The sequence below is a fragment of the Clostridium sp. genome, assembly GCF_032576335.1.
Lineage (GTDB): Bacteria > Bacillota > Clostridia > Oscillospirales > Acutalibacteraceae > Faecalispora.
Genome location: NZ_JAWFXC010000004.1, coordinates 172,294 through 287,636, shown reverse-complemented (window position 1 = coordinate 287,636; position 115,343 = coordinate 172,294). Strand labels below are relative to the sequence as shown.

The following is a 115,343-nucleotide window of genomic DNA, read 5'->3' as shown; positions in this document are numbered from 1 at the left end:
ACGTAATTGCGCAGCACCAGCAAAAATACAATGTAGACTACCGATTAGAATCGAAGCCTAACCCAGTGCAAGGCTTAACAAATAATACCGTAGACAATACGCAGATTGCCCGTATACCGCAGGGAAACTAAAATACAAACCACGATGAGCAGTTCCATGCTAACACTTAAATTTGTAATAAATGAAAAGCCTCCTGCCGTAGAATCAAAACTACGATAGGAGGCTTTTGCCGTTATTCTATAACATGATTTGTAAAGAGACGGTAATTCCCATTAATAAGCAAACGGTTGCGGCCTTTATGATGGGTTGAAGCCTTTGCGGTATATGGTAGGAAAAGGAAGCGATTTGCTTTTCGCAATACGCAATTGGGCGAAAGATACTATTCTTCCAATAATACCCTACCCCTACGATAAAGCTAGTGATAAGATTTTGCGTTACCATAAATTTGATTAGTTTATCAACATTAGCGATTACCGAAACATCCCGAATCCAATCTGGAACAATCCATAATAAATACGCCAAAAAAAACAAACGCCAAGTCGTATTAATCAGAAAAGCTACCAACACTTTTTGAGCCAGCTTTTGTGGCATTTTATTTGTGATATACCGGTAACTTACCATAACCAAAGCCATTGCAGCCGCCTCAAAAACAATGGAGATTGACGGATTGATTACTTTATCAATTCTCCCTGGGAGCAATAGATTGAATAGTTTTATGGAGGAACACAAAAAGCCAACCAGTACAACCGTGTGCACCTGCCTTGTTTTACGGTATACATTCGCCATAAAAAAGCAGGCAACGGGAAACCATACAAGCCAGCTTATGCTATAAGACATTAAATGCAGCAAATACCCCACAGTAGATTCAAATATTCCCCATAATGCACCCCAAACCAATATGTAAAACAAATAGCTATTTGTACACTCTTTTTCTCTCAAAGCTTTTCCCTCCATCCTCTTTTTTACAACTATATGTCCACTTTATCTAAATAATACTAGTGCTTCTATTTGTTGTAAAAGAAAAAAGCTCTGCCCCATGAAAGGAAGCAGAGCTTTTTTCGATACGCTTAATTTGACTTATTCTGATTGGACTGTTGGTTTGCCTGACGAGCGTCCTGCAAATCGGACTCCATGCTGTTCATGCTGGAGGAGCTTTTGCTAGACGCATTCTGGCTGGACTGTTGGTTTGCCTGACGAGCCTCCTGTAAATCGGAATTCATGCTGTTCATGCCGGAGGAACTCTGGCTGGACGCATTCTGGCGAGACTGCTCGTTAAGCTTCTTGGTCTTTTCCAACTTTTCATTCATATCCATGAATCAATCTCCTTTAACACATATTTGTATTAGTGTTAACCAAGTATTTCTAATTATTTATCATTTAGAAAATATAAAGAAGAATCACAATCCATGCCAGGAATTTCAAAAGCGGCCTATCAAGCATTTGGAAAAGCCAGTGCCGAAATGGCAATGGCTTCTCCTTCGTTTCTGCCGCTATATTTAATATCAAATCTGGTTTTCCAATTAAAAAGCTGAGTAAAAAGCCTACTCAAAGCGTTAAAAAAGTGTAGTTATATTACAATTTTAAAGAAAGCTTATATAAACCGGTAGTAGAATTCAAAACAAACCCATTTCGTTTAAGCAATTTTATGGAATCAACATTTTCTGGAGCAGGGTCCGCAATTATTTGTATCGGCCTTTCAAGTGTGCAAATAAGTTGACACAACTGCTGAACAATTATACTACCGAGCCCTTTTTTGAGAAAAGGTTCTTCCCCGATTAGGTAATCAATACAAAAAGTACCCTGCGGCTCATTGTCCCATTCAAATCCCTGTGGCGTTTTCGAACAATCATAATACTGTCAAAAACCAATCGGCATTGCATCATACAGAACGATATAATGGTTTAACCATCCAAATTCGCCGTTGTCATTCCGTATTTCAAACAGCTATTCTTCTGGTTCCCCATATCATTTTTTAATATAGTCTTTGTTAAGCCATGCCTCTATTGTTGTTAATAGGTCGCTATTCTTTGCGGAACGTAGAGAAATCATATTCTTATCCATGATTTTATTCATGCAACTTTCCACCTTATTCTTTATTGGGAGTATATTCATATTATCATATTTCTTCCCACTTTACTTCCTTTCCCTTTCAAAATTAGGTGGAACCGTCGTAATGCAAAATCTATGTTAAGGCTAAAAACAGAACCAACCGCATCCGGTATGGGATGCGGCTGGCTCCGTAAGTGTCTTTGTCCGTTTGGGTATGCTTTTTTAGTGCCTGTTGTCATCCTGCCTTGGTTGTTTAATGCAAGATTCCATTCTCGGGTTTACTGCTTGCTGGGCGTTTTTCACCGAAATATTTTGTTCTTTTGCACTGCTGTTTTTCACGGTATTCTTTTTCTCGTTGTTCATAATAACCTCCAAGTCGTTCTTGCTATTGTGGAGTTGACTTGCTTACGCTGTTATTATTTCCGAATAACGGATAGGAATACCTCTTTTTTCTTTTCTCTCTCTATAAAATACTGCGGTTCATAAAAAAATGAACCGCAGTATAATAATGGGTTTAACTGTTATTTTTCAGATCGCAAGGTTATTTATCCTCCTACCGTTTCGGCGCTTTTTCTTTCTGTCTGGTACGCTTTTTCAGTAAGTGCCTCCTCTGCTTCCGAAAAAGCATATCCAACCTCTGGGGAATCGATACCATCAAACGCGGGGTAGGCTGGCTCACCGTGTTCACTAAAATCGAGCCCAAGCGCTTCTTCCTCGGGAGTAACACGAATCCGTTTGAAGATCAGCTGCGTTACACCCAAGGCAATGGCGGTGCCGACCAACGAAAGAACGAGTGTAATGCCAATCGCAATAAGCTGACGTACCAACAATTCACTCTGACCAAAGAATATGCCATTCCATTTTACTGCATCTGCACTGGGGTCTGGGTGAAAACCTTTCACTGCAAAAATACCGGTAGCAATGGCACCCCAAACACCTCCGATGCCGTGGCAGCCAAAGGCATCCAATGAATCGTCATACCCAAACTTGGGTTTTACAACGGTAATAAAGAAATAGCATATAGGGCTAACCAATGCACCAATTATCAACGACGCCCAAATGGGTACAAAACCCGCACCGGGCGTAATGGCTACCAAACCCACAACAATGCCGGTTGAAACACCGGAGAGTGTGGTTTTTCCCTTGTGGAATTTTTCAAGCAGCATCCAAGAGAGGATTGCGGCCGCACAAGCGGTATTGGTGGTCATAAATGCGTGAACCGCCAAAGTGTTTGCTGCACCTGCACTGCCGGCATTAAAGCCAAACCAGCCAAACCACAAGAGCGCTGCACCAAGAAATACAAGAGGCATGTTATGCGCGCGGCTTTCTTTTATCTCATTCTTTTTCCGTTTACCCAGCCAAATGGCAGCCATAAGAGCGCTAACACCGGAGCTAATGTGAACCACCGTGCCGCCAGCAAAATCAATTGCCCCAAGCTCCATGAGGTAGCCGCCGCCCCAAACCATGTGTGCCAGTGGGTAGTAAACCAGAACGGACCATAGGGTGATAAAGAGAATCAGTGCGGAAAAACGCATTCTGCCAATGAGTGCGCCGGTTATCAGCGCCGGAGTAATAATGGCAAACATCATCTGGAATACGGCAAAACAAACCGTAGTTGGTGCATACGCTGTTGCCGCAGTATCCTCTGTAAAATTCATGCCAAACCAGCTTAAATCACCAATGATTCCACCGGCTCCCCCGCTGAAAGACAGGGAAAATCCAAATAAAACCCACAGAATGGAAGCAAGCCCTAAAATAAAAGCAGACGACATAATGGTATTGACTGTATTTTTGCGACCCGCCATACCTCCGTAAAAAAGGGCCAGGCCGGGTGTCATAATTAAAACAAGAGCGGAAGAGGTTAGCATCCAAGAGATGTCCCCTGAGTTTACTGTATTCATTCGTTTTCCTCCTCATAATTGTTCGATTGTGTATCTGGCACCTCTTTTAGGCTTTCGCAGAATTTGCGCTTACTTTAAAAGGGAACCAAAACGTATATCGCAGCAATTCCTTTTGGATGATCGCCGGCCAACCACCTAAGAAAGGCCTCATTCGCGGTGCTGGTTGCACCATGAATGAGGCCTCTTTGCCGAATTACTGAATTAAATTATTGAAATAATAACACACCATTTTATGAAAATCAATCCGGAATATCTTACGAGACTTTTTTAACCAAATTGATGAAAACTGTTTAGAAAAGAGGTACTGCTGCTTTTTTCTTCCCCAAACATGTTCATTTGCTGCAAAATAAGGCGTAGTTTGGCGCCAAGACCGAAATGAACCATTCCAGCTATTCTTTTACTTCGAAACTTTCCGAATGAAAATTAGAATAATAGCGCCCGGCGGTTACCGTAAACTTTAAAACACAGTAGTCTGGGTCAGTTACGCCACCCGGGTAGTACTGTGTGTCGCCTCTCTGCCAAATCATTTCTTTACTTGCTGCATCCTCCAGCACCTCTGCCGTACCAATCAACATGACTCCGCGATAAAATCTTTTATCACAAAAGTAGAGGCTCGCTTTCGGATTCATACGATACTGTGCCACTCTCATAGAAGACGTATTCGTTGTAAAATAAAAGGTTCGAATCCCCTCTCTTTTTCTTGGCGAAAGCATCGCTTTGGTATTGGGGAAACCACTTTCATCCACTGAGCTTATAAAAGAGATCTTTTGCTTGTCAATCAGGTTACCGATTGTTTTTTCCACGTCTCTTAACATATTCTAACCTCTCGCTATAATCTTCGAGTTTTGCTGTTAAAATGAATCCGCTGCACAAATTCCAATCGTTTTACGCACTCTTTTGAGATGCTGCCCCTATTAGGTACGATTCATTTTACGGTACTCCCCCGGAGCACAGCCTGCAATCCGTTTAAAAACGACGCTGAAATACTGCGGATTGTTATATCCAACCTTTTCCGATATTTCATAAGTCTTAAATTCTGTTTCTGTTAGCAGGCACATTGCCTTTTTTACGCGCAGCTCCATTAAATAATCACTAAGATTTATCCCCTGATATTTTTTAAAAAGCGTGCTGATATAACTGGGCGTAAGGTGAACTTCTTCTGCAATTCGGTTAAGCGATAAATCTTCCTGATGGAAATTTGACTCTATAAACGAAAGCACTTGACGCAAAACGGCAGCATGAGATACACTACTGTTCTTGAGCTCCTCAAAGCGCACGAGGGTTTGCCCCTCCTGTAAATGAGACTCGAGCATATTCTTCATTTCCAATGCCTGTGTGGCTTCTGTATACGATTTTAACAGGTTAGAGCAACCATTGCAAATCGATCCGGCACCCGCCGCCAGCGAAACGCCTTGCTTTTCTCTTACCTGTTGAAATAACTCTTCCAAACGAGTGAAAATTACCTCCTGCTCCATTTCTGAGAGCTGTTTTGAGAAGTTCACGACCAAATTTAAATAGATATCTCCCACAAAATAATAAACCCCAATATTCGGCTGGTTCAAGCTGCTTTGCAGCAGCTCGCCAATTTTATTGCAGAGCTGTTTTTTCTGCCACAGCAAAATCTCGGCCTCACGTTCACTGCGCTTCCCTACATGAATACACACAACGCAGAACACGGGGCTGATAAACTGAATATGGAGCCGCTTTGCACGCTCAATAAAATCGGATTCATCTTGATAATTGACTACTAAATCGTAGAAGAACTTATTTTTGAGCAATGTACGACTTCGGTTAATCATCTCCACATTGTCTTTTTGGTCGTCCGATTCCTTAGCCGCCTTGAGCACTGCCTTAAGTACCTCAGAGTTATGCTCGTATTTCATTACATATTGGCAAACCTTATAGTTCAGCGCCAGCTGTGCATACTTAAAATCACCATATGCGGTCAATAACACCACCTTAATGTGTGGGTAAAGGCGGTACACTGCTTCCATGAGCTCTACGCCATCCATAAATGGCATTTTTATATCGGTAAGAATAATATCAGGCAGGCAGCTCGGTATCATCTCCAGGCATTCCCTGCCGTTGCTCGCTGTACCTACTACTTCAATTCCATTTTCTTCCCAATGGATGCTCTGTTTCATTCCTGCTCGAATAATCTGGTCATCATCAACAATGAGAAGCCTATGCATCATACGATTCCCCTTTCCCATCCTTTGCGAGCGGTATCACAAGGCTTACCTGCGTATAAACACCCGGAACACTTTCTAACACCACGCCCGATTCCTCCCCAAAATACAGCTTTAAGCGGGTATTTACATTCCGCAAACCAAAGTATTTGGTATGGTTTATCTCCGGCGGCAGTCGCAGTGTATTGCGTAAATCTTCAAGAGACTCAGGCTCAATTCCCACACCGTCGTCAAATACGGTTAAAATGATTTTATCTTTTTGGATTTTACCGCTGACCAAAATCATACCGATTCCATCCTTGGTTTTAATCCCGTGGTAAATTGCGTTTTCAACCAATGGCTGGAGACTTAGCTTTAAAATCTGTGTGGGTAAAAGGGATTCGTTTACATTAATCTCATATTCAAAATCGTCGCCATAGCGCATTTTTTGTATTTCAAGGTAACTCGCCACATGGTCGAGCTCTTCTTCCAGTGTTACAATCTCTTTTCCACCGCTGATGCCTAGGCGGTAAAATCGTGCCAGCTCTACACACATATCGCTCGCCATATTGTTATTGCGCATGTTCACAAGCTGGCGGATAGAGCCAATGGTATTATACAAAAAATGCGGTTTAATTTGCTCTTGCAAAGCCAATAGCTGCATTTTTGTTTTCTGCTCCTGCTCACGGCGTACCTGCGCAAGAAGCTCCGTAACCGTTACTTTTAAATAAGATAAGCCGTGTGCCAGCACACCAATTTCATTGCCGGCATCCACTTGAAAGCTGACGCCCATGTCTCCATTATCAAACTTAATGACCTGATTCGAAAGGTACTCAATTGGTTTTGAGATACTCTGCGCAAGTACATTCGAAAGCCAAATTACCAGTAATATAAGTGCTAGCACCAGCACCAGCAATATGTATTTAAATTCTCCGGCTGTGCTCAAAAGGTCCCTTTCCGGCATTACAGCGGCTACTAACCAACCGTTTGCCTCAATACTCTGGTAGGTTACAATCATTCGCTGGTTGGTTACGCTTTGCAAAGCCATACTGCCGCTCGAGCCAAAATGCTCCTTGAGCTTTTCCACTGCGGAAAGCGTAAGACAATACTGGTTTTGCATTGAGGCAGATTGTAGCGTACCGTCTTTGCTGATGAGCATCATATATCCGTTTTCAGACACATGAACGTTATCAAGTATGGCTGAAAAATAGCTGCTGTTCAAATTAAACAGCAAAATACCGCTGGTGGCAGACTGCGGTGAGCCAATCAGGCGAAATACAGAGATGACCTTATGCGGAGTCATCGTTTGGAACACATCATCCCGGTGCTCGTTTAGCCAATATACTCCATGAGGTGATGAATTGTATTTTTTCATCCATTGCGGCAGGGAAAGCCCAATGTGCTTAGGAACGTCGTTTACAAAGTACTTTACCTCCACCCCTTTGTTGTTGCAAAAATATAGGGAATCTACCATTTGGTCGTAATTGCGGTAGATTTCTTCCATACTGCCGTAGCAAGCCATCAGGCTTTTAAAGTCTTCCTCCGCGGAGCTTTCGCTAAGAAGAAGGGTATTTACCGCAGGACTATTTGAAAGATTAATCATCTGTGTAAAAACAGTCATCATCTTATCATTGAGCAGAACCGAGATTTGACTCACCATACTCTGCGTTAAAAAGGAAGCGTTCTTTTTAATATTGTTCGTTTCAAAAAAGTACGCAAATAGACCGATAATCAGCACTGCGGCCAAAACTACCGGCAAAAAAAGGAGCATAATCTGTTTTTTAATTGGCTTCTGAAATACCTTTTTCAAGACCCAGCGCCCCTTTTAAAATATAAAGCTCTTTTTAGGTTTCATCGCCTTAGCCTGCGTTACGATTCAAAAAAGAATAGGAGTTAAGTTCTTTCAAAATCCCTTTTGGCCGCTTCTAATAGGCTGGCCCATTGTTCTAGCATATCATTTGCAGAGAGACTCCCGGTCATTACCTTTTGAATTTTGGGTTCCATTTGCGCCTGTATCTCACTGTACTGCGGTAAGTAAACCGGAGCCATAATTTGAGCTGAGCCGTCTTTCCCTGCCACTATTTTTTCTGCCAGTAATAAGTAGTCTGGGCGCTCATCCGGTTTACCAGCAGCTAAATTTGCATCTAAACAGACAGGCACCTCCCCTTGTGTTTTACAGCGGGGAATCTGCACTTCTGCACTGCAATACAACGTCATCGCCTGAAAGGCGGCATCTTTTACTTTTGATTTGGAATTCATACTCACTGAGCGCATAGCGACAAAACGCATTTGCTTCCCACTGTCTTTCGCTTTGGGAAATACCGCTGCCCGGTAACGTGTTTGGTCGCCATAAAACGCCGTTGCAATGGAGGTTCCCGAACCAAAGTTGTGAAATATAATACCAGCCTTACCCGCCTGAAAGGACGCCGTTAGCTGCGTCCACCCTTTCACCAAGTCATCCTGTGCGGAATAGCGGTTATAAAGGCCAAGGTACTTCTGCACAAACTCAACATGCAGGGGATTGTTAATGGTGCAGTTGCCATTTTTATCAAAGTAATTCGGAATACCCGAATACGCATACATGAGCGCCTCTAACGTATTGCTGCTGCCCGGGCCGCCGCGCAGTGCAATGCCATACCGGTCATTCTCACGGTTTGTGAGCGTTTGAGCCGCCGTGAAAAGTTCTTCCCACGTTTGTGGAACAGAAAGCCCAACTGACTGAAGCTGGTCTGGCCGTACCCACATGCCCCACGGCTGCATGGAAAACGGGAGAGTATACAGCCGGTGCTGCTTGGGGTCATACGCACGTGCTTGCGCAATGGCGGCACTGCCCAATGTATCCCGTTCGCTCCAAGTATTATAAAAAGCATCCAGTGGTTCATAAAAACCATACTTTATGTATTTTGAATCATAAAAATCTGTAAAATCTGGCGCTGTATCTGACGCAATTGCAACATCCAGCTTTTGCATAAAGGTGGATGAATCCCCCGGAAGACCCAAATATTCAAGTTTAATTTCTGGGTTCTTCTCTTTAAGCAATTGCTGAAATCGAAGAAAATCCTGATCGCGTTCCGGGGTGGTACAATAGGTCCAAAATTTTACGGTTGTTGGTGGAGGATTGTTCACCGTGCTTTCACTTGGCGGAGTAATAGCAGAACCGGAACAGCCGCTCAACAAAATAGCAAACACCCCCAAAAAGGAGTAAAGCGTTTTGGTTAGACTGTTTTTTCTGCTCTTTTGGCAGAAGAAAATAGAAAACGGGAAAGAATATGTGACGTTTTTCAACTTTTCACTCACATAGACTCCCCCTTTATGTAGAATAGTAGCTTAAGATAATTATAGAAGCTTTAAAAAAATTGTCAATTAAATATAAAATTTAAGCCCAATTGATTTAAATTTAATAATAAATGCTAGCTTCTATTTTTACTTTTTACACAAAAAAGCCGCCAAAGTGCTTGCAAACACTCGATTGCACGAACACTTTAACGGCGAGAACACCTATTCACATTTCTTTTTGATTACCACATCTTTTTCTTGGTATTTATAGGGGATGAAATATTCCGTATGGCCAAGCCGCTCCGCGTTCGTCAGCTCACCGGAACAAATCTTGATAACACTCTTACACAAATCCTTGCAAAGCTCTTCCAGTGAAACTTCCCCGCTGAGTGCTGGCCCTGCATTAAAGTCCATATCCCCTCGCATGCGAAGAAAGGTAGCGTTATTCCCCGTAATTTTAAACACTGGCGCTACCGCACTGCCTACCACGTTCCCGCGCCCTGTAACCAAAAACACCAACTGGCAGCCGCAAGAAATCAAATCCATAAGCCCCTCATTGTCGTTGGGATTGGTATATCCAAAGCCCATCCAGTAGGGGTCTGGTGTACTATCGAGAAGCCAAAGCCCTTGCTCTGGCGGTTGCTGCGATACTTTTACAACGCCGCTTATCGGGCGGCTTCCGCTTTTAATCACAGCGCCCATGCTTTTTTCTTCGATGGAAGAAAGTCCACCGGCAAAATTGCCCGGAGAAACGGAATATTGGCGAACCGATTTGCAGTACTCCAAGGCTTTCTCGTAGGTATGCTCCAGTTGTTCTTTTGCACCCGGATTTGCCGCCCGCTTTACAAGCAGGTCTTTGAGCCCCACTGCCTCTACAATTTCTTCAAACACGGCAGTACCACCTAAATCGACCAGCTTATCGTAAAAACGCCCAACCACTACATTGCCGGCAAGCCCGGAGGTGTAATCGGAGCCACCGCATTCCGCACCCACTACCAAGTCAGAAAATCCCATAGGAACCACGGGAGTACGTTTGAGTGCTTCTAATAGAAGTGCTGCGTGGCGAAGACCATAAGCAATGGACGGCTCTGTACCGCCCTGCTCCTGCACAAAAAACCAATGGGCAGCCCTGCCGGATTCCTTCGCTTTTTCAGCAAGGTGCTTTGGCTGTACATATTCACAGCCAAGCCCAACCGCAAGCACAGCCCCTACGTTTGGGTGACGGATGAGAGCCAAAAGCAGACGCACCGCATACTCGTTGTCGCAGCAGCCGTCAAAGCCAACCACTTCTACATCTTTGTTGCAGGTGCGGCGGGCAATCTCTTTTGCAACATGAGCGGAACACTCCACCGTATAAACAATTAGTAGTTTATTGCGTATTCCTTTTCTGCCGTCTTGCCGTAGGTAACCCTTCCAGCATATGTTCTCATACTCTTTCATTGTATACTCTCCAAACGTAATCTTTGCTTTGCCGATTGACGGGTGTATCTACTATAAATACCTGCGTAAAAACAATGCTACATATTGCCAGAGTTACTCATAGTGGGTATCGGTAGGAGCACCGGTCACAACATCCAAGCTGGAGGATCTGGCGTCGTACAGACTTTTCATATTATGAAGATGTACCCACTTCCCAATTTGAATGTCTTGTGTGGCACAGCCGATTACCACGCCATACTTTACAATGTTTTCGCCACAAGCAATGTTGTAGAGTGCAAGCTTATGCCCGGTAGGGATATCTTCGGCAACGGTTACATTGGGCTGCACCGGGTCGCCATGTGCTACGGCGGTTCCCGGCTCTAGAGCTTCGAGCGCGGTAGCCACGTTGTCTGCCTTATCTATTTGAAAAACAGCCTGACCGCTCATGCTGGCTTCCCCCTCTTACAAAATGCCGAATTTAGCAAATGCTGCGGTAGCGCTCATTCCATCTTCAATAGCCTTACGCACTACTTTTTCTCCTGCAGCCTTTTCCAAAGCCTTTTCAAATACCTCTGTTTCGTATTTCTGTGGTATCACTAAAACACCATCGATATCCCCAAACACAATGTCACCGGGATTCACCCATACATCGCCAATTTCAATGGGGCAGCGAAAATCGACTACTTGTGTGCGAACAGAGGAATCTTGTGCATAGCAGCCGCAGCTAAATACCGGCCAATTCTGCTCAAGCACCTGCGGTGTATCGCGGTGCCAACCATTTACAACAGCACCTGCTGCTTTTCTGGTTCTGGCGGTAGCGGTAAGCAGCTCTCCCCAATACGCACAGCGTTTTGATCCGCCGGTTGCAATGTAGATTTCATCCTCTTCTAACTGGTCGAGCGCCTCCGTTAACAGGCCAAACGGCTTTTTCTGCGGACCAAATACATCGATCATCAATACCGGCATTGCCCGGCCAACCAGCTTCATATTCTCCCGAAGAGGGCGTACCTCCTGCGGAAGAAATTGATGATAGCAGCCGAGAGCATCCAAAATATCTCCTACAACAGGAGTGTACAAGTGCTCCTTTACAAGTGCAAACAGCTCCTTGTCATTGTTCCATTGTGCCATTGCGAAACCCTCCTAAGTTTTCATTCTCATCATTTCTTTTGATAATAATTAAAACCCAATCAAAGCGCCGCCATCCACAGGGAGTGCCACTCCGTTTACAAACTTTGCGGCAGGAGAGCAAAGGTATACCGCTGCCCAGCCAATGTCTTCCGGGTCGCCAAAGCGGTTCATTGGGGTTCTGCCCAATATCTTCTGCTGGCGTGGCGGGTCGTTATCCACCGCTTTATGGAACATGGGGGTATCAATCCATCCGGGTGCAATTGCGTTGACCCGAATCCCGTCGGCAGAAACCTCTGCGGCAAGGGAACGTACCATTCCAAGGTAAGCCGATTTCGCCGCCGCATAGCCCATTACATATGGCATGCCGATAAAGGAGGTCATGGAGGCGGTAAAAAGAATGCTGCCCTTCTGATTTTCTCTCATTTGAGGAACAAAGGCACGGGTAATAGCATAAGCGCCAACCACATGAACGTTAATTACATCCGTAAAATCGGTGACAGACATTTCTTCAATTGGCTTTTTGCAATGGTTGCCAGCATTGTTGCACAGAATGGTAACATTGCCGTGCTCACGATTGATTTGTTCGGCGATCTCCTGCGCACGGTCACTTTCCGTTACATCAAAGCAATAATAACTTGCGCTGCTGCCCAGCTCCTCACAAGCCGTTTTCAGCTTTTCTTCATCTCTGGCAAGAAGAATAACCTCGGCACCAGCCGCAACCATGCACCGTGCCATTGCAAGCCCTAATCCGCTTGCGCCTCCGGTAATAACGGCGCGCTCCCCCTTTAAAGAAAACATGTTATTATAGTCCATCATATCGCTTTATCTCCCTTTCGATTTCCCATTCAAAATAAGCACAGGTGTCATCTCCTCTTTTGTGGAGGAGATGACAATCTTTGTATATTACAGAGTTAATACTTTATAAGAGACGCAGTTGCGCTCAATCAATTCCCAATCCAATTCCGCACCGATGCCCGGTGTTTTGGGGACGGTAATAATACCGTGCTCATCAATGGGGAGCGTTCCTTTCATGGGGAACTGGAAGCTCTCTTCCGGAACAAAATACTCAAAGAACCGGCAGTTGCGGATGGCACAAGAAACATGCAGGTTCACCATATCCATATAAGTCATGGTTGTGGTGTGCACCTCGCAGCGCAAACCGAAGCTATCTGCCAAATGGGCGATTTTCAGTGTACCGGTAATGCCGCATTTCCAAGAAACATCGGCACGCACAATATCTGCCGCACGCTGATTAATTACCTGTGCAACCCCCCAGTGAGCGCCGCGCGTGGTTTCGGTTGCGGCAATCGGAATATCGAGCTTTTCACACAAAGTTTTATATTTGTATAGCTCAAAATCGCGGAAAGGCTCTTCAAACCACAGGTAATTGAGCTTCTCAAGCTGGCGGCCAACTACAATGGCTTCATCGAGACTGTACTCACCTACGGGGTCAGACATTAAACCCATCTCTGGCCCAAGAACTTCTCTCAGCTTCTCGTGAATTTCCATATCAAATTCATAGGGGCCCGGCGGGTGCACCTTGTAAAAGGGAATGCCTTTATTCTTGTAATAAAGAGCCTCATTTACATAGGTATCCACTGAATCGTAAAACAGGCTGCTCGCGTAAACCGGCAGGCTCTCGCGGTAAGCGCCTATGTATTGGTAGAGTGGGAGCCCTGCCGCTTTTGCGCAAATGTCCCAAAGAGCTACGTCAACAGAACCGGGAAGAAATACGGGGAAAAACGCTTCGTGTCGGTCTAAATTCCAAAAATCATAGAAGATTTTCTCTCGATCGTAGGGAGAACGCCCCATAACCATTGGTGCTACGGTTTCGCATAAATACGATTCCGTCACCTGCCCAGAGCGTGCCGCCATTGCCGTGGCAATTCCCTCAATCCCCGTATCAGTCGTCAGTTTAATAACTACGACATCCCAAGGCATTTTGCCGCCGCCTCTTCTCTTTTCGTCAAACAGGCATTGGTCCCGTTTTACCCACCATGATTCGAATTTTACGATTTTCATTTTGCTCCGCCTTTCTCATCGGGCTGCAAGGAAAACGTTTTCCCTATCTCGCCACTATTCTAGCATTCTGAGGAATGTAAGTCAATTGTATTGTAAACTGATTCTAATAAAAGCAGTTTGTCTCTATTAAAATCAGAATTTACCGAATGTTATCTGGAAAGAAAGAATTCGTTGCAACAACCAAATTCCTTTCTTTCTGTCTTTATTTATGTTATATTTTGTATATATGTTCAGCGCTATTTGTTGAAAACCAGCGGTAAGCCTGCCTGTTAAGGGCGGTTACCCACTTTATTTATTTTAACAGCTAGTTTGAAAGCTATGCGGAAGGAATCGGTATGAAAGATAAAAAAGCAACCTTAAAGGACATTGCTGCCGAAGCAGATGTATCTCTTTCCACGGTGCACAAGGCACTCTACAACAAAACTGGCATTAGTGAAAAGGTGCGGCAAGAAATTCTTGCTATTGCAGATGCCATGGGCTATAAGCCCAATTATGTTGCCTCTTCCCTAAAAAGAAAGCCATTAAAAATTGCCTTTGTATTACCGCTACCAACCATGGGTACAAACCGCTATTTTTACTGCGATATATGGAAGGGTATGCGTGCTTTTCAGGCAGAGGTTGCCGAATTCAATATTGAAATTCTCGATTTTGGCTTCTCAGGGCCGATTACCAATCTGCCTAAAATGCTGGAGGAAGTTTACCTAAACCATAGCGATGAAATCTCTGGCCTGATTACGCTGGCAGTTGAAACGCCCGCTTTTACTTATTATATGGAGCAGTTTAGCCGCAAGAACATACCTACCGTGTTCATTGTGTCGGACTTACCACAGGTAAAACGACTTTGCTGTGTACGTGCGCAAGACCTAATGGCTGGCAGTATGGCAGCTGAACTGATTTCAGGTTTTACTGGGAATCAGGGCAAAGCTCTGGTAATCTCAGGCGATATTGCCGTTTCAACTCACTACATGAACGTAAGTGGGTTTCAGCAGTACTTTACCAAAATTGACAATCCCATGGAGATTACTCCCATTTACAACCGCAGAGAACCCGAGTATTTGTATCAAGATTTACTCGAACTACTGAAAACGGATACAGAAATTCGTGGGATTTACTCCTGTACCGCAACCAATACCCCACCCGTTTGCAAAGCCGTTTTGGATTCCGGCCGCAAGGGAGAAATTACGGTGATTGGAAGCGATTTGTTTTCGGAAAACCGAGACATGCTTTTGCAAAATGTAATGAATGCCATTATCTATAAAAAGCCTTTTCAGTATGGGTACCTTGGCTGCAAATCTTTGTTTGATTTCTTGGTAAAAAACGAGTCCCCTGTGAGCGACAGCATTTTTATTGAGCCAATTATCATTATGAAAAGTAACCTGACTTTTTACGAGGGTGACATTTCTTCCAATAAAATGAATGATGATATGTAACGAAGCTTTTCGTAATCGCTACAGCAATTATATAAAACGGTGACTGCAGATGTATTCCTGCAATCACCGTTTTCTTATTGCCTAAAAATTCTTAGAACGGTGATTCTCTATAAAATCTTTGTCTTGGTGCCTACCCAACAATCGCATCACCCTTTGAGGGCGCCCTCCATAATACCGCTAATAAAATATTTCTGCATACTCAAAAAGATAATCAGCAGTGGAATGAGGGACAGAATGATGGTTGCTGTTAAAGTGCCGTACTGCCAAGAGGCGGCTTCGTCCCGCAGGAAGGTAATGCCAACCGGCAGCGTCTGCGCTTTGGAGGTTGCCGTAAGCGTTCTGCCATACGTAAACTCGCCCCATACATTAATAAATGTAAAGATGATGACCGTTGCGACACCAGGCTTTACAACCGGAAGCATGATTTTAGAAAACACCTGCCAGTTGTTGCAGCCGTCAATTGTAGCGGCCTCCCCTAGCGTATTGGGAACATTGTTAAATTGGCCTCGCATAATAAACACGGACATGGGGAGGTTGGTTGCAATATAAGGGAGAATGAGCCCCCAAGAGGTATCGATTAAATCCATTTTTGATTCCATTATATAAATGGGAATCAAATAAATCACATAGGGCAATGTTAAGATAAATAATACAAATCCCAAATAAAAATTCTTGAATTTGAAATTCATTTTGGAGAAGGCGTAACCCATGGATGCACTGAATACAACCGTTGCCAGCACGCTCCAAAGTGAAACGACTACCGAGTTGCGAAAATACTTGAGGAAATCACCCATTTGGGTTACTACCTTAATGTAATGATCAAACGTTACTTTCGTTGGGAGTATGGTAAGGGTAGCTGCATAGATCTCATCATTGGTTTTGAGTGACGTAAGAAACGTCCACAGAAACGGTATGATAAAAACAAAGGCCGTTAACAGCAAAATTAAAAAAAGAATGAAATTGACGGCTAGATTTTTTTCTTTCATACCTTCACCTTCTTTATCTTTGCGTCATCCCCTCGGTTTAGGAACATGTTAATGAGCGAGAGCAGCAAAATAACCACACCCATGAAATAAGCGATGGAGGAGGCATACCCCATTTCAAAATATTTAAACGCGTTGATCCATGTGTACTGGTACAGCACCAAGGTAGATGTACCGGGGCCGCCCTGCGTCATAATAAAGGGCTGCTCAAATACCTTTACCGCCTGAATAATGGCCCAAATACCACAGATCACGTAGCTTTCTTTTAAATTAGGAAGTGTAATATGTACGATGCGCTGGTACGCATTTGCTCCATCCACCCGAGCAGCCTCCATAATATCGTTCGAGATTGCCTGAAGCCCTGCCATAAACAGAATCACCAGCATACCAATGTTCTTCCAAAGGCTGACTACGATAATACTTACCATTGCCCAGTTGCCTTCGCCCAACCAGTTTTGCGCCCAGGAGTTTTGGTGTAATACATCTGCCAAAAACCAGTTCAATAGGCCATACTGCTCGTTTAAAATCCACTGGAAGATAATACCCGTAAGAGATAGCGGCACTACCACCGGCAGAAAGATACAGGTGCGAAAGAACCCCGAGCCTTTTACTCCCTTATCGAGCATCATTGCCAAGATTAAAGAGATAATCATAACGCCCGGCAGGAACGCAATCGTGAAAATAAATGTGTTCCAAAGAGCTGCCATAAAGTATGTATCTGAAAACATTTTTATAAAATTATTAAAACCGATAAAAATTGGGTTAGGGTCAAAGCTGAAATTGTATTGCGTAAAGCTAAGATACAGAGAACGGAATAATGGGTACCCCATGTACAATGCCACAAAAAGAAAACCCGGAAGCATAAATGCATAGCCTGGAACTTGTTTTTTGAGGCTGAGGGAAAGCTTTTTTTTCATTTTCATACCTCCGCCAATTACATGTGAAAGTAAGCAAAATCAGCCATACCCAATCTGGTTATTTGTACAGGGAACAATTGCCCCCTGTACAAACACCAGAAAGGAATTGCGTATGTTACTTATTGAGTCCGGTTGTTAAATCCAACGTGCCAATTAATTTCTTAAGGTTATTCTGTGTGTCCTCTACGCTTTGGTCGCCCTTAATGCACTTTTGCAGTTCAACCTGCACACTGGTATCAAGCTTCGAGAAATCTTTATACAAGGGAGTCGTAACGGCAGACTTGGTTGCCTCTACAACCGTTGGCCAATCTGCATTTTCAAGACCTTGGTAGTGCGCGAGCAAGGGAGACATTTTTCCGTAGGTATTCAGCGCCTTTACGTGGAATTCGGTCTTGAGCAGCTCTTCCTGAATAAAGAGCTTTGCCAGTTCAATTTTCGGAGAGGCCTTGGGAATAACCGCACCATGAATGTAAACCAAAGAACCATGTGTTTCGGTTCCGGGAATCGGGATAACGGTAGTGTTGTCTTTGCCTACATTCTGCTGGCACTCAATCCAGCGGGAGGCGGCAGTCATCAGCATAGCTACCTTACCAGCTTTGAAATTGGTACGGCCGGCATCCATATCGGCAAAGGTATCAATTGGGGTAAAGCCGTCTTTTACCAGCTTGTTCCAATTGGTAAGCAGGCTCTTAGACTCTGGGCTGGTAAAATCGATGGTTTTGCCATCGGACTCATAGAAGTTGCCTTTAATCCCCTGCAAAGCAGAAAGATACGAATAGGTCATAAAGTTCGTGCCCCAGTCAATTGAAAGGCCGGTTTGCACGGTTTTTCCATCCTTTGTGATCGTGGCTTTTTTCGCGTAGTCGTACAGCTCATCCCATGTTTTGGGTGCCTCCACCTTACCTTTTGCATCGGTAAGGCCCGCCTTCTTCATTAAGTCCTTGTTGGCAACAATAAACATCACTTCACCGGTAACGGGAATCATGTACTGCTTGCCTTCTACGTTGCCCAGCTCAAGGAACGCCGGGAAGAACTTATCCTTGGCGTTGTCGCCGGTAAAGAAGTCGTCGCCGAACTCTACAATGTAATCCTTTGCGGCGTACTGCACGGCGTGCTCACGGCTGCCGCCGATTGCAATATCGCAGTTTGTTTTGCCCTGTGACCATTGCAGCATGTTGGTAGTAACGTCTGCATTGTCTACCTTGTTGTAAACTACGGTTACACCGGGGTGCTTCTTTTCAAAGTCAGCCTTAATCCCCTCAAAATCATATTTACCCATCATCCATGCCTGTGTTGTAACACGCAGCTCGCCCTTGAGTGCATCGCTATCCGCTCCAGAGGCGGCGCCTCCCGGTGCAGCAGAACCACTGCTGGAACCAGCAGAGCCTCCGCATGCCGTTACAGAAACAAGCATTGCGGATGCTAATGTGAGTGCTAAGCCTTTTTTAAACCCTTTTTTCATGAACAAATCTCCTTCCTCAAAAAAACATATCATTAACTCACCGGTCTTCCCCAAAAACCAAACCACTATCAAGTCATTGGTTCTTCAACTTTCCCCAAGCTTTTTAGTGATTTCTTTTTAAAACCTGTAAGCTAGTGCTGAGTTACGGTGGCTTTTGCTCGAATAAAACTGTTTGCGCCATTCGCAGTATTATGTAAACGGCATTAAAAGAAAGGCGCAAAGGCATGAATTAACCTTTGCTTTTTTGTCGCATAATAGAATTTTTTGTACCCATAGTTTCTTGTATTTCCATTATATAAGAACGGCGTTGAAATAAAATAAACTATTTTCGATTGTTTTGTTTGTTATTTTTGAATATTAAGCACAATTTCTTTTGTGGAATTTTTATTAGATCTAGCATTTGGTTTGGAAATCTTTCCAGCACTCTTAAAATAGCTACTTTTGATTTAGGAATACAACCACCCTATAATAAAAAAGAAGCCCGAATGAATTTGCTTTCATTCGGGCTTCTTTTTTATTGATTCGAGTAAAATTGATTAAAGTTGAAAGGAGGAGATTCCCTCATGCCAAACAAGAGAGTGATTTTTGCCGCTTCTTTTTGCGGAATATAGTGCTTCATCTGCTGCAGCAAAAAATTCACGCTGGGCACCAAACCGCTCCGCATTATAACGAGCAATACCAACGCTAACCGTTGCATTTGTATTGTTGCCGATTTTTCGGGCGGCCTCTTCAAAACACAAGCGAATGGATTCCGCAAGTGCAACATCCCCCTCCGGAACTCGGTCTGTAATAATGGTAAACTCCTCACCGCCGTACCGGTAAGCAATTTCATTTTCGCCAAGGTTATTATTAATACATTTTACAAGCTCTAATATAATCTCATCACCGGCATCGTGGCCGTTTTGGTCATTGACTTTTTTAAAATCATCAATATCCATAATAATCAAAGAGAACGGCTGGGGGCTTAGATGGTACTCCTGAATGCGCGCACTTAATGTATCGTAAAATGTTGCATGGTTATATAGCCCCGTGAGAGAATCCAGCTTTGTACGCTCGTGCGCACAAATAATGCTGTACACCAGGCTGTTCTGCCTGCGTAAACTCATTCTCGCGGTTAAATAGCATGCGAATATAATAAATATCGAAGTAATAATATAGGTAACGTCCGGCTTGTAATTACTCTGGTAAAACGGCTCTGCATAATATAAAATCGCAATATAAATAGAGAATAAGCACGTATTCAAACAGAAAATACCAAGCAATAATTTATCATCTATATAAATAAGTGATAATAGAATCGGAAAGCAAAAAATAACATAGACAACCGGCACATCACTATGTGCAATCGCCACATTTAAACAAAGTAGAGATAAATTAAATAGAAATAAATAAGCCTGTAAACTATACTTTCCTTTGGCCAATAGCCCGTGAGAAATGATATGAGTTACCAGTAGAACAATTGCATTCACTGTACTTGGAATCACTACGTACATTACTAAATATTCTTCCGCGTTTTCTATACCGCCAATCCATTGCTTTAGCAAAAAAACGGCCAGCTCTACGGCGGACACCATTGCTACAAGTACCCAAGTTAACCACAGCAGATGGTTCCCCCACACCTGGTATTCCAATTCTTCTTCAAACCGCAGTTTTACTATATTGGGAGGAGATTTACGAAACTTCACCAATACGCACCCTTTTATCCTTTTAAACTATTTCATCAGAGAACGGTTTTCTCTACACCCACAATTCATTTATCTAATAAGAAAATTGATTGCTATTTTAGGATAGCATCGATATTTGAATAAATCAATCATTTTCACTGCAGGAAAGGTTACATACAGTATTTACCATATTCAATAAATTAATAATTATTAACTTACTAATTACAAGAAAAGAGGATCTGCCACTATTGCGACGAATCCTCTTCTTTCGGGGTAAGGGTAGCAGCATCACCTGTTGGAGCAATGCAGTCTTTTGGCTCTTTATCATCTCGCAGCGCTTTGTAAATAGGGTGTCTTAAGCCACCCTTCCCCGTAATATCCATATATTTTACCGTACACACAAGGTCAGGCTGAATCCAAATTGCATTTTCATTTCCTCTTGGCGGCACAAAGGGAGGGTTTACACGCTTTGCTTTTTCTACTTTCCTAAATTCGGCCTGTGAAATTCCCATTGTAACATGCCCTTTATACAGCATGTCCCTACCTTGGTATTGTCCAAGAATTAAGCTAACTACATTGTTTTCTTTCTCAATGTAACCCAATATAACAAAATCATCATCCTTTAAATTCTTAAACTTTATCCAGTCTTTTGAGCGTTTGCCCATGGTGTAGAGGCTGTCTTTTCTTTTTGCAACAACACCCTCCAGCTCTTGGCTAGCCGCAGCTTGGTATAAATCAATCCCTTTTTCTTCAACATAACGAGATATGGAGAGCAAATGATTCTCTTTTACCACTTTGGCCAGAATTTTTTTTCGTTCCATTAAAGGGAGGTTCGTCACCTGTTTTTCTTGGTAATACAGCAAATCAAAGGCGGTAAAGCTGGCGGGGTATTTTTCAGTTAACAGTTTGATTTTGAATGGATTTGAAAGAATTGCACGACGCTGAACCTCAGAAAAATCTGGCTTTCCATTTACAAGTACCGTTATTTCTCCATCCAAAATACATCTGCCTTTTACGTTTTTATGAAGGCTGCTGAACTCTGGAAAGCGAGGATTTAATATGAAATCGCGTTTGTTTTGTAAATAAATTCCGCTATCATCCAAATACGCTAGGCAGCGCTCGCCATCCAGCTTTAATTCGTAGATATATTCGGCACTGTCGAATGGCTCCTGCATTTCTGCAATTAGCATAGGCTTTGCACTTTTTCCTTCAAAGATATCCATTACGCACCCTTGGGCTTGCGGCTCGATTTTTTCTTAGGTGCTGCTTTCTCCTCCCCAGCCTTATTTTTTTCTAGGCTGGCCTGCAAAGCATCCATTAGGCTAATCACATTATTTGTTGCAGCTTCTTCCGGCGCAACAATTTCTTTGCCGTTGATTTTGCTTTCTATCAACTCTTTTAATTTGGATTGATATTCATTGTGATATGCTGCCGGGTCAAACGGAGTATCCATACTTTCAATAAGTGCCTTTGCCATTTTTATTTCTTGTTCCGTTACCTCCGGCTTTGTATAGGTTTTGGGGAGCTCCTTGATCTCGTCGGCATAATACATAGTCGCAATAATCATGCCATCCTCGCGGGGAATGATGCACATAAGCGTGTCGCTTGCGCCCCACACCACCTTGCCAACCGCTATTTTCTGCTCTTGCATGAGTGCATCACGCAGAAGCTCAAATGCTTTCTCCCCTCCGGCCTCCGGTATTACTTGGTAAGTCTTTTCATAATACACAGGGGAAATTTGATTTAAGTTCGCAAAATGAAGAATTTGAATGGATTTTTCCTTCTCCGTTTTTATCTTCTCAATTTCTTCATCCGTAACAATTACATATTTTTCTTTATCGTACTCAAAGCCTTTTACAATATCGTCTGCGGTAATTTCTTGCCCACAGTGAGAACAAGTCTTCTTGTACTTGATACGTGAATGATCGGACTTATGAAGTTGATTAAAGTGTATATCATTGTCTTGCGTTGCGGTGTATAAAGCAACTGGAATTGCTACTAGCCCAAAGGATATAATTGTACGCCTTGAAATAGCCATAAAAATCCCTCCTTTTTGCTTATTATGTACTTAGCGTTCCTGAAAAATCCAAATTACAAGAAGGCGATTCATTAACACTGCAATTAATTTCCATTGATATATTCGAACATATATTCTATTATAATCACATACAATACGGATACGTGGATTATAAGTCTTGATATAAGGATGATTGCCTGAGTTCTCATTTCACTCAAATCTTTGTCCTAGAGGTGAACTATGAAGAAGTATGTAGATATGATAGTACGATATACGGAGGATGGACAAATCATCCCGCTTGCTGTTCGCTGGTCACCGGAACAGCTTTTTGAGATTGACCGCATACTAGATGTTCGGCAGGCAGCATCACTGAAAGCTGGCGGCACAGGAATACGGTATTTGTGCCGCATTCGAGGGCAAGAACGCTATGTATGGCTCGAAGAAGACCGATGGTTTGTGGAGGGCAAAAACTAACGCTCTTATTATATTTGCTTGCTGTTACGCGAAAGCTCGCAAAAGCTTCCTTTGGAGCATAATCTTATTTCAAAATAGCAAGAATAATTAAAACAGAGTTGCTTGATTTTGGTATACAAAAGCTTTTAAATACGGAAAAATCTCTTTTTAAAAATAAGAAAATGTAAATCCCCCGCAGCTTAAGTAAATTCAGCAGCGGGGGATTTTTGTTTTTAGCACAATTACACTGTTCTTCTCTAAAGCAAAAGCGTTGTAATTATTTTATATTTAACAAATCGTAGCGTGTGTTAACATCTTAGAATAAACTTTGGATGAAAGTAGTTGTAACAAACTCTTTGTGTCTTTGTAGAAAACTCTCTGAAAAAGGATCAATTTTGAGTGACTTTGCAATCAAATCTTTCTGCAAAAAAGGAAACCAAGTAATGGAAAGAGAATACATCAAAATGCTGTCACTGTCTTGGTTAACTATGATACCTCGATTACGTGCAAGCTCTATCAGCTCTTTCCCCTGTTCTATTACGGCTAAAAAGTTATGTGCGGATAAAAGAAAGCCATTATGGTCAAGGGCTTCCCTGCAAATCAACGGAACATATGTTGGTCGTAGAGAAATAAAGTCTATGTGGGTGCAAAGCAATTCCTTTATACGACCCACAATATCGTCACTCTCTAATAAATCCCTGCGCTTAACAAATTCTCTTTCGTCATCAATTAAACGCAGCAACACCGCTTGATATAACGTAGCTTTATTCTTAAAAAAATAAGTAGGCGTAGCTCTAGAAAATTTGGAATGCTCACCAATTTCTACAAGGCTGGTATTGTTAAATCCTTTTGTTGCAAATAACTGTTCTGCGGAGTCTAATATTTTGTTTTTTGAGCTCTCGGCATCGTGTATGACTTCTTTCATCATCTCTTATCCTCACGCAAGGATAGATAGAACGGGACAGAAAATGATAAACCGATGCAAAAGTTACCCACGAAAGGTATCCACCATAATGGAATGTCTTTTTTCTTATGGTCAACAAAAATGAACACGAGCCAAGCCAACCATGTAATAAGAAAATCGGCAGCAAAAAATTGGGAGATTGGCGTAGAGAGCCATTCACGAACAAAAAGTGATAAATTTAACCCATTTACAAGCAACCACGGCACAAAAATAGAAAATGGAATGATAATGCCAAGAATAGAAATCCCTAAGTATATTTTTTTCATAATACGCATCCTTTCCAATAAACCCAACTTGTTGTTCAACAAGTTGGGTTTATTGTACTTCCCTTCATGCTTAAAGTCAATCAATATCATTACATCTAATCAATGCTAATGCAGGTTTAGTAAGCTACATTATGAGGATGAGTATTACATTTAAAACTAGACCGGACTAATATTCTTGATTGATTATACCTCTAATTTATGATAAGCAAGATATATGATATAATGAAAAAACTAATATCAACCTTGATAAAACTTAGGATGGTTTATATGCCGAAACGAAAGAAACACAAAATGCCTCCATTGTCCTTTTTGGATAAATTAATTTATTCTTTTCTTTTTCTAATTATCCTCGTGATATCATTTAATTTTTATCCTGAACTGGTACTCAAATCCATTTCATTTACAAACAATCATGTTTTTGCTGTAACAGCAGGAACCTCTTCCCTTTTGTTATTGATACCAACGCTCGTTTTTTTCAGCATAAGTTTCTATTTTTGGATTATTAATTATGAACAAAAGAGACCAATCTTCGGAAAAAAAGGGATCATTTATGGAGAACAAACTCGCAATATCTATCCTTTATTTGGCCAACAACAGAAACCGGAAAATAAAAATGGTTTAAGTAAGAAAGAAAAATCACATAAGCGCTTTGTTTTTGCTTCTTTACCCATAATTTTAGCATTATCTTTTGCAATTGGTGCTTTGGGGATATATTCACGCTACGAACTCACGGATGCTTCTATTATAAAATACAATTCCCTAAATCATGTATCCAATCAATATCCACTTGATACGGTCACTCAAATCGAAATAGATGCTTACCACCATAATCGATATCGCTCAAGTGGTTATTATACATTCTCTTACACATTTTTCTTTGATAACGGAAAGGACATTCAGTTTACATATTCCGAATTTCGCGATCTTGAATCCCTCAAGATAGTGGATAGCACTTTACGTACTGTCCCTAGAAAAATTAGGGGGATAAAAAATCTTGATGCCTTAAGGCGTGAATATCGTTTTAACAATCAAGACTGGTCCATCATTCAAAAATTGTTTTCCACTTAATCTTTACACTTAAGGTGAAACCAAACAAGGAACAAAAAAGTTAGAGTAAGAAGCCGTGCAGCGTAAATCCAGCATGGCAAGATTTTAACTTTGGTTTTGCCCATGGGCTATAATTAATTTTACAAACATCCTCATATTCCACACAAATTATCATGATTATAGAATACGTGGAAGTATTACAAGTATTAAAATGCCAGCAAGATATAAACTGTTTACACTAAGCGCAATCTTGGTGTTTGTATTTCTTAAATGCTTTTTCATAAATAAAATAAGAGTATAGCAAAAACTAAGTGCAATAAAAATGAAGTATCCAATGAGCAAAGCGGTTGCATTAGGATTATCTGGTTTCCAAAAGAATACAACCGTCATCGGTACAAAAATGGTAATCAAAGCAATCATGCTTAGAATTTTATCCTTCATAAAGCGTGTCACCTCTCTAAATTAAATTATCGACAGTAAACCTATTTTCATCTTGACAATATAATTTCTCATAGATGGAATTGAAAGTGTTTCGGAGTCCTCTCCTGAGCAGGCTAATTAGCCATACCATCTTTACTATTCAGCTTACAGGTAGGTAATTTCAATCTTATTCCTGGCTTACTGGTCAATGGAGCTATCCCAAAAGAGTTTGCGAATATTGAAATTACCGGCCTTTTTGCCTCGACCTAAGTAATATACTGGCTACTTTATGCTTTTTATGTGCAGAAGCTGGTTTTGGCGAATTTGTTAGCATTACAATCACGATCGTGAGCAAAAGCATGACCGTCAAGGATAGCACGGATAAAGCAACATTCCCCGATTCGGAAGTATTCATGAAGGCTTTTGTGTCGAACCCGATAAGCGTCAGTCCTGACAGAATCGGGTATACACTGCGCATCGTGACATCTTTAATAAACATGGTACTATATCCAAAGAGAAACGCTACGATAACACCGCCCATGAATAGCCCGGGTTTTCTGCTGGTAAATGCGATAATCGGCAGAACAGCAATATAGATGAGAAGTGATATTCCGAGCATTTTCAATAAAACCATAAATAAAATTCCGGCATTCAGTCCAGAAAGACCCGACAGTAATCCGACGATTAGTGTTACCGCATAGCTGTAAAAGCCAAACAACGCACTTAAGATTCCCATAGCCAGCAGTTTTCCGGACAGTAACCGCCGAAAGCTTACCGGAACAGGAAAGATGCTTTTTAAAGTATTATCTGTGTATTCCCGATTGATTAGATAGCCGCCTATCAATGTAAAAATAACAGGCATAAAAATGGTTGCGCTATTCCATATCGAACTGTTAAAAAGATCGGAAAAGCCAAAATCCGGTGTTGTGACCTCCGGAGTGGCGACTGCCTGCGTGAATACAGACAAAATTGCCGGGAGTGTCATACCAATGAAGCCAATGAGCAAAATATGAAATCTCTTTAATTTCAAAAATTCAGCTTTTATAATACGAAGCATAAAAGATCCCCCCTCTCTCCTCAAATTTCTCTGCGCCGATAAATGCGGATCATCAAATAAATACAAACAGCCGCTTCCAATAAAAGCACACCAAAGCATACAGATGCCGGTACAAAGTATTGACTGAACCGATTGTAGAATTCTGTTTGGATTTCACCGGTAGGCGTGTAAAATTGGTACAGCCACCGGAAAATCATAGGAACTGGCATAAGGGTTCCGGCATTGATTCCGAAAGGCTGCATCATAATCGTGTCGCTAAAGTGCATTACATAATTGAGCAGGGTATAAAAGAACACGATAATCACCGAGAGAATATAACTTTTATTAAACCATACAATCAGCACAATACAGGGAAGTGCAGCCGCCCACATGAGTACCCCAGATGAGGCTGTGAGCGAAAATTGAAAAGCAACATCAACCAGCGGGATGTTTTGAAAAACAGCAATTACTGTGCTTACTGCAAAACCCATCAACTGAAATGCAACAGAAAAAATCAGCAAAACCAATAGCTTTACAAGAACCAAATGATTTTTTGAAACTGGTATGCAAAGCAAATTTTTTAAAGTATCATTGTCCTGCTCGACAAAGAACAGATTCGCTGCCAAGATAATCAGCAAGGGCATCAAAAGCAAAAAGGCGTTATCCTCTCTTACTCCTGACTGTACACTTGCAAAATTGGAATCTGATAACAATACGGCATTAAAAAGAGGAAAAATGAAAGCCGCCAGTATTCCAAAGAAAAACAGTTTCTTTCTTTTGAATTTTATAAATTCAGTTAGAAGCAAATTACGCAATGCCCTCACCTCCGGTTATACGCTTGAAGTAATCCTCCAAGGTATCCTCACAGGTGTGAGCTTCGGATACCTCCAATCCGTTTTCAATAAAAGCACGATTAAGGGCAGCCACAGAAAAATTGTTTTCATATAAGCGCAGACTACGATTATCTTCCACGGTGAAGTTTTTGGCTCCGAAGTTTCTCTCCATAATTCTAGCAGCCTGTGCTGTATCGGAAACGATAAAATGGATGTACTTTCCATTCTTTTCTTCCAACTCAGCAAGGCTTTCTTCTTCCAACAGCACGCCATGGTCGATAATACCGATATCATCGACTAAAAGTGCTATTTCCGAAAGGATATGGCTGGAAATCAAAATCGTTTTTCCCCTTTTGTCGCACAAATCTCGGATAAACGAGCGCACTTCGGCAATCCCGATAGGGTCAAGCCCGTTAATCGGTTCATCTAAAATCAGCAACTCCGGATCGTGCATAATCGCTAGGGCAATCGCTAAACGCTGCTTCATGCCGAGAGAGTATTGGGCAAACAGTTTCTTATCGCCGTAAGGAAGCCCAACAACTTCTAATGCATCTTTGACAGCGTTACGTTTGGGAACACCTCTGAGCAGTGCAAATATTTTCAGGTTCTCAGTACCGGTCAAGTTCGGATAAAATCCCGGTGCTTCGATTAAGCTTCCGATACGGGGCAGAATCCTCTTTCCGTTTCCCTGAATGCTTTTGCCGAAGATTCGAACTTCTCCAGAAGTAGGGCGTGTCAAATTTAAGAGCATTTTCATGCACGTGGTTTTTCCTGCACCATTTCTGCCGAGCAAACCATAAATGCGTCCCTTTTTAACATGGATATTTAAATTTGCAACACTTTTCTGCTCACCATATTGTTTGGTGAGATTTTTTGTTTCAATAATAAAATCGCTCAAATGAAGAACCTCCCTTACTTTCTGGAACCAGTCTACCATGTCAATCTTGCATTAACCTTGCCGCAACCTTGCATTTACCTTGCATTTAATAAAAACGAATCCCTGCCGATAGACAGGGATTCGTTCAAGTCTCTAGAGGAAAAGAAACAGTAAAAATTGTGTATTGATTTGGCTCACTTTGTATCGTGATTTGACCGTCCATTTTTTCCACCATCTGTCTTACAATGGCAAGGCCTAATCCGCTTCCCTTATCGGAACGCCCTTTATCACATTTGTACAGCCTTTCAAAGATATGCGGTAAATCGGATTTTTCAATTCCAATCCCATTGTCCGTTATGTAGATTTCAATTTCCTTTTCCTGTTTTACCATTTCAATCTTGATTTGGGTCGCCTGACTATGACTCATGACATTTTGGACTAAATTATTTAGGATGCGAGAATACCCATCCGAATCCACTCTTGTAAGCAACGGTTTTTCTGGAAGCTCAATTTCATAGCTCAGATTTTTTTCCTCAAAAATAGGAATCCAGTCTTTGAGGATATTACGTGTTAGTTCCGCAAGCTCTGTCCGTTCTATGGATAAAGAAAACTCACTGGAGTTGAGCTTAAACCAGTCAAATAAAACATCAATATAGTCTTTTAGATTGTGGGCTTTTCGTCTCGCAATTTCAAGGTAATCCTCACGGTTTTTTCCGGTGACAACTCCTCTATGAACAGCATCCAAGTAACCCAGCAGGGTTGTAAGGGGTGTTCTCACATCATGGGAAAGGCTGGTCATAAGCTGACGATTTGTTTCGTCTGTCGTACGCAGCTGCGAAAGCTGTTCTTCATAGGCATATACAATCTCATTCATTTTGAATGAAAGCTCTGCAGTCAACTGATTCTCTGTAGTGAGGATTTTTCGGTTGCCGTTTCCAGACCTAATATCATCCAGAGCCTCGGTCATATACGTAAGCTGCCGTTTTACACCGATTAGTTTTGAAAAACACACAATACCGAACAAGAGAGCAAGAAAAAATAACAGGCCCAATATCACATCCAGAAGCATAGCCTAAACCTCCTTGTTAAAGCGATAGCCAATTCCTTTTACGGTTTGGATATACAGCGGCGCTCCAAGGTCAGGTTCAATCTTTTTTCGGAGCCGACTAATGATGGCCATAATGTTGCTGTCATCATAAACATAAGGCTCTCCCCAAACTTCTTCGTAAATCTGCTGTTTGGTTAAAATTCTTCCCTGATTTTTCGCGCAAAAGAGCAGCAGATCAAATTCTTTCGGCGGCAGCTCGAAGGTACCGTTTTGCGTGGTCACACTTCTGCTATCAAAGTCTATATACAGCCCTTTGTAGGTAAGGGGCTGTGAGAAATTTCCAGCCGAATTAAAGCGTGTATATCTGCGTATTAAAGAAATAATCCGGGCAATCAGTTCCTCCATATCGAAGGGCTTTGTTAAATAGTCATCTGCACCGGAACGCAGTCCCTGTACCTTTGAGATGCTGTCATTTTTAGAAGTGAGCATTAAAATTGGGATGCTGCTTTTCGCTCTTATTTTCTCCATGGTCTGAAAACCATCCATTGCCGGCATCATCACATCCAAAAGAATGAGCTGGTAGTTGTTTTTTTCTAGCAGCGTAAGTCCGTCTGTGCCGCAATAGCAGCAGTCAGCGTATATTTGCTCTTTCAATACGCTTTGTTTTATTAAAGCACATAGTTCTTTATCGTCATCAATTACTAAGATATTGTAAGCCACATTTTTTCTCCTTCTATTAATTTGTTGCTATTTTCTATCAATCCGAACTATCACTATAAATCATTTGTTGCTTTGGAAATTTTAGTAGACAAAAAGGCAATTTAGTTAATAATTATATAAATATATTATCATAAAATCTTAATACAAGGGCATAAATCTTTCATCATTCGCTTTGAAAACTTGCAATTTAATGTTTGCAACTCCCTCTTTCACATCCTAACCAACCATGATAGACAGACTGTACTTTGCTTTTCATAAGGAACTTGACATAGCGGTATTTGCGAGGTACACTGTTAAGCAGATTAACAGTGTGGAGGTCAGTTATGGAAAAAGCAACAGACATGGATCAATTGTGTGAATTGTTCCTGCAGACGATCAATCAATATACTTTATTAGAAAAGCGAACACATACTTATGATATTGAGCCGAAAATATATTTGGCCGAAATTCACACTATTGTTGCAATTGGAGCTCATGAGAACATCAATGTAACTAGCCTGGCAAAATTGCAGGGAACTTCTAAAAGTGCTGTCTCCCAAGCAGTGAGCAAACTTGTGAAAAAGGGCTTCATTGATAAAAGAGTTGCTCCAGATACAGATAATGAAGTTATTTTGCTGCTTACCGAAAAGGGGAAGCAAGTGTTTGATTTGCATGAAAAGCAACATGCTTGGTTAAGAACGCAGTTAGTGAGCATCTTTCAAAAATACCCACAGGGAACAATTGAAATTCTATCCTCACTGGCTATTGACATTCAAAGCGTATGGGAGAATATTCCTGAGGCTTAAAGCACTTTTATGTTATGTCAAATTTTTATTGCAATAAATGTTAAGTTGCTTAACACAGAAAAGGAGATAAACTATGAGCTATATGATTGTTAATCCTATTGCGCAATTCAATTTTCAGGCCAACAGAGTTTTAATGTATGGCAGCTTAGCTTGCGATAGCAAAGAAATAGAGGCAAATGTTCCCTCCATTCGTACATTTGAAGACTGGAGGGTTATTTGGTCAAACATGGGACGAAGTGCTGAAGAGCATAAAAGATATCTTCATGCTGCTTATTACTATCGTATGGTAGAATTTTTTCTGCAATCTGATGACCCCCAAAAAGAAATTTTTTATCGCAAATGTATCGAAAATTTCTATCGTGGTTTTGATTTGGAACTGCATTTGCACTATGAAAAGTTTCGTGTGCCTTTTGAGGGGAAGTTCCTTTACGGCTTGAAGCTTGCTCCCATCGCCCCGAAGGGAACCATTGTTGTTTGTGGAGGCTACGATTCCTTTATTGAAGAATTTGTGTTGCAGGTACGTGATTTTGTAGAGCGAGATTATGAGATCATCCTCTTTGACGGGCCAGGTCAGGGAGAATGCATTAAAAACAAATTCTATTTCCGCTATAATTTCGAACAAGCTACCTCAGCTGTTTTAGATTATTTTCATATTCAGAGATGCGCTATGGTAGGAATTTCATGGGGTGGTTATTTTGCCTTACGGAGCTCTGCTTTTGATAAACGGATATCGGCGGTAGTAGCGTATGATGTAATGGATAACGGACTCGAGGTTATGACGAATATTTTTCCACCGTTTCTATGCCGAAGCATTCGATTTGGCTATCACCACCATTGGGAACAACTAGTTAACATACTTGCTGGAAAGATAATGAAGAAGAATATTTTGGCAAGCTGGGCACTTTCACAGGGAATGTATATCACTGGAACAGCTACACCGTATGAATTTTATCAAAATCTATCTCTCCACAACCTTACAGAGGTTACTAATTTACTTACACAAGACGTGTTGCTTCTTGCTGGAGAAAAAGATCACTATATTCCGATCAATCAGTTTCATCGATTAAAAAACTCTATCCATAACGCAAAAAGTCTAACTTGCCGGCTGTTCACAACAGCAGAGGGCGGTGAACAGCATTGTCAGATTGGTAACCATATGTTGGCCGTTAATACCATTATTGACTGGTTAAATCTTCATTTTGCTGAAAATTGACTGCCATGCCGGTAGCCGTTTGTATGGATACCGCTTTCTGGTAAGCTGGTCAATATCTTGTTTCGCCTGTGCCTTCCCACGGAAGCAGCGAAATATATCGTAAAAATTCGGATGAGCAGGTGAGGTCTGCGGAATAATGCCATACTGCTGTAGATGCAGCCAATAGCCGCGTATGGTTTCTTTCGAGATATTAAGCTGCGTTGAATGTCACAAAGGGAAACAGCCGCCCGGTTCCATAGCTGGATTGCGGCGGCAATTTCCCTTTGTGTGAAGTTTGAATAGGTTGTTGTGTATGTACATAGCGCACCTCTATGCCAAAATAATTAGTTATAGCTAACTAATTTAAATATACTAAAAGAGGTTAACGTGTGTACAAAAAGTAATCTTTTACTTTTTAGTCAATTGGCTCATTAAATAATCCAGCTGAACACTTGAAGAATATATATCAATGTTGTAAAACAAATCACCATCAATGGCAATGACTTTACCGTTTTTCACCGCTGGCAACGCATTCCACACAGCGTTGTCTGGCAAATCGCCCATTTCGTCTGAGAATATAATGTAATCCCCAGCGTAATCTCTGACTACTTCCATCGATATTTGGCGGTACTGATCTTTTCCAATAATCTCATTTTGAATGACCGGAAGAGCTTTTAGTCCTAAATGGTTATAAATGATATCACCGCCCCGGCCCCACTTATCTCCAAAAACCCATATACCGCTGCTGTTACCTTCAAAGAGACTAAAGGTTTGTGTGCCAATCCCTGTGGTCTCCAATTCATTTTTTGCCTTCTCCAGCTTCACAGTATAATCTGATAACGCTTTTTTTGCCTCATCTTGTTTGTTTAAAACCTCCCCCAAAAAAGAAACCCGTTCTTCCATAGAAAGCTCTGTAAATGGAACAAGAACCGTGGGGGCAATTTTGGATACCTCATCATATTGATCTTGGTCAACCACTAGAATTAAATCGGGATCATAGGACATGATTTCTTCTGCTTTAAAACTTTCCCATACAGGCAACTCTGCGACTTCTTTTTCAAATGCAGCACCCTTTGCGTTATAGGTGGCAATTGGTGTAATACCCAAAGCGATTACGTCGCCAATTCCATAGGTAGCAATCACTCGCTGAGGCTTTACAGGCACCTCCACATCCCCCATGACCGTACGAATTGTCCTTGTGCCTTTTTCCGTTTCCAATACTTGACTTGTAACCGATGAAGCTGGAGTAGAACCTCTATCATCATTATTCGTGGGTGCCGTTCCGCAGGCACTCAACAACAGCATCAGCGACAGTGCCGCCGCTACAACCGTTTTGCTTCGTATTTGCTTCAACATAAGGTTTGCTCCTTTATCTTTGAGTTGGTCAAGGCTAACTTGACTCTCCCAATTATACGGAAAAGGAAGTACATTGCCAATGGTGTTATCTTCACAGGAAAGCGGTGAATTCTGTCTGTATGTATTGGGAGACGCACCAAAGCGCTTTGCAAACAGACGGTAAAAGCTGCGTTCATCCGCAAAACCACAGACTTCCGCAATCATACGCATGGGCATATCGCTGTCTTGAAGCCATCGCTTTGCGGCAGTAAGACGCACCTGAATCAGGTATTCCTGAGGGCTTATGCCTGTTCTTTCTTTAAAGCTTTTATAAAACCAGCTATAGCTGATTCCCAGTATTCCGCAAAGCTCCTGTATAGAAATCTCTTTGCTATAATGCTCATCCAGATATTGTTTGGCCATGGCAATGCTGTCTGGCTCAAAAATAGCAACCGAGCTGCGCTCCAATTCTTCGTAGACGGCATATACCAGCTGATAAAAAGCGGACTTCCCGTAAAAAAGATTCAGTGGCGTAGGGCCCTTCCATTTCTCAAACGTGTTTCGAAGCAATTCAGAAATAAAAATGGCATTCCTCGGTGAGAACCCGTACTGCTGCCGGAATGGATTAATTTGTTTCATCAGTTTGCTAAACTCCCGCCGATGAAAGGGAGGTTCTCCCGCCTTATACAGCACCATATAATAATCCAACCAGTCGCTATGTGGCTGAATGGTCAGCAGGGAGCCTTTTCCGGCGTGGAACAAGCCAAAGCGCTCCACATTATATGGAATGTCGTTCAGCTGAACTTCTGCACTACCGCTGGTATATAAAAAAACACTGGCGGGCAAGCGGTAATTACGTAGAGCTTCCTCCGGTGAAATCAGATTATGGCGAATATCCAAAAGAGAAACAGCCGCCCAGTTCCATAGCTGGATTGCGGCGGCGATTTCCCTTTGTGTAAAGTTTGATTGATTTTTGTTTGTATGCATAGGGTACCTCTATGGAAAATGGATTAGTTAGATTAAACTAACATAAATTATACCACGTGCACCTTACTTTTGCAACGCAACATACACACTTACCAATGGGTTTGTGCAGACGCGTTTATATTCTGCGATACAGAGTGACCCTGAATTCTCTCGAATAAATTCACATTATTCTCTAGCCGGTTGGATTTTTCTTGCACGGAGCACCCGATTTATACCCGCAAGGACACGTTTCTTGTCACCGCTCCATTTCGGCGCGATCAAATCTCGCTTTGCGCCATCACCAGTAAGACGATGGATAACTACATTTTCCGGTAGCAGTTCCAACGCATCGGCTACCAATTCGTAATACTCGTCCGGCTCTAGCGTTCGGAACTCGCCCTGACGGTAACTCTCCGCCAGCGCTGTTCCCTCAAGCACATGGAGCAACTGGAGCTTGACTCCATCCGTAAACTGCCCAACGTATTTGACGGTAGCCAGCATATTTGCCCGACTTTCATTCGGTAGACCGAGGATAACATGGGTGATTCGATGGATACCCATCGCCTTCAGGTCTGCCATCGCCTTTTCGTAGACCGAGAGTGGATAACCTCGGTTAATTCGTTTTGCCGTCTCCTCGTTTGAGGTCTGCAAACCCAGTTCCACCCAGAGGGGCTTTTTCGCCGCCAGCCGCGCAAGCATTGCCAACGCGTCTCTCCCAAGACAATCTGGCCTTGTTGCAATAGACAGTCCAACAATGTCCGAATGCTCCGTCGCTTCCGTGTAGATGTGCTCAAGGAGCGCAAGGTCACCATAGGTGCCGGTGTAACTTTGAAAGTATGCAATATACTTAAGTCCCTCGCCCTTAGCACCGAGTATCCGCTTCGCTTCGTCAATCTGCTGCGAAACGGAAAATACAGCTGGCGCGGCGAAATCTCCAGAGCCGCCCGTCGAACAGAACACGCAGCCACCCACTCCCACCGTACCGTCCCGGTTGGGGCAGTTAGTCGAGGCAGATAGTGCTAATTTATAGACTTTTTCGCCGAATAGCCGACGACAATAGACGTTTGCAGTGAGGTATGTGTGTGGCATAAATGGCCTCCGAAGATTGTAATGGTATTGGTATAAACAACTGGCAAATTCCTATTCTATTGGATTTATGGGGATGCTCCTCACAGACTCCACTCCATTCTATTACAACTTCAGCTCCGTAGCGCATGCTCGTTTTGAACTCGCTGATAGTATGAAATGATAAGCTTACTATTTGATGGTAATGGCCTCTCCCCTGTAATATAAGATACATATTTAGAAGATACATAAGGATCATCATTCATATATCGCCATGAGCTTAAGTCATAATCAACGAAAACAATATCTCCCTGCTTTTCTGAGAATGGTTCATTGTAGCATATAATTTTATCCGGTTCAATACGACGCAGCAACTCGTTGTATTCCACTGAGGAACATAGGCTTTCTTTAATAGGCTACCTATGTACAAATTGATTACGCAGATGGCTTAATGTCGCTGCAGCAAATGCACAGCGATGTAGTCTGTAGAGACCAACACATATAAAACCCCTCCAAACTTTACGGGTTTGGAGGGATGGCAAAAGATATTAGAGCATGGGAAAAGTCCTGCCAAAGCACCGTTTTTTATTTGGCGAGTACTGTTTTTTAAGAATAGGGTTTAGTTGCTTAAAGCGAAATAAACCATTTGCGTATTTTATCATAAAGATAAAATGGGCTTTTAGTAGAAAGAGAACAAGTGAATGCGACTACGATCAACGTTAGCCCATAAATAATAGCAAGCGGAACTTCATAAAATGTTGGATTGGCGATAAACGGAAAAGGGTTAACAAAGGCTTCTCTTTGACAGTTGATATTCCAATACAACCAATACACAATTGAAAAGCCGTATCCTACATACACATTATTAATCAGTGCACTAATTGCCATAGCCATTGCACCGATGAACAGACTTCCTCCCCCAGCATTTAGGATATAAGTAAACAGCGAAATCGGCTCAATCATTATTTCGCCTCTAAACTGCTGCATGATACGAAATGCGCCATTTGCCAGTAAAATATATAGAAGCAAGAGTACCAGTGAAATCAGATATCTTTGAAGAAATATCCGAATAGGTTTTCTGCCGGACAAATATGCGATTTCTTCCGTGCTGCTTCCCTTATCCAAAATAGCAATATCGGAAAACAAGACGATACCTATAAAGGGTAGGTAGATGGTTGATACATTTACAAAATCAAAGTAAGTTGGAACATACATAGCAATTGGTATGATGAAGACAAACACAAGGCATATCAACCATTTGACAGGGGAAAACAGAAGCTTAGCTTGAAGTTTCATATGGTAATCCCCTTTCTCAAATCCGTTTTCATTCGTTTATAAATCTTACAGGACAATGCAAGGAAAGCTGCACCTAATGCAAGACAAACAATACGGTTGAACATGATGTCTTGCATCATATTTTGTGCTCCATCAAGTCGAATAATGGGGCTTATTGCTTTTATCCACTCTCCATTCGATCCAAACACTTTGGGGGTTACGTTTAATATTACAAAAATAATATAAAGAGGGAAAACCGCAGTTACTTTTTTTATCAGCAACATAAGCACCATCAGCAATGCGCTAAAAAAGAAAACCGTAGGGAAAATGCAGGTCATGAAATACGGTGAAAATAATGTATATTCATATGCATATCCCATTGCTACAAACCGTGCGGCACTTATCAAATTGAGTATTAGTCCAAGCCCATATAAATAAAGCATGAGCGGAATAAACGCACCTAAATATCTTAGTATCAGGTATTTGCTTGAATTCAATGGTTGACTATAAACGATTTCAACCATACTGTGACGATAATCCCTTGTAAACAAAAATAAGAATAGAGGGAAAATAATCAGCGATGCAATGATTTGTATATAGGTTACATACTTTTCATATAGCTTAGGACTGTAACTGGCATTGCCCAAGCCGGACAGTATCATTTGGTTGACTTCTTGTACGCTCCCAAATCTTTGCCCAAATTGAGCCTTGCAAGCCAAAAGCCACGGTGATACCGTTTCATTGCCCTGTATTTCTAACAGAACATCATCAAAGTTATGTGTGCCGCTTTCCAGCATTTCAAACACATTATCAAATTCAGCAGCTCTATTCTGCGGGATAGAACCATCCTCAATTCTTTGTTTTAAGAATTGGACAGACTGTGTTCTCAGTTCATTTTCTGTGTTTTTGACAAAGATATAATCCCTTTCGCCACTTTTGTCCAATGCCCGTATATCCTGTTCACTTTTTACCGGCATGTGAAATACTTCTGTGAGCTGTGAAACTGCAAAGATGGTAAAAACTGCGATTATAATTAGAAATGTCACGCTGCACAGCTGTGTTTTGCATTCAAAACCAAGCAATCGAAGACTTTTCATTTTTGCGCCCTCCGTGTAGTAAGGTAGACATATGCTTCCTCAAGGGAGGGACGGTAAAGGGCAGCGTTTGTCAAATCCCTGGATTCGCTTATAGCAATGGCTCTCGTTTTGGAGCCATCTCGCTTGAAGGATATCACTTTATTTTGCTGCTCAAATTCTTGGAACTGAGTAAGTGAATCAAAAACACACTCGTATATTTTGCCGTCTGCCAGATGCAGAAGTTCATCTAATTCACCGGTGAATAATAGATTGCCACCATCCAAGACTGCCAGTTGATTACAGGTGTATTCAATATCCTCTACGATATGGGTCGAAAATAACACGGCATGATTCTCAGCATAAGTGCTAAGCAGCTTTCGGATATTAATTCGTTCTTCAGGGTCAACGCCTGCCGTTGGTTCATCCACAATTAAAATCGGAGGAGAGTGCATGATGGCTTGTGCCAAGCCTACCCTGCGCTTCATGCCTCCCGATAATTGCTTGTACTTCTTTTTGCTGTGACCGGTCAAATTGACTTTTTCCAACGAATCCTGAATCATCGTTTTTTGTGCAGATTTTTCAGTTCCTCGCAGCAGGCACATATACTGCATAATTTCATATACGGTAAAATCTTTATAGAATCCGAATTCCTGTGGGAGATAGCCGATATTGCGCTTGATTTCCTCTTGATTTGCTTTTGTTGCCTCCATTCCGAGTATGGACACCTTTCCATCCGTAGGCGTAAGCAAGGTGGTGAGGATTCTCATAAGGGTTGTTTTACCAGAACCGTTTTTGCCTAACAAACCAAAGATACCGGTATCAATACTCAAGGAAACATGATTGAGTGCGGCCGCTTTGGGGTTATATTTTTTTGTAAGATCTAAAGTCTGGATGACCATAAATAAAAACCTCCTTATCGTTATAAGGAGATTTTAGAATGCAAATTCCAATTTTTTCTCTACTGTATCTTTCCTTTCTTGAAAAATGCTATAACCTTTCCACCATTATCGGTATTGCTGATTTCCAAGCTACCGTTATGGCGCTCACAGAGTATTTTGCAAATATATAACCCTAATCCGAAATGGTTTGATTTGTCAGAGTTTTCCGTATAGTAGGGTTCTGCAGCATTCGCTAAACTGTCAGCTGAAAACCCTGCACCATCATCAGCCACCGTTATACTGAGCATATCATCCATTTCAGACAAAGTGACTTCTATACTGCTTTTAGAATGATAAGCTGCATTGGATACAAGGTTTTCTATAACCTGCACGAACATTTCACTATCCAATAAAGCTTCCTTTGATTGAACATAAGAATAAAAATGACATTGCTTTCCTGCTTTCTGACAAATCATGCCTACAATCTGTTCTGCGCCATCTGCAAATTTATCTATCTCAATTCTTTGGCAATCAGGTACAATATCCTCCATTCGTTGCAATGTACTCATACTTTCCGCATATCTTTCCAGTCGGTTAATATGCTTAGACATCGTGAGCGCCGTTTCTTTCACAGCTAAGCTATCGTTGGAGAACTGCAGTATTTCGGCATATCCTTTCAAAACCGTAAGCGGAGTGCGCAAATCATGGGCAAAAGCGGCATTGAGGCGTTTGCGTTGTTCCATCTGACGCCACATAAGCAGGTTGTTCTGTTGCAAGGAGAACTTCATTTTTTCAAAGGAGGCACAGAGCCTGCCCATTTCATCAAGACTCTCATAATTAATGTTAAAGTCTAAGTCATTGTTTGCAACACGCTCTGAAGCCATATCCAAAGCATTAAGCGGCTTTTTTAATTTGATGCGATAAAAAACAAACACGGCAGCAAACATACACAGGGAAAAAGAAAGCGGTACCGTTAAGGTTTCAATCACATTGATCACTTGCAGACTTCTCTTGTCTTGCACTGTATAAAGGGTGTTTTCCTTTCCGATTAAGCCTCCCTCGCCTAAGCGTTCTCCGGCTTCATTCGTCAAATAATATCGTTCTTCTGTTTGAGGATAGCTAGCATAGATTTGTTCTTCTGCCATTTGGCAGCCTTGCGTGATCCCTATGCTGAATGCTAAGGCAACCACCGCAAATAGAGTAATATATAAAACAAGGCTTTTGCGTAGGGATAGGTTTTTAAATCGATCCTTTATTTTTTCCACTTATACCCACACCCCCATACTGTTTCAATATACGGTCTGCAATTAGCAGCAGCTAATTTTGACCGGATGCGCCGTATATGTTCAAAAATCACACTGCTGCCACCCTCGCCGTCATATCCCCACACCCTTTCATAGATGCGCTCTTTATCAAAGACCTGTCCGGCATTTTGAGATAAAAGCTCTATAATATCAAATTCCTTTTTCACAAATGGGATTACCTCGTTATTCCAGTATACACATCTTTCCAAATAATCAATGGTAAAACCCTCATCGAATTTCACTTTTGCTTCAACGACTCGGCGTTTTTCCCTGCGTAGGTGAGCCGCTACTCTTGCCTCTAACTCGATAATAGAAAACGGTTTTAGGATGTAGTCATCGCCGCCCGCTGCAAATCCTTTGACTTTGTCAGCATCTTCAATTCGCGCCGTCAGAAATAAAATAGGGCAGGATACATAATCCCGGACACGTTCGCAGACAGATAATCCATCTAAATTCGGCATATTAATATCAAGCAAAATAATGTCAGGCTGTCGTTCGGATTGCTTAATCGCTTCTACACCATCGGTTGCTGTCAGCACATCATAATTTTTACTTTCAAAAAAACCTTTTAACATGGCCACAATATCGATTTCATCATCTACAATCAAAATTTTTGTTCGCATCATACACCTCCTTGTGGATAATTTATATTAGTTTGTAAATCTCAATCATTTTTCAATTTTGTTTTTAGAGGTTTTAAGGCGGGCATCCAATGGTTTATCCGCATCTTTTGAAATTGCCCATGCACGCCCGAAACGGACAGCTCCAATAATCCTATTTTCTTCGCAGAGCTTTTGTATTCTTCGCTTGGAAATTTCCCATTTGTCAGAAGCCTGCTGTACAGATATATAATAAAGCATTTGTATTCCTCCACCATGTTATGGTGATTATAGAATATACGTAACAGCGAATAAAATCAACAATCCCTTTTATTAAATATGTTCGTGGCAACAATCACCATTGGTTCGTTAGCCAATACTGCCGAGGCCAATCTTATCATCCTTGATGGCCTCGAACATAGCCCTGACATATTCCGGATCGCCGGATACTCTTAAAATATTGGTTACATGATTTGGCATTACTTCATTCCTCCCATCGTCATGCCAAAGCCAAAGGATTGGCTTCCTTTCAGCTCATCCTCCGGCTTGATAAAGAAGCGGTCGCTGCTATCCCAAAAGCTAAGACACAGCTCGCCGTTCCATTCTTCTACGGATGGATTAATGCTGTGTACCTTTTGGCTAAGATTTTGGGCACAAAAAAGCGGCTGTGTTTCTCAGTTACGAAGAACACAGCCGCTTCAAAATTGCCCCTTAGGGTATTGGCTTTATTAAATTGTTTGCCGGACTAATTCTGGCCAAAAACAAGAAAAACCCCGCTTTCTTGTTAAAAAGCAGGGTGCATCTATGAAAAACGAGGGTCTTGAATTTTCATTCAAAACCTTCGCAAGGCCACATAAACACTGCCTTTTTTAGTCCTGTATCTATTTTGACCTAATGTTATGGTACGGGTGATACGTGCACTGAATAACCCACAAAACAGTTAAATTGTGCGGTCTGTTACTACTACTTCTGTGATAATATCACGTAGACGAACACCATCAATTAGATATTCTAAGGATTCATCGGCCGTATTGTACCATAGCTCTGTGGCTTGCTGATCTTCAACATATTTTTCGCAAATCAAAATTTGCATCGGGGCTTCCGGAGCACGCCTCAATTTGGGAAAAACACCAAAGACCCGTTCTCCTACACAAAACTCTACTTCACCGCCCCCTTCAATACACCATTTAAAATCGCTGATAGTTTTAAAACGGTTTTCTTCCGGTGTGTTTGCCCCAAGCATATACCGCATACTCATTACTCCTTTTTGAGATTTAAAAATCGGTGGTTCAGCATCCCAATAGTTAATAGGTGGTCCTGGCTTTGGAACCCCCTCAGACCAATCAATTTCATGATCATGTGGATTTGAGTGGCCACTTCCGGGAGCATGTTCCGTCTCATGGCGGACTAAAATGGCATTTCCATTTGAATCATATTTTGCTATTACCCAAAATCCACCTTTCTTTGTCGGAAGAAAAATCCGCTGTATTGTATTTGGTTGTCCTTTAACATACTGGATAAATGCTATATTCAATATTGAATTTATGAGGATGCTCATCATAGCCGTATGTTTTAAATTGTACGGTCTGTTACTTCGACATCTGTGATAATTTCACGTAGACGAACACCATCAATCAGATATTCTAAAGCTTCATCGGGCGAATCACACCACATTTCAGTTTCCTCTTGATTTTCAATAAGAATTTGTGAGATTAAAATTTGTTCTGGTAACTCTGGTGATTTTTTTAGTTTAGGGGAAATTCCATAGGTCTTTCCGCTCCAAACAAACACAACTTCGCCACCTGCACTAATGCACCATTTAAAATCGCTAATTGATTTAAAGCGATCATCTTCCTCACTGTTCATTCTTTTAAATGTATTCATACGATCTACCTTTGTAAAACTTTTAAATTCTGGGATAGTGTCGTCATAATTAATCGGGGGGCTAAGTTTTGGAAATTGGCTAGACCAATCAATACTGTGGTCATGGGGATTCGTGTGATATTTTGAATTTGGTTTGTCTGTATAATGGCGTTCTCTTATAGCTCGGCCATCTTCTCCAATTTTTGTAAGTCTACGATACCCACCTCTAGCGATAGTTTCTTTTATTTCCCCCGGCTTACCTAAAAAGCGCTCTTCATCTAGCTTTTTAGGCTTCCACTTTCCACCAAAAGCACTTCCCATCCCCTTTAATAATATTTCATCTCTAATTACCATTCCACTTTTAATGACAATCTCACTATTTGGAGGCAACGATCTTTCCCCTGTAATATAAGACACATATTTAGACGGTACATAAAGATCATCATTCATATATCGCCATGAACTTAAGTCGTAATCAACGAAAACAATATCCCCTTGCATTTCCGGAAACGGTTCACTGTAACATATATTTTTTTCGGGTTCTACACGACGCAGCAACTCTTTGTATCCTTTTAGAAAAAAGCCCTTCTGATCACTGTGATTATTATGTTCAGATACCATATAGGTAGATACCGCTACTACACTACCTTTAGAAACTCCCTCAAAGCAAAAATCAAATGTATTCTCATCCCCCCAGCTTATTGATAGGATGACGCGAATCCCTTTTGACGCAAAAAAGGCTCCGCACCAGCGATTTCGGAATGTGTTGTAAAGCTGCAGTACGGGCGCCATCTCAACATACATGCTGAAGTCGGGAGAAAGCACAGCGCGATAGCGTTCCAGTTTTTCCATATCCGTATCGGGATTTTTCCAGACACGCTCAAATTTATAATCATATAGGAAGAAGTGAACAATACGGTTGAAGTGCTCTGTATCATTAGTACTGGTTTTATCAAATCCAATGAGAAGCAAATCATTGAAATCGTCCGGCTGAATTTCAAATTTGGGGATAACCGGAATTTGCAATTTTCCTTTCCTTTTGAACTGATTGCGAAGGAAAAGAGGATTCGTGCGATACTTATAATTTTCTTCCGTCATCTTGTTGCCTCCTTTAAAATAGGAAAAACATTCTTTCACTTATCCCGCAAAAACAAGTGAAAGTTTCCCTCAAAAGGGCAACTTTTTAAACTACCGCAGCGTTGGACGCAGTCAATCTAAACACTTAAAATTTGGTAAACAAAAAGCAATATGCAGGTTCGAAACCTCACATATTGCTTTTTTCATTGGTGCGGGCGATCCGTGCTCAGAATGATCCATCAATAGTGCTACTATTTTTTGGGGCGGTTTGACAATAGAAAGTAGGTAATCATTAAAAATAAGAAACTGCTATAATCAAATAGCTAATATACAAAGCAGTCTATGTATATTACCTCACGGAAATAAGGAATCATTAGGGCGTCTCTTGATAGAAACATCCTAACTTATAAACCTCTTTTATACAATCTATTTGCTATTTTGCGAGCAGTCTGCATACAGTATTTCCTCTAAATCGTTCGTTCAATGACTGTCACCTTTGTAATCACATCCCGCAGGCGATCATTACCAAGAGTATATTCAAGTGCGTCATCAGATGTTGAAAAAATAGATTCTTTCTCCGGCTCATTGGTACATGTTATTCGGATTATACCTTCCTCTGACCAAATGCCATATTCCTTTCCATCCCATTCTATTACAACTTCCGCTCCGTAGCGCATGCTCATTTTAAACTCACTGATAGTATGAAAACCATAAACATCGTCTGGATGATACATACTCATACGTCTGGTATCCCCTCTATAAAAAGATTTGAACTCTGGTATTTTATCGTCGGGATAATTGATTGCTTTACCTGGTTGTGGATGCTTATCAGGATTATTCCAATCTATTATGTGGTCATGTGGATTTGAGTGGCCACTTCCGGGAGCATGTTCCGTCTCATGGCGGACTAAAATGGCATTTCCATTTGCATCATATTTTGCTATTACCCAAAATCCGCCTTTCTTTGTTGGAAGGAAAATCCGCTGTATTGTATTTGGTTGTCCCTTAAATACGAGATCCTGCGGCTTGCTTGGATTCGGTTTCCACTCCCCACCAAAGGCACTTCCCATCCCTTTTGATAATACACCATCTCTAATTACCATTCCACTTTTAATTATAATATTGCTATTGGGAGGCAGCGGTTTCTCGCCTATAATATAGGGTAGATACTTGGATGGCACATAAGGATCATCATTCATATATCGCCATGAGCTTAAGTCATAATCGATGAAAACAATATCCCCTTGCATTTCCGGAAACGGTTCACTGTAGCATATAATTTTTTCTGGTTCAATCCGACGTAGCAACTCATTATAGCCTTTTAGGAAAAAGTCCTTTTGATCGCTGCGATTGTTATGTTCAGACACCATATAGGTCGATACGGCTACTATACTGCCTTTAGAAACTCCCTCAAAGCAAAAATCAAATGTATTCTCATCCCCCCAGCTTATTGATGGGATGACGCGAATCCCTTTTGAAGCAAAATAAGCTCCACACCAGCGGTTGCGAAAAGTATTATAAAGCTGCATAACTGAAGCCATTTCTCGATAAACACTGAAATCTGGTGTTAATACAGCTCGATATCTTTTCAGTTTTTCTAGCTCATTATCTGGATTTTTCCATACTCGTTCAAATTTATAGTCATATAGAAAGAAGTGTACCATCCTATTTAAGTGATTATTGTTTTCCAAACTGGTTTTATCAAAACCGATTAGCCTTAGATTAGTAAAGTCATCCTCTGCAAAATGCACTTTAGGAATTACAGGCATTTCCAGCTTTCCCACACCACGAAATTGATTGCGGACTTGTACGGTATTTATAATTTTCTTCTGTCATAAAAGCATCTCCTTAATTAGGATAAAGATTGAAGTCTTTTCTTAATTAAGGAATATAATAGAAGAAACTTGCTCTATTACATGCAAGTTTCTTCTATTATATTATAAAAATGAAAAATAGCGAATGGAACCTACATGCTCTTTTTCCACTTAATATATAAGGATTTTCAATAAAAACAGCATACAGGTTCAGGTAAATGATCCGTACTCAGAATGACTCATCAATAATGCTGCTATTTTTTGGTGAGGGCGAGGATAGAAAAAGTGCAATGATCAAAGCATAGGAAGATAATTAAATTAAATAGCTAATGCACAAAATTATTTGCGCATATTAGTTTATAGATAAAACTTCGTGTAATAAAAATAATGCAAAATTTTATTTAATTAGCTTTAAGTGAGAAATAAAGAGACTATTGCGTATATTGACATCGAGAATTTGGATTAAGAAACATATACAAGCTTTCAATTTTTTGTGTAATGAACACTTCAATTTCATTTATCAGTGCCTCGTAAAAATTAATGTTTGTACGCATTCATAATATTACTATAATTTTCCTAAAATCTCAATAAGTAGTATTAGCAATATTGATAAACCAATTATTACTTGGCTGGACAATAAGCTCAACGGGGAAAAAGGATAGATTATCTATAACCATGGCGAAGAAGGCGCAGCCACAGAAGAATCCCCCTCTGTGGCTACACCTTCTTTTTTTCTATTTGGTTTTCTGATAATAGAATAAACGATACAAAAAGACTCCCGAAACCATTTCGTTTCGAGAGCCTGTTGGTACGGGTGACAAGACTTGAACTTGCACATCGGAGATACCAGAACCTAAATCTGGCGCGTCTGCCAATTCCGCCACACCCGCATATAAACAGCAGAAATATTCCTCTGCTGTTCAGCTAATATATTATAACCAAAGAATGCAATCTTTGCAAGAGAAATTTTCAAACATTTCAAAATTAATTTTGAGCGTATCGATTCACCCGCTTTACAGCGGAAGAATTCCTTGCTCCAACATAGACTGCGCCGCCAGCATCACACCAAGCTTGCCGCTGTGGAAGTTCAGTCCGCCCTGCATCCACACGGCATACGGCTCGCGCAATGGTGCATCAGCAGAAAGCTCGATGGAAGCACCTAACGTAAATGCACCTGCCGCCATAATCACCTTGCAGTCATAGCCGGGCATATCCCACGGCTCCGGTACTACAAAAGAATCCACCGGGGCACCCTTTTGAATCCCCTGGCAAAACGCTACAAGGGCTTTTTGTTCGCGCAGAAGCACCGCCTGAATAATATCTGCTCTCGGTTCATCCCATCTAGGAGTCACATCGTACCCTAGGTTTGAAAAGAGTGCCGATGCAAATGCTGCGGTTTTGAGTGCTTCGCCCGTTACATTGGGAGCATGAAACGCACCCAAAAACAGCTCACGATTATTACCGAGTGTACAACCGATTTCGCGCCCGGTACCAGGCGTTGTCAGGCGGTAGGAGCAGCTTTCCACCAAATCCTTGCGGCCTGCAATATAGCCACCGGTGGGAGCAATTCCGCCGCCGGGATTTTTGATTAAGGAGCCTGCCATCAAATCGGCGCCGTGCTGCGTTGGTTCTTCGGTTTGAACAAATTCGCCATAGCAGTTGTCCACCATCACGATGCAGTCGGGAGCAAAACGCTTCGCTAGCTGAGCCATTCGTTCAATCTCTTCCACAAAGAGTGACGGGCGTAGGCTATACCCGCGGGAACGCTGAATATATACCATTTTAATGCCAGGGTGAATTCTGCGTTCCATTTCTTCGTAGTCCGGTGTGCCATCCTCTTTTAAATCAACCTGTTCATACTTAACGCCAAATTCCTTTAACGAACCGTTACCGTCTCCGGTAATTCCAAGTACACCTCGAAGGGTATCGTAGGGAATACCTGTTACACTCAGCATGGTATCTCCAGGGCGAAGAACACCAAATAAGGCCACCGTTAGTGCATGTGTGCCGCTTACAAAGTTCGCACGCACCAGTGCATCCTCCGCACCCAGAGCATACGCGTATACCTCATCGAGCGTGTCACGCCCACGGTCGCCATAGCCATACCCTGTTGTGCCTACAAAATGGCTTTCGCTGACTCTAGCACGATTAAATGCAGCCAACATTTTCTGCTGATTGTAACCGGTAACCTTATCTATCTCGCGAAAAACAGGCTCAAGCTGCTGCATTGCCAGCTCTGACGCAGCATGTATTTTATCGTCTAGCTGAAAAAAAGGAAAATTCATTAATACTTGCTCCCTTATGTTTGAAATCGATTGGATGCTTAAGCATCCAATTTTAATTTTGCTTTCCCACTTGCAAATGAAAGCATCTTAACACTTTATTTAAAAACAAGCTCCGCCCACCGCCCTGCCCATACAAGCGACAGTGACTGATAAAAGCGGATCGCTCTTTCATTTTCACAAAGAACATAAACTTTTCTGGGCGAGAGTCGGGAAAGAAGTCTCTGTACCATTATACCACCAATCCCGTTGCGTCGTTTTTGTGGGTGGACCGCTACCGCAGTCAAAACCGCATCTGTTTCAGTAATGCTGCCTGCCAATGCACAGGCAATTAGCTCATTCTGTGAAAAAACACCTTGTGTAAGCGATGCTCCATGCCGAACCCGATGTGAAACATCGAGGTAAAAAGGCTCAAACTGCTCCGGTTTTTGTTCGCCGCAATCGCACAAGAGGGAGAAAACATCTCGAACCGGCACTTCGTCGAGTACTCCGGATTGGCTATCCTGTAAAGGCTTTACCGATGATGGTAAGAATAATATTTCACCCGACTGCTCGCATTCCCCGTACAAAGCAAAAGCCGCTCTTTCATCACACAGCAAAGTGCGGCAGCCAACAGCCATCAAAAACTCTTTGAGCTCGTCCGCTTCTGCTGTATCTACCCAGTGAAGAACCGCGGCGCCATCCAGTGAGGATACGGCCGCGGTCACTTGTCCTGATTCATTGGTCTGAATCCAAAAACGTGCAAACGGTAGAGAAAGGCCATAGGCCTTCTGCAAACCGGCAATTTTACAGCCAAACGGATTCCCCGAACAGAATTGCTCAAACAGGGGGATTTCCGCCTCCGACAGCAACCGAATCACGGTGTACCCTCGCCTGCCGCCATGCGTATGGCAAGCTCTCTTACCAAACGTTCGGTGTCGTGGTAATCTTGTTCGGCAATCAGGCTTGCAGGGCCATGCAAATACCGGCACGCAACAGAAACCGCGATGGTTCGTACTCCGCCGCGCGTGGTGTGGATGGCGCCCGCATCGTTCCCGCCAGCAACCGCTTGCTTGGTTTGGCAGGGGATATTCTGTTCATTTGCAATCTGCATTGCCAAATCGAAATAGGGTTTATCATAAATGGTGCGGTGGTCCATAAAGGAGAGCACCGGCCCCTGCCCTACGTGGCACACTTGGCGGTTCGGTTCCACACCGGCAATATCGCCCGCCGTGGTAGTCTCTACCACAAGAGCAGCCTGCGGGTCTACCGTATAAGCTGCCGTCGCTGAACCGCGCAGACCAACCTCTTCCTGCACGCAGAAAACAAAGGTCATATCGTACGGCAGTTCTTCTTTTATCATGTCAATTAAGATGGCACAGCCTGCACGGTCATCCAGTGCACGAGAAATAATCGTTCCGCGGTCACTGTGAAAGCCTGCATCAAAGGTGATGGAATCCCCGGGAAAAACGTATTTCTCCGCTTCCTCTTTATCTTTAGCACCAATGTCAATATACATATCTGATACAGGCACCGATTTCCCACGTTCGTCTCCCTCTAACAGGTGAATCGGCTTTGCACCGATCACACCCGGGATGGTACCGTTAATGAGAACCGGCTTTGCGCACAGAATGCGGCGGTCAATCCCGCCAACCTCTGCGAATTTAATGAGGCCATTCTCACCTATATGAGTAACAATTAAGCCAACCTCATCCATATGGGCGCTGAGCATGAGCCGCACCGCAGGCTTATTTGCACCCTTTTTAAAGGCAATAATGTTGCCTAAGGCATCCTTTTGAAGCGTGGTTGCATAAGAGGAAATCTCTTTGATGATTACATCGGCAACCTTACGCTCTCTGCCTGAAATACCGCAAAGCTCGCAAAGCTGCTTTAACAGTGTTACATCTGCCATGCTTTCCCCTCCTTTACATACGCCGCCAAGAGCTTTGCTGTATTTTCAATATCCTCGGTGTCAATCACTTCTACCGGCGTGTGCATATAGCGCAGGGGAACCGACGCCAAGGCGCACCGTACACCCGAACGTGCCGTACCAATCGAATCTGCATTGGTACCCGTTTTGCCGCCCATGACTTCGTATTGGAACGGAATTTGCTTTTCTTTTGCCAGTCGCACCAGTTCATCGCTCATTTCTTGATCCAGTGTGGGAGAAATACCAATCATCGGCCCAGCACAAAGCTTACCACTTTTTTGCTCCGGTACTCCCGGCTGTCCGGCAAAGCTGACATCCACCGCGACGGACTCCGTCGGCTCGTGTGCAAACGCACCTGTTTTTGCACCTTGACCGCCGACTTCTTCCCGCGTACTCAGTAAAATCGTGACCAAGCAGTCCAACTTCTCATTTGCCAGCAATTCCGCACAGCGAATGAGTGTGCATACACCGGCGCGGTTGTCGAGCCCCGCAGCGGTAAAGCGATTGTTGAGCAATGCGCGTGGCTCTGCTTCCCACAAAATGCGGTCGCCAGGAGCAATCATTTTCTCCGCTTCTTCTTTGGTAAGGCCAACATCTACAAACATTTTATCAACAGGCTCTACCTTTTCTTCACTGCCTTCTACCAAGTGCGGCGGCAGGCAGCACACCACTCCTCGCAGTACTTCACGGCCAAAAACGGTAACCGTAGTACCCGGCAAGGCGCGGCGGTCTACACCGCCACAGGCGGCAAGGCGCAAAAAGCCTTTCTCGGTGATTCCGGCTACCAATAGACCAATTTGATCAATATGCGCATCCAGCAAAATGCGCCGTTTGGCAGTGGGGTCGCCCATTGCGCACACGAGATTACCCAAAGGATCATACGAAATGGTTCCGTATTGTTTTAGCTCCTGCTCCGCCGCTTTTACAGCCGCTCCCTCCGCACCGGACATACCGGGCGCAGAGCAAAGGCAAGACAAAAGCTCCTGCAAATGATTCATGTTTATTCCTCTTTCTTTTGTGTTCCCGGCAGCGCATTTACCAGTTGCTTAAAGTGGTAACCGCGTACCTCAAAGCTTGTGTATTGGTCAAAGCTGGCGCAGGCTGGGGAAAGCGATACAATATCGCCGTTGTCTGCCGCATGATAAGCCGCCTGCACAGCTTCTTCCATTCCGCTTACACGCAGAATTTCCGGCACTCCAGGTTGGTAATTGGGTGCCGCTTTAACGCTTTCCTCTATTTTATCCGCTGTTTGCCCCATTAATATGAGCAGCTTTACTTTTTCTACAATGGCAACGCCAAGCTCTTCAAAGGGAAGATGCTTATCGTAACCGCCTGCCAGCAGAATGATTTTATCATTATATACCGATAGCGTTCCGCTGATGGTACGAGTGGGGCTGGTGCCGATGGAATCGTTGTAATATTTTACACCGCCAAGCTCACGAACTAGCTCCATCCGGTGCTGTACTCCTGAAAATTCTCTTGCAACTTTACGAATGTCCTCCGGCTCAACCTCACCCCATACGGCTGAAATTGCCGCCAGATAGTTCTCTACATTGTGCATGCCAGGCAGCCGTATGTCGGAAGCGGGCATAACCTCGGTATCACCTACCAAAATCATACCATCCTCACGCAGCCAAGCACCGTAAACACTGGCACGACGGTGGCTAAAGAGACGCACCTGTCCGCGTACCGATTCTGCAAAGCCGGCTGCCATCGCATTGTCTGCATTGATGACCGCACGGCTAAACGCATTCTGGTGCCGCACAATGTTCTTTTTGGCATCCACATATTCGGTCATATCCTTATGGATGTCTAAATGATTCGGAGACACATTGGTCACCACCGCAACGTCAGGGCTTTTGCGCATAGAGATGAGTTGAAAGCTCGAAAGCTCTACCACAGCTACATCCTCCGGCTCAACGGAAATAATTTCAGGCAGCAATGGCTTGCCGATATTACCGCCAAGGTGCACCTTTTTACCGGATGCTTCTAACAGCTTTGAAATGATTGTGGTGGTCGTTGTTTTTCCATCACTGCCGGTTACCGCATAAATTTTGCAAGGGCACAGGTCAAAGAACATTTCTATTTCCGAGGTTACGGCACGCCCCTCTTTGCGGGCCTGGTCCAGCTCTGGTAAAAAGAACTTCATACCGGGTGTGCGGAAAATCATGTCCGCATCTAGGTTTTGCAGGTAGTCTTCTCCCAAGCAAAGCTCTGCACCCATTTCTTCCAGCTGCTTTGCCGTATCTCCTAACTGCTCCCTTTGCCTACGGTCACGTGCCTGTACTTTTGCTCCATGCTCTAAAAATATTCGAATCAATGGCATGTTACTGCCACCAATGCCGCAGAAAGCCACTTTTTTCCCTTGTAAGCTTTCAAAAAAGGTCTTTACCCTACTGTCCATTCCCAACGCCCCCGCTTCTTTCACTCGGTTTCTGCTTCAACCACTATTCCGTTCGAAAAAGGCTCCTGATTTAAGGCTGTTAGCAGCCAGAAAAATCAGGAACAAGTGCCTTTTTCAGCAAAACCTCTCTACCATATTATACTAACCAGAATTTTAAATATCAACCGAAATCCAATCTTTCAGCATGTCCGCATAAGATTTAAACGCGGATGGAAGCGAGTATTCCTCCAATAGCTCTCGATTGGTCACCCAGACAAGCTCTCCAACGGGCTGCTGCACATGTACACCAAATGCGGTCATATGCCATTCCCGGTGCGAAAAGATATGCTTTGCCTGCGGCAGAGGGGTTAACTCGCATTCTTTTACCCCCCATTCACAAAGCTGTGCCTTTGCCTGCTCCTCAGTAAGCCGCCCCGTCACGCCGGGGAGCTCCCAAAGCCCTGCCAAAAGCCCTTTGGCGGGTCTTCGACTGAGTGCCACCTGATTTTTTGTGCACAGCAGGAATACCGTTCGTTCTTCTACCACACGGGGCTTTTTCACCGTTTTTATTGGCAGCTCCGCGGCAATTCCCTGCTGGTTTGCCTCACATACACGGTTTAAAGGACAAACAAGGCACTGCGGAGCGCCGTTCGGTAAGCACACCGTGGCTCCCAGCTCCATTAGCGCTTGGTTAAAGTCGCCTACCCGTTTGGGTAGAATGGCCTGCACTGCTCCAGTAATTTCACGTTTTACGACTGTGTTTTTCATATCACGGGAATCTGCAGTAAGACGAGAGATGACCCGCAGAACGTTACCGTCCACCGCAGGTACCAGAATGCCAAATGCAATGGAAGATACTGCTCCCGCGGTATACTCCCCAAAGCCGGGCAGCGACAAAAGCGCATCAAACGAAGCGGGAACGTGCCCGCCATACTGCTCCACCATTACCTGTGCAGCACGCTGTAAATTCCGTACGCGATTGTAATATCCGAGCCCCTCCCACAGCTTTAACAGCTGCTCTTCCGGTGCATTTGCCAAGGCTTCTACCGTAGGCAATGCCGTTAAGAAGCGCTCGTAATATGGCTTTACGGCTTCTACGCGTGTTTGCTGAAGCATGATTTCAGACACCCACACGCGGTAAGGCTCCGGGTTTTCACGCCAAGGCAACACACGGGCAGCTTTATCATACCAAGCCAAAAGCGGTGATACAATTTCTTGTAAATTCAAATTCATAAGGGGCTCCTCTATTAGCCAAAACAAGCCGGCAGAAGCTTTGCTCCGCCGGCTAACACACTTCTATTTATGCCATACTCAAACTGAGCACACAGAGCAAGTCAAACTAGCATGCATGCTCCTGCAACAGTACTCTGACAGTTGGCTTTTCTTACTATTTACCTGCAAAGAGCAACTTATCCCTTACGGAAATAAGGTTTGTCCGATAAAAGCTGGTCGGCAGGCTTTTTCCCCGAATGGTCTCTCGTCATTAGCGGGCGCGGCGGTTCGCCTTTTCTACGCGGGCCAAGCGACGTGCGATATTCCCCTCTTTTTTCCATAGTGGGTGCACTGCGACGCTCCGGTTCGGGCTGGCGTTGCGGCTGTTCTTTGGGTGCTTGGGGAGACACGTCTTTTCGTGCTTCCCGTTTCTCTGCCACCGGCTTCTGCCGAACTGTTTCCGGTTTTGCAGCAGACATTTTCGGTGCACGCTTATCCATTTTAGCGGGGCGAGAATCCTTTTGTAGATGCGGCTTCTTCACACCGGGCTTTTTCTCCGCTTGCTTCGTGGAAGTCACTTCTTTTTCCACTTGAGCCGGACGAGCAGAAGGCTCCTTGCGCTTGCGCGGCTGTTTGGCTTTTGAAGCCTGTTTTGCCTGCCCCTGCTGATTTGGTGCACCGGCTGGTGCAGCCTGCTGCTTGGTTTGTTTCGCACGCTCCTGCCGCTGAGAAGGAACCTGCTTGCGGGGCTTATCACTGTTTTGAGTTTGCTGTGCTCGCTGTGGGCGCCCCGTTTGCTGTTTTGGGGGTGTTAGCGTAAATACCTGCATGGGGTATGCGTGCTCCTCAATGACAGGAACCGGCTTGCCAATTAACTTTTCAATATCTTTTAGGTAAGGCTTTTCATCAATGTTGCAAAACGAAATGGCGATTCCATCGAGCCCGGCACGTCCGGTACGGCCAATACGGTGTACGTACGTTTCGGGAATATTAGGCAAATCGTAATTAATTACATGAGAAAGCTCATCAATATCAATACCGCGGGCGGCGATATCAGTAGCGACCAGTACACGAATTGTGCGGTTTTTAAAGCTGGTAAGCGCAAGCTGGCGGGCAGATTGCGACTTATTCCCATGAATGGCCTGTGCTTGAATCTTCGCGCGTGAAAGCTCACGCACCACACGGTCTGCGCCATGCTTGGTACGGGTAAATACCAAAGCGGAATCTATTTTAGATTGTTTCAATAAATCGATTAACAGATTCGCTTTATTACCCTTATCTACAAAGTACACACACTGCTCAATGGCATCCGCAGTAGAAGATACCGGGGTAACGGCAACCTTTACCGGGTCTACCAGTAAGGAATCCACTAGCTGTGTTATTTCTGGCGGCATTGTCGCTGAGAAAAAAAGCGTTTGCTTTTCCTGCGGCAATTGCTTAATCACACGTTTAACATCGTGAATAAAGCCCATGTCGAGCATACGGTCTGCTTCATCCAGAACAAAAACCTGAACGGCGCTCAAATCAATGAATCCCTGCTGAATTAAATCGTTTAAGCGACCGGGAGTAGCCACTAGAATATCTACTCCGCGTCTTAGGGTATTGACCTGCCCTACCTGCGAAACACCGCCGAAAATCACCTCACTGCGAAGGGGTAAATACCGCCCATATGCACGCAGGCTTTCCCCAATTTGAATCGCCAGCTCACGGGTAGGTGTTAAAATTAACGAGCGTATTGGGCGCGGCTGCCCTTTTGTCTCGGTAGGCTGTGCATTGAGCCTTTGCAGAATCGGCACGGCAAAGGCAGCCGTTTTACCGGTTCCCGTTTGCGCGCAGCCTAATACATCACGCCCCAAAAGCGCGGGAGGAATCGCTTTCTCCTGAATGGGAGACGGTGATTCATACTGTTCCTCCTGCAACGCTTTTAAAATAGGCGCGATTAAATTGAGTTCTTGAAAATTCATATATTACATATTTCCTTCCTAAAAAAGCCGACAGCTTGCCTCAAAAAGGCTTTTGGCTCGGCGTTGGTCTTATATTAGAACACAGAGAAAGCGGCCGACTCCGCTCACACAGTAAGAGGTCTGCCGCTTGAAGGCTATCGGCTGGCTCCGGTAACCATTTTACCAGATAATAGTTTATTATAACGCTCTTTGCCAAGGAAAGCAAGAACCACCACGCCAGCTCTCTCTTCACCATACCCAGTCTTTCTAAATATATGCCCAGAAAAACAGCCGACCGTAAGGCCGGCTGAATATTTTTAAATTATTATTTAGCAACGATAAACTGTTGCTTATAAAAAGGGAATTTGCAAATTGGGGTTGGTGATTTCTTTAATGGGTACTCCATAATACTCCTTGCGATACTGCGCAATGGAGTAAGATAAGTTTGCGGCAATGCGCTTGGTATTGTGCATAATCCAGTCTGCATCACGGGGATTATCGTGAAACGCAGTTTGAACCAAAAGCGCAGGCATCTCGGGGTATGCCATCTCAGTAAGAGTCTGGTTATTGGCAAGCTTAATTCGATCACGTTCCGGATAAATAAAATTATCCTTTACAATTTTAGCCCACAGCCCGCTCATGGGGTGATCCGTTTGGTAATACACAAAACACCCGTTATACTGCCCAACCTCTACCTCTGGGGCCGCATTCGAATGAATGGAAAGGTAAAGCGTGCAGTTGTTTTGTTCTGCCTGCTTTGCCCGAGCTTGCAGCATGGTTCCCCATTCGCTCACAGGCACTTGTGCGCTTGAGGGAGCTATAAGGGTTTCGATTCCATATTCATTTAAATATTGCGCCATCCAGTTTGCGATTTGGCGCATATAGTCTTCTTCTGTTTTACCATCGGGATACATATTATAGTATTGCGGAGAAGGGCTTAGATAAACACGAAATGCCGCCTGCTCTGTTTTTATTTTTGTTCCCTCATACGATTTTGTCTGCAATTCATTTACTGCCGCTTGTGGTTCATAGGCAGCCACATGTGCGCCCGACACACTGAACAGCATTCCCATAGCAAGCAAAAAACCGAATACCCGTTTACGCATTGTTCGTTCCCCCTGTAAAAACGGCACATTTTAACTAGTACTATATCCCATTATATCGGTTGTTTCTCATTTGATAATTCTTAATTAGAATAAAAAGTCTCTAACAAAAGAAAAGCAATTAGTTTACATAACCATATTCATTTTTTATTATAAAAAGCTACGAAACAAATATGCTGTAGTATAGCTAAAAAAACGCGTATAACAAGGCAAGCGTTGATTTTCCTAGATAAATCTTTTATAATCAAAAGAAAACAACGGATTCTCATCCGGTGAAGGAGAGCGCAAATGATCGGAATTATTGGAGCGATGCCCATTGAAGTTGAGGGACTCAAAAACAGGCTGCAAAACCCGCAAACACAGTCTATTGCCGGAATAGAGTTTTGCAAGGGACTTCTGTCGGGCGTAGAGTGTGTCATCGCCCATTGTAACCCCGGCAAGGTTAACGCCGCACTGTGCACGCAGCTCATGATCAACCACTACCAGCCCCGCATTATCATTAACAGCGGAGTCGCAGGCGGAATTGGTGAGAACGTTCACATTGGTGACCTGGTTATCTCTAAAAGTGTTGTACAGCACGATATGGATACTTCCCCTCTTGGAGACAAACGAGGGTACTTGTCTGGATTAGGCGTCATTGAAATTCCTGCAACAGAGAAACTCGTAGAGCTGCTTGCACGTACAGCACCGGAGGTATATAAGGGTGCGGTACATACAGGAGTGATTGCAACGGGTGACCAGTTTATCTGCGACTCTGCAAAGCTGCATGAGCTAGGCAACGAATTTAAGGCTATGGCATGCGAAATGGAAGGCGGCGCAGTGGGACACGTTTGCTATGTAAATGGTGTAGATTTTGTGGTACTGCGCACCATTTCAGACAATGCGGACGATGACGCAAAAATGGATTATTCCACCTTTGCACCCATTGCGGCACAGCGTGGCATCGACTTGGTTTGCCGTGTGTTACCAGAACTAAATTAACATAATTCCGATTTTTCTTGTCTCAGACTCCCGGTTTGGATCCCAAACAGATACGGAGGGTGCGTATGAAGATTTATGACATCTCCCGCGAATTGTTTTCTGCCGATGTATACCCGGGCGACCCCATTCCATGGTACGAACAGGTAAGCCGTATTGATACCGGCGACGACTATAACCTCTCTGCATTTTATACCGGCTCTCACAGCGGTACTCATTTGGATGCACCAAGGCACTTTTTGGAGGACGGAGACACGATAGACCGACTACACCCCAGTAATTTTATAGGCCCCTGCACAGTCATTACCGTAGATGGAATTGTGACAGGAGAGCAAATGGAAGCACTTTTGCCCCGCTGCCAAAAGCGAATATTACTCCACGGCGACGGGCAGGCATACCTTGACCGCAGTGCAGCATTTGTTCTGGCAGACAGCGGCGCTCTATTAATTGGTACGGACGCAATTACAATTGGGAATGAAGATGAGGAGCGCTCCGTTCATTTAGAGCTTTTGGGTGCCAATATCCCCATTTTGGAGGGCGCCGTTTTTGACGGTGTGCCGGATGGTGACTACCTGCTGATTGCCCTGCCGTTAAAGCTTCGTGGGCTAGAGGCCTCCCCCTGCCGTGCGGTATTGATTCAGGGGGAACTTTCAGCCTTATAAACGGTAGTTACTGAAAGAATACTGCACCTGCCATTAAGGCAAGATATTATAGGGACAAAGCTATAACCATGTTTTCCTGGTCTCACTCAATTAGAGTAGTAGCAGCCATGAGCGGCGATAAGGGTATAGAAAGCATCAAAAATTTCATCAAACGAAACTGCGATTTTTGCGATATGATCTTCGAAGAATACAAGGCTAAAAATATTTTAATTGTTACTCACGCTGCAAACGTACGGATTATAAACTATTATTTCAGTGGCAAACCAAAAGATTATGATTTCAGTAGAGGAGTTTCTGAAAACGGCGGATTGCTTACATTTAAAATATAAAACGTAATCGTGGTCCTGAGTTTTAAAATTCAAGACCACGGTTTTTTATTGGTTATTTTTAATTGTGTTTGCTGTTCAACTTACTCTACATATTTTTCGTACATCACGGTATCGGAGAGTGATTTTCTTTCCGTTACATGTCGTTCCGGACTTAGGAACCCCTTTTGGGGATACCCTAGAATTAATAATGCAGTGGGTACTATGTAATCTGGAATTTCAAATTCCTTACGAATAATATTGGGGTCAAACAAACCAACCATAACACTACCTATGTTTAATTCCCTTGCTGCAAGCATCATGTGATCGCAGACAATACCAATATCTAAATCACCGGAACATTTGTGATCAAAGGGGCGTATCAACTCATTTCTAGTATCTCGGCATACAATTAGAACACAACGAGAGCCAAATAAATGATATGCTTTTTCTACCTTAGATAAACGATCTGGGTTTTGAACAACGATAATACGTTGTGGCTGCTGATTGCAAGCCGTAGGTGCAACATGTCCAATCGTTAAAACTCTTTCTAAATCACTTTGGGGAATGACTTTGTCTGTAAATCCACGTGTGGTACAACGTGCTTTTGCTAAATCAAAAAAGCTCATTATATTCCCTCCGTTAAAACACGAATAAAACTTCGTATTTAATAATAGCACTAACAAAACGCTTCGTCAACCTAACACGAATAAAGCTTCGCATTAGGTTGACCTAAAGTAAATACATAAGTTATAATAAGTTGGAGGTGAGGTAAATGAAAGAAGTACGCAAACCAATGCAAAAACGCTCCATAGAAAAAATGAGAAAAATTTCAGAAGCTGGCTTTGAACTATTTTGCGAAAAGGGGTACCACGGAACAAATACAATAGAAATTGCAAAACGTGCTAATGTATCAACCGGTGCACTATACAGCTATTTTCGTGATAAACGAGACATCTACATTGCAGCGTTTGAACAATATCTCACTTCTTTTTCTAATAATTTATTTGACCAATTAAATGATTTCAAACAGCCGTTTGAGCTCTCCATTTTTATAAAGAAATGGATTTCAATTTATATTGAAGTTTATGCTACTTCAAATCAAGCTTTAGCTCAATTAAGAATGGTAATGATAGAAGACAAAAAAATCAATCAATACTTTTGCAATTTTGAAAATGAATATGTTTTTGGAATTGTTGAGATATTAAAAAAGAACCATATTTTCGCTGATGATTTACCCGAAAAGGTATATACTTCTTGTATATTGGTGGACGCATTGTGCCGTGAGAGAAGTTCTTTTCCACACCATAGATTGAATTATGGTGTTTTAGAATCGCAAACGGAAAAGGCAATACACCATCTGTTGTCATCGTAAAATTTATAAGTTGACATTACTACAAATAGCAAAAACCAGCATATCGTCATTTTTAATCGATATGCTGGTTTTCTTATGATTGCCCAAAGTCTAAAAGCATATAACGTAGTCTTTGATAATCTATTTAATAAATTAATACGTGTTTTTAATACTTACGCCTGCATCGCATTTTGCAAAGCAAGCTCATAAGCAGCCTTTGTTTGCTCATCAAAACAGACCATGGTAACCGATTTTACCGCTTTTCCTTTTTTCGAAAAGGCAAGTATCTCTCTTACCGCAATATAAGCAGCAGTATTCAGCGGAAAACGATAAACACCTGTACTAATGGATGGGAATGCCACGGTTTCGCAGCCATTCTCCTCCGCAAGTCGAAGGGAATTTTGATAGCAAGAAGCCAAAAGCCCTTCCTCCCCTGCTCCGCCGCCGCGCCAAATGGGGCCAGGCGTGTGGATGACATACTTTGCCGCAAGCTGGTAGCCTCCGGTCATTTTCGCCTGCCCCGTTTCACAACCACGCAGTCCTCGGCATTCCTCCAATAGCGCGGGGCCTGCCGCTCTGTGAATGGCCCCATCCACTCCACCGCCCCCCAACAGAGAAGTGTTGGCTGCATTTACAATTGCATCCACCTGAAAAGTAGTAATATCTCCCTCAACTATAAAAAAATCCATTGGTTCCTCCCTGGGTACCCATACCCGTAAAACCGGTTTCTGCCATCCCGGTATGCTACTTCACTTTTAAAATTCGCCTTTATCAACAGAATACAATCATTTGCCCTAAAATACAATTAAATAAAGATTAAAAAAACAGCCTCTCACCAGGTGCCTATTCGTCACCGGGTGAGAGGCTGCCATTCATTTTATTGCGTAATCATTCAGAGATTTGGTCGGCAATACTGCGCGCATAGCACTTCATCTTCGCCAAATCGTCTGCCGTTGGGGTGAAATTGGAACGGATTCCTTCCCCTAAGAAGTTATACTTCAAATGCTCCATACGTGAGCGCACCATACCAACTGCTTCGCCGCTCCAGCCAAAGGAGCCAAAAGCCCCGGCGGGTTTGGAACGAACGTTGATTGCATCAATGCTGGAAAGTACATCCCAAATAATCTTTGGCGCATCACGGTTGATTGTGCAAGAGCCTACGAGCAATGCATCCGCATCATTCGCGGCAGTTACCGTTTCCTTAAAAGGAGTGAATACCACATCAATCAGCTTCACATCCAGCTCAGAGTCAGCAGCAAGCTCTTCATAGGCTGCCTCTGCCAGTTGCTTGGTGCAGCCATAAGCAGATGCATACAAAATCGCAATCTTGCGAAGGTCGCGCACTGCAGGCTGGCTCCATTTACGGTAAAGCTCCGTAATCTCCTGAATCCCCTGTACAAGGCAAGGGCCGTGGCTGGTACAAACCATACGAACCGGCAGGTCTTTGATTTTATCAAGACCACTGAGAACATAGGGCTTGAACGGACCAAAAATACATTCGTAGTAATGCCGAACCTGCTCCAGGTATTTTTCCCGGTAATGCATGTTGGTATCTACCATTGTGGGTTCACAAAAGTGTGTTCCAAGAAAATCGCAGGTAAACAGTAAACCGCTCTTTTCGTCCCACGTAAACATGGAATCTGGCCAGTGCAGAAGAGGCGCCACAATAAACTGCAGCGACCTGTCACCCAGATCTAAAGTCTCTCCCGATTTTACAACATGAAAACGGAACTCCTGATTGGCAATCGCTGTAATGTACTTTTTCGCCGCCATTGTAGAATAAATCTCAATATTGGGGTTGAGTGCAATCAGCTTTGCTACGCTTCCGGAATGGTCCGGCTCCGTGTGATTCATAATCAGGTAATCGATTTCGCTTATATCGATAATACTTTGAATATTTTCGAGATATTCTTCAAAGAAATCCGCATGAACGGTCTCAATCAGCACATTTTTCTGGCCGGTAACCAGGTATGCGTTGTAACTGCTCCCGTAGGGAGACTCCATAATAATATCGAACACACGCAAACCAGGATTTAATACCCCAACCGAATAAATGTGGTCCGCCAATTTCTTCGTTGCCATGACTGAAAACATCCTTCCCGCTTACTGGGCGTAAATTTGCCCTTTATTCGGGGCTGAACATATCTTTCGATACCCCGCATTCCGGACAGGTCCAGTCTTCAGGAAGATCTGCAAAGCTAGTTCCGGGAGCGATTCCGTTATCAGGATCCCCAATTGCCGGATCGTATACATAGCCACAAGCATCACATACATATTTTGCCATAACAATTAACACTCCTTTTCGTTTGACAATCTTTTATCACTAAAGAGATAATACCTTTAGTATACTCTATTTTTCATAAAATTGTCAATGAATCACAGTGTCTTTCAGGTGTCTTTCTTTCGTTAATATCCGCTGTCATCCAAAATATTACATAAATGTCCGGGACATACCGTACCCGTTGCTAGGGTACGGGCCAAGGCCATCGCGCGTGCTTGTGTGCTACATACATTTGCGTATTCGGCTTGGGCATTGACAGTACCCCTTTGCACAATGCGAACCCCAAAGCCGGACTTCTCGTCGCCAAAAATATAATACTCCAATACACTGTTTTGACGCGATACGATTATTTTTCCTACATTTTTAACCATGAACGGCCACTCCTTTTACTTTCTTTTTTACCATATGTAGAGTTAAGCAGTGCCTTTTCTGCTTCTACTATTACAAATGGTACGAGAGAGAGAAGTGCAACTGCAAACCACTGGCCACCGCTGAGAACTGCGGTTTTGAATATTTGTGCAATTGGCTGGAACGCAATAACAGAAACCTGCATACAAGTGCAGATAACCGCGGCCACCAAAATCTGTGGGTTGCTGAGAAATCCGATGCGGAACAGCGAATGCGACGAACGCATGTTAAAGCTATGTACAATTTGAGAAAGGCTTAGCGTTGCAAACGCCATTGTACGACCTATAATGGGATACGAGGGGTCTATGTCGAAGAAGGCGCGGCCAATACTGTAGGCAAGAAGAGCCAACGCACCAATTAAACAGCCCTCCACCAAAATATTGTAGCCCATACCACCTGCGAAAACACTCTCATTTTGCCGATGCGGGGGTTGTTCCATCACATCGTCTTCAATTGGCTCCACTCCAAGTGCAAGTGCAGGGAGCGAATCGGTCACCAGATTAATCCACAAAAGCTGAATTGCGATCAAAGGAAGTGGCAAGTGCAATAAGAAAGCCATAAACACCGTGAGGATTTCACCAATATTGCAGGAAATTAAGAAGTGAATGGTCTTGCGAATATTTGCGTAAATACCGCGGCCTTCACGCACAGCTTCTACAATCGTTGCAAAGTTATCGTCCGTAAGAACCATATCTGCTGCGCTCTTTGCCACATCGGTACCCGAAATACCCATTGCGCAACCAATATCCGCCGCTTTCAGTGCCGGGGCGTCGTTTACACCGTCACCGGTCATTGCAACTACTTCACCGCGTTTTTGGAACGCCTTCACAATACGCACCTTATGCTCCGGCGAAACACGGGCAAAAACGGAATATTGATAAATGTTCTTTTCCAGCTCACGCTGCTCCATTTGGTCTAACTGCTGGCCGGTGAGTGCTTTATCGTCAGAACCCATCATTCCCAGCTTACCAGCAATGGCAACCGCGGTAGCCACATGGTCACCGGTTATCATAACCGCACGAATGCCTGCTTTCTTGCACAGGTGAACTGCCTTTTGAGCTTCCGGCCTGGGTGGGTCAATCATACCGATAAAGCCGCAGAACACCAAGTCTTTTTCCCACTCGCTTTCCGGCGGCAGCTGTTTTACATCTCGGTAGGCAACACCAAGCACACGCAGTGCACGAGAGGCCATCTGTTCGTTTCTACGCTGAAGCTCACGTCGAATCTGAGAATCCATCGGCGCTGCAAAGTTCGTACTTTGGCAGGAGGTGCAGCGTTCCATTAACAGGTCTGGCGCACCCTTTGTGATAATGCGGAATTGCTGATTATCAAGGCGATGCACCGTTGTCATCATCTTTCTGGCAGACTGAAAGGGTATTTCACGCACGCGGGGCATACGGCGCTCCAAATTCTCTTTTGAAACGGGAGAAGCTGCGAGTAACGCTGCCTCTGTTGGGTCGCCTTGAATTTTATCTCCGGAAACGGTGCAGTTATTGCAAAGTGTTGCCAGCTCTAATATACGCCTTGCCTGCGGATCCTCTTTGGTAAGCAGGCCGTCGTAACCGGCAACTTCAACCACCGTCATCTTGTTTTGCGTCAGTGTCCCGGTTTTATCAGAGCATATTACGCTGGCACTACCAAGTGTTTCCACTGCAGGCATTCGGCGAACAATTGCACGGCAATTTGCCATGCGGCGCACACCCATTGCCAGCACAATCGTAACCACCGCCGGCAGGCCTTCAGGAATTGCCGCTACCGCCAAGCTGATGGAAATCATAAACATATCTAACGGTTCTACGCTCTGGAGCAGTCCCATGATGAAAATTACGGCGCAAATGGCGAGGGCTCCAATTCCCAAAACCTTACCTGTGTGAGCCAGCCGCTTTTGCAGTGGCGTTTGGGGGGCCTCCTCCGAGTGGATCATGTGGGCAATCTTCCCCACCTGTGTTTCCATTCCGGTTGCAACCGCAACGCCAACACCGCGCCCGGCTGCTACGCTGCTGCTGGAATACAGCATGTTCTTTCTGTCACCAAGCGGCGTACGCTCGCCGCAAACCAACTCTGCCGATTTTTCAACTGGTAAAGATTCCCCGGTAAGCGCAGATTCCTCTGCCCGAAGATTGTGAGCTTCCAGAATACGCAGGTCAGCGGGAACAAAATCGCCCTCGGTAAGAAAAACAATATCACCGGGTACAATTTCTTTGGACGGAATTTTAACTCTCTTGCCGTCACGCATAACAATAGATTCTGGAGAAGACAGCTTTTTCAGCGCATCAATCGCCTTTTCAGCGCGACTCTCTTGCGCTACACCAATTACTGCATTCACAACCACAATTAGCAGAATAATAATGGGGTCTATGTAGTCATTCTCGTTGCGAACCAGCGAAGTAAAAAATGATACTGCCGCTGCAATTAAAAGGATAATGACCATAAAATCTTTAAATTGTTCCAAAAACTTTGCAATTAAACCTGGTCGTTTGCCCTCCTGCAGTTCATTTGGGCCATGTTCTCTGCTTCGCTGCTCTACCTGCGGAAACGTAAGTCCCCGTTTTGGGTCTGTTTTTAACTGCCGGACACATTCCTCTCTGGACAAACTTTGCCACTCCAAAACATATCAACTCCCGCTTTGATTTTCAGGCTATCGCCCACAACTGCCTTTGCATTGATTATATATATTAACCCGGGTGGACGAATTAGAACCGGTAGCGGAGATTTGTCGGAATTCACCGCAAAACGTGAAATTATCTTGCAGAGAATCATTACTCGTTTTTTTAGATTGCAGGAATAATGGTATTTCCCTTGACAAATGGAAGAAAAAGCCGATATCATATTTCATAGAAACAAAGAAATAAACTCAGAAGAGCGGTTCCTTTCCCACCAGGTTAAAACATAAGAAATACCGGTGACATTTGCGTGCGACGAATGATTCGCTTTGCAGTTCTCTACAAAGCGTGCTTTTGGTTGCTTCGTTTTTTTATTGCGATTATTATTGTGGGGATGGCATTCTCTTCAGAAAAGGTGGTAAAGCATGAACAAAAAGCAAATTACGGGGTTAATTGCGGCCGCGCTTGTATTTGTATTCATTTGCGGTTCCAGTATGATGATGCGTAGCTTTGCAGGTCAGCAACAGCAATCCAACTATATCGAGAAGCTTCTAAAATCAGCCAAAGAAGAGAACTTTGATTTTCCAACCAGCCCTTTTGTGGGAGTGGTAACGGTAGAGGGCACCATTCAGGCCTCCTCCTCTTCTTCCTTATTTCCAGAGGAAGGCTATAACCACAATCGTACTTTAAAGCTGATTGACGGCCTTGAGTCAGACCCCAACAACAAAGGAATTCTTTTATATGTAAATTCACCGGGCGGCGGCGTTTATGAAAGCAATGAGCTTTACAATCGCCTGCTCAAATACAAAGAAAAAACAAATCGCCCGGTATGGACCTATATGGCAAACATGGCGGCTTCCGGCGGTTACTACATCTCTATGGCATCCGACAAAGTGATTGCCAACAGCCAAACATGGACCGGTTCAATTGGTGTAATCATATCACTGTCCAACTACAAAGAGCTGATGGATAAAATCGGCATTAAAAGCGTACTGTTTACAAGCGGCAAAAATAAAGCAATGGGCAGTGCCGGAGTTGACATGACGGAGGAGCAAAAGCAGATTTTTCAGTCTTTGGTTGATGAACCCTATAATACCTTTGTAAGCATTGTGGCAAAAGGTCGCCATTTAGAGGAAGCAAAGGTAAGGCCTCTTGCGGACGGTCGTATTTACACCGCAAAGCAAGCATTGGAGAATAAGCTGATTGACAAAATTGAAGATTACGAAGAAGCACAGGCGGAATATGAAAAATCGCTGGGTGAAAAGGTAACCTTTTATACCCCCAATTACACTACTTCCCCGTTTGCTTCCCTTTTCTCAATGGCGAAGCAATACAACCGTAGCGATGCCGAAAAGCTGGCTGACCTAATGGATATTAAAGAGAGTGGGGTGCCAATGTACTATGCAGCCATTGGAGAATAACACAACGATTCGGGGCGGTTTTTTTGTGCGCCTAACTGCTTACCTAATTGACCTAATTCTCATTGGCGCAGTATTACTGCTCACAATTCGACTGCCGATTCTATTTATTCAGGCATCTAACCCTCAATCCTGGTTTTTAAGTCCCATCCTGTTCCGTTTCACCCCTTACGACATTTTGCTGTACCTTGCCGCTTCTGTTTATTTTATTGTAATGACCTATACCACTGGAGCGACCGTTGGCAAGCGTTTAATGAATTTGCGGGTTGTTACTTGTGACGACAGTAAGCTCACCTTTGTAAATGTTCTCTACCGTGAAACAATTGGACGTTACCTTTCTTCTTTATTATTCATTGGTTACCTGATGATTGGTGCAAGTGAAGCAAAGCAAGCTTTGCATGATCGCCTGTGCGATACACAAGTGATTTACACGTTTAAAGCCCCCGGGGTGTACGGAAATACAGCGTACGGCTACAACCAAGCTGCCACTGCAGCAACAGCGCCTTCTGCAACGGTTACCTATCGTCCCTTTGGTCAAATAAATGCAGGAGTGGCAAACGCCGATTCGCCGGCAGTGCAGGGAACACCTGAGTCGGCACCATTAGAACCGGTACCGGAGCAAGACCCCAAGAATTTTGAATAATATTCAATAAAAAGAACCACTGGCTATGCCAGTGGTTCTTTTTTTTAGTTTTTGACCCTAATTCCATAACCCAATTATTTATTTCCTTAAATGATGCTTGTTGCTTTAACTATATTCCAAAAGATGGACGTTTAAATAATAAAAACTGGGCAAAAATAGAATCAGGTGATTTATATGAATTTTAGAAAAAGGAAAAATACTCCAGAAAATGATACTAATCTAAACACAACAACAAAAAAGGAAAACTCACAGTTAACGTCTTCTTTAGAAGAGAATTTGAAAACCTTTCGCAACATTTTTGAATCAGATGAAACCATTGAATACCGGATGCTAGAAAACAAAACGCAAAAGTTCTTACAAGGCTGCGTTATTTTTGTTGACGGAATGATTGACCACCAAATACTCGACCAATATGTAATCGAACAAGTCCTCAGCAGCGATATTCCACGTTACACTCGCGAAGGATATGTTGAAGATCTGCAAAAAAAATCCATCACTGCCAGTAACGTTTTTCTAACGCAAAGTATTGAGGATATAACGGATGCAATCTTGCAGGGGAGTGCAGTTTTTTTACTGGATGGCTCTACCTATTCAACTGTTATTGATTGCAAAAATCTTGCAAGCCGTTCTGTTCAGGAAGCCAGCTCTGAGCAGGCGGTACGCGGCCCTCGCGATGGCTTTACCGAGCAGATTCTAGTGAACATTTCGCTGATACGAAGAAGAGTAATTTCTCCAGACTTAAAATTCAAATATAAAAACATTGGCACCATTACAAAGACGAAGGTGTGCATTTGTTATTTAGACAACATTGCTTCGGATCAAGTAGTAGAAGAATTAGAAAATCGGCTTGACAAACTCGAGATTGACGGCATTGTTGATTCCGGTTATATACAAGAATTAATCAAAGACTCCCCCCTCTCCCCCTTTGATACAGTTGGGTATACCGAGCGGCCCGATTCTGTGGTGGGCAAGATTTTAGAGGGCAGAGTGGCTTTAATTGTAGACGGCAGCCCGTTTGTGCTAACCGTCCCGTTTATTTTTCCTGAGATATTTCAAACGCCGGAGGATTACTACAACAACTTTATATTCTCTTCTTTTAACCGATTATTGCGCATTTTCGGAGCAATGATGGCTCTGTTTGTACCTGCAATTTATGTAAGCCTTACAAACTTTCACCAAGAGCTGCTGCCTACCCCTTTGCTCCTTAGTATTGCAGCGGGGCGCTCCGATGTACCGTTCCCTACGGTTTTAGAGGCTTTTTTAATGCTAATCGTATTTGAAATACTGCGAGAGGCCGGTGCCCGAATGCCTACCGCAATTGGCCAAACAGTTAGTATTGTGGGTGCCCTGGTGCTTGGGCAAGCCGCGGTTGACGCAAAGTTTATTGCCCCCTCTATGATTATTATCATTGCCCTTACGGGAATTTCAGCGCTTATGAACATAAAGGTTCAGGGTGCAATTCTTATACTTCGTTTTGTGTTTTTAATTCTGGCGGCTTTTATGGGCATCTACGGTGTTATTTTTGGGGCACTTTGCCTTTTAAATCACCTAATGAGTATTCGTTCGTTTGGTGTTCCCTATATGCTAACAGAAGGTTCGATTCGCTATACAGATATTAAAGATACCCTTATACGTGCGCCATGGTGGTATATGAAACTGCGCCCTCAAATCATTGCATCCAAAAACAGGTCACGAATGAAGAAGTACGCAAAGAAAGGAAAATAAAATGACGTTACTGCGCAAGTCAATCGCAATATTGCTCATTGTTTCCATGCTTTCCAGCCTTTGCGGCTGCTGGAACTACCGCCTGCTGGAGGATTTGGCAATTGTAGCCGGAATGGCGATTGACAAGGGTACCGATGACCGTTTTGAGCTTACCATTGAGATTGCGGAAGCCAAAAGTGGCAAGGAACGAATTGTAGCTTCTCATATTATTCATACCTCTGGTCAAACCATTTTCGATGCCGTTCGCGACGGAATCTCCATTGTTGGTAAAAAACTATACTGGAGCCATACCAAATCCATTATTGTCAGTGAAGAAATTGCACGAGATGAAATGTCTAATGTTATGGATTGGCTGGCGCGAGACGGAGAAACTCGAACAGATATTGAAATGTTTGTAGCACAGGGAATTCCGGCAAAGGACATTCTTCAGGTAGAAAACCCCTCAGAAGAAATTTTATCCTATTCACTGGAATCTATGGTTCTGAATGAAGACGGTTTATCAAAGGCGCATCATACACAAACGTGGAAATATGTAAACGATTTAATTTCCCCAGGGATTTACCCCACTGTGCCTTGCGTTCGCCTGTGGGATGACAGCGAAGGGCAAACGCCAACTGTAGAAGGGACTGCTCTGTTCCACAATTTTGACATCGTTGGCTTTCTTGATGGAGACCAGACAAATGATTTTCTCTACATTAAGAATAAAATAGAGGGCGGTCTATTGGTTTATCCTTTCACCTATCAAGGAAAAGAACAGTTTGTATCTCTTGAAATTTTTAAAAATGAAACCAAGTTTGAAACAAAGTGGAACGACTCTATACCGGAAATTACCTTGCGCATTGAAACTACTGCTGCCATTGACGAATTGCATGGTACGCCTGGTGAAATTGGAAATGAACTAACAAATGTATTAGAACGAACCGCTCAGGAATACCTGAAAAAAAGAATTGAAACAACCATACAAATGGTTCAAGGCAAATACAAGCTTGATGTATTTGGCTTTGGTAATTATATTTACCGTACAGAGCCGCATAAGTGGAAAGCGCTTGAGCCGAACTGGGATGATACATTCACCAAACTAAAAGTAAATGTTGAAACACAGGTTTCCATTAAAAACAGCGCTACCGTTAAAAAAACAATTCCCGGAGGTGTTGGCTAATGTTAGCTTTTGTCATACTCGTTTACGGGCTGATTGTTTTGTTTGATACGTTTCCCATCTATAAAGAAAAACCGAGAAAAGATTTTTGGGTCTCTACCAGTCTCCTTACCGTCTCATTTGTCTTATTTGTATTGTTTTCATTTGGAATCGATATTCCCAGTCCGGCTGGTCCGTTAAAACAATTTATCAATATGTTTTATCATTTAAATTAAGGAAGATATATGAAACAAGAACGCATTGCAAACCGTCAACTTTTTAGCATGGTTACCTTATTTGTTATTGGCAGCTCATTAATTATTGGGGTTGCTACGCAGGTGACCGTAGATAAATGGATTGCGATTTTAGTTGCTTTACCGGCTGCAATTCCAACATTATGGCTATATATGAAGCTGCTTTCTATATACCCCGGTAAAAACCTGTTCGATATTTTTGTATTGGTTTTTGGTAAGTGGATTGGGCAATTTTTTGTATTGCTCTATACATGGTACGCTTTTCATTTAGGCTCTATGGTACTGCGCAACTTTGGGGAGTTTGTTAAAATGATGGCTATGCCGGAGACCCCAATGATGGTTCCCCTTATATTCATGGCCATCTCTTGTATTTGGATTGTCAGGGAGGGAATTGAGGTTTTGGGGCGCAGTGCTTTTTTTCTGCTGCCCATTATGGTGCTTATTATATTAATTGTACAATTTCTTTGTATTCCACAACTAAATCCAGAATTCATCACACCCATTTTGGCAGATGGCTGGAAGCCCGTGTTGGAGGGTGCCTTTTCTACCTATACCTTTCCGTTCGCCGAAACCGTTTTAATTGCTACTATTTTTTGCTGCCCCGTAAACAAGAAAGTGCCCTACAAGCCTTTTTTAGGCGGGTTCCTTGCAGGTGTGGTAATTATTTTAGCTGTTACCTTTCGCAATATTTTGGTATTAGGTGCTGTGCAGGAGATGGGCCTTTATTTTCCCTCCTATATTGCAGTAGGACGAATTCGTATTGGCGACTTTTTGCAAAGAATTGAAGTTACGGTATCCATTGTATTTGTTGTTGGCGCTTTTATAAAAATCAGTGTATGTTTATTGGCGACCTGCATGGGTATAAAAAAGCTGGCAGGTTTAAACAGCTTTCGCTCTGTCGCGATACCGGTTGGTATTCTAATGATTTTGTTTAGCTACACCTTGTATAGCAATGCAATGGAAATGGTAACGTGGGCATTTGAAACCTACTCTTTCTACGCCCTCCCCTTCCAAATCTTCATCCCGCTTATTTTGTTGGCAGCTGCCATGTTTCAACGGCGGAATGAGAATAAATCGAGCGCACTGCCCTCCTCTTAGGTAAAGAGGGTTTACATCAAAACAATTTCTTGTTTTTCGAAGCCAACATCCAAATGATGTTGGCTTTTGCTGCAATACCACTTTCTAAATAATTTCTTTACATTCATTCTCAATTCTTTTATGATTCTTTTTACCCGTTGTGGTGTTCAACTAACGTATTGTTGATCCGAGAAATTGGAAGAAGAGAAAAGCTTCCCCAAAATCATAAATCGCTTTGTTTAATTTCGATTTGTGCAAACATACTCTATCACCTTAAATTTTCAAATTCACTCTATTGAAATTACATATTTTATTTCAAAACCCTTTGTGGTATGATGATGCCTGTTCTTTTCGCTCTTTTAAGCAATCAAACGGAAATTACGGTGATTTTATTGAATATACAAGCTATCTCGATTCAAAAAATAAAGCGCGGGTTCGCCAAAGAACCCATCTTGCTTTCTTCCTTGTTGCTGGCACTCTTCTCTATGTTTCTTGTACCGCCATCAAAAGACTATTTTAATTATATCGATTTTAAAACATTATCTTGCCTTTTTTGCCTTATGGCTTCCGTGGTTGGTCTTCAGCGAGAGGGCATCCTCGAAAAAATCTCTCTTCTTGTATGTTCACGTATTACGAATTCACGTACGCTTACTTTTTTTCTTGTATTCGCCAGCTATTTTCTCTCTATGCTGGTCACAAATGATGTTGCACTCATTACCGTTATCCCCATTACATTGTCAATTCTGTCTGCTTGTGCCTTGGATGAGTGGAGCGCTTATATTATTGTACTGCAAACGATTGCGGCAAATGTAGGTTCTTCTATGACGCCATTCGGCAATCCTCAGAATCTCTATTTGTTTTCTCGTTTTCATATGGGTGTTGCAGATTTTTTCACTACTATGCTACCCATTGGTCTTGTGGGCGGAGTGCTGTTGGCTTTGAGCTGCCTGCTCATTGCACCAAAGATGCTTACTTCACCTGCAATGCCAGAAAGAACCCCCGCACGGCCAAAACGAATTTTTCTGTATAACGCATTGTTTTTGCTGTCTACTTCCTCGGTATTCGACTGGCTGCCGTATCAGGCTACCCTTTTACTTGTGCTAGCCGTTTTAATCCCCATCGACAAAAAAGTATTGGCAGGCGTAGATTATAGCCTGTTGGCAACCTTTTTTTGCATTTTCGTCTTTGTCGGCAACTTGGGTAACATTCCACCAATACATTCCTTTTTGTCTTATTTCACACAAAGGAGCACCATGCTTTCGGCTATCCTCAGCAGTCAGTTTATCAGCAATGTTCCAGCAGCGATTCTACTATCGGGTTTCACTCAAGAATCGCACAAATTACTCCTTGGTGTAAACATTGGCGGCCTTGGCACATTAATCGCCTCTATGGCAAGTGTTATTTCTTATAAATTTTATGCTGCCGTTTACAAGGAGGGAACTCAACGTTTTTTAAAGCTATTTACAGCGGTGAATCTGCTTTTTTTAGTGTTGCTGTCACTCTTTGAGTATGTTTGGCAGCGTTAAAAATCTGCCTCTACTCAAACGCCTTATGAAAATTTCAATTTTCATAAGGCGTTTTTTTCATTTGCTTGTAAATAATATTGAAAATAAAGTGAGCATAGTGGCTTTATATAGGAGCGTAAATAAAAGACAAATCCTACCCTTTCTATTTTTTGCGAAAGAAATTATAATAAAGAAATATATAGCGTGTTTGACTTATTTTGAATTTATTTGTAACTCTTAATTTATTATAAAAAATAACCAGATAAGCGTTCTACACAATGCTGGATTTTATCTAAACTTTTTGTTGACTTATATTAATTTTAATAAAAAGATATAAAAATAATTATATAGTTGGTTCCGATTATTTATATTAGACAAACAAGAAATGAACTGCTACAATGTATCCGGTTGTATATATATTATAATTTTCGACATAATTCGCTTATTCTGTTAATAACACTCCGTTAAAAGACGGTTTTCAACAATCAGCATGAAATCTTTAATTGAAATTTCGCTGATTGTTTTACCATGTGGTTATACCAATTATTACCGTAATTCATGAACCAGCGGTTTGTTTTCGTGTGTGGGATACCATGAATACGCCGTAAATTGTGATACAAATGAAAGGAAGATTCTCATGAAATGTCTCATTATTGATGCAGTCCATAGTTCTATCTCGGAGGAATTGGGCAAGTACATGCAGGTTGACACCCATATGCTCCCCTCACAGCAGGAGCTTGTAAAGTTGATTCCTGAATATGATGTTCTTGTTATGCGTGTAGACCCCGCCATCAACAAAGAAATTCTCGACGCAGCAAAAAACCTGAAGGTAATCGGTGTTTGCTCCGTTGGCCTGAACCATGTTGATTTGGAAACCGCTAAGGCAAAGGGCATTCAGGTATTCAATGCTCCCGGCCTCAACGCAAATGCAGTTGCAGAGCTCACCCTCTCCAAAATGCTGGATATGGCTCGCCATACCATCCCTGCTGATGCGGATGTTAAGGTAAACAAAAATTGGGATAAATATAAGTTTGTTGGCAGTGAGCTGAGAGGCAAAACTCTTGGTATTCTGGGCTTTGGCCGCATTGGCCGCCGCGTAGGCGAACTGGGCCGTGCATTCATGATGGATGTTGTAGCTTATGATCCCTTCCTCAAGCCCGAAGACTTTGAGAAAGAGCACTCCAAGGGTATGGAGATTGATGAGCTGCTGAAGGTTGCTGACTACATTTCCATTCATATCCCCTTGACTCCTGACACCAAGGATCTGTTCAATGCAGTTTCCATTGAGAAGATGAAGCCCGGCGCAGTGGTTCTGAACATGAGCCGTGGTGGCATTGTGAACGAAAAAGATATGTATGAGGCTCTCAAAGCCAATAAAATTGCAGGCTACGCTTCTGACGTTATGGAGAACGAGCTGGCAGCTGGTGGCTTAGGTGAAGGTGCAGGATTCGACTCCCCCTTGTTCGAGTGCGAGAACTTCATCGTTACTCCTCACTTGGGCGCTCAGACCATTGATGCTTCCCGCGATATCGGTGTGTTCATTACCGCTAAGCTGAAGGAAGCTTTGAACCTAAAATAATAAAGAGTACCGTTGCAGCATAAACTGCTGAAAACTTTCTCTTGTAAATGAAATGCCGCCCAAACTGTGGGCGGCATTTTTCTGCTATTTTATCGAAAAGCACTTTTCACGCAAACACTCATACTAACTTTTACTAACTTTAAAATCATCATTTACATTATCTACTACATAATAATGAAATTCTTAATTAGAAAGAGCTCTAATATAGAAGAGACCCTGCTTGTACCAAACCAATTCCAGCCGCTCCCGGGCCAGAATGCGCCCCTACTACAACGCCTAAGTCACTCCTGAATATCTGCCCAGAGTAAGAGGTCATCTTTTTTAGGTATTCTACTGCGTACTCCGCATCTTCCATATACTCTGCATTTTGAACAGTAACAATCAGCTGACTCCAATCCGATATTCGGGAGGCCGCAATATCCATCATTGCTTTCAGCGAGCTTTTTCGGCCAATCACTGCTTTTACCGGACGAACCGCTCCCTCCACAAACTCACAAACTGGTTTTATTTGGGCAAGCTTACCCAAAAAAGCCGTTGCGCCTCCAATTCTTCCCCCGGCCTCCATGTATTTTAAATTATTAACAACAAACAGTGTTGTAATATTGTTTACGGCCTGGCTTACCCGGCTTACGATTTCTTGAAAATCTTTGCCGCTTTCTATCATTTTTGCAATCGCAATTTCGAAAGAAGCTTGTCCGCATGCGCAAGTATTGGAATCAATAACGGCAACCTGCGCATCTTTATGTCCCTCTAAAAAAACCTCTTTTGCCATGGATGCCATTTGGTAGCTGGAAGATAATTTAGAGGAAATAGTGGTGACAATCAGTTTCTTTATTCCTTCGGCATATTGCTTTTCAAGAGCTGCAAGCCAGTCGTTCACATTGGGTGCTGCTGTCTGCGGAACATCCTCCGGATTTTTTTCCATATGCTTATAAAAATCACCATTACTATAATCTACATTTTCACAGTAATACTCTGTATTTTGGAATTTAAAATAAAACGGTACTTCAATAATTTGGTGCTGTTCAACGACTTTCTGCGGAAGGCCACCCGAAGAATCCGCAATTAAACACACATCTTTTTTTATTGCCATAATCTCTACTCCATTTTCCGGCACACACTTTATGCCTGTAGTCCATATTACCAAGGTGCTTGTCTTATTCCGGAGTAATATGTACTGGAACGCCGTTTACCTCAACGCCATCTTCCGCGCGGATTAGAATGTATTTAATTCCATTAATTATACGGGTTTCCACCAATTGGTCGCTTTCCCCGCTGATTTGAATTTTAATATTGGGTGCGGTCACAACGGTATTCTTTGAATCTACCAGGTTTTTCGGACTTAAATTTGTATCACTGCCAAATTGCTCGTCGTACTGCTGTTCAAAGCTTTCAATATGCTCTTTTGAAACTCCCTGTGTCTCTAGAATTCTTGAAACATGGTTTTTCGATATGGTGAGCGGTGCTTCTTCCTTGTTCGCCTTATGCTCTTCAATCATATTCTTTAGGTGCTCCTGCACAGCACACACGGTATCAAAATCGCATTCCTTTTCAAGTGATTCACACAAGATACTTTGGAACATTTCTTTTTGCTCATCCGCAGGCATGGGAACATTGCAGTGAAAGACTGTGTCTACAAATTCCGAATGGGTTTCGGAGGTATCCTGTACATAAAAAAGTGCACTGTATATGTTGGTACTGCGTTCATCAAATGCAGGAAACAAAAAACCAAGCTTTGGCGGAGAAACCACCCAATCGGTTTTGCAGTTTCGGAACGCATTTTCGGTAACGTAATACCCCAGTGCCGGTTTTGTTAGTTTAACGGGACACACACTGCAAAGAATGTAAGAATACACCTCGGAGGAATTGTCATCCTGCCTTTCTCCATCCTTAGAGCGAAAAGGAACGTCATAGGTATCATGGGTCAAAAGGATCAAATAATTCTCATCCATATGAACAGATTGAATTACTTTTTGAAAGAATTGCTCAATTACCTCCTCATCCTTAAGCGAGGAGTCTTTTAACGCCATCAGCAAACGGTGTTCTTCACTGTCTACCACCTGTTGTGTGGAAAACTCGATATTCAGCAGGTTCTTATTTAGCGTACCGGAAAGAGTTTTCTTTAAAATCGATATGCAGTTTTCCGCCTCTTCCTGCGGCATCAGTGCAAGTGACTGATTTAATTGTGAAATCATTTCACCCTCTTTATTCACATAGCACCCGCGAATGCTTCGAATATTATTTTTATCGGGTCGAAAGCGACGGCGAATTTCTGAAACTTCTTTTTCATTCATGGCAAACCCTCACTCTTTAACTTGTATTTACATCTCACTCCGTTACCACCCATCATCCGTGAATCGAATCCATCTGTTTGGTAGTATTTGAGTGTTGATTGTACTCTTAACGATACCACATTTTTTTCCAATTTTGCAACCTTTTTCCAAAGAATGCCAATAGCAAATGCTTCTTATTTTATCTTATTGGTTCGTTATTCAATATGTAAAAAGAATAATTATCTTTTCCTGAAATAAACGGCAGACAGGCTGCTCTCCCGAAAGGGAAACACAGCCTGTCTGCCGTTCCATATGCTCAAATTTACCTTGTACTCATTTTTTGAATGGCTTCCCACAAGCCGTTTAAGTAGGTGATGCCAAGCGCTCTGTCATAGAGGCCATAACCGGCACGCCCTTTTTCGTCCCAAATCATTCTGCCATGGTCTGGCCGTACATAACCTTCAAACCCAACATCGTGGTAGGCTTTCATTATTTCAAATAGATCCAGAGAGCCGTCGGTGCTTAGGTGTGAGCTTTCATCAAACTTCCCACGTTCGTGAATTTTAATATTACGCACGTGTGCAAAATGAATTCGGCTGCCAAAGCGGCGAACCAGACCGGGAATGTCGTTATCCGGGTTTGAGCCCAGTGATCCGGAACAAAGGGTTAGGCCATTGTATTTGCTATCAACAAGGCCGAGTATCCGCTCCAGATTCTCTGCATTGGTGGTAATACGAGGCAGGCCAAAAATATCCCACGGCGGGTCATCCGGATGAATGGCCATTTTAATATCGCATTCCTCGCACACGGGGATAATCTGCTCCAGAAAATACTTTAGGTTGGCAAACAGATCATCATGCGAAACACTTTTGTACTGCTCAAACAGCTTTTTCAAGCTAGCCATGCGTTCCGGCTCCCAGCCAGGCATTTCAAACCCGCCAGAATCCTTTTGAATTTCATCCGCCATTTTCTGCGGGTCGGTAATCTGATCAATAATTGACTGGTCGTACGACAATACGTTAGAACCGTCTGGCAGCACCTTGGCTAAATCCGAACGGGTCCAATCGAACACAGGCATAAAATTATAGCACACAACCTTTACGCCAATCTCTTTTAGGTTACGCAAAGTTTGCTTGTAATTTTCAATATAACGCTCCCGGGAAGGAAGACCAAGCTTTATGTCCTCATGAACATTCACGCTCTCAATGACTTCCAGCTCAAGGCCAGCATCGTTTACTTCTTTTTGCAGTGCCTTAATTTTATCGAGCGGCCACAGTTCTCCGGCTGGAACATCCATTAAGGTGCCAACCACACCGGATACACCGGGGATTTGGCGAATATATTTAAGAGAAATTGGGTCAAAACCGCTGCCATACCAGCGAAATGTCATTTTCATTTTGTAATTACTCCTTTTAATCCAGATAACGCTTTAAGGTGTTACGCACTGCGTGAGGCCCATGAATCAGCTCTTGGAACATGCCTTCCACGATTTCACCAAGCTCTGCTTCATACAGGTTAACGCCGAACACCGCTTCATTTTCCAGCACGGGGCGCAATTGACCATGATAGGACGAGGGGTTGCCCAGTTCAATCCCCTGTAAGTACTGCAAAAGCTGCTCGCGCATTGGGTCTGCGCTTATTTCCATCGGCTCGCCGTTATCATCCAAAGCCAACAGGTAACGCAGCCAGCCTGCCAATGCCAGTGGGATGGCAACCAGATTGGTTGGGCTAAGCCCCTCCCTGTTTTGGTACGCACGAATGGTTTCACCAAAACGGATGGCAACCTTTTGGGAGGTGTCCGTTGCAATTCGCTGCGGCATATCGGGAATAAAGCGGTTTGGAAGGCGCTGGTCGATTACCTCATGGATAAAATCCATAGGGTGGATAATACCCGGGTCTACCACAACCGGCATTCCCTCATCATAGCCGATTCGCTCCACCAGTTTCTTGAGCTGCGGGTCGCTCATTTCTGCCGCAATGGAATCATACCCCAATAGGCAGCCATACACCGCCAGGGCCGTATGCAGGGGATTCAGGCAAGTTGTTACCTTCATGCGCTCGGTATTTTCTACCGTGGTGCGGTCTGTAAAATACACACCGGCCTGCTCCAACGATGGGCGGCCATTGGGGAATTTATCTTCCACTACCAGGTACTGCGGAATCTCTGCATTTACAAACGGGGCAATAAAGGTCTTCTTTTCTGTAATAACCGGTGCCATTTCTTCGATGCCGTCCTGCTCCAAAGCCTTTTGAACAATGGGAGAAGGTCGGGGGGTGATTTTATCAATCATCGACCACGGAAAGGCTACCATTTCCGTATTTTCCATATATGCGGTAAATTCCGCGGGAACCAAACCGTTCTTTTCCCAGAACCGAACAATCTCTAATACGGAGGTGGAAAGCTTCTCCCCATTTTTGGAGCAATTATCCATACTCACAAAAGCGACCGGCAGTTCTCCCACACAATAGCGCTCATACGCCAAAGAAGCAACAACTGCCATTGCATGGCGTGGTGCTTTGGGGCCTGCCTGCAAGTCTTCCTGCGCAACCGGTAAAAGCTCGCCTTTCATATCGCGCAGGCTATATCCCTTTTCTGTGATGGTAAAGCTGACCATTTGCAAGGATGGACTGCGGAAAATCCGCTTGAGCTCATTCCAATCCTGCTCTTGGTTCGGTGTGGCGGAAAGCCCGCTAGCGATGCTGCCAACCACGGATTTGTCTAGTCGACCATCCGGATTCATAAGCACCAAAAGTGCCAGATTATCGTATGGTTGATAAATCTTTTCAATAATCTCGTTATCAAAGGTTTCTGCCGCAATAATTCCGGTGCTGGCAGAACCGCTTTCCAGCAGGCGCTGCTGCAGCTCTGCAATAAAGCCTCTAAAAATATTGCCCGCACCAAAATGCACCCACTGCGGTGTTTCTTTGGTTTGCTGGCGCATCGCCTCTATGTCGAACCTTGGCAAACGAATGCCAGCTTTTTCCCATTGCTCCTCTTGGCGAATCGCCTCATGGCTTAGCTTCATACTTTTCTCTCCTTTTGCTCTGAACCACCACTAGTGCCGCTAAAAAAGCGGCATAGCTATATCATCCGCCTAGCCATCTTAAAGGTACTTCTACAAGGGCGGGCACAAGTGCCAGCAGGAAGCACAGGATGGTTTGAGCGATAAAATACGGCATGGTCGGCAGTATGATTTTATCCATCTTTACTTTACCAGTAGCGCAGGCGACATTCAAAACAGGCCCTACGGGAGGGGATGTAAGCCCTAGCACGTTCATAAGTACAAATACAATACCGAAATACACCGGGTCTATACCCGCTGCTTTAACTAGTGGCAACATAATGGGTGTAAGGATGAGAATACTGGGAACCACATCCATCGCAAGGCCAACCACTACTACAATACACATCAAAACGAACATCAAAAGAGTAGGTCTTTCTACCAGACCCTCAAGACCGGAGGTCATCATCTGCGGAATGCGTGAGATTGTCATGAAATAGGCTGCACAGTTTGCAGCAGCGGCAAGGAACATAACAACGGCAGACATTTTTGCAGAAGCAACGAACGCTTTCATTAAATCCTTAATTTTCATCTCACGGTAGACAAACATACCTATTAGAATGGCATATACGCAGGCAATAACGCCGGCTTCCGTTGCAGTAAAGTAACCGGAGCGCAGGCCTACGAGGATAATAACCGGCAGTAGCAATGCCCACATACCAGATAGAATAATCTTAATTGCTTCTTTGGGTTCTGGCTTTGCAATGCTCTCTGTGTCTGGCACAACTCCCTTTTTGCGGGATACAAAGAACCACACGACACTGGCAATAACGGTAAGGTAAATCGCCGGTGCAATACCACCCATAAAGAGCGACTTTATGGATACACCCGCTGCAATACCATACACAATCATTGGTACAGATGGCGGCATAATCGGTGCAACCAAGTTTGCACTTGCAGTTAACGCTGCTGCTTTTTCACGGTTATAGCCGGAATCCGCCATCATGGGGATTAAAATAGCTCCCAATGCAGCACAGGCTGCGACGGCAGAGCCTACGAGTGAGGCAAACATCAAGCACGCGAGAATGGTTACATACCCCAAACCACCGCGTACACGCCCAATAAAAATGTTACAAAACGCAATAATGCGCTTGGTAAGACCACCGCGATTCATAATTTCGCCTGCCAATACGAAGAAAGGTAGTGCCATCATAGTTACGGAGTCTGAACCTTGCATGAGTGTGCGTGCAATAATGGTTGGGTTTGCATCGCCGCCGCCAAGTGCCAGTGCGGTTGATACGGCACACAGCAGCAATGCCACTGCAATCGGCAGGCCAATTGCAATACCTACCAGCATAGAAATAATAAAGATAGCAATGATCATTGCAGCCCGGCTCCTTCCCCAAATTCATCTTCGTTTTGTGTTGCGTCCTCTTCGCCGTGGTCACCAAAGAGCTTGAGTACAGGCTCTTTCAGCGCAATCATGCGGTACAGGTTCACCAGAGAAATAATGATGACCGAAACACCCAGCAAAACTCCCGCAAAGTGAATCATGAATACCGGAAAGTGCGTTGCAACCCAAAAATCATTGCGATTCTTCCACGCATTTTGGAATGCGCCGGTTGCCAGTACGCCCATCATCCAAATAATAAATCCCTGAATTACCACATACAGTGCTTTCTGCTTGGGTCCGGTAAGTTTTGTAAGCAATGTATCAATCATCAGGTGGCGATTTTCACGGGCCGCTATAATCGAACCCAAATAAACCAAATAAATAAAGCAGATTCGCGCAATTTCTTCACTCCACGCAAAGCCCATATTGAACTGGCGCAGTATGACGTTCATAAATGTAAAAAAGATCATCATGCCTAAGAATACGGCGATGATTATTTCGATTCCGCGGAACAGTTTATCAACAACTTTTTCAAAAGCTTGCCACTTTTGGCTGTTGCCAGACATAAGCTTCCCCCTCCTCCGTGTTACATAAGACCGCACCCCGCTCAAAGGGTACGGTCTTACTCAAATGTAATTAATGAACAGCCTTGATTTTCTCGGTTAAGTCTTTTGCCCAATCATTTTCGGCAAGAAGCTTGTCGATGGTAGGCTGAATTTTCTCAATAATTTTTGCGCGGTCTGCTTCTGAGCAGGCAGTTACGGTTACGCCGGCCGCTTTCAGAGTTTCGCGGTCTTTATCAACAGAAGCGATATAGTCATCCCAAGCTTGTTCAGAGGCAGCCTTGGCAGCTTCACGAACGATTTTGCGCTGGTTTTCAGACATTCCCTCGAGCTTTTTGGAGTTTGCAACAATCTCAAGCGTTGCAATGATGTGATTGGTTTCGTACAAATGCTTTTGAACCTCTTGGAAGTTCTGAGCAATTACGGTTACCATTCCGTTGTCCTGACCATCTACGGTACCGGTCTCAAGAGCGGTAAACAGTTCGCCTAGAGGAATAACAGTAGCAGAAGCGCCCAAGTTCTGTGCAATGCCCACATGGATGGGGTTATTGGGCATGCGGAATTTTTGACCAACAAAGTCTTCCACACTGCTCAGCTTCTTACTTGAGGTAAAGGTACGTGCAGAGTTCGGTCCCCAACCAAGCAGCTCAACTTCATTAAATTTTTCATGGAATTTTGTACCTACCTCATCTGCAATCGGACCCGTCCAGACCATTTTTGCATGCTCAATGTTACGGTATAGGAACGGCCAGTCTGAAATCAGCATCATCGAAAACTCCTGATTCATCGGGGTACCAACCACCGCAAAGTCTACGGAGCCATCGCGAACAGCCTGCCACAAGGCAGCTTCATCGCCTAGCAGACCATCGTGGTATACTTCCACTTTAATCTTGCCGCCAGATTTTTCTTCAATCTGCTTTTTAAATACATTGTCAAGCGCGGCTGCCATGGGGTGCGTGGCGCCCCAGTTATCGCCGATTTTAATGCTAAACTCTTTTTCTTCCGTACTTCCACCGGCGTTCCCACCCGTACTGCCTCCACAAGCTGTAGCAAGGGAAGCAAACATAGCAACCGCCAAGATACTGGAGAGTACTTTCTTCATACTCTTCTTCCCGCCTGAATTCCCAAAAAACTGTTTCATTCTTTAACTCCTCCTGTTTTTCTCACATTCTATCTTCAGCGGCTCCGAATTTTCATGCCGCTAAACCCCTGTTTTGAAAAAACTAATCCTGCTCCCCGAATACAATCACCATTTTTTTCATGTCCTTTACCGGGTGAAGCATGTTCTGGAACACCTGCTCCACTTGGTTAAACGGTATGTAATGGCTGACCATGCCTTCCAACTCAAAATCGCCCTTTAAAAAATGTGCAATGGTAGGCTCAAACTGACCACTAGACATTCTGGTGCCAATAATGGAAAGCTCACGCGCGTTAATCATTGCCTGTGTAATTCCCTCCGGCTCCGTACAAAAGCCAAGGGGTACAATGGTTGCCCCATTTCTAGGAATGCCCTGCTCGAGCACGGCGGTAAGGGAGCCCGGGTAACATGCGGAATCAAAAATAACATCCACTCCCGCACCGTTTGTAAACTCCTGCACACATTCCTTTAGGTTTTGTGTTTTGGTATTTACAACCGAATCTGCTCCATATTTTTTCGCACGCTCCAAGGAGCTTTCATTGATGTCTGCACAAATAACGCGGCAGCCCTTCTGTTTTAGCGTTTGTAAGATTACTGCGCCAATGGTGCCGCTTCCCAGCACCAACACGGATTCCCCACCCTGTATTTGGGCTCTTTTGGTGCAGTGGCCTCCAATGGCAAAGGGCTCGATTAGCGCTGCTTCTCGATATGTAATTTCCTTTGGCAGCACGTAAACCTCGTGCTCCGGTACGGCAAAAAACTCTCTCCAGCCGCCGTCAATGGCAGCACCGCGCGCTCTTACCGTTTTGCAAATGTTGCGTCGTCCGCTTAGGCACTGCGGGCAATTACCGCAGGCAACCACCAAATCAACCACCACAGCGTCGCCCGGCTGCACCGATTTTACACCCTCCCCTACCTCTACTACAACACCAGCATTTTCATGCCCGGGAATGCGGGGATACACTGCATTGGGGTTTTCACCTAAAAACAAATGAACATCCGAGCCGCACACGCCGGCTGCTTTCATTTGAATTAAAACTTCTCCTACACCGGGCTTCGGTTTCGGAACCTCCCGAACTTCGAATTTGCGAGGTCCGGTAATAACTACCTCTTTCAAAACAATAACCACCCTTCAAAACTCTCATAGAAGCAAACTGTATATCTTATTGAATATTACATTGATATATTAATCTGATATAATTCACTGTCATGCTAAATATAACATAGGAGTCGAGTAGAGTCTATAAGTATATTCTACAAAAAACGATATTAAGGTTTATAGATTTGGTCAAAAAGATAATTAATTAACAAAATTTATAGAAAGTCTAATATTTTTATTGATATACTCTTGTATTAAAACTGGTATTGCAATACAATATATTAGATAAATATGTTACACATTATTTTAATGATAAGTCCACTTTATTTTTAGGAGGGACATTTGTGACCGAACAGAAGAATACCAGGGATTCGCAAACAGCAGGTGAAAATGTTTACCAGTACCTGCGCACTAGTATTATTGAGCTACAGGTTAAGCCCGGCCAAACCATTAACATTAACGAATTAAGCGACTTTTTAAAAGTAAGCCGTTCGCCGATACGCGATGCTCTTATTCAGCTTGTGAAGGATGGTCTGGTAACTACCACCCCACAGAAAGGTACGATTGTTTCTAAAATCGATATTCAGCGAGTACGAGACGAGCGGTTTATGAGAGCCTGCATTGAGGAACGGGTTCTTGGCGAATTTTTAAACAGCTACCAAGATTCTGACATTGATGCTTTAAAAAACCTTTTACACCAGCAACAGCAAGCACTGCGAAGCAAGGATGCCCGCGAATTTCTGCGCGCAGACGATGCCTTTCACACGGTTTTCTTTCAAGCAACAGACCACCCGTTTTGTTTGGAAAACGTTTTGAATATGTCGAGCCACTACTACCGGATTCGCCTGCTCTCACTCTCGGAACCAGATATTTGCAAGCAGACCTATGAGCAGCACGAAGAAATATTGGAACTGATACAGCAAAAAAATCTTTCAAAAATCAGAACCCTCATTGATCTTCATATTGTAGATAAGCAGGGAGAAGAAACGCGAATGAAGCGCAAGTATCCAGAGCTGTTTACTGCGGTTGAAGAAGCAGACCAGCTTAAGGGAAAAATATGGGAAGAAGATTTTTTACAGACAATATAAGAATTTTCTTCCAAATTTTGTTTGGCAGCTTACAGCTACAAATAAAAAGAAGGTATTGGCTAAAACCAATACCTTCTTTTTATTTTGCTTTCAACACGGCTTTCTGTATAATGATCAACGTTTTCTCAGCCCCGCCTTACGACGGGGTTGAATTTCAATCCACGCCCCTCTCGCGAGGGGCGACCATGAGGTGCATAGAAGATATTTTAGTTTTTTACAAATTTCAATCCACGCCCCTCTCGCGAGGGGCGACCATGAGGCTTGACCTCAAAACTAACGCTGTGTGTATTTCAATCCACGCCCCTCTCGCGAGGGGCGACTAGGAAATACCACGCACTTGATTTTACAGGACAATTTCAATCCACGCCCCTCTCGCGAGGGGCGACCTCCGATTTATCTATAACCGGTGGCGCAATTACAATTTCAATCCACGCCCCTCTCGCGAGGGGCGACAAATATTTCATATCGGTTGGGGCATACGGCGACAATTTCAATCCACGCCCCTCTCGCGAGGGGCGACGAGACAACATGCGTAGTTTGGTTGATATGCGGTATATTTCAATCCACGCCCCTCTCGCGAGGGGCGACATGATGAAACCAAGCAGTTTTACATGAGTAAACTTATTTCAATCCACGCCCCTCTCGCGAGGGGCGACAGGGGTGTACCGATTGGCAGAGGTATATGAGTATATTTCAATCCACGCCCCTCTCGCGAGGGGCGACAACCTCCACCGATTTTACAATTAATGTAGCTGCCGATTTCAATCCACGCCCCTCTCGCGAGGGGCGACCTACTAAACAAGGATTTGAAAATCTTGACATTAGCATTTCAATCCACGCCCCTCTCGCGAGGGGCGACTGCAAAACAAACAAACCCATGGAAATTATTTAGAACAAATTTAGTAGACTCGCACACAATCAAGTTGTGAACTATATATTTAAAACGTAAAATTGTTGTATTAATCAAAAAATCTTGTGCGAATCCCCCCGTAATAACATGGGAGCTTACGATTCGCGTTAAAACACCATTAAATCCTCCGGGCTATAAGTTTGCTTTGCTCCATAATGTTCAATTCGACTTTTATAATTATTCCCCAGATGATAAATACGCAAACTATCTTTCTTTTCATCCATAACCGTAAGTAATTGGCTCTTTACAATGCTTAATTCCGCAGGAGACAGTAGGCACTCAAATACCGAATTTTGTACGCGCTGACCATAATTTACACAGATTTTAGCAATTTTACGCAGTCGCTTACTCCCTTTGGCATCTTCTGTATTTACATCGTAGGTGATAAGTACAAGCATCATCTACCTCCAAAGAAACGGCGGATATTCGTCAATATCTCCGCGAATGTATTTAGCTAAAAGCATTGCTTGTACGTAGGGCAGTAATCCCCACTCCACTTTCTCCTGTAAAAACGGATGGACAATTTCTTCTTTCTTTTTCTGCTGCCAAAGGGATAAGAATTTCTTGCGTCCCTCTTCCGTTAATATAATACCTCCATTTTCTTTCACCAGAAAGTCTTTATCGCAAATGCTCCTTTTATTGATACTTGTCAGCACAAAGCGATCCGCAAAGGGTGCTCGGAACTCTTCAAGCAAATCCAGCGCAAGGGAACACCTGCCCGGTCTTTCCGTATGATAAACACCAGCATACGCATCAAATCCAACAGCCTCCAATGCACTAACACACATAGACGTCAGCAGGCTGTAAGAGAATGCAAAATGCTGAATACCCGACAGCATCAGAAAATCATCTTCTTCGTAGCTTTTCATATACCGTCAATAATTTCAGCCTCAAGACCCTCTAGTGGTAGTAGCGTAATTTCATAATCCTCTGCGCTTTGGGCAGAAGCAACCCCCTCTTTGAGCGTAACCTGCACGGTGTTGTGCACTTTTGCAGAGGAATACTGGCCAATCTTATTGTTATGCTGCCACCAGAACAGACGAACTACCTCCATGCTGCCGTCTGGCCTTGCGGAAGAGGTGTCATTAATAAACAGGGTACGCAGGCATTCTTTAATGGCATCCGCATCTTCCTGCGTAAAACCTGTTTTCTCCGCCAATTGTACGTTGATGGCACCCTTGATTTGGTAAAGCCCGAACTCCACCATGTGCTTTGAGCCCATGGTGTCTGAGCTTTTTTTGCCGTCTTCCGTTGGCTCACTATTTACACTCTTGGTAATCTGCATGCTATTAATGTCTACTGGAGAAATACTCACTGCCTGATGAACAGAAACCGGGCCGCGAACGCCAACAGAAACACCATCTTTCTCCTTGCTCTTTTTATAGGCAAACACTTGCCCAAAGGCTCTAACGTCGAACCATTGGCTGCATGCCTGCGCGGCATAATCATCCTTTGTAGCGTATGTAGTAATTGTTTGGCTGGCACGTTCACTCAAACTGCCGAAACTGTCGTCCCGGCGTTCGTCTGACTGTACGAAAATCGCTTTTCCCATGTCTTGCAATCGGTTGCGAATTTTGCGTTTAATGCAAACATCCGAAATTTCACCATGGCCGGTATAAGTGGTACGAGGGCGATTGCCATTCAAGGGGTCACCATTGGGGTTTGCGTTTGTTACGGAAATGAGTGCAACAAAATCGATTTTGTTCTCAAGCATGTTCATTATTCTTCCTCCTTATGATTGCTGTTCTCTTTTATTTTGTATTTTTTAAATTCTGCACGCTGCAGATAGTAACCGATTAAATACAATTCGCTAAGAGGACGGTTCAGCTGTTCCGTTCCGGATTCTGAAATCTTCTCCGTTATACTCGAAATTAATTCTTTATAAAAATACCTGGAGCCGGGGGTCATGCGCTGAAAATAAGGGTTGAGTTTTTCCTCGAGTATCTGCCACGTACTCATCGGATGGTTCACAAACGCACTTTGCAAACGGATTGCATTGGTATCTCGTGTTTCTCCCGCGGAAAACGTGCTGTGCTCCGCTTGTTCCAGCACGGCAAGCAATCGCCCAAATAGATAGCTTCGGTCTGTATTCTCATAATCAATTGCCATGTAATTCACTCCTTCGTATTTATCATGATGATATTTTGCAACCAGCGCACAGGCTGTGGAAAGAATTCGCTCTCGGTTACCGGCAGAATAGGCCAGCGGTGTTGACGCACGGCGAACTGCCGCATGCACAATATCTCTCGGCAGTGGCTGCCTGTCTACCATGCAGTGTAAAATGCGCTGTGACTGTTCTTTCATCACCTCATCACTTGTTTCTAAAAAGCTTCCTTGCTCTGTGCCAAACGCACACCGTACAATTTGCCGCCTTAGCGGAGTCATCACTTCGATATAGGGCTTTTTCTCATTTGTAAATCGAGTAAAGAACCAACGGCAAGTGCTGTACCAATCTGCAATCCTGTCGTAATAATCGGAGCCTTTCAGCTCGTTATAATAGGTAACGGAAAGCCGCCCGGTTGTTGCGGCATCCAGCGCAATTACCACAATATCGTCGTTATTGTCGAGTAAATTTCGGTAACCCTGCAAGGTTTGAATCAGGCAATTTTGATACTCTTCTTCGGTATATGAACATGGCTTATCATCATCCACAAGACCGAAGGGGTCTTCTAAGTCCATCACTTTTTTCCCATTTGGATTCCAACAAATATAGGTTCGCTTATTTTGCGTGCCTGCCGTTACCCCTTGTCGCGCGGCAAGCCACGTTAATGCGCTATGTGCTTTTTGAGTTGCCTCATACCCAACGGCACACGCATCACCAGAAGTAACAAACCGTCCGCGAAAGGTATAATTGGTTTTGTCGTTGGAGGAAATCAGCTTTGCGCCATAGTTTGCAGCCACAATCCCCTTGGGGTGATTAACAGAAATAACATCGGTTTCACCGGTCACATAGCAAATGTCCCTCTCACCCGACTGAGAAGAAGCATAAAATTTGATATAGCTTTGAAACAGCGATTCATCCTGCCATACTGCGTCTGGCTGGGTACCAATTACGCGAAAGCGTACCAGTGCTTTTTCATATACACTTCCGCTAATTTTTTTATTCAACAGTTCCCCATTCTCGGCCTCCAGAAGCTTTGACTGGATTAGATCGTGGGTCATCTGCCGTTTTGCAGCATAGGCGTAAACTGCCTTTACTTTGGGGTGCGAAAAGGGAGAATCTGCCCAATCTTTGAGGGCGGCAAGATACTTCTCAAATTTTTCTTCTGCTTTCTTTTTCTCTTTGGGTGAAGATATATACTCCCCAAAATCCCCCGCAACATAAGGGAGCATATCGCACAGTGCATATGGAGCGACACCACTGGAGCGTGATGCAGAGCTTTCCGTCACCGGAATGATGGTTTTGGAATTCTCTTTGGGGACGGAAGAAACACCGCAAAATTCCCCATCCAGATTAATCCATATTTCAATTTGTGCGTTCGCCGTCATATGGGCTACTAAAGAAAGCGGTACCCCCTCTGTTGGCTTGCCTGCCATTGCTTTGTTTGATTCATAGGTCTTATATAGCGTATTCATCCATGCCATTTAAACCACCTCAGATTCTATCGGAGTAAAGTTCTTTTCTTCCGTGCCAAAGGGTTTTATTGTCATTTCCCGAATGGGGCGTTGCTGAGGGCATTCCTGCGGAGTAAGAAAATGGATCACACCATTCTTCATAACCGGACGCCACAGCCGCACCGTGAGCTTTCCTTTCGTTTGTTCGGAATAGGCTTCGTCTGCATAGGTGATTCCATGGTACATTAGGCCAAAATCAAGCTGTGGGGTATCGTCGTAAAACGAGCCTCCCTCACCGAAAACACAAGGCACTACATACGCCTGGCACTCCCGTGTACCCAAAAAAATATCTCGCCGACCGCCACGCTCAATCATTCGCTTTGCGATGTTGTGGTGTTTATTCTCGTTGCGGTCTCCCTCCAGCTCCGGCCTATTTTCGTTCCAAATAAAATGCGCCCTAACCTGATAACGGCAATCCTTTAAGTACGTGTAATACGATAAATCGTTGGCGGTTTCGTTGGGGCCATGCTGGTACTTAATGGGCCGAATTCCCTTTGTCTCGGTTTGAATCTGGTTCATAACCCGTACCGAATCAATGACCCAAATGAAAGTTGGTTTCCAAAAAACGCTTTGCATTACACCTTTCAGCGCCTCATAGGTAGGCACCTGATATGTAAATTTTTCTCCTCCCACGCGGGTAATGGGGTCTGAAAACAGGGCGTACTTTCCAAAGACTTCAAACTCCACACTATTTTTATACTGCACCCAAATTCCCTCCTTAAAAAATAAAGTTCTCTATTACAAGGCCTGTTTTGTTGTGGTAGCATTGCTCATTTAAAGCCGTAAAATGGCCGTCGTACGTGTCTGAAAGCATACCGTACTCTCTCAGCTTTTGATTTTGGTAGCTAAATATTTGGATAGTATAGGGCTTTGCCTTCTCAATACATCGCCTTAAAAAAGCACTGCTGTAGGCAGATTTTTGAGAAAACAGGTCTGCAATCAGCCCTTTTGTCTCGTCGTTATAGGGCACGATAACATCGGTTGTGTTTTCATCAAACACTTTAAACAAACTCCCTGCGGTTAAAAAAGCCTGATTCATAAAATACTTGCCCTTATATTCCGGCCGTTGGGTATGGCACTCGTTTGCCGAAAGTAGGTCAAATAAATTCTCGCTTGTGCCATCCTCTAGTTTCTGCGGGAAACCAAACTTTCCCCGAATATCTGCATCATTAAATAGGAACTGATAATACTCCAAAATACTCTTTTCACTGAGCAAATCTTGCTCAAATTTTTCTGGGTTTTCTGCAAACCGCTGCAATACCTGCATTGCACACCGCTGCGCTGCCGCAATCTCTTGCAGCATTTGCAGCTTCTCGGTATCTTGTTTTAAATTCACAATATATACAGGGCGTATGCCACCAAAATCGTTACTGCGGTTACAGCGCCCTGCGGCCTGCGCAATATTATCAATACCCGCCGCAACACGGATGACGCTTTCAAACGAAAAGTCCACTCCGGCCTCCACAAGCTGAGTTGATACGCAGACTATTTTTAGTCGTTTTTTTAATGCAGCATTGATTCTTTTTAGGGTATCGGTTCGGTGCGCCATACACATGGCTGTGGATAGATGAAACACCGTGCAGTTTTTAAGCCGATTACAAAGCTCTGTATACAGACGAAATGCGCTTTCCTTGGTATTGCAAATAAGCAATAAAGAAGACAACTGCCCTAATATCTCTGCTGAAAAATCGGCTAACTCTTCAACCGCCATACCATAGGGTGAAGTTTTATCAATAATTTCAGTGCGCTTAAACACCTCAAAAAGATCTTTCTGATACGGCACGATTTCCGTTGGACTTGTATAAAGAAGAGGATATTCTGTTTCTTCAAAGCAAGGAGTGGTTGCAGAGGATAATACTACGGTTGCACCACAGCTGTAGGCTAAGAAATTCAGTGCCATTGTAAACAAATTCATTGCTCTTTTGGGCAGTGACTGCACCTCGTCTATCACGATTACCGATTCCGATAAAGCGCTCATCCGACGCACCGCAGTTGTTTTGTTGGAAAAAAGGGTATTTAAAAACTGTACCAGCGTCGTAATCACGATGGGAGATTCCCATGTTTCCGTTAATAGCTGGTACTGGTTTAGTTCATCCGATCTTTCAAACAGATTCACCACATTGGAGTGGTGCTCCGTTAGGCTGCCTTTGTCTTGTATGTAGTCCCGAATAACAGCACTGTTCTGCTCTAAAACACTTAGTAGAGGAATTACAAACAGGATTCGCTTTTTGTCAAACTGTTTTGCATGGTGAAGCGTATATCGCAGAGAAGATAGCGTTTTTCCGCCCCCGGTTGGCAATGTTAAGCGATAAATTCCGCCACCATGCTGCCTTGCAAACCCACGGCATTGGTCTGAAAAGCTGCTTCTAGCCATATTGATTGGCGTTTGAGAGTCATAGTGCAGAATTTTCTCTTCAAAATAAGCAATCTGTTGCGACCAAAATTCATTGGTGCCTCTGTGATAATTCAGTGACTCACCAGACATAAACTCCGCCGTATCTCTTCGGTCACCGTCAATGACCGCCGACAATAGCATGCGAGCTGCGAGTCCCATTGCAAAGCAGACCTGTGTCCTTTTTTTATTGAAACGGGTTCGAATCTGTTCAAACAGTTCCGTTACTTCCTGCTGTGCCAATAAAAATAACCGGTCAATTTCTTCTGCGGATACGCATTCTTGCAGAAAGGCGCTTACTGCCTCCTCATACCCAATTTCAGCAGGATCCTTTTGTAATCGATGTTCATATCCACTGGTGTTTTGCAATGTTACACAGTCAAATTGGCCATGGTGGGCCCCGATGGCATACACCAGCAGTTCGCAGGTAACCGTACCCATTCCCTGCGGCTTACCAACATGGTATTTTTGCAGCAAATAAATGCAACCGCAAAAGGTGTGATTCACACTGCCGCGTACCACCTCTTCCCCAGCCGCCGCTTTTGTGAGGTACTGTTGGTATTTTGCGGTGCATTTTCCCATGTCGTGCAAAAGACCCGCCAGATATGCCGTGTGAAAGAGCCCGATTCCCTTCAGCTTTTCGGCAGCATAATCTGCTACATGGAAGGAATGCTCCGCTACGCTCTGCTCTACTTTTACACCATTTTCCTCTGTAATATGAGCCAGATAAGTTTCCATAAACCCCTTCCTTCCTAATTGTAGAATGAATATTTTATTCTTTAAACCAAGTATTATCTATTTACGCTGATATTTATTTGACACGATATACCATATTATTACATATTTTTTATTCTACCCTGTATATGGTAAAAAATCAACTAAATAGCAGAAGTAAAATTACAATTTATAAACATACTGCACAGTAAAATAATTCAAATTATTGCAAACATGAAACATCTGTATTTCACTGAAACCATGAGGTCTAAAAAATAAAAAATAGCGAAGCTTTAAATCGCTAAAACATGCGCCACTACTAAGTTTTTCTACTATAACTTCTTATTTATTACAAAATAGACATTACAAATCACACATATTTCTATTGACTTCCTGTAAATTGTTAGCTATTATAACTGTGTGCTCGAGCACAAAATGTGCTTTTTCTTTTTTGTTGTTTCTGTGCTCGAACACAATTCAATAGATTCTATTTTAGGAGGCCCCATCGTGTTGACGATTCGAGAAATTGCAGAACGGGCCGGAACCAGCAGAGGAACCGTAGACCGCGTGCTTAACGGGCGCGGTAATGTAAGCCCAGAGCTTGAAAATAAAATACGCGAAATAATCGCAAAAGAAAATTACCAGCCCAATCCGCTTGCACGTGCACTTATTAACTCACGTAAGCATACTCGCATAGGGGTTGTCATACATTCCGTAGGAAATCCTTTTTTTAATGATGTTCTTGCAGGAATCAACAGTAGAGCCAAAAAACTGAAAAGCCATGGCTTAGAGCTTGCGGTACAGCACATTAAAGGGTACAGCGCTACCGAACAAATTAAAGCCGTAGAGGAGCTCATAAAGCAAGATATTGACGGGCTGATTATCACACCCATTAACGTCTCTTCCGTTAAAGAGCGGCTAGAACAGCTTACAATTCCCATTGTTACACTAAATACCGATATTGATATAAATAAACTGGCCTTTGTCGGCTGCGATTATTATAACAACGGCCGAATTACCGGTGATATGGCGCGCTTGATTTTAAGCCAAGGCGGTAACATAGCAGTTGTAATCGGTAATTTTGACATTAGCGGTCATAAGCAGCGAGTGGACGGCTTTGAAGACAGCATCCTCGAAAACCCAAAGCTTCACATTGTGGCGAAGCTCGAAAACCAAGATGACGATCAGGTTTCGTACCAGCTTGTAAAAGAGTACTTATCAAAGAACACACCAGATTTAATCTATTTTGGAGCAGCCGGAATTGCCGGCGGCATAAAAGCAATCATCGAGAGCGGCAAACAATTACCGATTCTAACGGTGGATGAAACTGAACCTGTTCGCGACTATTTAAAACAAGGCATTGTTTGCGCTACCGTAACACAACAGCCATTTGCGCAAGGGGAAAATTCGGTACGCATTTTGCATGATTTTTTAACAAACAAAAAAGTTCCGCGTGACCCCTTTTGCTACACCGAAAACCAGATTAAACTAAAACACTCCAAGTAAACAGGCGCTTTATCTTTTTCTTTTCCCTTTGCTGTGTTGGAGCTGCTTTTCCAACAGCAGCAAGGCAACATTCGTTGGCGCACCCTCATATTCCAATCGAAAATCAGACTTTTCGATCGGTCTTTTTCTTATACCCTTTTTTCGGTTGACGAACGTTTTTCTTATGTAGAAAAACGTTTTTATACAACATCTATTTAGAATCAGACTGGAGGAAGAAAACGATGGCAACAAGACCGGTAACACTCTGCACATGTCAGTGGGCCGACATTCCTTTTGATGAGCTGTGTGTGCTTGCAGCTCAAATGGGGTACGACGGCCTAGAGATTGCATGCTGGGGCAACGGCATTGACCTAGACAAAGCCTATGAAGACGACGGCTATGTACAGTACCTGCTCGACACGCTGAAAAAAAACAATTTAATCTGCCGGGCACTGGCAACACACATCATTGGGCAATGCGTTGGCGATGCACCAGACTCCAGACTCAACAACTTTGCTCCCTCCGCACTGGCAGACCAATCCGAAGCCATTCGTGCGTGGGGAATCGAAACCATGAAAAAATCCGCTGTGGTTGCGCGTAAAATGGGCTGCTCTGTTGTAACCGGCTTTACGGGCTCCCCTATTTGGAAGTGGATGTACTCTTTCCCGCAGACAACTGAAAAGATGGTCGAAGATGGCTTTGACGAAATTGTTCGCCTTTGGGTTCCCATCTTAGAAGAATTCCGCAAAAACGGTGTCAAGTTTGCGTTAGAGGTTCACCCGGGCGAAATTGCCTTTGATTATTACAGCACCCAGAAGCTGCTCCGCAAATTCAGTGACTGGCCGGAATTCGGACTAAACTTTGACCCCAGCCACCTGATTTGGCAGGGCATTGAGCCACATCTGTTCCTTATGGACTTTATGGATCGTGTTTACCATGTACATATGAAAGACGCCGCTGTCACTCTGGATGGACGAAGCGGGCTTTTGGGCTCTCACATTGACTTTGGCGATTTGCGCCGCGGCTGGAACTTCCGCTCACTCGGGCATGGCGACGTAAACTTTGAAGAAATCATTCGTGTTCTAAACGCCGGTGGATACGACGGTCCCCTCTCTGTTGAGTGGGAAGACAGCGGGATGGACCGCATTGACGGTGCAACCGAAGCCGCCGCTTTCGTCCGCAAGGTAGATTTTAAACCCTCAAACGTGAAATTTGACGATGCAATTGCGAACTAATACAAAGGAGGTCAATCACTGTGGCAGTACAGGTACGATATGGTATGGTAGGTGGCAGTATGGACGCATTCATTGGTGAGGTGCACCGCAAGGCAATCGCCTTTGACCCCCGCGTACAGCTTGTTGCCGGTTGTTTTTCAACGGACAAAGAGAAAAATCAGTTTACTGGTGAAACGTATTCTTTAGAGAGCGAACGAGTCTATGTTTCTTTCGAAGAAATGGCGAAAGCAGAAAGCCAGCGAGATGATGGAATTGATTTTGTGAGTATCACTACCCCCAATCACACCCATTATGCAGTGGCAAAGTGTTTTTTAGAGCATGGCATTCACGTAGTCTGCGAAAAACCCCTCTGCTTTACGGTGCAAGAAGCCGAAGAACTGGTTCGCCTGAGCAAAGAGAAAAACCTATTTTTTGCTGTAACGTATACCTACTCCGGCTACACCATGGTAAAAGTGATGCGCGAAATGATTGCTGAGGGCAAAATCGGCAATATTGCAGCCGTAAACGCCGAATACGTGCAGGAATGGCTGATTGACGAATTGGGTACACCCAACGAGGGAACCGCAAAGCTTTCTGTATGGCGCACAAATCCGGAGTTTTCCGGCATTGCAAACTGTGTGGGAGACATTGGCACGCACATTGAGAACACGGTGCATTACCTAACCGGGCTGCACTTAAAACGACTTGCCGCTACGGTCAATCGTTATGGCAAACCACTTGACCTGAACGCCAACATGCTAGTGGAGTACGAGAACGGTGTAAATGGCGCCTACTGGTGTTCGCAGATTGCAGCCGGTAAGCTAAATGGTCTTTGTGTTCGTATTTACGGCAGTGAAGGTTCGTTGGAATGGGAACAGCAATTCCCAGATTATGTAAAGTACACACCCAAGGGCAAACCAACCCAGCTATTGTCTCGCGGTACAGGTTATATTACCGAAGCCGCTGGAGCATACAGCCGCATTCCCTCTGGCCACCCCGAGGGGCTTATCATTGCCTTTGCAAACATTTATAAAAACGTTGCAAGCGCAATCATAAAGCGGAAAAGCGGCGCCGCTATTGCACCCTGTGAATTTGATTTTCCAACTGCCGAAGATGGTCTAAATGGCATTAAATTTGTGCATGCGGTGATTGAGAGTGCCGCAAAAGATTCTGCGTGGGTTACACTTTAGCATTGTTGCGAACCCGGGGTGTTTCAGTTTAGGGAAACCTCCCACGGGTGAACAAATATGAAGGAGGAAAAAGAAATGAAAAAGGTCCTTGCAATGGTACTCGCATCTTCCATGTTACTCTCGTTCGCCGGCTGCGGCGGGCAAGCAGCCAACACTTCCTCGCAAAACGGCGCCTCCACACCCAAATCCAGCGGCGTAACAGACATCGCCATTCTCGTTCCTAACGCCGACCACGGCTGGACGGGTGCGGTTATGAGCTACGCAGAGAAAAAAGCCGCTGAAATCAATGCCGGAGGAAAATACACCGCAAAGGTGATTACCTCAACCAACGCTACCGACCAAATTTCGCAAGTAGAAGATTTAATTGAAAATGCTACCGCCAAAAATGCCGTTATCCTCCCACAGGATAATACACTCGAAGCCGCTATGAAAAAGCTGGCGAGCAGTAACATTCCATTTGTTATGTTTGACCGTATTATCGATTCCGTTGCCGACAAAGCCGTTTCTTCTGTAAAAGGCGACAACGAGGGCATTGGCAAGGCCACTGCGGAGCGCTTTATGAAAGACGGAATGAAACCCGGCGACAAAATTTTGATTATGCCTGGCGACAACTCCTCCGTTCCCGAAATGCGCAACAACGGCTTCTTTGGCGCTTTGAAAGAAAAAGGCTGGACGGACGCACAAATCAAAGAGATTAAATCCACTGCTTACACCGGCTGGAGCCGCAGCGAAGGCAAAAAGCTATTCACCGAATGGCTCGATTCCAATACACTCGATACCATTGGCGAATACAAATGGATTTTTACCCACGATGATGAAATTGCAATGGGTATTTTAGAAGCACTGAAAAGCTCTGACATTGATGCTGCCAAGAAAAGTAAGTTCCTCTCCTCCGGCGTGCATCTAAGCTCCTCCTCTGGTCTCAACGAAATTTACAGTGTAATGAAAAACATCCACCAGAAAGACTACTCCAAAGAATTTGCAAGCCTTGGTGATTTATTCTCCGTTACTTACGACCCCGCTATGATTCAAATTGCCGCACAGGATATGGTTGACCACCTTGACGGCAAGAAGGTGGATGCAACTCACGTTGTACCGGTTCATGTTGTGGACTCTAGCAATGCCAAAGACTTCCAGGGCTTTGGCGACGCAGTTTCAAAGTAAGCAAAGCAGTTAGCAGATTGGGCTCCGTCTCTTACCGAGCAGCCCTCGGTAAGAGACGGTACCCCCGCTGCATCAAAGGGGATCAAGTCATGTGCATGCTTAAAATGACCAATATATCGAAGGCTTTTTTCGGCGTAACGGTGCTTAACCATGTGGATTTTACGGTACAGCCGGCTGAAGTTCACGCACTGCTGGGGGAGAACGGCGCCGGGAAATCTACCCTGATGAACATTCTAGCAGGCGTTCATCTTCGTGATTCCGGCACAGTGGAGTTTAACGGAAAAGAACTGGAAAACACCACTGTTAAAATCTCAGAAAGCGCCGGCATTGCCTTCGTTCACCAAGAACTGAATTTGTTTAACGACCTAAAGGTGTATGAAAATATTTTTTTACGCAAAGAACTGCTAACCAAACTTGGCACACTGGATAAAAAAACTATGATTCAAAAAGCACTGGAGCTATTCGACTCTTTGGGGGTTGATATTGACCCTACCGCATCTGTTTCTGATTTAGAGCCGAGCAAAAAGCAGATGCTTGAGATTGCCAAGGCACTGTTTGCAAATGCGGAGCTTTTGATTTTGGATGAACCAACCACCGCACTGAACAACAACGAAATTGAACACCTGTTCACACTGGTGCGAAAGCTCAAGCAATCTGGTAAATCGTTTATCTTTATCTCTCACAAAATGAATGAAATATTCACCATTGCAGACCGCTACACGGTACTGCGCAACGGTAATTTTATAAAATGCGGACTAATATGTGAAACCACCCCCGAAGAGGTTACACGACTGATGGTGGGAAACAGTTATTCGGAATCTTCGGTTTATGAAAGCCGCGAGTTGGGCGAGCCGGTGCTCGAGCTAGAAAACCTCTGTGGCGAGGGATTTCACAACATCAGCCTGAGTGTACGCCGAGGCGAAATTTTGGGTCTTACCGGCCTGAAAGGAGCCGGCGTAAGTGAAATGATGCAGGCGGTGTTTGGTGTGCGACCCATAACAAACGGCGTACTGCGCGTAGAGGGCGAAGTGATTCAAAAAAATCACATTCACCGGGCAATGAAAGCCCATGTTGCCATGATCGCATCAAACCGCAAAGAAAACTCCATCATTCCAGATTTTTCTCTGCTGGAAAACAACTATATTTCAGAGCACACTCTCTCGGCAAAACGGCAATACATTCGAAAGCGGGCGGAGATCCGCCAGTATTCCGACATGTGCGGCGTGCTGAACATTAAGGCCAACAGCCATGAGGATTTGATAACCTCCCTTTCGGGCGGCAACCAGCAAAAGGTGATTCTAGCCCGCTGGCTCACCACCCGTGCTAACATTCTGCTGATGGATAACCCCACGCAGGGGATTGACGTAGGTGCAAAAGCAGAAATATATAAACTGATATTGGCACTTGCCGCCGAGGGAAAAACTATTTTGGTCAATACGTTGGAGCTTCCGGAAATTCAAAAGATAGCGGATCGATGCGTCGTATTCTACCACGGTAATATTCAGGCGATTCTCCCGCGCGAAGAAATCACCGAAGAGCGTGTCATGCTGTATGCGACAAACGTCCTTGGGGCTATGGAGGAGAGAAACAGCGATGCAAGTTGAACAATTAGAAAAAATTGAAATCAATGAAGCAAATCAAATCACCGAAAAACCTAAAGTCGCTCAGAAAAAATCATTGAGCACACTCATAGGGAACTATAACTTTGTGCTGATTTTCTTGGCGATTTTAATTGCTTACTTATTCATTAATCAAGGGGCAACCACTTGGAACGGCATTATGAACATATTACGTCACTCTGCCGTCGTTGGTATTCTGGCGTTTGGCATGGGCTGTGTAATTATTACCGGAGGAATTGACCTTTCGGTTGGCTCTATGCTCTCGTTGGTCGCGGGGTTATCTGTTGTGGTGTTTAATGCCACAAACAGCATTCCCCTCACCCTTATCTTTGCTCTTATCGCAGGCGGCATTTGTGGATTCTTCAACGGTTTTCTAGTTGGAAAAGTAAAAATGCCCGCTTTTATCGTTACATTGGCTACCATGCTGATCTTCCGCTCCATCGCTCAATATTACCTGCGGACAATGGGACTTTCTATTTACAATATGGATGGTACCCTTGGTAATTACGATGCCTTTTATGGCTTTGGGCAGGCAAAAATATTAACCATTCCCGTGGTTGGCATTTCACTCATTCTGGTAACCGTTCTAATGGTCTTTCTTTCGACCTGTACCAAATTTGGCAAAACCATATTTGCGCTGGGTAGTAATGAAAAAGCGGCGAGACTGGCTGGCATTAATGTAGAACGAACTCGCGTGCTGGTGTTTGTAATCACCGGTTTGCTAACGGGCTTCAGCGCGTTTTTATGGCTTGCCATGAATGGGTCGGTTGACCCTGCCACATTAGGCAAGGGCTACGAAATGTACGCCATTGCGGCGGTTGTCATTGGCGGCATCAGCATGAGCGGCGGCAAGGGTAAGCTTTTGGGCGTTGTGTTTGGTGCAATGAGCTATACCATAATTGATAAAATCATTGCGTCGCTCGGTTTTGATGCTCTTATTAACGACACCATCAAGGGTTCGATTCTGCTGCTCGCTGTTATGGTACAAATCGTCGTGCCAATGCTGCGGCAAAAAATAAAGGCAAAATAATAACCGGGAGGTATACCTATGAAACAGTATCATGAAATTGAAAAAGTGCTTTTTGCACCGCAATCCAGCGACCCATTTGCGTTCCGCTATTATAACCCGGATGAGGTTCTTGCCGGTAAAAAAATGCGGGAACACCTGAAATTCGCAATGAGCTATTGGCATACCATCGACGCAGAGGGCGTTGATATGTTTGGCTCGCAAACGATGGACAAAAGCTTTCAAACAGCAGACCCCATGGAGCGCTACCGCAAAAAGGCGGATTTTGCCTTTGAGCTGATGGATAAGCTCGGTATGGACTACTACTGCTTTCATGATGTCGACATTGCACCCGAGGGCGGCAACGTAAAAGAAAGCATTGAAAATTTTTGTGTGATGGTGGACTATATTCATGAGCTGCAAAAGAAGCACAACAAAAAATGCCTTTGGGTAACTGCCAATAACTTTGGGGATAAAAAGTTCATGTCTGGCGCTGCAACCTCCTGCAATGCAGATGTTTTCGCCGCCGCTGCCGCCAAGGTGAAAGCTTGTATTGATGCTGCCATCCAGCTTGGTGCAACCGGCTATGTTTTCTGGGGTGGCCGTGAGGGCTACGAAACTCTACTGAATACCAATATGGGGCTGGAACTCGACAACATGGCTCGCTTTTTACGCATGGCACGCGATTATGGTCGCTCCAAAGGCTTTACTGGTGACTTTTATCTTGAACCAAAGCCAAAGGAGCCGACCAAGCACCAATATGATTTTGACGTAGCCACCTGCATGAATTTTCTTCGTCAATACAACCTGACCGATGATTTTAAGATGAATGTGGAAGCGAACCATGCGACTCTGGCAGGCCACACCTTCCAGCACGAGCTGCGCACTGCAATTGTAAATGACGCTTTCGGCTCTATTGATGCAAATCAAGGCGATCTATTGCTGGGGTGGGATACGGACCAGTTCCCCACCGACGTTTACAATGCCACCTTCTGCATGATGGAAGTCCTGCTGGCTGGTGGTTTTACAAACGGAGGCCTAAACTTTGACGCAAAAACCCGCCGCCCCTCCAATACCTTTGAAGATATTCTGCTCGCTTATATAGCCGGAATGGACACCTTTGCTTTGGGTTTGCGCAAAGCCCTTGCCCTGCAAGAGGATGGCAGACTCGAAGCGTTTGTAAAAGACCGCTACCGCAGTTATCAAAAGGGAATTGGCAAAAAGATTATTACCGATACTACCTCTTTCGAAGAGCTGAGCGACTACGCCTGTACCCTTACTTCCTTTGAAGTGGAAAGTGGACGGCAGGAATATTTGGAGTCAATTATTAACCACATTCTTTTTCCATAATAAGAAGATTTGAAACGAGACCCCCGTACTCTCATGCGGCGTCTCCAGAATGGGAGTGAAATGATGCAGCAATATTTGCTGGGAATCGACCTTGGTACTTCCGGTACCAAAACTGCCCTGTTTGATGCGCAGGGCCATGCTGTGGCCTCACACACCGTAGAATACCCTCTGTACCAGCCACAGAATGGCTGGGCGGAGCAAGACCCCGCGGATTGGTGGGATGCGGCGGTAGAAACTATTCGTTCCGTATTGCAAAAGAGTGGTATTCCATCAAACCAGATAGCAGGAATCGGTATATCCGGCCAGATGCACGGCTTGGTGATGCTGGATGCTGCCGGAGAAGTCTTGCGCAACAGCATCATCTGGTGTGACGGGCGCACCGGCGAGGAATGCCGTGAAATTACCGAAACCATAGGCAAAGAACGGCTGATTGCCATTACCGCCAACCCGGCACTTACCGGCTTTACCGCAGGGAAAATCCTTTGGGTGCGCCGCCACGAGCCAGAACTCATGGAAAAATGCCGCCATATCCTCTTACCAAAAGATTACCTGCGTTACAAACTTACCGGTACATTTTCCACTGAGGTTTCGGATGCCTCCGGCATGAACCTATTGGATGTTCCGAGCCGCTGCTGGTCAAAAGAGGTGCTAAACGCTCTTGATATTAAAGAAGAAATACTCGGTTCTGTACATGAATCGGCAGATGTAACCGGTAGCGTCACAGAGCAGGCGGCACGACTCACCGGTCTTTCCGCAGGTACACCCGTTGTTGGCGGGGCAGGAGATAACGCAGCAGCAGCCATTGGTACAGGGGTGGCCAAAACAGGCCGTGCATTCACCACATTGGGCACCTCAGGCGTTATTTTTGCCCATGCCGACGAGGTTGCGATTGACCCCCAAGGCCGTGTGCACACGTTTTGCTCCGCCGTTCCCGGCAAATGGACGGTTATGAGCTGCACTCTTGCCGCAGGGCTTTCCCTGCGCTGGCTGCGCGATGTATGCTGCACTCCAGAGCAGGAAGAAGCCACACGGCGCGGCATTGACCCCTATGCCGTTATGGATGAGCTTGCCAAGCAATCTCCCATTGGCGCAAACCGCCTGCTGTTCCTGCCCTATTTAATGGGTGAGCGCTCCCCTCTTCTGGATGAAACGGCCCGCGGCAGTTTTATTGGGCTTTCCGCAATGCACACCCGGGCAGATTTGATTCGTGCTGTGATGGAGGGGGTCGCTTATTCTCAGCGGCAATGCTTGGATGTACTGCGTGAAATGGGGATTTCCACAAACCATATGATGGCCTGCGGCGGTGGCGGACGAAGCCACCTTTGGCGGCAGATGCTGGCAGATTTATACGAGTGCCCGGTGCAAACCGCAAAGGCAGCAAACCAAGGCCCCGCATTGGGTGCCGCTATTTTGGCGGGCGTGGGAACCGGCATATTCAGCAGTGTGGAGCAGGCCTGCGAGGCCATTGTGGTTCCAGACACCGTAGTGCAACCGATTGCGGCGAATACAAACCGTTACCTCCCTTATTACAACCTGTATTGCAGCCTGTACACTGCACTCAAAGAATCTTACCAAACACTTTGGTCTCTTTCTTAAGACAAGAAACGCATTCAGAACTCCTCCTGAACCTGTGTTGCACAGTATAATAAAACCCGCATGGCTTCGTAGCCATGCGGGTTTTGTTAATAAGAAACAATATCATAAGTCGGCAGCCGCTTTTTACCGAAAAGCGGAATTTCTCTGTACATTCCAGAAAGAGATTATTCTAAAATGAATGACTACCCAAAAGTTGAAAAGTTATTTACGTTAAGGTTCGCAGACTTGTCCCCTGTAATCTGTTCTGCAAAATTGTTCCACGAAGAAAGGAAAGATTCAATACCGGATTCTTTTTTGAAATATCCGTACCGCTGCGCAGCCAAATCCGGAATGCCTAGTGTAGAAAAACGTCTGCTACTCTCAAAAAAGTTATTCCAATAAACATCGTACTGATAACGGTAGATTCCTTTTACTTGCCCTGTTAGTTTTTTAAACTCCCCCTGATGTTTCGCATAGGCTGCCCCGTCTAGAAAAGATTGGTACGAATCACCGGTGCTTTCATAGGTTTTCTTTACTTTATCAATGATATTATAGATTGAATCTTCATCTAAAGCAATAAGACCTCTTCGAATACGAGAAGGAACATAAGAGCCCTTCATTTTAATTTGATCTTCAACATATTCTTGTAGCTTTTTTACCGTATTCCTAAGAAAGGCATCGATGCTTCGATCAATGGTATTTTGAACCTTTACAGAAACACCTGCGTATTGATTAAACATCTTACCTTTCAAAACGATTTCAGAAAGCTGTAGGCCAATCTGTTCTTCCGTTCCGCTTCCACTGATTCTTTCTGGAGGGTTAGAACCACGAAACATGTAGCTTTCCATTTCCTTAACAAAGGTGTGCATTTTTTGCAACTCATCCAGAGTATAGGTATCCGATTTATCTACCGCTTCAAAAAGCACCCCTTTTGCAGCAATGCGAAGTTCAGACGCCAAATAAGCACTGTCGTTTTTCAGCCATTCTTCTTTTATACCGTCAATACCGGCATAGTTCTTGTTAGACTGAATAAACGCGGAGTAAGCGGCTGCTTTTGCATCGGATTTTGCGAAAATGCTTTGGTAGATTCTCTCTTTTTCATCCGGAGTACCATATTCTTCAAAAAAGCTACCAACCTTGTCGGACAAAGATTCCGCCAGCCTATTTTTCCCTGCATGAAACAAGGATTCTAACTGTTCGTAATGCGAGGCCTGTTCCTCTTTGCTTATATTGGTATCAATATACTCCTTCATTACAGCATATCTCGATGCAATGTAATCCACACTTTGTTCTAATGTGTCAATTGATTGTGCATTAAAGTCATAGCTAACCGTGAAAAAATCCATACCGAGAGGTGAAAGTGTGCCCTGTTCGAGAGAAGTCACAAAATCGGCTGGGGGTGTAATAGAAGGAAGTGTAACCTTCTTCCCACTGAAAAGATCATCCATATCAATGGGATTCTGCCTTGACCAAGCATGAAAAACAGCATCTTCCTTTGAATATATTTCATGCCCTCCAAAATCGACGGGGTTTATATCCACAACAAAGCCGTTGTGCTCAGATCCCTTTTTTGTCACAGTATCTTGTTCCTGCGTTTGGGAACAATTGTATTGCGGAGTATTGACACTTGTTAAGTAATTGCTTTGCGATTGAATACGCATAGTAACTCACCCCAGTTTCATTAAGAAAGAGTGTTAGCCGCCAGCACTCTTTCTCAGGCATATAATTTCTAAATTAATTGCGGGTCTGTTTTATCAGGACTTCCACTCCATTGTCGGCTTAATCCACTGACAAATTCTTTAACAGTACCTGTATCGAAATCGTAAACCAAATAATGACTGCCATACAACTCTAAGTCATAGGAGTCAATCTTTCGAGGAGTATCCCTACCAGCCATATCTTTAATATCATGAAAAACACGAGGAGGATTTTGGTCTATATAATGTGTAAATGTTCCACCTTCACCTACTTGAAGTACTACGGTATTTGGGTAAGTAACATATTCAGAACCATGTTTATAACGGAATCCCCCTATGTGAACTACTTTAGTGATAGTTGGATTTTCGAGCCAAATCTTTTCGGTATGCCATGCTGGGCCAGTACTTATATTTGTTTGCCAATGATAATCATATTTATAGTCCAAGTCTATAAATTCATTATTTAATTTAAAAGCGCCCGAACTAAAAGTATATATTTTTTGATAATCATTTGAGGCATGCACAATATTATTGGAATTTTTCGGAAGTGAATAATTATATTGTAATTGATACTTATCTCCGTATGTTTCGTTTTGAGATTGTATTACCCAAGCATAGTTACCAATAGGAAGATTAATTAGATATTCTTTATTTGCATATACGCAATAATTTGTAAGTGAAATTTTTCCAGTTTCAAAAATAGGAATGCCGAGAATCATCGTGTAATTTTGATTATTCGTAATTATTTTTGATATAGATAAACATTCTTTAGTCGTTGAAAATAAATAATAGTTTAATACGTTTTCATTGGTAAGTTCTCCTTGACACTCCATACGTATTATTAATTACACTATCGGATGTTACTTGATTACTTCTTGCAGTAACATTTTTTGTTGAATATCAATATCTATTAGTTTATCTATTTTGTCTAATCCTTCAAAATTAATTGTTTCCATATTATAAAATATATCTTTGTCAGATTGCGACATATCGAGTGTATATTTTTGCAAATCTGAATTGGTTTTTTGAGATTTTTCTGTTGTTATTTTGCTATCTTGATTAACTTCATTCATAATAGTATTAGGTGTAAATCCTGTCAACATAGTCATAAATATAGCAATAATAATAGTAAAAGATAGAAATTTTTTTATCATTATTTTTAATCACATCCTAATATCAACTATTCATTCTATATATCGACACATATTAAATAAAATTTAATAACTATTTATAATTAATAAGTTGATATTCTTAAACAGTTGCCTAACTTAGATTTTGGATCATGGAAACTCTAATATATCTATTGGTTATATGTGTTGGTAAGAGAAAGGCTGTTCCGTACTGGAACAGCCTTTGCATTATTATAGAGTGATATCGCAGATTTCCTAATGTGTGGAGGTTTATATATCGAAATCTCGCATTTTTAGAAGGATTTGATGGATTCTGTTCTCTATATTATGTTCCTCAAATTTCTCCAAGGAAAGCAGCGACTCCATCTTTCCATCCTTCATAAACAGAACCCGTTCTGCTCGGGATGCGACCCTTGCATCATGAGTTACTAACAGAACTGCGGTTCCTTTTTTGTTGACTGCCGAAAATATCCCCATGATTTCATCCGAAGATTTCGAGTTTAGCGCACCGGTAGGCTCATCAGCAAACAGAATCTGCGGATCATTCATAAGCGCACGACAAATTCCCGCACGCTGGAGCTGACCGCCGGAAACCTCAGTAATATCTCTGTCTTCCAGCCCAGATATGCCCGTTTCCTGCATCAGTCTTTTTGCCTTTTGGGTAATAAGCCTTGCTCTCCCTTTCTGCTCTTGTAAGCTGGAAAGAATAATATTATCCAGAACATTTAGGTTTTTCAGCATGGTTGGCTGCTGGAACACAAAGCCCATTTGTGTTCTGCGAATATCGGCAAGCTCATCTTCGTTTCGCTTCGAGAGCTCTTGACCATCGAATTCTATGATACCATCGTTTATAGTATCGGTTCCGCTCAAAGCAAAGAGCAGTGTAGACTTTCCGCAGCCTGACGGCCCCATCACCGCAATAAATTCTCCTGCAAATACTTCGATATCCACATGATTTAAGGCATTGGTTGTTTTCTTCCCTTTGCCATACGTTTTTACGATTCCTTTTCCGCTGAGTATTTTCTTCATAAACCTACTCCTTAATGAATTCCGGTATTTTAAGAGAGGAAATACCGGACAAACTTAACCATGCTGCAACGCCCACGCAAACTGACATAAGTACCGGTGAAAACAAGTAAGCAAACATGGGATTCACCACAAAACGGAATGTGGATGCCCCAAAGGACGCAATCAGCCCAACACCTACAAGCTCACCGAGTGTGTTTGCTAACATTGTGCCGATAAATACACCAATGGCAAATACAACAAATACCCTTGTTAGGTATTGAATTCGAATCTCTCTTGTTTTAAAACCAAGAGATTTGAGCACCACAATCGAGTAACGATCTTTTGTGAGTAGCATTTTCATAAACAGGAGCGTCACCAGCAAAGTAAGCACCGCAGCAGCAGCAATAGCTGCATAGGAGACCTTTTGTACCGCTTGGAGAATCCCGCCGAATGATTGAGTCATGTATTCATTAATGTCCGCAACCTTGGCAAAGGAAAATGCATTCTTGTATTCTGCGACCTTCCCTTCTATATTGACCCCGTTTTGAAGCCTTACCGGAATAATACTCCACAGAACACTATCCCCTCTTGTATTAAAAATAGCCTTTGCTGTCTTACCGCCGTTTGTAATATCAGAGTAAATACCGCAAACAGTAAGTGTTTTTTCCTCGCCATCAACCATCAATAACATTTTGTTATTCAAATCAAGTTTTTTGTCTTCTGCAACCAGTTTAGAGACAGCGATTTCAGTTTCTGTTTGCGGCGCCCTACCAATAGAATAAGAAATTGGGAATTTGGAATGATCACCGAGCTCTACCTTGAGTTTGGAAGCAGAGCCATCTGCCATACGAGTATCAAACATATAGCTTGTGAGAACAGTGTAGGCTTTTATTGACGAATCCTGTGCCATATGGCTAGCAATTTGTTCTGTTTTTTCTGAGATGTTACCCGTTTGCTGAATATCAATACGCATATCACATTCGCCGATACCAAGGTAAGTCATGAAATTTCGCTGAGCAATTGTATTGTAGATATTTTGTGGCACAATCATTAAAAAAGAGGAGATAACCAGCACGATTAGCATGGTAACATATAGCTTTTTCCGCAACAGAACATCTTTCAGACCAAGAAAAACATTGGTTGAAAAAATTCGATTACCAGATAGTCGAAAACCTCTTGTTGCTTTTGATTTTTCTTGGGGAGCTCCAAAACGGATTGCCTCCGCCGCTGAGATTCGTTTAAAACGTCGTAAAACACCATTTACATATAGCATCACAACAGCAAATATCATGAATGCACCCAGTATTCCAATCAGCACCCCAAGTTCCGTTCCACTCGTCTCACCCATATACAAACGGATATTGGTTAAGAAAGGCTCTTTTGCAAATAAAGAACCTACAAATCCTGCTACGCAGGCAACACCGGCAAGAGCACCGTATTTGACGAGATAAAGCCGTTTGATGCCACGTGTTTTTAAACCAATTGCCTTTAGTACACCAATTTCCCGGTAATCCTCCTCTATTTTGGCGAGGAGAGTAAAACGGATACATAAGAAGCTTACAACAATTACAAGGGCGCTGATTAGCATAAGTATTGCAATCATAATTCCATCGTCAATGGCGTTAGCCATTTTGAACAGCGAATAAGTGATGGCGGGCGGCCCGTTTGCCGGGAGTCCCGCTGAAAGATATTCCGCTTCCATTGCTGATACAGCAGAGGGGTCCGTTAAGCGAAACTCTATTAGACTTTCCAGCTTTCCATATTGCCTCACTCTTGCAAAATCCGCTTCATTCACAAGAAAGCGTTTGGATGAAATCATGGAAGCATTCATCTGTGAATCTCGCAAAAATCCAGCTACCTGAAAAGGCACCCCATGGATTTCTACACGGTCACCAATACTCGCCTGACCACTTTTGTAATAATAGATGGGAACATAAATTTCACCCTGATTGGGTTGTAATCTAGTTCCATCTAAACCCAGAAGAAAGTCAAAACGTTCACTTTGCACAGTAAGGCCATTATCCTGTATGGAACCTGCTAGAGAATCTGCGCCAATTATAATCTCTGCTCCCTCTATATTTAAAAAAGGCAACACTTGAAACTCTTCTACATGGCTCTGTTTTTCCGCAAAGACAGAAAGCTTCTGCAGGTTTATTTCACCCGAATGCATTTGTAAAAAGTGAGGCGTTTTAGCGCTCTTCATCATGTCATCAATCGAGGTAAACAAGCTCACAGAGAGAATTGCTGCAAGGGAAGTAAGCAGTGCCGCCAACAAAATAAAGGCTGTGATTGTAATTGAGATGAGCTTACTCTTCTTAAAATCATTGATAATCAGTTTTCGGTACATACTTCACCTCTTTTCTCCAGTCCCTTAATTGATTTCATGTGATACAACACAATGGCTGTTACGGAAAGCAATAACCCGGCAAGAATGACGAGCAGCCCAATTCCTCTAACAGATCCTGTGCCGATTATTTTCCCAACACTACCTGCCAACCGCCCATTTGGTGTAAGCATGGGAATAAAAACAAAGTCAGCAAGCGGCCCTACTATTCCATAGGCAATCACATAGCCAAGCTGTGAGATGATGCCAATAAGCCCCCAAACCCGACCCTGTACATCATTTGAGATATTGGTTCGTATTAAATAATCCAGACTCATGTTCGCGAAAGGCAGCATTGAGAAAAAGAGAAAACCGAAAATACAAATCAATACAATGTTTTCTCGAAAACCGAAGCCTGCCATAAATATTCCTGCTAGAAAAAGAGAAACCGAAAGTACTTTGGTAAAGTTTTTCTTAACCGCTATCATTCCCAGAACAAGGCTGCTTACCAGCATACCAGATGCAGAAACGGTAGTGGCAATACCAAGCACCGAACTGTCGGAAAATCCAAGTATCATAGGTGTATAAAGAGATTGGACGCAGCCTAAAAAGAAGGAAATTCCGATTCCAGAAAGCACCAGTGCAAACACGCCCTTGTTATTTGTAAGTGACGTCATACCTGTTTTCAGTTCTTTCAGGAACGATTCTCCGGCGACCACTTCTTTAGCAGTAAGTCCTTTTCGTACCAGAGTGGTCACTGTGACTGTAATAAAAATGGTGCAGATATCAATGACGAGCAAAAGCTTAACATCGGTAACCGTTAGAAGAAAACCTGCGATAAGCGGTGAAATCAAAAACTTTGCAGAGCCACTAAGCTGCACGAGTCCGCTGGCTTTTGAATATTCTTCCTCGGTTAACAGGTCTGTTACCGTCGCTTTGAACGAGGGCTCAATCAGGGAAGAAAAAACTGAGCTAATCGTTACTCCGATTCCAATTTGCCAAAGCTGTGCTCCTCCAGCCATCATGCAAATCAAAATATATACAAGCCCTAAAGCAGAAAGAGCATCTCCAAGAATCATCAAAAGCCTGCGGTCGTATTTATCGGCAAGCACTCCCGCGAAGGGGGTAAGCAGAAGTCCCGGCAAAAAAGCAAGCAGGGTAATGAGCGTACTGGAGGATGCAAGCCCTGTTTGCTGAAACACGTATACTCCAAGCCCAAAAGAGCTAATGCCGCTGCCAATTGCAGCAATAAAGGCACCAGAACATAGCATTCCAAATTTTAGAAAAGAATTGTTTCCTGTTTTATTCATCCGCACCACCATCTATATCAAATAACGTTTCCACGCAATCAAAGCTTCCTTTTTCCGCTCCAAAGATTCTTTCCAGATTGAAAATAAAGGCTTTCACTCTTTTTAATAGTTCTTGCTGAGTGAGTTTTTCAGAATAATCATCAAAAACGGTATTCACATGAGCGACCACCATTTCTAAGCTCTCATATGGATAAGGTGTATTGAATATGCCCTCCCGAATGCCATCCTCCATGATTTGCATCAGGATAGGCGGGATACCTGCGAGCATTGTTTGGTGGGTTTTCTGATGCATTAACGCGTTTTGCGGTCTGTGCATTTGCTGGGTAAGCACACTGGGTGTTCCCTCTTTATCGCCGTTCATTGCCATCAGACTTTGTATCAGCCGTTGCATGACCGGAATGCTGCTATCCTCGGCAATCTGTTTTGCGTCTTCTAAAAGTCTCTCGCAATGCCGCTCTATAAGAGCGTTTAAAACATCTTCTTTTGATTTAAAATGATAATATACCGTTCCTCTTGCGATTCCCGCTTTTTCAATGATTGCACTTATTGTTGTGTTATCAAACCCGTTACTATGAAAAAGATTCTCAGCGACATCTAATATTTCATTTTTACGCACATCAGCGTCTTTTATTATTCGCATATGATTACCCCCTACAATTAGACTGACGTTCAGTCTAATTGTAGGGGGTTCTTTGAATTTTGTCAATAAATTTATTTAAAATATTTCATAGTAAGTTTTTGGCTTCATTCAAAATGATAGAAGTTTTTCTACGATTTCTAGCTCTGGTTATATCAGAGCTAAAAACAATTTGGCTTTAGAGTATTTTAAAAGACGGTAATACTGTTACTACACTATGTTTTATTTAAAAGAAAAGCTCTCAACTTTTTTATTTTCCACCTTACTTATGGTATACTGTAATGCACTAGACAAAGGAGATGAACAATGATTCACCTAACCGAAACCGATGAAAAACAGCACTTACGAGAAGTTCAGCAAATATTAAAAACTGCATTAAAAGGAATTGAATACAAAATAGACCAGTACTCAACCGCAATATTAGAAACCAAACGGTATATCCATGAAAACTTAGCGGAGCTGGATTCTGCCGAAAAAGCAGCGAATCGAACCGCTATTTACGATAGTGTTGCTTTTGGCGAACGAACTGTCGCAGAACGCGAACAGATTAAAAAGCTGATTGAATCCCCCTATTTTGGGCGAATTGATTTCACCAAAGCGACCGAAGACCAAGAAAAAATCTTTTACATTGGGATGCACACCTTTAAAGACCCTGCCACAGCAGACAACATTATTTTTGACTGGCGTGCCCCGCTTTCCAGTATGTTTTATGATTTTGAAACCGGCCCCTCATACTATGTGGCACCCATTGGAAAAATCGAGGGCAACATGACGCTGAAACGGCAATATCGAATTCGCAGCAGCGAAATGGAATATATGATTGAAAGCTCGCTGAACATCGGTGACGAAGTTCTGCAAAAGGAACTCAGCCGAAATTCGGATGACAAGATGAAGAACATCGTTGCTACCATTCAACGCGAGCAAAATGCAATCATCCGTAACGAAGAGGCAAAGGTACTGATAATACAAGGGGCCGCCGGCTCGGGTAAAACCTCTATCGCATTGCATCGAGTGGCATTTTTGCTATATCGTTACAAAAAAACGCTGACCTCGAAAAACGTAATGATTCTTTCCCCGAATAAGGTATTCAGCAACTACATTTCAAACGTTTTGCCCGAATTAGGCGAAGAAAACATGGCTGAAATGGGATTTGATGACATTGCAATCGATCTGCTTGGTAAAAAGTACAACTACCAGACATTTTCAGAGCAGGTAGAAAGCTTGTTAGAACACGCAGAAGAAAAAAACATTGCGAGAATTGGGTTTAAGGCAACCAATGAGTTTGTGGAACAGCTGCAAGCGTATTTACAGCACGCTGACAAGCACTTGTTTATACCGACCGACCTTTCCATAGAAGGAATTGCTGTTTCAAAAGAAAAACTCCGTTTGGATTATATACTGTTGAAACGGCTACCCATTAAAAAAAGGCTTCGCAAAATCGCCGATGATTTAATTGAGCGCTACAAGCGAAATACCGCTAAAAAGGTAGACGCCGCCGTTGCCCGACAGGTCAGAAACAGCATTCAAAAAATGTTCCCGTTCAACGATACGCTTTTGCTGTATCAAGATTTTTATCGTTCAATTGGTCAACAGGATTTGTTCTGCATGGTCAATAAGAACACCTTTGAATTTTGCGATGTTGCTCCTTTTTTATACACCAAGTTATATTTTGAGGGCATTGAGCAAAATTACAAGCATATTCAGCATTTGTTGGTCGACGAAATGCAGGACTACACGCCCATTCAATATGCGGTTTTATCAAAGCTGTTTTCCTGTAAAATGACGATTCTGGGTGACAGCTTTCAAAGCGTAAACCCTTACACCTCTTCGTCCGCAGAAAAAATTCAGCCCTATTTTGACGGATGTGAATGTGTGGAGCTGTGCCGCAGTTACCGCTCCACCATTGAAATCAGCCGCTTTACACAACAGATTTTAGATAACAAAAAGCTGATTCCAGTAGAACGACACGGCGAAGCCCCTACCATAACGGTTTGTGAAAATTCAGATGAACAGCTTTCTACCATAAAGAATTTGATGGACGGATTTAAGCATTCAGAACACGCTTCAATGGGAATTATCTGCAAATCGCAAGAACAGGCACAGTGGTTATTTGAACAGTTGAATCCCGTGTATGACAATGTGATTCTATTGGATTTTGGCAGCGACGAGTATAAAGAAGGTATTATCATCACATCTGTCCATATGTCAAAAGGACTGGAATTTGATCAGGTCATTCTACCCGATGTTTCAGACAATTTTTACAAAACACAGATTGACCGGAGCCTATTGTACATTGCCTGCACCAGAGCAATGCACAAATTAGATATCACGTGCTGCGGCAAAGAAACCAAATTTTTGCACAGCGAATAAGCAATTTTTCTTTTGCAAAAGCAAAAGAAATCGCCAAAAGACTGCCACTTGCTTCTGAAAAGCAAGTGGCAGTCTTTTATTAGAAGCAAGGATACGGCAAGAATGCCGTATCCTACTAACTTAAAATCTTATTGCCTTGGCTTCTTATCAAATGATGGGTTAAACGCATAGAAATTCTTGCTGTCCAAATGGTCAGTAGTAATTCGCAGGCCTTCCCCGAAGCGTTGGTAGTGAACGACCTCTCTTTGGCGCAAGAAGCGAATGGGGTCAATCACGTCCGGATCATCGCAGAAACGAAGGATGTTGTCATAGGTAGTGCGAGCCTTTTGTTCTGCTGCGAGTTTACAAAGATGACATTGCTAAAACTTCCAGTGGATTTCAACTGTTTTTCGGTTTGTACCGGGCTCACGCGCTCCAATATAAATGCAATCAATCAGCGATTCTACCATAGGGCGGGATAAATGCTCCACATGCAGGTAATCTTCTAGCTTTGCCTTCTGTTTGCCCTCTCTTTGCTGCATTGCAATCAGCATGGCCAGCTCTGCCTGCTTTTTATCAAGTTGGCTTTGTAAGCGTTTCTGGTTACGGGAAAAATCTTTGAAAAACTCTCGGTATACACTTTCCGTTACCAAACCGTTTATTTTATCCAAATACAAGGTTTTCAGACCTTGGCCGTAAGTATCAAGCTGTTTTTGGTCACGTTCTATTTCGTATTGAAGTTTACTCTTATGCTTCTCTTGCCTATCTTGCAGGTGCACATTTTTCTGGAGCAGCTCTACATCCAAATACTGCGTTACATGCTGCCGCAGCTGTGACAAAACAAGCTGCTCTAACGCATCTACCGAGATGAATGCGCCTGGACATGCTCCTTGTTTGATATGGCGCGTGGAACATTGCAGGTAATACTTCCCCCTGCTCTTTTGAGAACGCATACCATACCCACAGCTTTTACAATACACCTTATTTGCAAAAATTCCGATCGTTCCGTCTGTAAAGGGCTTTGCTTTTTGTTCTAGCATCGCTTGCACCCGTTGCCATAAAGCGAAATCAATTACTGGCTCGTGTGTATGTTCTACTCGTATCCACTTATCTTTGGGCTGCGGCTTATTCCGCTTGCTTTTATATGAAACACTACCGTATTTCCCCTGTACCAGATTACCAATGTAGGTTTCATTCGTCAGCATATCTGCTATTGCGGAATAGCGCCATAACGTACTGTTTTTCGTTTTAGGCTGTTGATAGCGCAGCCCGCACAGCCGCTTGTATTCGGTGGGGTTCGGTACCCCCCTCTCGTTGAGCATTCTTGCGATGGCTGTTTTCCCATAGCCTTGCGAAAACAGCGTGAATACCTCCTGCACTACTTCAGCGGCAGCTTGGTCAATGATTAAGTGCCCTTTTTTCTGTGGGTCTTTTTGGTAACCATATAAAGCAAACGAGCCAATATGAATTCCGTTTTTTCTGCGGTTCGTCAGCACACTTTTAATATTGTCCGACAAATCCTCCAAGTACCATTCATTGATAAGCCCATTGATTTGCCGGGACTTCTTATTGCCCTTTAACGCTGTATCGGCATTATCCACCACACTTACAAACCGTATTCCCCACTCTACAAATTTACCGTGAATGATGCTTTCTACCATTTCGAGCTCTCTGGTAAAGCGGGATTGTGTTTTGCACAGCACAATATCAAATTTACGCTGCTCTGCATCGGTAAGAAGCTGCTGAAAGGCCGGGCGATTCCGGTCTGCACCGGCGTAATCGTCGTCCGAATAAATCTGGAAGATTTCCCAATCGCGCTCAACGGCATATTGAATTAAAAGAGACTTTTGGTTTTGAATGCTTTCGCTGTCCTGCAATTCCGAGCGTTTGTTTTTATCTTCTTCAGAGAGTCTGCAATAAATGGCAGCCTTCATCTTATTATCCTCTGCATCATACCAGAACCTGAGAAGCGGCCTGTGAATTCTCGTAATATTGAATTAACTTTATGAAA

The 115,343-nt window shown here is 43.4% G+C and carries 102 protein-coding genes, 1 tRNA gene, 2 pseudogenes and 1 CRISPR repeat array (2 of these 106 only partly in view); of the genes and pseudogenes, 27 read left to right on the top strand and 78 right to left on the bottom strand.

Annotated features, from left to right (window positions below; translation table 11 throughout):
• Positions 1–131: the end of a hypothetical protein gene (locus tag E7L17_RS06575; protein ID WP_316322457.1), read on the top strand. Its footprint begins 1,120 nt before the window's first position; the window shows 131 of its 1,251 coding nt (coding positions 1,121–1,251); its start codon lies beyond the left edge, outside the window; it ends in the stop codon at positions 129–131.
• Positions 132–237: 106 nt separating this feature from the next.
• Here E7L17_RS06575 and E7L17_RS06570 read toward each other — a convergent pair whose 3' ends face one another.
• From E7L17_RS06570 to E7L17_RS06510, 14 genes and pseudogenes are all read right to left on the bottom strand, one after another.
• Positions 238–939 (bottom strand): hypothetical protein, encoded by a 702-nt coding sequence (locus tag E7L17_RS06570; protein WP_316322456.1) that lies wholly within the window; start codon positions 937–939, stop codon positions 238–240.
• Positions 940–1,067: 128 nt separating this feature from the next.
• Positions 1,068–1,313 carry a hypothetical protein gene (locus tag E7L17_RS06565; RefSeq protein ID WP_316322455.1) on the bottom strand — a complete coding sequence of 82 codons (246 nt, stop codon included), beginning with the start codon at positions 1,311–1,313 and terminating at the stop codon, positions 1,068–1,070.
• A gap of 259 nt (positions 1,314–1,572) precedes the next feature.
• Positions 1,573–1,815: pseudogene (locus E7L17_RS14955) on the bottom strand (GNAT family N-acetyltransferase); the annotation flags it as partial.
• A 456-nt stretch (positions 1,816–2,271) separates the two neighbouring features.
• Complete coding sequence (locus E7L17_RS06560) at positions 2,272–2,412, bottom strand: hypothetical protein (protein WP_316322454.1); 141 nt, start codon at positions 2,410–2,412, stop codon at positions 2,272–2,274.
• A gap of 182 nt (positions 2,413–2,594) precedes the next feature.
• Positions 2,595–3,950: an ammonium transporter gene (locus E7L17_RS06555; RefSeq protein WP_316322453.1), complete on the bottom strand. Its 1,356-nt coding sequence runs from the start codon at positions 3,948–3,950 to the stop codon at positions 2,595–2,597.
• Between the two features lie 389 nt (positions 3,951–4,339).
• Positions 4,340–4,765 (bottom strand): pyridoxamine 5'-phosphate oxidase family protein, encoded by a 426-nt coding sequence (locus E7L17_RS06550; protein WP_316322452.1) that lies wholly within the window; start codon positions 4,763–4,765, stop codon positions 4,340–4,342.
• A gap of 99 nt (positions 4,766–4,864) precedes the next feature.
• On the bottom strand, positions 4,865–6,145 hold the full coding sequence (locus E7L17_RS06545; protein WP_316322451.1) for a response regulator: 1,281 nt from the start codon (positions 6,143–6,145) through the stop codon (positions 4,865–4,867).
• Positions 6,135–7,928 (bottom strand): sensor histidine kinase, encoded by a 1,794-nt coding sequence (locus E7L17_RS06540; RefSeq protein WP_316322450.1) that lies wholly within the window; start codon positions 7,926–7,928, stop codon positions 6,135–6,137. Before E7L17_RS06540 ends, E7L17_RS06545 begins: the two co-directional genes overlap by 11 nt.
• A gap of 83 nt (positions 7,929–8,011) precedes the next feature.
• Positions 8,012–9,415, bottom strand: coding sequence for a sugar ABC transporter substrate-binding protein (locus tag E7L17_RS06535; RefSeq protein ID WP_316322449.1), 1,404 nt, complete (start codon positions 9,413–9,415; stop codon positions 8,012–8,014).
• Positions 9,416–9,616: 201 nt separating this feature from the next.
• A complete protein-coding gene (locus E7L17_RS06530) occupies positions 9,617–10,834 on the bottom strand; it encodes a UxaA family hydrolase (protein ID WP_316322448.1) in 1,218 nt (405 codons plus the stop codon).
• Between the two features lie 93 nt (positions 10,835–10,927).
• Positions 10,928–11,260, bottom strand: coding sequence for a UxaA family hydrolase (locus tag E7L17_RS06525; RefSeq protein ID WP_316322447.1), 333 nt, complete (start codon positions 11,258–11,260; stop codon positions 10,928–10,930).
• A 15-nt stretch (positions 11,261–11,275) separates the two neighbouring features.
• Entirely contained in the window at positions 11,276–11,941 is a 666-nt protein-coding gene (locus E7L17_RS06520) for an RraA family protein (protein ID WP_316322446.1), read from the bottom strand.
• A 48-nt stretch (positions 11,942–11,989) separates the two neighbouring features.
• Positions 11,990–12,757 (bottom strand): glucose 1-dehydrogenase, encoded by a 768-nt coding sequence (locus tag E7L17_RS06515; protein ID WP_316322445.1) that lies wholly within the window; start codon positions 12,755–12,757, stop codon positions 11,990–11,992.
• An 87-nt stretch (positions 12,758–12,844) separates the two neighbouring features.
• Positions 12,845–13,963 carry an enolase C-terminal domain-like protein gene (locus tag E7L17_RS06510; protein WP_316322444.1) on the bottom strand — a complete coding sequence of 373 codons (1,119 nt, stop codon included), beginning with the start codon at positions 13,961–13,963 and terminating at the stop codon, positions 12,845–12,847.
• Between the two features lie 335 nt (positions 13,964–14,298).
• Between E7L17_RS06510 and E7L17_RS06505 the strand changes: the two genes are divergently transcribed.
• Positions 14,299–15,393, top strand: a complete 1,095-nt coding sequence (locus E7L17_RS06505; RefSeq protein ID WP_316322443.1) for a LacI family DNA-binding transcriptional regulator — start codon at positions 14,299–14,301, stop codon at positions 15,391–15,393.
• Positions 15,394–15,539: 146 nt separating this feature from the next.
• Here E7L17_RS06505 and E7L17_RS06500 read toward each other — a convergent pair whose 3' ends face one another.
• The 6 genes from E7L17_RS06500 to E7L17_RS06475 all read right to left on the bottom strand — a co-directional run bounded on the left by E7L17_RS06500 (position 15,540) and on the right by E7L17_RS06475 (position 22,457).
• Positions 15,540–16,379 carry a carbohydrate ABC transporter permease gene (locus E7L17_RS06500; protein ID WP_316322442.1) on the bottom strand — a complete coding sequence of 280 codons (840 nt, stop codon included), beginning with the start codon at positions 16,377–16,379 and terminating at the stop codon, positions 15,540–15,542.
• Complete coding sequence (locus tag E7L17_RS06495) at positions 16,376–17,293, bottom strand: sugar ABC transporter permease (RefSeq protein WP_316322441.1); 918 nt, start codon at positions 17,291–17,293, stop codon at positions 16,376–16,378. The genes E7L17_RS06500 and E7L17_RS06495 overlap by 4 nt, the downstream gene beginning before the upstream one ends.
• Positions 17,294–17,408: 115 nt before the next feature.
• Positions 17,409–18,755, bottom strand: coding sequence for an ABC transporter substrate-binding protein (locus E7L17_RS06490; RefSeq protein WP_316322440.1), 1,347 nt, complete (start codon positions 18,753–18,755; stop codon positions 17,409–17,411).
• A 536-nt stretch (positions 18,756–19,291) separates the two neighbouring features.
• A complete protein-coding gene (locus tag E7L17_RS06485) occupies positions 19,292–20,440 on the bottom strand; it encodes a GGDEF domain-containing protein (RefSeq protein WP_316322439.1) in 1,149 nt (382 codons plus the stop codon).
• A gap of 224 nt (positions 20,441–20,664) precedes the next feature.
• Positions 20,665–21,642: a non-homologous end-joining DNA ligase gene (gene ligD / locus E7L17_RS06480; RefSeq protein ID WP_316322438.1), complete on the bottom strand. Its 978-nt coding sequence runs from the start codon at positions 21,640–21,642 to the stop codon at positions 20,665–20,667.
• On the bottom strand, positions 21,642–22,457 hold the full coding sequence (locus tag E7L17_RS06475) for a Ku protein (protein WP_316322437.1): 816 nt from the start codon (positions 22,455–22,457) through the stop codon (positions 21,642–21,644). Before E7L17_RS06475 ends, ligD begins: the two co-directional genes overlap by 1 nt.
• A 219-nt stretch (positions 22,458–22,676) precedes the next feature.
• Here E7L17_RS06475 and E7L17_RS06470 point away from each other — a divergent pair, with 219 nt between their 5' ends.
• The gene (locus tag E7L17_RS06470; RefSeq protein WP_316322436.1) at positions 22,677–22,910 is read left to right on the top strand and encodes a hypothetical protein; all 234 of its coding nucleotides are present in this window, start codon (positions 22,677–22,679) and stop codon (positions 22,908–22,910) included.
• Positions 22,911–23,205: 295 nt separating this feature from the next.
• On the opposite strand, the gene E7L17_RS06465 is transcribed toward E7L17_RS06470, so the two are convergent.
• A complete protein-coding gene (locus tag E7L17_RS06465; protein ID WP_316322435.1) occupies positions 23,206–23,817 on the bottom strand; it encodes a TetR/AcrR family transcriptional regulator in 612 nt (203 codons plus the stop codon).
• The gene (locus E7L17_RS06460; protein WP_316322434.1) at positions 23,814–24,119 is read right to left on the bottom strand and encodes a DUF2834 domain-containing protein; all 306 of its coding nucleotides are present in this window, start codon (positions 24,117–24,119) and stop codon (positions 23,814–23,816) included. The genes E7L17_RS06465 and E7L17_RS06460 overlap by 4 nt, the downstream gene beginning before the upstream one ends.
• A gap of 267 nt (positions 24,120–24,386) precedes the next feature.
• Between E7L17_RS06460 and E7L17_RS06455 the strand changes: the two genes are divergently transcribed.
• Positions 24,387–25,187, top strand: a complete 801-nt coding sequence (locus E7L17_RS06455; protein WP_316322433.1) for a hypothetical protein — start codon at positions 24,387–24,389, stop codon at positions 25,185–25,187.
• Between the two features lie 156 nt (positions 25,188–25,343).
• Here the strand turns inward: E7L17_RS06455 and E7L17_RS06450 are convergent, their stop codons facing one another.
• The 6 genes from E7L17_RS06450 to E7L17_RS06425 all read right to left on the bottom strand — a co-directional run bounded on the left by E7L17_RS06450 (position 25,344) and on the right by E7L17_RS06425 (position 30,100).
• Positions 25,344–25,607: a hypothetical protein gene (locus E7L17_RS06450; RefSeq protein WP_316322432.1), complete on the bottom strand. Its 264-nt coding sequence runs from the start codon at positions 25,605–25,607 to the stop codon at positions 25,344–25,346.
• A 223-nt stretch (positions 25,608–25,830) separates the two neighbouring features.
• Entirely contained in the window at positions 25,831–26,643 is an 813-nt protein-coding gene (locus E7L17_RS06445) for an ABC transporter permease (RefSeq protein WP_316322431.1), read from the bottom strand.
• A gap of 20 nt (positions 26,644–26,663) precedes the next feature.
• A complete protein-coding gene (locus tag E7L17_RS06440) occupies positions 26,664–27,446 on the bottom strand; it encodes an ABC transporter permease (RefSeq protein WP_316322430.1) in 783 nt (260 codons plus the stop codon).
• Positions 27,430–28,353, bottom strand: coding sequence for an ABC transporter ATP-binding protein (locus E7L17_RS06435; protein WP_316322429.1), 924 nt, complete (start codon positions 28,351–28,353; stop codon positions 27,430–27,432). The genes E7L17_RS06440 and E7L17_RS06435 overlap by 17 nt, the downstream gene beginning before the upstream one ends.
• Before the next feature lie 124 nt (positions 28,354–28,477).
• Positions 28,478–29,401 carry a HAMP domain-containing sensor histidine kinase gene (locus tag E7L17_RS06430; protein ID WP_316322428.1) on the bottom strand — a complete coding sequence of 308 codons (924 nt, stop codon included), beginning with the start codon at positions 29,399–29,401 and terminating at the stop codon, positions 28,478–28,480.
• Positions 29,402–29,404: 3 nt separating this feature from the next.
• On the bottom strand, positions 29,405–30,100 hold the full coding sequence (locus E7L17_RS06425) for a response regulator transcription factor (protein WP_316322427.1): 696 nt from the start codon (positions 30,098–30,100) through the stop codon (positions 29,405–29,407).
• A gap of 323 nt (positions 30,101–30,423) precedes the next feature.
• Here E7L17_RS06425 and E7L17_RS06420 point away from each other — a divergent pair, with 323 nt between their 5' ends.
• Both E7L17_RS06420 and E7L17_RS06415 read left to right on the top strand, forming a co-directional pair.
• Positions 30,424–30,885 carry a MarR family winged helix-turn-helix transcriptional regulator gene (locus E7L17_RS06420; RefSeq protein ID WP_316322426.1) on the top strand — a complete coding sequence of 154 codons (462 nt, stop codon included), beginning with the start codon at positions 30,424–30,426 and terminating at the stop codon, positions 30,883–30,885.
• A gap of 73 nt (positions 30,886–30,958) precedes the next feature.
• Entirely contained in the window at positions 30,959–32,098 is a 1,140-nt protein-coding gene (locus E7L17_RS06415) for an alpha/beta hydrolase (RefSeq protein ID WP_316322425.1), read from the top strand.
• Positions 32,099–32,485: 387 nt separating this feature from the next.
• Here E7L17_RS06415 and E7L17_RS06410 read toward each other — a convergent pair whose 3' ends face one another.
• The 20 genes from E7L17_RS06410 to E7L17_RS06315 all read right to left on the bottom strand — a co-directional run bounded on the left by E7L17_RS06410 (position 32,486) and on the right by E7L17_RS06315 (position 56,164).
• Entirely contained in the window at positions 32,486–34,399 is a 1,914-nt protein-coding gene (locus E7L17_RS06410) for an AraC family transcriptional regulator (protein ID WP_316322424.1), read from the bottom strand.
• 165 nt (positions 34,400–34,564) lie between these two features.
• Complete coding sequence (locus E7L17_RS06405; RefSeq protein ID WP_316322423.1) at positions 34,565–35,467, bottom strand: TIGR01212 family radical SAM protein; 903 nt, start codon at positions 35,465–35,467, stop codon at positions 34,565–34,567.
• A 603-nt stretch (positions 35,468–36,070) separates the two neighbouring features.
• Entirely contained in the window at positions 36,071–36,739 is a 669-nt protein-coding gene (locus E7L17_RS06400; RefSeq protein WP_316322422.1) for a hypothetical protein, read from the bottom strand.
• Positions 36,736–37,695 (bottom strand): hypothetical protein, encoded by a 960-nt coding sequence (locus E7L17_RS06395; RefSeq protein WP_316322421.1) that lies wholly within the window; start codon positions 37,693–37,695, stop codon positions 36,736–36,738. Before E7L17_RS06395 ends, E7L17_RS06400 begins: the two co-directional genes overlap by 4 nt.
• 116 nt (positions 37,696–37,811) lie before the next feature.
• Entirely contained in the window at positions 37,812–38,693 is an 882-nt protein-coding gene (locus E7L17_RS06390) for an ABC transporter ATP-binding protein (protein ID WP_316322420.1), read from the bottom strand.
• Between the two features lie 59 nt (positions 38,694–38,752).
• Positions 38,753–39,937 (bottom strand): HAMP domain-containing sensor histidine kinase, encoded by a 1,185-nt coding sequence (locus tag E7L17_RS06385; protein ID WP_316322419.1) that lies wholly within the window; start codon positions 39,935–39,937, stop codon positions 38,753–38,755.
• Positions 39,925–40,599 carry a response regulator transcription factor gene (locus tag E7L17_RS06380; RefSeq protein ID WP_316322488.1) on the bottom strand — a complete coding sequence of 225 codons (675 nt, stop codon included), beginning with the start codon at positions 40,597–40,599 and terminating at the stop codon, positions 39,925–39,927. Before E7L17_RS06380 ends, E7L17_RS06385 begins: the two co-directional genes overlap by 13 nt.
• A gap of 45 nt (positions 40,600–40,644) precedes the next feature.
• Positions 40,645–40,836 carry a DNA-binding protein gene (locus E7L17_RS06375; protein ID WP_316322418.1) on the bottom strand — a complete coding sequence of 64 codons (192 nt, stop codon included), beginning with the start codon at positions 40,834–40,836 and terminating at the stop codon, positions 40,645–40,647.
• A 679-nt stretch (positions 40,837–41,515) separates the two neighbouring features.
• Positions 41,516–42,136 carry a hypothetical protein gene (locus tag E7L17_RS06370; protein WP_316322417.1) on the bottom strand — a complete coding sequence of 207 codons (621 nt, stop codon included), beginning with the start codon at positions 42,134–42,136 and terminating at the stop codon, positions 41,516–41,518.
• A gap of 11 nt (positions 42,137–42,147) precedes the next feature.
• Positions 42,148–43,536, bottom strand: a complete 1,389-nt coding sequence (locus E7L17_RS06365; RefSeq protein WP_316322416.1) for a DUF4417 domain-containing protein — start codon at positions 43,534–43,536, stop codon at positions 42,148–42,150.
• 446 nt (positions 43,537–43,982) lie between these two features.
• The gene (locus E7L17_RS06360) at positions 43,983–45,284 is read right to left on the bottom strand and encodes a DUF4417 domain-containing protein (protein WP_410470650.1); all 1,302 of its coding nucleotides are present in this window, start codon (positions 45,282–45,284) and stop codon (positions 43,983–43,985) included.
• Between the two features lie 851 nt (positions 45,285–46,135).
• Positions 46,136–46,219, bottom strand: a tRNA-Leu gene (locus tag E7L17_RS06355).
• A gap of 123 nt (positions 46,220–46,342) precedes the next feature.
• Positions 46,343–47,614 (bottom strand): aminotransferase class I/II-fold pyridoxal phosphate-dependent enzyme, encoded by a 1,272-nt coding sequence (locus E7L17_RS06350; RefSeq protein ID WP_316322414.1) that lies wholly within the window; start codon positions 47,612–47,614, stop codon positions 46,343–46,345.
• Positions 47,615–47,709: 95 nt separating this feature from the next.
• A complete protein-coding gene (locus E7L17_RS06345; RefSeq protein ID WP_316322413.1) occupies positions 47,710–48,471 on the bottom strand; it encodes a GNAT family N-acetyltransferase in 762 nt (253 codons plus the stop codon).
• The gene (locus E7L17_RS06340; protein WP_316322412.1) at positions 48,468–49,502 is read right to left on the bottom strand and encodes a M42 family metallopeptidase; all 1,035 of its coding nucleotides are present in this window, start codon (positions 49,500–49,502) and stop codon (positions 48,468–48,470) included. The genes E7L17_RS06345 and E7L17_RS06340 overlap by 4 nt, the downstream gene beginning before the upstream one ends.
• Positions 49,490–50,518 (bottom strand): M42 family metallopeptidase, encoded by a 1,029-nt coding sequence (locus E7L17_RS06335; protein ID WP_316322411.1) that lies wholly within the window; start codon positions 50,516–50,518, stop codon positions 49,490–49,492. Before E7L17_RS06335 ends, E7L17_RS06340 begins: the two co-directional genes overlap by 13 nt.
• Positions 50,519–50,520: 2 nt before the next feature.
• Positions 50,521–51,924 (bottom strand): UDP-N-acetylmuramoyl-L-alanine--D-glutamate ligase, encoded by a 1,404-nt coding sequence (gene murD / locus E7L17_RS06330; RefSeq protein WP_316322410.1) that lies wholly within the window; start codon positions 51,922–51,924, stop codon positions 50,521–50,523.
• A 153-nt stretch (positions 51,925–52,077) separates the two neighbouring features.
• The gene (gene mutY / locus E7L17_RS06325; protein ID WP_316322409.1) at positions 52,078–53,136 is read right to left on the bottom strand and encodes an A/G-specific adenine glycosylase; all 1,059 of its coding nucleotides are present in this window, start codon (positions 53,134–53,136) and stop codon (positions 52,078–52,080) included.
• Between the two features lie 176 nt (positions 53,137–53,312).
• Positions 53,313–55,079 carry a DEAD/DEAH box helicase gene (locus E7L17_RS06320; protein WP_316322408.1) on the bottom strand — a complete coding sequence of 589 codons (1,767 nt, stop codon included), beginning with the start codon at positions 55,077–55,079 and terminating at the stop codon, positions 53,313–53,315.
• 329 nt (positions 55,080–55,408) lie between these two features.
• Positions 55,409–56,164, bottom strand: coding sequence for an N-acetylmuramoyl-L-alanine amidase (locus E7L17_RS06315; protein WP_316322407.1), 756 nt, complete (start codon positions 56,162–56,164; stop codon positions 55,409–55,411).
• A 285-nt stretch (positions 56,165–56,449) separates the two neighbouring features.
• Between E7L17_RS06315 and E7L17_RS06310 the strand changes: the two genes are divergently transcribed.
• From E7L17_RS06310 to E7L17_RS06300, 3 genes are all read left to right on the top strand, one after another.
• Positions 56,450–57,142, top strand: a complete 693-nt coding sequence (locus tag E7L17_RS06310) for a 5'-methylthioadenosine/adenosylhomocysteine nucleosidase (RefSeq protein ID WP_316322406.1) — start codon at positions 56,450–56,452, stop codon at positions 57,140–57,142.
• Between the two features lie 65 nt (positions 57,143–57,207).
• Entirely contained in the window at positions 57,208–57,801 is a 594-nt protein-coding gene (locus E7L17_RS06305) for a cyclase family protein (RefSeq protein ID WP_316322405.1), read from the top strand.
• A gap of 107 nt (positions 57,802–57,908) precedes the next feature.
• On the top strand, positions 57,909–58,130 hold the full coding sequence (locus tag E7L17_RS06300) for a histidine phosphatase family protein (RefSeq protein WP_316322404.1): 222 nt from the start codon (positions 57,909–57,911) through the stop codon (positions 58,128–58,130).
• Positions 58,131–58,210: 80 nt separating this feature from the next.
• On the opposite strand, the gene E7L17_RS06295 is transcribed toward E7L17_RS06300, so the two are convergent.
• The gene (locus E7L17_RS06295) at positions 58,211–58,735 is read right to left on the bottom strand and encodes a nitroreductase family protein (RefSeq protein ID WP_316322403.1); all 525 of its coding nucleotides are present in this window, start codon (positions 58,733–58,735) and stop codon (positions 58,211–58,213) included.
• Between the two features lie 146 nt (positions 58,736–58,881).
• Between E7L17_RS06295 and E7L17_RS06290 the strand changes: the two genes are divergently transcribed.
• Positions 58,882–59,481, top strand: a complete 600-nt coding sequence (locus E7L17_RS06290) for a TetR/AcrR family transcriptional regulator (protein WP_316322402.1) — start codon at positions 58,882–58,884, stop codon at positions 59,479–59,481.
• 152 nt (positions 59,482–59,633) lie between these two features.
• Here E7L17_RS06290 and E7L17_RS06285 read toward each other — a convergent pair whose 3' ends face one another.
• From E7L17_RS06285 to E7L17_RS06265, 5 genes are all read right to left on the bottom strand, one after another.
• Complete coding sequence (locus tag E7L17_RS06285) at positions 59,634–60,149, bottom strand: O-acetyl-ADP-ribose deacetylase (protein WP_316322401.1); 516 nt, start codon at positions 60,147–60,149, stop codon at positions 59,634–59,636.
• A gap of 199 nt (positions 60,150–60,348) precedes the next feature.
• Positions 60,349–61,542, bottom strand: a complete 1,194-nt coding sequence (locus tag E7L17_RS06280; protein WP_316322400.1) for an FprA family A-type flavoprotein — start codon at positions 61,540–61,542, stop codon at positions 60,349–60,351.
• Positions 61,543–61,585: 43 nt separating this feature from the next.
• Positions 61,586–61,744 carry a rubredoxin gene (gene rd / locus E7L17_RS06275; RefSeq protein WP_085833891.1) on the bottom strand — a complete coding sequence of 53 codons (159 nt, stop codon included), beginning with the start codon at positions 61,742–61,744 and terminating at the stop codon, positions 61,586–61,588.
• Between the two features lie 122 nt (positions 61,745–61,866).
• Positions 61,867–62,112, bottom strand: coding sequence for a DUF6514 family protein (locus E7L17_RS06270; RefSeq protein ID WP_316322399.1), 246 nt, complete (start codon positions 62,110–62,112; stop codon positions 61,867–61,869).
• The gene (locus E7L17_RS06265) at positions 62,097–64,742 is read right to left on the bottom strand and encodes a calcium-translocating P-type ATPase, PMCA-type (protein WP_316322487.1); all 2,646 of its coding nucleotides are present in this window, start codon (positions 64,740–64,742) and stop codon (positions 62,097–62,099) included. Before E7L17_RS06265 ends, E7L17_RS06270 begins: the two co-directional genes overlap by 16 nt.
• A 435-nt stretch (positions 64,743–65,177) precedes the next feature.
• Between E7L17_RS06265 and sppA the strand changes: the two genes are divergently transcribed.
• The 7 genes from sppA (at position 65,178) to E7L17_RS06230 (ending at position 74,088) form a co-directional block, all read left to right on the top strand.
• The gene (gene sppA / locus E7L17_RS06260) at positions 65,178–66,173 is read left to right on the top strand and encodes a signal peptide peptidase SppA (RefSeq protein ID WP_316322398.1); all 996 of its coding nucleotides are present in this window, start codon (positions 65,178–65,180) and stop codon (positions 66,171–66,173) included.
• Entirely contained in the window at positions 66,154–66,813 is a 660-nt protein-coding gene (locus E7L17_RS06255) for an RDD family protein (RefSeq protein ID WP_316322397.1), read from the top strand. The genes sppA and E7L17_RS06255 overlap by 20 nt, the downstream gene beginning before the upstream one ends.
• 174 nt (positions 66,814–66,987) lie before the next feature.
• Positions 66,988–68,538, top strand: a complete 1,551-nt coding sequence (locus E7L17_RS06250) for a spore germination protein (RefSeq protein WP_316322396.1) — start codon at positions 66,988–66,990, stop codon at positions 68,536–68,538.
• 1 nt (position 68,539) lies between these two features.
• Positions 68,540–69,697, top strand: coding sequence for a Ger(x)C family spore germination protein (locus E7L17_RS06245; protein ID WP_316322395.1), 1,158 nt, complete (start codon positions 68,540–68,542; stop codon positions 69,695–69,697).
• 221 nt (positions 69,698–69,918) lie between these two features.
• Positions 69,919–71,025: an endospore germination permease gene (locus E7L17_RS06240; protein WP_316322394.1), complete on the top strand. Its 1,107-nt coding sequence runs from the start codon at positions 69,919–69,921 to the stop codon at positions 71,023–71,025.
• Between the two features lie 362 nt (positions 71,026–71,387).
• Positions 71,388–72,530 carry an SLC13 family permease gene (locus tag E7L17_RS06235; protein WP_316322393.1) on the top strand — a complete coding sequence of 381 codons (1,143 nt, stop codon included), beginning with the start codon at positions 71,388–71,390 and terminating at the stop codon, positions 72,528–72,530.
• A gap of 616 nt (positions 72,531–73,146) precedes the next feature.
• Positions 73,147–74,088 carry a D-2-hydroxyacid dehydrogenase gene (locus E7L17_RS06230; protein ID WP_316322392.1) on the top strand — a complete coding sequence of 314 codons (942 nt, stop codon included), beginning with the start codon at positions 73,147–73,149 and terminating at the stop codon, positions 74,086–74,088.
• A 199-nt stretch (positions 74,089–74,287) separates the two neighbouring features.
• Here E7L17_RS06230 and E7L17_RS06225 read toward each other — a convergent pair whose 3' ends face one another.
• From E7L17_RS06225 to E7L17_RS06190, 8 genes are all read right to left on the bottom strand, one after another.
• Positions 74,288–75,181, bottom strand: coding sequence for a DegV family protein (locus E7L17_RS06225; protein WP_316322391.1), 894 nt, complete (start codon positions 75,179–75,181; stop codon positions 74,288–74,290).
• 64 nt (positions 75,182–75,245) lie between these two features.
• On the bottom strand, positions 75,246–76,382 hold the full coding sequence (locus E7L17_RS06220) for a DUF4317 domain-containing protein (protein WP_316322390.1): 1,137 nt from the start codon (positions 76,380–76,382) through the stop codon (positions 75,246–75,248).
• A gap of 301 nt (positions 76,383–76,683) precedes the next feature.
• Positions 76,684–77,757 carry a mannonate dehydratase gene (gene uxuA / locus E7L17_RS06215; RefSeq protein ID WP_316322389.1) on the bottom strand — a complete coding sequence of 358 codons (1,074 nt, stop codon included), beginning with the start codon at positions 77,755–77,757 and terminating at the stop codon, positions 76,684–76,686.
• 16 nt (positions 77,758–77,773) lie between these two features.
• On the bottom strand, positions 77,774–79,387 hold the full coding sequence (locus E7L17_RS06210) for a mannitol dehydrogenase family protein (RefSeq protein ID WP_316322388.1): 1,614 nt from the start codon (positions 79,385–79,387) through the stop codon (positions 77,774–77,776).
• Between the two features lie 61 nt (positions 79,388–79,448).
• A complete protein-coding gene (locus E7L17_RS06205) occupies positions 79,449–80,747 on the bottom strand; it encodes a TRAP transporter large permease (RefSeq protein ID WP_316322387.1) in 1,299 nt (432 codons plus the stop codon).
• The gene (locus E7L17_RS06200) at positions 80,744–81,322 is read right to left on the bottom strand and encodes a TRAP transporter small permease (protein WP_316322386.1); all 579 of its coding nucleotides are present in this window, start codon (positions 81,320–81,322) and stop codon (positions 80,744–80,746) included. The genes E7L17_RS06205 and E7L17_RS06200 overlap by 4 nt, the downstream gene beginning before the upstream one ends.
• Before the next feature lie 70 nt (positions 81,323–81,392).
• On the bottom strand, positions 81,393–82,460 hold the full coding sequence (locus E7L17_RS06195; RefSeq protein ID WP_316322385.1) for a TRAP transporter substrate-binding protein: 1,068 nt from the start codon (positions 82,458–82,460) through the stop codon (positions 81,393–81,395).
• Positions 82,461–82,542: 82 nt separating this feature from the next.
• Positions 82,543–83,574: a zinc-dependent alcohol dehydrogenase gene (locus tag E7L17_RS06190; protein WP_410470649.1), complete on the bottom strand. Its 1,032-nt coding sequence runs from the start codon at positions 83,572–83,574 to the stop codon at positions 82,543–82,545.
• A gap of 326 nt (positions 83,575–83,900) precedes the next feature.
• Between E7L17_RS06190 and E7L17_RS06185 the strand changes: the two genes are divergently transcribed.
• The gene (locus E7L17_RS06185; protein WP_316322383.1) at positions 83,901–84,644 is read left to right on the top strand and encodes a GntR family transcriptional regulator; all 744 of its coding nucleotides are present in this window, start codon (positions 83,901–83,903) and stop codon (positions 84,642–84,644) included.
• 151 nt (positions 84,645–84,795) lie between these two features.
• A CRISPR array of direct repeats spans positions 84,796–85,503; the repeat unit is 33 nt; unit sequence ATTTCAATCCACGCCCCTCTCGCGAGGGGCGAC.
• 158 nt (positions 85,504–85,661) lie between these two features.
• Here the strand turns inward: E7L17_RS06185 and cas2 are convergent.
• The 6 genes from cas2 to cas3 are packed head-to-tail and all read right to left on the bottom strand — an operon-like array spanning position 85,662 to position 92,299.
• Positions 85,662–85,952: a CRISPR-associated endonuclease Cas2 gene (gene cas2 / locus E7L17_RS06180; protein ID WP_316322382.1), complete on the bottom strand. Its 291-nt coding sequence runs from the start codon at positions 85,950–85,952 to the stop codon at positions 85,662–85,664.
• Positions 85,953–85,955: 3 nt separating this feature from the next.
• Positions 85,956–86,423, bottom strand: coding sequence for a CRISPR-associated endonuclease Cas1 (gene cas1, locus E7L17_RS06175; RefSeq protein WP_410470648.1), 468 nt, complete (start codon positions 86,421–86,423; stop codon positions 85,956–85,958).
• Complete coding sequence (cas7c, locus tag E7L17_RS06170; protein WP_316322381.1) at positions 86,420–87,274, bottom strand: type I-C CRISPR-associated protein Cas7/Csd2; 855 nt, start codon at positions 87,272–87,274, stop codon at positions 86,420–86,422. The genes cas1 and cas7c overlap by 4 nt, the downstream gene beginning before the upstream one ends.
• The gene (gene cas8c, locus E7L17_RS06165) at positions 87,274–89,139 is read right to left on the bottom strand and encodes a type I-C CRISPR-associated protein Cas8c/Csd1 (protein ID WP_316322380.1); all 1,866 of its coding nucleotides are present in this window, start codon (positions 89,137–89,139) and stop codon (positions 87,274–87,276) included. The genes cas7c and cas8c overlap by 1 nt, the downstream gene beginning before the upstream one ends.
• Positions 89,140–89,874 carry a type I-C CRISPR-associated protein Cas5c gene (gene cas5c / locus E7L17_RS06160; RefSeq protein WP_316322379.1) on the bottom strand — a complete coding sequence of 245 codons (735 nt, stop codon included), beginning with the start codon at positions 89,872–89,874 and terminating at the stop codon, positions 89,140–89,142.
• Between the two features lie 13 nt (positions 89,875–89,887).
• Positions 89,888–92,299, bottom strand: coding sequence for a CRISPR-associated helicase Cas3' (gene cas3, locus E7L17_RS06155; RefSeq protein WP_316322378.1), 2,412 nt, complete (start codon positions 92,297–92,299; stop codon positions 89,888–89,890).
• A 483-nt stretch (positions 92,300–92,782) separates the two neighbouring features.
• On the opposite strand from cas3, the gene E7L17_RS06150 reads away from it, so the two are divergent.
• The 8 genes from E7L17_RS06150 (at position 92,783) to xylB (ending at position 102,899) form a co-directional block, all read left to right on the top strand.
• Positions 92,783–93,781, top strand: coding sequence for a LacI family DNA-binding transcriptional regulator (locus E7L17_RS06150; protein WP_316322377.1), 999 nt, complete (start codon positions 92,783–92,785; stop codon positions 93,779–93,781).
• Positions 93,782–94,002: 221 nt separating this feature from the next.
• Complete coding sequence (locus E7L17_RS06145; protein WP_316322376.1) at positions 94,003–94,995, top strand: sugar phosphate isomerase/epimerase; 993 nt, start codon at positions 94,003–94,005, stop codon at positions 94,993–94,995.
• Between the two features lie 20 nt (positions 94,996–95,015).
• On the top strand, positions 95,016–96,164 hold the full coding sequence (locus tag E7L17_RS06140; RefSeq protein WP_316322375.1) for a Gfo/Idh/MocA family oxidoreductase: 1,149 nt from the start codon (positions 95,016–95,018) through the stop codon (positions 96,162–96,164).
• 75 nt (positions 96,165–96,239) lie between these two features.
• Positions 96,240–97,328 carry a substrate-binding domain-containing protein gene (locus E7L17_RS06135; protein ID WP_316322374.1) on the top strand — a complete coding sequence of 363 codons (1,089 nt, stop codon included), beginning with the start codon at positions 96,240–96,242 and terminating at the stop codon, positions 97,326–97,328.
• Positions 97,329–97,417: 89 nt separating this feature from the next.
• The gene (locus E7L17_RS06130; RefSeq protein ID WP_316322373.1) at positions 97,418–98,932 is read left to right on the top strand and encodes a sugar ABC transporter ATP-binding protein; all 1,515 of its coding nucleotides are present in this window, start codon (positions 97,418–97,420) and stop codon (positions 98,930–98,932) included.
• Positions 98,922–99,977 (top strand): ABC transporter permease, encoded by a 1,056-nt coding sequence (locus E7L17_RS06125; RefSeq protein ID WP_316322372.1) that lies wholly within the window; start codon positions 98,922–98,924, stop codon positions 99,975–99,977. Before E7L17_RS06130 ends, E7L17_RS06125 begins: the two co-directional genes overlap by 11 nt.
• Positions 99,978–99,995: 18 nt before the next feature.
• Positions 99,996–101,303, top strand: a complete 1,308-nt coding sequence (xylA, locus tag E7L17_RS06120; protein WP_316322371.1) for a xylose isomerase — start codon at positions 99,996–99,998, stop codon at positions 101,301–101,303.
• A 63-nt stretch (positions 101,304–101,366) separates the two neighbouring features.
• Positions 101,367–102,899, top strand: coding sequence for a xylulokinase (xylB, locus tag E7L17_RS06115; RefSeq protein ID WP_316322370.1), 1,533 nt, complete (start codon positions 101,367–101,369; stop codon positions 102,897–102,899).
• A 182-nt stretch (positions 102,900–103,081) separates the two neighbouring features.
• Here xylB and E7L17_RS06110 read toward each other — a convergent pair whose 3' ends face one another.
• From E7L17_RS06110 to E7L17_RS06080, 7 genes are all read right to left on the bottom strand, one after another.
• A complete protein-coding gene (locus tag E7L17_RS06110; protein WP_316322369.1) occupies positions 103,082–104,455 on the bottom strand; it encodes a hypothetical protein in 1,374 nt (457 codons plus the stop codon).
• Positions 104,456–104,607: 152 nt separating this feature from the next.
• A complete protein-coding gene (locus E7L17_RS06105; protein ID WP_316322368.1) occupies positions 104,608–105,408 on the bottom strand; it encodes a hypothetical protein in 801 nt (266 codons plus the stop codon).
• 27 nt (positions 105,409–105,435) lie between these two features.
• Positions 105,436–105,729: a hypothetical protein gene (locus tag E7L17_RS06100; protein WP_316322367.1), complete on the bottom strand. Its 294-nt coding sequence runs from the start codon at positions 105,727–105,729 to the stop codon at positions 105,436–105,438.
• A gap of 246 nt (positions 105,730–105,975) precedes the next feature.
• On the bottom strand, positions 105,976–106,734 hold the full coding sequence (locus E7L17_RS06095; RefSeq protein WP_316322366.1) for an ABC transporter ATP-binding protein: 759 nt from the start codon (positions 106,732–106,734) through the stop codon (positions 105,976–105,978).
• Between the two features lie 4 nt (positions 106,735–106,738).
• Positions 106,739–109,060, bottom strand: coding sequence for an ABC transporter permease (locus E7L17_RS06090; protein WP_316322365.1), 2,322 nt, complete (start codon positions 109,058–109,060; stop codon positions 106,739–106,741).
• Entirely contained in the window at positions 109,045–110,346 is a 1,302-nt protein-coding gene (locus tag E7L17_RS06085; protein WP_316322364.1) for an MFS transporter, read from the bottom strand. The genes E7L17_RS06090 and E7L17_RS06085 overlap by 16 nt, the downstream gene beginning before the upstream one ends.
• Positions 110,339–110,986 carry a TetR/AcrR family transcriptional regulator gene (locus E7L17_RS06080; protein WP_316322363.1) on the bottom strand — a complete coding sequence of 216 codons (648 nt, stop codon included), beginning with the start codon at positions 110,984–110,986 and terminating at the stop codon, positions 110,339–110,341. Before E7L17_RS06080 ends, E7L17_RS06085 begins: the two co-directional genes overlap by 8 nt.
• Positions 110,987–111,289: 303 nt before the next feature.
• On the opposite strand from E7L17_RS06080, the gene E7L17_RS06075 reads away from it, so the two are divergent.
• On the top strand, positions 111,290–113,353 hold the full coding sequence (locus tag E7L17_RS06075; RefSeq protein WP_316322362.1) for a HelD family protein: 2,064 nt from the start codon (positions 111,290–111,292) through the stop codon (positions 113,351–113,353).
• Between the two features lie 128 nt (positions 113,354–113,481).
• On the opposite strand, the pseudogene E7L17_RS06070 reads toward E7L17_RS06075, so the two are convergent.
• From E7L17_RS06070 to E7L17_RS06060, 3 genes and pseudogenes are all read right to left on the bottom strand, one after another.
• Positions 113,482–113,694 (bottom strand): annotated as a pseudogene (locus E7L17_RS06070) (manganese catalase family protein); the annotation flags it as partial.
• A gap of 18 nt (positions 113,695–113,712) precedes the next feature.
• Positions 113,713–115,266, bottom strand: a complete 1,554-nt coding sequence (locus E7L17_RS06065; RefSeq protein WP_316322361.1) for a recombinase family protein — start codon at positions 115,264–115,266, stop codon at positions 113,713–113,715.
• 16 nt (positions 115,267–115,282) lie between these two features.
• Positions 115,283–115,343, bottom strand: partial view of a hypothetical protein gene (locus E7L17_RS06060; protein ID WP_316322360.1) — the final stretch only. It continues 80 nt past the right edge of the window; 61 of the gene's 141 nt are visible here — the last part of the coding sequence; its start codon lies off the right edge, out of view; the stop codon is at positions 115,283–115,285.

Bases quoted from the DNA above. Each gene is read 5' to 3' on its own strand.
- E7L17_RS06370 (WP_316322417.1), bottom strand. From the start codon at position 42,136: ATGATGAGCATCCTCATAAATTCAATATTGAATATAGCATTTATCCAG.
- E7L17_RS06080 (WP_316322363.1), bottom strand. From the start codon at position 110,986: ATGCGAATAATAAAAGACGCTGATGTGCGTAAAAATGAAATATTAGAT.
- E7L17_RS06315 (WP_316322407.1), bottom strand. From the start codon at position 56,164: ATGCGTAAACGGGTATTCGGTTTTTTGCTTGCTATGGGAATGCTGTTC.
- E7L17_RS06445 (WP_316322431.1), bottom strand. From the start codon at position 26,643: ATGCTTCGTATTATAAAAGCTGAATTTTTGAAATTAAAGAGATTTCAT.
- cas3 (WP_316322378.1), bottom strand. From the start codon at position 92,299: ATGGAAACTTATCTGGCTCATATTACAGAGGAAAATGGTGTAAAAGTA.
- E7L17_RS06470 (WP_316322436.1), top strand. From the start codon at position 22,677: ATGAAGAAGTATGTAGATATGATAGTACGATATACGGAGGATGGACAA.
- rd (WP_085833891.1), bottom strand. From the start codon at position 61,744: ATGGCAAAATATGTATGTGATGCTTGTGGCTATGTATACGATCCGGCA.
- E7L17_RS06085 (WP_316322364.1), bottom strand. From the start codon at position 110,346: ATGAATAAAACAGGAAACAATTCTTTTCTAAAATTTGGAATGCTATGT.
- E7L17_RS06105 (WP_316322368.1), bottom strand. From the start codon at position 105,408: ATGGAGTGTCAAGGAGAACTTACCAATGAAAACGTATTAAACTATTAT.
- E7L17_RS06455 (WP_316322433.1), top strand. From the start codon at position 24,387: ATGCCGAAACGAAAGAAACACAAAATGCCTCCATTGTCCTTTTTGGAT.
- sppA (WP_316322398.1), top strand. From the start codon at position 65,178: ATGAACAAAAAGCAAATTACGGGGTTAATTGCGGCCGCGCTTGTATTT.
- E7L17_RS06500 (WP_316322442.1), bottom strand. From the start codon at position 16,379: ATGAAAGAAAAAAATCTAGCCGTCAATTTCATTCTTTTTTTAATTTTG.
- E7L17_RS06450 (WP_316322432.1), bottom strand. From the start codon at position 25,607: ATGAAGGATAAAATTCTAAGCATGATTGCTTTGATTACCATTTTTGTA.
- E7L17_RS06270 (WP_316322399.1), bottom strand. From the start codon at position 62,112: ATGGTTAAAAATGTAGGAAAAATAATCGTATCGCGTCAAAACAGTGTA.
- E7L17_RS06245 (WP_316322395.1), top strand. From the start codon at position 68,540: ATGACGTTACTGCGCAAGTCAATCGCAATATTGCTCATTGTTTCCATG.
- E7L17_RS06075 (WP_316322362.1), top strand. From the start codon at position 111,290: ATGATTCACCTAACCGAAACCGATGAAAAACAGCACTTACGAGAAGTT.
- E7L17_RS06125 (WP_316322372.1), top strand. From the start codon at position 98,922: ATGCAAGTTGAACAATTAGAAAAAATTGAAATCAATGAAGCAAATCAA.
- E7L17_RS06530 (WP_316322448.1), bottom strand. From the start codon at position 10,834: ATGAAAGAGTATGAGAACATATGCTGGAAGGGTTACCTACGGCAAGAC.
- E7L17_RS06515 (WP_316322445.1), bottom strand. From the start codon at position 12,757: ATGATGGACTATAATAACATGTTTTCTTTAAAGGGGGAGCGCGCCGTT.
- E7L17_RS06510 (WP_316322444.1), bottom strand. From the start codon at position 13,963: ATGAAAATCGTAAAATTCGAATCATGGTGGGTAAAACGGGACCAATGC.
- E7L17_RS06240 (WP_316322394.1), top strand. From the start codon at position 69,919: ATGAAACAAGAACGCATTGCAAACCGTCAACTTTTTAGCATGGTTACC.
- E7L17_RS06100 (WP_316322367.1), bottom strand. From the start codon at position 105,729: ATGATAAAAAAATTTCTATCTTTTACTATTATTATTGCTATATTTATG.
- E7L17_RS06490 (WP_316322440.1), bottom strand. From the start codon at position 18,755: ATGAAAAAAGGGTTTAAAAAAGGCTTAGCACTCACATTAGCATCCGCA.
- E7L17_RS06460 (WP_316322434.1), bottom strand. From the start codon at position 24,119: ATGAAAAAAATATACTTAGGGATTTCTATTCTTGGCATTATCATTCCA.
- E7L17_RS06350 (WP_316322414.1), bottom strand. From the start codon at position 47,614: ATGAATTTTCCTTTTTTTCAGCTAGACGATAAAATACATGCTGCGTCA.
- E7L17_RS06090 (WP_316322365.1), bottom strand. From the start codon at position 109,060: ATGTACCGAAAACTGATTATCAATGATTTTAAGAAGAGTAAGCTCATC.
- E7L17_RS06550 (WP_316322452.1), bottom strand. From the start codon at position 4,765: ATGTTAAGAGACGTGGAAAAAACAATCGGTAACCTGATTGACAAGCAA.
- E7L17_RS06210 (WP_316322388.1), bottom strand. From the start codon at position 79,387: ATGAAGCTAAGCCATGAGGCGATTCGCCAAGAGGAGCAATGGGAAAAA.
- E7L17_RS06410 (WP_316322424.1), bottom strand. From the start codon at position 34,399: ATGCATACAAACAAAAATCAATCAAACTTTACACAAAGGGAAATCGCC.
- cas7c (WP_316322381.1), bottom strand. From the start codon at position 87,274: ATGAACATGCTTGAGAACAAAATCGATTTTGTTGCACTCATTTCCGTA.
- cas2 (WP_316322382.1), bottom strand. From the start codon at position 85,952: ATGCTTGTACTTATCACCTACGATGTAAATACAGAAGATGCCAAAGGG.
- E7L17_RS06130 (WP_316322373.1), top strand. From the start codon at position 97,418: ATGTGCATGCTTAAAATGACCAATATATCGAAGGCTTTTTTCGGCGTA.
- uxuA (WP_316322389.1), bottom strand. From the start codon at position 77,757: ATGAAAATGACATTTCGCTGGTATGGCAGCGGTTTTGACCCAATTTCT.
- E7L17_RS06380 (WP_316322488.1), bottom strand. From the start codon at position 40,599: ATGCGAACAAAAATTTTGATTGTAGATGATGAAATCGATATTGTGGCC.
- E7L17_RS06390 (WP_316322420.1), bottom strand. From the start codon at position 38,693: ATGGTCATCCAGACTTTAGATCTTACAAAAAAATATAACCCCAAAGCG.
- cas1 (WP_410470648.1), bottom strand. From the start codon at position 86,423: ATGAAAAGCTACGAAGAAGATGATTTTCTGATGCTGTCGGGTATTCAG.
- E7L17_RS06545 (WP_316322451.1), bottom strand. From the start codon at position 6,145: ATGATGCATAGGCTTCTCATTGTTGATGATGACCAGATTATTCGAGCA.
- E7L17_RS06375 (WP_316322418.1), bottom strand. From the start codon at position 40,836: ATGCTTTATTATATATCTGTACAGCAGGCTTCTGACAAATGGGAAATT.
- E7L17_RS06255 (WP_316322397.1), top strand. From the start codon at position 66,154: ATGCAGCCATTGGAGAATAACACAACGATTCGGGGCGGTTTTTTTGTG.
- E7L17_RS06555 (WP_316322453.1), bottom strand. From the start codon at position 3,950: ATGAATACAGTAAACTCAGGGGACATCTCTTGGATGCTAACCTCTTCC.
- E7L17_RS06200 (WP_316322386.1), bottom strand. From the start codon at position 81,322: ATGTCTGGCAACAGCCAAAAGTGGCAAGCTTTTGAAAAAGTTGTTGAT.
- E7L17_RS06145 (WP_316322376.1), top strand. From the start codon at position 94,003: ATGGCAACAAGACCGGTAACACTCTGCACATGTCAGTGGGCCGACATT.
- E7L17_RS06475 (WP_316322437.1), bottom strand. From the start codon at position 22,457: ATGGCTATTTCAAGGCGTACAATTATATCCTTTGGGCTAGTAGCAATT.
- E7L17_RS06340 (WP_316322412.1), bottom strand. From the start codon at position 49,502: ATGGCAGATGTAACACTGTTAAAGCAGCTTTGCGAGCTTTGCGGTATT.
- E7L17_RS06365 (WP_316322416.1), bottom strand. From the start codon at position 43,536: ATGACGGAAGAAAATTATAAGTATCGCACGAATCCTCTTTTCCTTCGC.
- E7L17_RS06290 (WP_316322402.1), top strand. From the start codon at position 58,882: ATGAAAGAAGTACGCAAACCAATGCAAAAACGCTCCATAGAAAAAATG.
- E7L17_RS06135 (WP_316322374.1), top strand. From the start codon at position 96,240: ATGAAAAAGGTCCTTGCAATGGTACTCGCATCTTCCATGTTACTCTCG.
- E7L17_RS06065 (WP_316322361.1), bottom strand. From the start codon at position 115,266: ATGAAGGCTGCCATTTATTGCAGACTCTCTGAAGAAGATAAAAACAAA.
- E7L17_RS06465 (WP_316322435.1), bottom strand. From the start codon at position 23,817: ATGATGAAAGAAGTCATACACGATGCCGAGAGCTCAAAAAACAAAATA.
- E7L17_RS06195 (WP_316322385.1), bottom strand. From the start codon at position 82,460: ATGAAACAGTTTTTTGGGAATTCAGGCGGGAAGAAGAGTATGAAGAAA.
- E7L17_RS06205 (WP_316322387.1), bottom strand. From the start codon at position 80,747: ATGATCATTGCTATCTTTATTATTTCTATGCTGGTAGGTATTGCAATT.
- murD (WP_316322410.1), bottom strand. From the start codon at position 51,924: ATGGACAGTAGGGTAAAGACCTTTTTTGAAAGCTTACAAGGGAAAAAA.
- E7L17_RS06095 (WP_316322366.1), bottom strand. From the start codon at position 106,734: ATGAAGAAAATACTCAGCGGAAAAGGAATCGTAAAAACGTATGGCAAA.
- E7L17_RS06560 (WP_316322454.1), bottom strand. From the start codon at position 2,412: ATGAACAACGAGAAAAAGAATACCGTGAAAAACAGCAGTGCAAAAGAA.
- xylB (WP_316322370.1), top strand. From the start codon at position 101,367: ATGCAGCAATATTTGCTGGGAATCGACCTTGGTACTTCCGGTACCAAA.
- E7L17_RS06565 (WP_316322455.1), bottom strand. From the start codon at position 1,313: ATGGATATGAATGAAAAGTTGGAAAAGACCAAGAAGCTTAACGAGCAG.
- E7L17_RS06305 (WP_316322405.1), top strand. From the start codon at position 57,208: ATGAAGATTTATGACATCTCCCGCGAATTGTTTTCTGCCGATGTATAC.
- xylA (WP_316322371.1), top strand. From the start codon at position 99,996: ATGAAACAGTATCATGAAATTGAAAAAGTGCTTTTTGCACCGCAATCC.
- E7L17_RS06415 (WP_316322425.1), top strand. From the start codon at position 30,959: ATGAGCTATATGATTGTTAATCCTATTGCGCAATTCAATTTTCAGGCC.
- ligD (WP_316322438.1), bottom strand. From the start codon at position 21,642: ATGGATATCTTTGAAGGAAAAAGTGCAAAGCCTATGCTAATTGCAGAA.
- E7L17_RS06525 (WP_316322447.1), bottom strand. From the start codon at position 11,260: ATGAGCGGTCAGGCTGTTTTTCAAATAGATAAGGCAGACAACGTGGCT.
- E7L17_RS06280 (WP_316322400.1), bottom strand. From the start codon at position 61,542: ATGGCAACGAAGAAATTGGCGGACCACATTTATTCGGTTGGGGTATTA.
- E7L17_RS06420 (WP_316322426.1), top strand. From the start codon at position 30,424: ATGGAAAAAGCAACAGACATGGATCAATTGTGTGAATTGTTCCTGCAG.
- E7L17_RS06250 (WP_316322396.1), top strand. From the start codon at position 66,988: ATGAATTTTAGAAAAAGGAAAAATACTCCAGAAAATGATACTAATCTA.
- E7L17_RS06230 (WP_316322392.1), top strand. From the start codon at position 73,147: ATGAAATGTCTCATTATTGATGCAGTCCATAGTTCTATCTCGGAGGAA.
- E7L17_RS06520 (WP_316322446.1), bottom strand. From the start codon at position 11,941: ATGGCACAATGGAACAATGACAAGGAGCTGTTTGCACTTGTAAAGGAG.
- E7L17_RS06395 (WP_316322421.1), bottom strand. From the start codon at position 37,695: ATGCCGGTAAAAAGTGAACAGGATATACGGGCATTGGACAAAAGTGGC.
- E7L17_RS06225 (WP_316322391.1), bottom strand. From the start codon at position 75,181: ATGGCAATAAAAAAAGATGTGTGTTTAATTGCGGATTCTTCGGGTGGC.
- E7L17_RS06285 (WP_316322401.1), bottom strand. From the start codon at position 60,149: ATGGATTTTTTTATAGTTGAGGGAGATATTACTACTTTTCAGGTGGAT.
- E7L17_RS06295 (WP_316322403.1), bottom strand. From the start codon at position 58,735: ATGAGCTTTTTTGATTTAGCAAAAGCACGTTGTACCACACGTGGATTT.
- E7L17_RS06310 (WP_316322406.1), top strand. From the start codon at position 56,450: ATGATCGGAATTATTGGAGCGATGCCCATTGAAGTTGAGGGACTCAAA.
- E7L17_RS06320 (WP_316322408.1), bottom strand. From the start codon at position 55,079: ATGAATTTTCAAGAACTCAATTTAATCGCGCCTATTTTAAAAGCGTTG.
- E7L17_RS06405 (WP_316322423.1), bottom strand. From the start codon at position 35,467: ATGCCACACACATACCTCACTGCAAACGTCTATTGTCGTCGGCTATTC.
- mutY (WP_316322409.1), bottom strand. From the start codon at position 53,136: ATGAATTTGAATTTACAAGAAATTGTATCACCGCTTTTGGCTTGGTAT.
- E7L17_RS06495 (WP_316322441.1), bottom strand. From the start codon at position 17,293: ATGAAAAAAAAGCTTTCCCTCAGCCTCAAAAAACAAGTTCCAGGCTAT.
- E7L17_RS06300 (WP_316322404.1), top strand. From the start codon at position 57,909: ATGAGCGGCGATAAGGGTATAGAAAGCATCAAAAATTTCATCAAACGA.
- E7L17_RS06220 (WP_316322390.1), bottom strand. From the start codon at position 76,382: ATGAATGAAAAAGAAGTTTCAGAAATTCGCCGTCGCTTTCGACCCGAT.
- E7L17_RS06335 (WP_316322411.1), bottom strand. From the start codon at position 50,518: ATGAATCATTTGCAGGAGCTTTTGTCTTGCCTTTGCTCTGCGCCCGGT.
- cas8c (WP_316322380.1), bottom strand. From the start codon at position 89,139: ATGGCATGGATGAATACGCTATATAAGACCTATGAATCAAACAAAGCA.
- E7L17_RS06400 (WP_316322422.1), bottom strand. From the start codon at position 36,739: ATGAAACTTCAAGCTAAGCTTCTGTTTTCCCCTGTCAAATGGTTGATA.
- E7L17_RS06430 (WP_316322428.1), bottom strand. From the start codon at position 29,401: ATGCTTCTGGATGTGATATTGGGCCTGTTATTTTTTCTTGCTCTCTTG.
- E7L17_RS06505 (WP_316322443.1), top strand. From the start codon at position 14,299: ATGAAAGATAAAAAAGCAACCTTAAAGGACATTGCTGCCGAAGCAGAT.
- E7L17_RS06360 (WP_410470650.1), bottom strand. From the start codon at position 45,284: ATGCCTGTAATTCCTAAAGTGCATTTTGCAGAGGATGACTTTACTAAT.